Consider the following 113,632-nt stretch of genomic DNA (forward strand, 5'->3'; position numbering starts at 1 on the left):
CCCCCCTACGTCGTTGAGGAGGGAGTCTTCTCGCCTAAAGCTGATAAAAAAGATCCTGCAGTTCAACCTGCAGAATCCCTACATAAGCACGAGGAATGTAAGCGCGGAAAGGAAGACGGAGGTTACCGTCATCGCAATGAGCGGCTTCCACGCTTTCTCCTTCAACTGTTTCAAGTCCACTTTTAGTCCGAGACCCACCATCGCAGCCGTCAACAGAAACGTCGTCATCACATCGACAGTGTTCATCGTCGTTTCTGCTATAGGAATCACCGGTCCGAACACGTACGTTCCCAGAATACTCATTACGATGAATCCAACAAGGAACCACGGAAACGTTACGTTTGCTCCCTCTGCATCTTGCCCTTTGTTCTTCCGTTTCATGATAAATATCAGAATGAAACACAATGGGATCAGAAGAAACACGCGACCGAGCTTTGCGAGAAGAGCCATGGCAAGTGGTTCTTCCCCGGCTGGAGCTGCAGCTAGTGCAACTTGGGCGACTTCATGAATGCTTACACCGACCCAAGAGCCATAGGCGAGATCATCCATCGGTAATACGGGACGAAGCAGAGTGTAGACAATCGCGAAAAACGTCCCCATCAGTGCAATGATTCCGACACCGATCGCCGTATCCTCTTCTTTCGTTTTCAAAATGGGCGCCGTGGCAGCAATCGCGGCCGCGCCACACACTCCTGTACCGATTCCGACGAGCATGGAAATCGAGGAGTCCGCTTTCATCACGCGGGCGAGCCACATCGTGAACAGAATAGCGAAAGCGACGACTGCCGCATCAAGCAGAAGCAGGCCGAGTCCGTCCGAGAGCACCGTGCCGACATTCAACTTCAGCCCGTATAGAATGATTGCAAATCTCAGTAATCGCTTTGAAGAGAACTCGATGCCCGGGCGATAAGTCTCCGGATAGCCGAACACTTGCCGGTAACCGACGGAAAGGACGATTGCTGACGCCAGCGGTCCTGCAAGTGAGAAACCTGGAACCATTGCCAACAGGTATCCGAGTGCGGCGATGAGGAAAGTGAATCCTACACCACCTATCCATTTTCTCCAGAGGGCTGTCTGTTGTTCTTCTATATGATGCACGTGTGGCTGAGCCATAGGTATCGTCTCCTTTGTTGCTTCTGACTCAAGCATACGCCTCTGTTTACGATAAGAAAAATAATGATTTATGATATTTATCATAAGTAATAAGTTATAATAGTAGGGGAGGAGGGATGAGTGATGGACCAACAACTCGAAGTGTTTGCAACGGTAGCGGAAACGGAGAACTTCTCGCGCGCTGCAGAACGACTTCACATGACGCAACCTGCGGTCAGCCAATACATCAAATCACTGGAAAAATCGATGAACGCACGCCTCTTCGACCGCAGCAATAAGTATGTCCGACTCACGAAAGCAGGAGAAGTCGTCTACCATCATGCGAAAGAAATCCTCGGCTTATATACGAATATGCATGCGCTTGTAGACGATTTGACGAACCATGCAAGCGGAACGATAACCATCGGAGCAAGCTATACGTACGGGGAATACGTTCTTCCGGAAGTGTTGAAGGAATTGAAAGAAGAGGCCCCGGACGTCACCCCGGCGGTAACGATCGGGAATACGAAAGAAATCGTAAAGCTTGTCGCAGATTATGAACTGGATGTTGGTATCATCGAAGGAGATGTCACGCATGACAACCTTACCATCGAACCGTTCGAAACCGATGCTATGTACGTCATCGCTTCACCGGCTCATCCGCTTGTCGGACAACATTCCTGTAACCCGAAAGAATTGGAGAAGGAGTCCTGGATCATAAGAGAGGAAGGATCAGGAACAAGGAAGATGACGGAGAAATTCTTCGAATCCGCAGGTATATCCCCTGAAAAAACTCTGGAATTCGGAAGCACCCAGTTGATCAAAGAATCGGTGGAAGCGGGGCTCGGCATCAGTTTCTTATCGCATTGGACGTTTCGGAGAGAACAGAAGGCGGAAGAACTCTGTATATTGAACGTCACTAGTTTGCCGATGCAAAGGAATTTTTCTATCGTTTCGAGGTCGCTGTTCCGTTCGAAAGCTATGGAAATATTTTTGGAAAAAGTTATACAAAAAAGTTCCGCTCGTCCTTAACAGACAAGAGCGGAACTTTTTTTCTCTATTGGATCGATTTCGCACCGATATAATGGTTTTGCCAGTAGTCGATGCCCATGTTCGACACCTCGACCCCGCCGCTTCCGGCATGGATCATCTGATTGTCGCCGATATAGATTCCGCTGTGGGAAGGACCAGCGGTGTCATATGTTCCTTCGAAGAACACGACATCTCCTACGCTAGGGGAAGAGACGTGGGTACCATTGTTCGCCCAGATGCCGGCGTGGGTACGGCTAACGTCAACACCCACTTGTTCGAATGTTTCATTGATGAAGCCACTGCTGTCAAGCGCGGCACGAGTCGTTCCACCGTATTGATATGGAATGCCGAGAAGGTTCTCCGCAGCAGCGACGATTTCAGAGTTACCTGCTGAAGCGGAAGTATCCACAGCAACCGGTTCGGTTTGAGAAGAAGCGGTTGCAGCACTGCCGGAGCCGAGTGCCGCTTTCGTGCGCGGTCCTGCGATACCGTCGACAGCCAACCCTTGATCAGCCTGGAAGCTCATGACCGCGTTTTTCGTGATTGGTCCATAAATGCCGTCAACACTGTATGTATAATACCCTTGCTGAGACAATTCGGATTGAAGAGAAGAAACGGCTTGCCCGCGATCTCCTTGAGTAAGAAGATTGCTTTGTACTTGTGTTGCTGTATTATCAGATGGCGCGTTCGATTGTGCGGATACGCTGGTACCGACGAGAGGGGTGAACGCGATCGAAGTGACGAGAGCTGCAGAAACGACATACTTCCTGAAAGGACGTGTTGAATGGGTCATGTCTGATTCCTCCAAAATATCATTTGTAGCGGGCTATGTACCTCGTGAGGTATGTCCGCTCATCCATAACCCATTGTATCAGCGGAAAGGGTAGAGCAGGTTATGAGGAGGTTACGATTCTATTATGGTTATTTGACAGAATTTTGGGAGATGTAATCTCAAATAGGCGTATCGTCATGAGAAGGAATATTCAGGAATAAGTTGTGAATACTGCAAGGACAACGGTTCACGCTAAGAAAAGAAGACACCCGCTTTTGTAATAAAAGCAGGTGTAGTTCACTCAGGAATTATTCACTTTTTCCGGAGGAAAAGGTCATCGACGTGACAGCCGGTTTCGTCTCTACGATAATATCACCGTTCCGGATAGAGTAGAGGACGCCGGCTCTCGTACGGACGGCTTCATAATCCGAGTCGGCATCAAGGATGATAACATTCGCATCGTTGCCTTCTTGTATCCCGTAATTCTGAAGGCCGAGTGTTTTCGCTCCGTTGGTCGTGACAAGGTCGAGCGCTTGGACGATATGATCGTAATCGGTCATGTGGCAGGCATGCAAACCGGTATCGAGAACCGTCATCAAATCACCATCTCCGAGCGGGTACCACGGATCCATGATGGAATCGAGCCCAAAACAGACGTTGATATCTTCCTCCAGAAGTTCTTTCACACGTGTGATACCGCGACGGACCGGATGGCTGTCGAAACGCCCTTGCAGGTGGAGATTCGCCTTCGGCAGGGCAACGAAGTGGACACCTGCTTTTTTTAATGTTTGGAAAAGTTTGTACGTGTAGGCATTGCTATAAGAAGCCATCGCTGTCGTGTGACTCGCCGTTACACGCCCCTGCATCCCGGAGCGGATCGTTTCCGCAGCCAGCGTTTCCAGATAGCGGGCCTGGTCATCGTCAATTTCATCACAGTGGATATCGACGAGTTTGTCGTATTCCCTGGCCAGACGAAGGGAGGTTTTTAACGATTGAATTCCGTCTTCTCTCGTCATCTCATAGTGGGGAATGCCTCCCACGACATCAGCACCTAGTTCAAGCGCTTCGCGCAGCAGACCCTCCCCTTCTTCCTTCGTGTACATCCCTTCCTGCGGCAACGCGACAATCTGGAGGTCCATCCAGGCCTTCACTTCTTCTTTCACTTCAAGTAGCGCCTTCAGCCCTGTAAGCGAAGGATCACTTACATCTGCGTGAGTACGGACGTACTGCAGGCCGTGTTTCAGTTGCATTTCCACCGCTTGCAATGCGCGTTTTTTGATATCCTCTTTCGTCTCTTTCACGAGCCTCCGACGTTCGGACCAGATTTCGATTCCCTCGAACACTGAACCCGACTTGTTCCAGCGCGGAGTTCCGGCAGTAAGTACATAATCCAGGTGAATATGCGGTTCGACGTATGGAGGGAGGACGAGTTTCCCTTCGAGGTCGAGCACCGTCTCATCCTTGTTTTTCGCAATATCTCCGGCCGGGGATACGCGACGTATTTTGCCGTTTCGGAGAGCGATATCTTTCAAATATTCATTGTTGTACAGTTTCGCATTTTTCAAAAGCATAGACTCACCTAACTGAATTTTTCTATACATATATAGATTATCAGAAGGGGCAGGAGTCGGGTAAGCAAAACACTCTTTCCTTAAAAAAGACCATCCCGGAATCCGGGATGGTCCTTCCTGACTTTAATTCAGCTGAAGCTCTTTTGCCTCTTCTTTCTCTCCGCGAATCGTAGCGTGAGCTGCTGCAAGACGCGCAGCCGGAACGCGGAAAGGGGAGCAGCTGACGTAATCGAGCCCTGTATCGAAACAGAACTGGATCGATGCTTTCTCACCACCGTGTTCCCCGCAGATTCCTGTTTTCAACCCAGGCTTTGTCGCTCTGCCAAGGGACACACCATTTTCCACCAATTTGCCGACCCCTTCCTGGTCGAGCGTCATGAATGGATTTTTCGGAAGTACCCCGTCTTCGACATAGTGTTGGAGAAACTTTCCTTCGGCATCATCACGGCTGAACCCGAACGTCATCTGTGTGAGGTCGTTCGTACCGAAAGAGAAGAAATCCGCTTCTTCGGCTACCCGGTCCGCTGTAAGGGCAGCACGAGGCGTTTCAATCATCGTACCGACGAGATAAGTGAAGGTCTGGCCACTTTTTTCCTCGACTCGTCCCGCGACATTAATAGCAAGCTGACGCATTTCCTTCAACTCATCCACCGTACTTACGAGAGGGATCATAATCTCAGGGTTCACGTCGATTCCTTTTCGCAGTACCCCGGACATCGCCTGGAAAATGGCGGTCAGCTGCATTTCATAAATTTCCGGATGGATCATGCCGAGGCGACAACCACGCAGGCCGAGCATAGGGTTCGATTCCTCCAATAGACGGACGTTACGCAGGAGATTTTCTTTTTCCTTCAACTCCTCCGAATCGGGATCCGTCAGCTGAAGCTTCGTCACGTCCACAAGCAGATCCTCTTTGTTCGGCAAGAACTCATGAAGGGGAGGATCCAGCAAACGGATGTTGATCGGACGCCCCTGCATCGTTTCGAACATCCGCTCGAAATCCTGCTGCTGCATCGGTAAAAGTCTATCGAGAGCCTTCTCGCGTGCCTCATCCGTATCCGCCAGAATCATTTTCTGAACGGCCGGGATGCGCTCAGGGTCCATGAACATATGCTCCGTCCGACAAAGACCGATGCCTGCAGCGCCAAACTCGAGCGCCTTTCTCACATCTTCCGGAGTATCCGCATTCGTACGTACATCAAGGGTCGACGCTTCATCTGCCCACGTCAAAAGAAGCTGGAAGACGTCCGACAGTTCCGGAGCGATCATCGGAATTTCCCCTAAGAAAATCTCGCCGCTCGCACCATCAATGGTGATGACATCCCCTTTGTTGACGACAGTATCTCCTACGGTGAAGTATTCAGCTTCGAGGTCGATCTTCATAGCTTCACATCCGCAGATGCATGCTTTCCCCATGCCTCTGGCAACCACGGCTGCATGGCTCGTCATACCTCCACGCGTCGTGACCGTAGCTTTCGAAGCGACGATTCCATGTATGTCTTCCGGTGTCGTCTCTGGACGGACCAATATCACTTCTTTTCCTTCATTTGTGAGCACTTCCGCCTCATCCGCATCAAAAACGACTTGCCCGGTAGCGGCACCTGGGGAGGCTGGGAGTCCGGTCGCCAGTTGCTTCCGTTTATGCTCCGGGTCGATGTGGTTATGCAGCAGCTGATCGATCTGGTCGGGGTCGACTCTTAGCAGCGCTTCCCGCTCGCTCAAGATCCCTTCTTTCACCATATCCACAGCAATCCGGACCGCAGCCTGGGCCGTCCGTTTTCCGTTACGCGTCTGAAGCATGAAAAGATTTCCGTGTTCCACGGTGAATTCGATATCCTGCATATCGCCGTAATGCTTTTCGAGTAGCTGAGACGTTTCCACGAGCTGCTTGTAAACATCAGGCATTTCCTTTTCAAGGTCGGCGATCGGCTGTGGAGTACGGATGCCTGCAACAACGTCTTCACCTTGTGCGTTGATCAAGTATTCCCCGTACAGCTCAGATTCTCCTGTCGAAGGGTTCCGTGTAAAAGCGACACCTGTTCCGGAATGGTCCCCCATGTTTCCGAAGACCATGCTCTGCACGTTGACGGCTGTGCCGAGGTGACCGGGAATATCGTGAAGTTGACGATAGAGGACCGCACGCTTGTTATTCCATGAATCGAAGACGGCATTAATAGTTAGAAACAGCTGCTCTTTCGGATCCTGCGGGAAGGTACGTCCAGCCTCTTCTTGAGTGATATTTTTGTATGTCTCAATGATGTCCTTCCAGTCTTCGGCTGCGAGCTCTACATCCGACTTATAGCCGTGTTCATCACGGAAGGTCTCGAGTCGTTTCTCATAAAGGGAGCTATCCACGCCGAGCACCACATCGCCGAACATCTGGATGAACCTACGGTAGGAATCATAAGCGAAGCGTGGATTGTCCGTCAGTTCCGCAATACCTTTCACCGTTTCATCATTCATTCCGAGGTTCAACACTGTGTCCATCATCCCGGGCATAGAATGGACAGCACCCGATCGAACGGAAACGAGCAGGGGGTTGGACGGATCACCAAGACGTTTTCCTGTGGTCTGTTCGAGAATCTTGAGGGAGTCCGTCACTTCTTTTTCCACCTCAGGCGAAATCTTCTGACCTGCATCGTAATAGGCATTACAAGCAGAGGTCGTGATGGTGAAGCCGTAGGGGACCGGTAGCCCGATGCGAGTCATTTCCGCCAGGTTGGCACCTTTTCCTCCGAGCATCTCCTTTCCTGCTGATTCCTGATGGTCGAACATGAACACGAATTCTTTAGTCATCTTCATTAGTTCCTCCTTCATGATTTTCAATAATGAAATGAAACACACTAATAAGTGTAAAATCGTTTAATGTGTCATACTTAATATAAAAAGTATAGTACCATTAATCCGTGAACCTTGCAACAGAAATATTCGCACTTTTTGAAAAATTAAAAGAAAAAAGCTTTAAGCACAAAGGTGAAAAGGGGAGAGGACGATTTTAAACAAAAAAAGAGCTGACTCATTCTGAGATGAACCAGCTCTTGATCATATTATTGCAGTTGAATCGTTTTCGAAACGCTTCCGAACATACCTTCCTGAGCTTGTACCTTGAGGTTGTCGGCTTCAGCGATTTCAGGTGCTACGTCGAATACGACTTTACCAGACATTTCGGAGCTCGGGTTCAGCTGTTCCATGAAGAAGGAGTTTTGAATCGTACCATCTTCTCCCTGATTGGCACTCATGCTTGCGCCGGAATCAGCTTCAAACGTCGTTTCTCCCTGCTTCAGTTTGAAGTAGGATCCATCGACAGTTACAGCTTCGTTTCCGTTGTTCTTCACGGTGACATCCAATACGACATACATGCCGTTCGCTTCTTCTGGCAAAGTACTCGGACCGACTTGTTGAGCGGTCGATTTTCCATTGATTGTGTATGTCATATCACCGACGTCCACTGTATCACCGATAGCATACGTCTGTTCTTCCTTTTCAGAAGTGCTTCCTGAATCAGAAGAACCAGAACCACCTGAATTGCTGTTATCTGTGGATGTCGAATCGTCTCCACCGCCGAGTGCAGCGATGACTATACCCAGAATGATGATACCGATGATTCCAAGACACCCGAATTTAAAGAATTTCTTCATTATTATGTACCCCCTACAGTACGTTTGTTTAATCACTTGCACAATGATAGGGGATAGTTCCAGGCTTCATCAACCGGTAATATAAGGAACAGGATACATTTGGAAAATCTGAATCGAAGGTCTCAGAAATAACGCTTTAGATGGAAAGGAGATAGTATTTTCCGACATCTCCGAGAGACAACCATTCCACGCCGTAATGGCCATCTATCGTATGCACCTCTTTGCTTTGTCCCGTAGGCTTTTGGATTGCGCCATGCACAATATTCCCGTTTCTGAAAAATCCATAAATCCCGTCTACCTTTTTTCCATCATAGAATAAGCGATCTTCTGTAAAAGCTACCGCAAATGTTTCTGTGAAACCGAGATTCTTCACCTCTTCCATGAACTTGATATCTTTGACGAATTGGAACATGGTTTCCGGATACTGACCGTTGTTTGGGTATTTCAGTTCAATGGAATATCTCTCTTCTGGGCTGTAGATTACGATATCCATTTCACTTTTGACACAGGACACGCCTGGGTAGAAGAATCGTATGTTTCGTTCAAATTGGACTTTGAAAGAAGGGGAGACCCGCTCCCGCAAATAGATTCCGAGTTCATGCTGGAGAGAGAATTCATTGTAGATCTCGATTCGTCCTTTGCCGACTTCATGGAAAAAGCTGTGGACATGGTTTTCAATATTCAAGTGCTGTCCCTCCTTAAGATGGAAACTCAATGTTAAGCATTCTGTAGATTCTCATCCGTAAGAAAACCTTTCAGATTATGATACGATTTCACATTGAATCGTTCGGCGACGATTTTGATATCGGCAAGTGTCACACCCTGGTTTTCATCGACGATCGTTTTCGCAAAATGAATCATTCCGCTACGGAGGATGAACTTCGACGTCAGCCGATCGATTCCGAGAACATCAGAAATACGGTTCAGCCGATAGTAAATAACGTGTTTGTCGATGGGGTTGTTCATAATAATCGTTTTCGTATTCGAAGGTCTGAGGACATAATCGTTCCGGATAAGATCTGTATATTCTCTTATTCTACCAGTCGTATCCGCCATGTCTCCGTTACTTTTGTAATAATAGTTTTCTTCGGATGCTCTCTTCACTAAATGAAGGGACCGGTCTTCCACTTTCAAATATCTTTCCCAGTACTTCACGGGTCGTCCAGAATCGTCTTCTTCAAGGGAATGGATAAGCTTCAGTGTATTCGTTTCTTCGTCGACGAACTCTCGCTGATATTTCAGGTTTCTCAGTTCTGACATTTGTCTTCCGCATACTCCTTCGAATAAAAGTCTCAGAATCACAGCATCCTGATAGTTTTCGAGATTGTCTTCATACCTCATTAATTGGCTATTAGTGAGGAACAGATCCTGCTCGATGACATAGGCATTGAAGTCTTTAGGGTTCAGTCGTTGAAGCACATTTTCTGAAATATATCCCTGCATGACAGCCCAATTCAAATACGTCGAGATGATCCGTGCATAACTTTCGATAGTTCCACGGAATCTCGTTTGGAACCCGCGTAGAATATCTTCCATTTCTTCAAATGAAAAATGCATCACGTCTTTGTTCCGATTTTCTTCGGCAGGGGAGAGCCGCTCCATCAGCCTCGCGTAACTTTTGACAGATTCTCTGTTCACCTGACCATTTTTAAGGAGGTGGGTGAAATAATCTTCTTTGAGTTGTTGGTTGAAAAGTTCATGTCCCTCCAGGAAATCCAAGGAGCTCCCGTTCTCCATCATCATTCTCCTTTGCCAAAACTCATTTGTTATTAATTTTTATTTTTGTCCTCGTAGAAATATGTGTTCTTGTTAAAAGTTTTAACCTTTCAGCTTCTTCATAATATCCACAGGCTGCAGTCCTTTCACCCGGTGAAAATCAGCGAAGGGATCTCCAAAGGTCTCCACCCGTTCCATTATTGTAGGAAGGGTGAATTGTTCTGGGCGCAATCCTTCCTCGACTTCCTCCCAGAAAAGGGGAGTGGCGATAGTCGCTTGCTCGGTCGCTCTGGTCGAATAAGGCGCGATGATCGTCTTGCCTTCCGCGTGCTGCACATAGTCCAAATACAACCGACCTCCCCGGTTTTTCTTCAAACGCTCGATTGTGAAAAGATCAGGGTACTGCCACACCATCAAGGTGACGATAGCTTCCGTAAACTTCCGCGTTTCCTCATACGTCATCGTGCCTTCTTCAATCGGGATATGAACTTGCATGCCTTTGTTCCCGGACGTCTTCACGAAACTGTATACCTTCAGTTCATCCAGCAGATGCTTCAAAAGTCTGGCGGCGAAAATGACATCAGGGAATCTGTCTCTGTCCGGCGGGTCGAGATCGAAGACAATTTCATCCGGTTCCTCAGCGCCTGCTTTCTGAAAAGGGATGTGAAACTCAAGCGCTCCCTGATTCCCGAGCCACAGCAGGGGAGACAAGGACGGACACAAAATGAACGATTCACCCTTTTCCACAAAAGCCTCCACATAATCAGGTGCATGGTCAGGAAGGTGCTTTTGATAAAAGGAGGTCTCATCAATGCCGTCTGGATATCGAATGAGCGTCAACTTTTTATCCTTCAGAAAAGGAAGCATATAGGGAGCGATTTTCCGCAAGTAATGCATGTAATCCCGTTTTGTAACACCCGGCCAAAGGTTCTTCCCCGTATGAGAAAAGTCCACATTCTCTGGGAATTGGGCAAGGTCCCATTCCACTTTTTCTATCGTGCAGTCTTCTGCCTTCATGTCGAAGCGAAATTGATGAAAGGAAGGCTCACGAAGCTCTCCCTCCTCAGCATGAAGGCAAGTGACATCAACACAGACGCTCGGCTCCAGCGTCCACACCTTTCCTTTCTGTACCCCCTTGTTCATGAAAAAAGTACGCAGTGTTTGTGCTTCTTCCTCATTCAGTCCATGCTTGAACTTCCCCAACGGGAGAGGAGAATTCCTATCCCACACGCCCAGTCCGTAATAGTCATTCTCCGGTGTGAAAGAGGTCAAAAAGCCGGAGACGTGACGCCAATTCTTGATCTTTTTCCAGTCCGACGTCCTTTTTCCGTAGGTGTAGCGGCTTTGTTTGGCTTTAGCGATGATTCCTTCTCCGCGATGGGTGAAGACGAGGTTTCGGATTTCCTCCCAATCTTCGAAGGATTTGATCAACGCAAGCCTCTCGGAGGATAAAGAGAGGACGAATGCTTCCAGTAGTTTTCGTCTTTTCGTATAAGGGAGCACGGGGTCACTAATATAATCAAAAGCGATGAACGTCGCCGGTCTGGAAAGGGCAGCGTCCCTGATTTTCTTTTCATTCCGCAAGCGTCCTCTCTGTTGGAGGAGAGGGAAGTTCGACTGATAAGGAGTGTTGAGAATCACCAGTTCCCCGTCGAGAGTCACAGGCTCCGATGGAGGAGGGGAGATCTCAGCAAGAGAAGTGATTTCAGGAAAGCGGTCACTCAAGTCTTTACCATTCCGACTCATCAGGCGCACTCTTTGTTCGGACCATTCCAGCAGTGCACGGAATCCGTCATATTTCACTTCATAAACCCATTCTTCCCCCTGAGGAGCTTCGTTCACCAACGTCATCTTCATCGGCTTTTCCACTACCCATCCCTCCTTTTCCTACAGTTTGTGTATGAAGAAATTGTTTTAAACAGAGCATAAATTTACCTACTTGAAGAAAACTAGGAAGAAAAAGGAGGACGACTGATGCACACGATGTGGAAAGGGACGATCAGCTTCGGGCTGGTCAATATTCCTATCAAATTACATGCTGCCACCGAGAATAAGGACATCAAACTGAGACAGCTGCACGAAGAGTGTCATTCCCCGGTCGAATACAAGAAACGCTGCCCCGTTTGCGACCGTGAGATCGAACCGCAAGAGATCGTGAAAGCTTATGAATACGCGAAGAACAAGTTCGTCGTTCTGGACCAGGAAGACCTGGATAATCTGAAGAAAGAACAGGAAGACAAAGCGGTGGAAATCCTCGATTTCGTCAAACTGGAGGAAATCGACCCGATCTACTTCGAGAAGAGCTATTACATGTCTCCGAACGAAGGAGGAACGAAAGCATATGGACTCTTGCGTCAGGCTCTCGCTGACACTGGGAAGATAGGCATCGCCAAGATCATCATCCGCTCCAAGGAGCAGCTGGCAATCGTCCGTGTGTATGAAAATACGCTCATCATGGAAACTATACACTTCCCTGACGAAGTACTGAACGCCGAAGAAGTTCCTAACGTCCCTGAGCAAACGGATTTGAGTAAGAAAGAACTCAGCACAGCCGTCACCCTCATCGATCAACTGACGGAAAGCTTCGATGTGGATAAATACAAAGACGACTACCGTACGGCTCTCCTCGATCTGATTGAAGCGAAACGCAACAACGAGGAAGTCACGACAGCCAAAGATCCGGAGAAAACGGACAACGTGACCGATCTGATGGAAGCTCTCGAGCGTTCCCTTGAAAAGACGAAGGGACCCAAGAAGAAAACGACGAAGCGGAAGACATCGACCGCAAAAACGAAGAAGACATCTTGAGATAGCGAAGCACTTTTTCCACAAGAGGGGAAGAGTGCTTTTACTTTTGCACATGTTCAATACTTTTGTGCGTAAGATGTTCACTTTCCCGTTACCTACAATTCTTTCATGTTGCAACAAGGTTTCTATAGACCCACTCCCACCCGGGTTGCTAGGATAAATAGAGGAGATCACTTGTTGACGGATTTGGAGGTAACGGGATGGACCAATCTCAACGTAATCGGCAGGCGCAAGTTGCTTCGTGGGTCGGTATTATAGCTAACGTAATCTTAGCTATTTTGAAAGGCATAGCCGGCTGGATCTCTGGTAGTCGGGCATTGGTTGCTGATGCTGCTCACTCTGCTTCGGACGTGGTGAGTTCTGTAGCTGTACTGGCTGGTGTCTCTATTGCCAATAAGCCGCCTGATGACGAACACCCTTACGGACACGGGAAAGCAGAAAACATTGCTACCATCATCGTTTCCATGTTGCTTATTCTGGTCGGATTTGAAATTGCCTGGTCCTCCATAAAAGTATTTTGGGGAGATACACCCACATCACCGACAGGACTTGCGCTCATAGTAACAGTCATTGCTATTGCAGCTAAGGAAGCATTGTTCCAGTATAAAAACCGCTTAGGGAAGCGGATCAATAGTCCAGCGCTGATTGCTGACTCCTGGCACCATCGTTCTGATGCTTTATCGTCGTTCGGTGTTCTATTAGGTGTAGGAGGAGCAATGATCGGAAAGGTCATGGGAATTGAAGGTCTGTTATATATGGACCCTATTGCTGGTATCGTCGTTGCATTGTTCATCATCGGTCTTGGCTACAAGATGGCCCGGGAATCGTTTGATACGGTATTAGAGAATGTGTTGGGCGAAGAAGAAAGCAGAAGGTTCATCCGCACCGTGGAGGGTGTCCCGGGTGTCGTAAAAGTGGACAAATTATTGGCAAGGGTCCACGGAGCGTATGTCATTGTCGATCTGAAAATCAGTGTAGATGCAAGACTGGATGTGGAGAAAGCTCATCTCATCTCCAAAAAGGTAAAGAACAAACTGATAACTGATCATGAAGAGGTCAACAACGTTCTGGTTCATATCAACCCTTATTAGTAAGGGGGAGATGGCAAACAATAGAACGGTCGCTGAAAAGAGCACGTTTCCTTTTTGAGGGAGCGTGTTCTTTTCTTGTGATAATTTCCTTAATTAGCCAAATAATGGTACGATAATAACCAATACATAAGTAGCGTTGTTGACCATGTAATCCGGGGATATTCCATTAACGCTTGAGAAAGCTGAAGAATTGGCATGGGAATATAAATGGATTCAATCAGTTGCTTAAACAAAGAAAGGAAAGGTGTCTATTTATGAGTGAAGAATGTGTCTTCTGCCACCCGGAACGGGAACCTGAGCAAGAAGTACTTTTCAGCAATGAACACTGCCTGTTCCTGCAATTAAAACAATACAAAACGAATGGAGAGCAATTGGAAGGTTCAGGTCTGATTGTTCCTCGGCACCATAGAGAAACGCTATTCGACTTGACGGAGGAAGAGTGGAAGGCTACCTACAACCTTCTGAAGGAAGTGAAGGCGTACATAGATGATCATCATAATCCTCAAGGGTACAACCTCGGTTGGAATTGTGGAGAAATCGGTGGTCAGCACATTTTCCATGCTCATTTTCATGTAATACCGAGATATGAAGATGAGCCGATGGCAGGAAAAGGTCTTCGGTATTTGTTCAAGGGTGAGGGGAACGAAAGAAAAAAATGAAGGAAACGTATGAGCGAACCTAAGACACCTCCAAAGATAAGGTACCAAATAATCTCATCCATTTAAATCACTTTCTGACAGACGAAGGGAGGAGGTTTCTAATGTCGAAAAGCAAAATGTGCTTAATCCTTGCAATGTTAACCATTACTTTAATGGGATGTTCCCAGGAAGGGACTTTCATTCAAGGAGACATAACGGAAATTGATGAAGAAAGTGGAGATATGGAAATCGATATCGTTGCATGGACAACAGTCAGCGATACAGATTCCTCTGAAAGGTCACATCCATTTAAAGAGAAGTCGAATGCACAAACTATACGAGTTTCTAACCCGGGGAAATATGAGGTAGGACAAAAAATCCAAGTAGAAGTGATAAAAGATTACGAGGAAGATGTGTGGGACAAAGACAGATTGAAATTCGATGTAAAAGAAGTGGATTAGGGCAATTGTAATAAGAAGTCTACGAAAGGACGATGATTATGAATTATGTTGCTCTTCTTCGAGGGATCAATGTCGGTGGAAGAAATAAGGTTGATATGAAGCTGCTTACACAAACTTTTGAAAAAGCCGGGATGAATAATGTAGTGACCTACATCAATACAGGGAATATTATTTTTTCCAATGACACTCTATCGAAAACGGACCTCTCTCATTCTTTAGAGGAAGCGATCTACGACGATTTCGGATTACATATTAAGGTAGTAGTCCGTAGTTTGGAGGATATGAAAGAGGTAATCACCGCTCTTCCTGACACATGGCAGAATGACAAAGAGATGAAAAGTGATGTCATGTTTCTGTGGGAGGAAGTGGATGATGAATCAGTGCTCGAGAAGGTAGTCATCAAAGCAGATATCGATACAGTGAAATATGTCCCTGGCGCAATCTTGTGGTCCGTAGACAAGAAAGACGTAACAAGAAGCGGAATGTCCAAGCTGGCGGGATCGAAGTTATATAAGAAAGTTACAGTAAGAAATGTTAACACCACTCGCAAGATATATGAACTCATGCAAAATCAGTTTAGGTAATCTTCAGAGGAAAAAGAACAGTGTTAGAACTAATACGCAAAAGTGGTGATATGAGTGAGAATCAGAACGAAAAAAGGTGAATGTCATAACTTCGAACAATTCGTTGACTTCATGCAGTCGAGTACGAAAAAACAAGCCACCCTGTTGATTGGGATAGATGGTTGTGGTGGTTCAGGAAAAAGTACTGTCGCCAATAAACTCAAAGAAGTGCTTTCTGATGTAACTGTTGTACATATGGATGATTTTCATTTGCCATCTTCTCAACTTATGGAGGAAAATCCAGGGCGAAACCCCATTGGTGCAGACTTCGATTGGAAGCGTGTGTACAATCAAGTTCTTGTACCGATTAGTCAGAATCAAGAAGGATACTATCAGAGATATGATTGGGACACAGATGAATTAGCGGAAGGGCATACTGTTCCTGTTGGAGGAATTGTACTAATAGAAGGTGTCTATTCTAATCGTAAGGAACTGGCAAATACATACGACCTTACAGTGTGGGTCGATTGTCCAAGAGAAACGAGACTTTTCCGAGGCCTTGAGAGAGACGGGGAAGAGGCTCGGGATATGTGGGTAAATAATTGGATGATTTCCGAAGACAGGTACGTTGAAGAGCATAAGCCTCAGGAGAGAGCAGATGTCATCGTTGATGGCACCCAGTGACAATTTATTATGATAAGAGGCGAATCTTTAAAAAGAAATTCGCCTCTTATTTTTGTCCGCTCCTTTTTAACCTTATTGCTTCAGTCTATGTTCACTGCTTCTCCCGTTTTTGCCGATTCATAAAGAGCCTCGATGATTTGTTGGATGAGCACCCCTTCAGATGGAGTGCTTAATGGTTGTCTGTCATGGAGAATACAGTCTATGAAATCGTGAACGAGATATTCGTGCACATTTCGTTTTTCAACATGAGCAGGGGTGGTATCCACAAGAGTATCGTATTTTTCCTGGAAGATTTTTAGTGGGAAAAGGTCTGCTCCACCACGATCACCCTGGAGTGATACTTTCTTGCTGCTCAATTCCTCAATATTCGCTGCAAAAGTAGATTCGAACATGAGAGAAGCACCGTTTTCAAATGTAATCATTCCTCTCGCCATATCTTCTACAGAGAAATTTTCATAATCCCACTCGCCCATCAATCCTACTCCGGGACGGTTACCGATTTTTTGATAGGTAGCCCCTAACACGGTTTTAGGTTTGGGATATCCCATTAAATATAACGCCGTATCCAGCATATGGACCCCGTTATCGATCAGCGTGCCACCGCCTTGAAGGTCTTTATCCGTGAACACGCCCCAGCTGGGAATCCCTCGTCTCCGGTTATAGTGCGTCTGGGCTGCATAGATTTCCCCTAATTCATGACCATCAATGTATTTTTTCAATGATTCCACTTCCGGTTGGAAACGGAAATGGAATCCGTAAGTAAGAATCTTTCCAGCTTTTTCTGCTTCTGATGCCATGGTTTCGGCTTCATCCACAGTCATAGCCGGTGGTTTTTCACAGAGGACATGGCAGCCGGCTTTCAGAGCTGCAATCGCTTGAGAGGCATGAAATTTGTTCGGGGTACAAATACTGACGGCATCAAGGTCCATCTCATCAAGCATCTGTTGTTCGTTTTCAAAAGTATGGGGGATGGAAAACGACTCTGCACATTCGATAGCTTTTTCTTTATTATGGTTGGCTACAGCAACGACTTGAACGTCCGGACCGTAACTCTGGTAACTTGGAATATGAGCACTTCTGGCAATTCCACCTGCTCCGATGATCCCGATTCGAATGGGATGTTGCATTGGACTCCTCCTAACCATTTCTGTACTCCCTTCATTGTATCAGCTCATCACAAACAATACGTAGCTATAACTCCAACTCTTACCAGAAAAACAGAGCCCAGGGAAGGCCCTGAGCTCTGTTTACTTAGTCACTAATTAAGCTTTGACTAACGCTTCTTTTCCATAATAAGAAGCCTTGAACAATTCTTTCATCTGTTCGAGAGATGTTTCACGCGGGTTGGTACCTGTGCATGGGTCTTCCATAGCATTCTCCGCCATCGTGTCCAGGTGCTTGTTGAACTCGTCTTCGGATACGCCGTAGTCCTGCAAGGTAGTCGCCAGACCGAGGTCTTTGTTCAGGTCATAGATGTACTCAACAAGAGAGTCGGTCAATTCAGTGTCGTTGTTTCCTTTCAGGTTGAGACGGCGAGCGATTTCAGCGAAGCGGTCTTCCACGACTTCGCGGTTGAACTGGATGACGTACGGAAGATAAATCGCATTGGCATAGCCATGTGGAATACCGAACGTCGGGCCACTCTTATGCGCGAGACTGTGCACGTTACCGAGGACAGCGTTCGCGAAAGCCATGCCTGCCATCGCCTGGATGGTGTGCATTTTCTTAGCGGCTTCCTGATCGCCTTTGTAAGAAGCGAGAAGGTTGTCTTTGATCACTTCAGCTCCTCCGAGGGACAGGATATCCGTATACATAGTACGCGGTTTCGCTACATAAGCTTCGATGGTGTGCGTGAATGCGTCCATGCCCGTGTAAGCAGCAATGTGCTTCGGCAGTTCTTCAATCATGACGGGATCGATGATAGCGACATCCGGCGTCAGTTCGAAGTCCGCTACCGGGTATTTCACGTTCGTCGTTTCATCAGCTACGACGGAAAGGTTGGATACTTCAGAACCACTTCCGCTTGTCGTCGGAATACCTGCGAATTTCGCTTTGTGCCGAAGTTTCGGTAGTTCGAACGGCTTGATCGCATCTTCAAAAGCGAGGTCTGGATGCTCATAATAGAGCCAGATTGCTTTGGCGGAATCCATTGCAGACCCGCCACCGATACCGATGATCCAATCCGGTTGGAAGTCCTCCAGATCTTTCGCACCTTTTTTGACCATTTCAAAAGTCGGCTCGGTATTGAAGCCTTCCAGTACTTCTGTTTCTATATTGGCAGCGGCCAGGTGTTCCTGTACCTTGGTGAGGTTTCCGTTACGTTTCACAGAACCTCCGCCAATGACGAGTGCCGCCTTCTTCCCTTCAAAAGACTCGAGCACTTCAAGTGCATTTTCTTCGAAATAAACATCGCGTGGAATCGTAAAACGACTCATAGTAAAAAATCCTCCTTGAGTTGATGTATAGATGATCGTTTCTTAGTTGAAATAACTACCCTTGTCCTTCAATGGAGGGTAATGCAAGGTGGTATTCCCACTGCTTGGAAGTATCAAACATCTTCAGGTATTCGCAGAGTACCTGAGAATGTTTACAATAGAATAAGAAACTTCAATGAAAGAAAGAACTCTTTTAGGGGGAGAGAAACACATGACAGAAAATAAGAAATTGCTCATATGGATACTGATTCCATTTATTTACGGACTCTTACCTACCACATTTATGCTAGTGATTCCTCCATTACTGAGCCAACTTGTCTTTACAGTATTCTGGTTCTGGGTCGGGATGAAAACTCCCCATTTAAGAGGAAACAATATCAAGAATTTCATTATCGGAAATAGTATATGGCTTCTTTCATTTGCCCTATATTTGTGGCAATTCGTGCTTCTGAATGACGAGAGTAGAAACATGTTCCTGGCACTGATCAGTCAATATTACATGCATTCATTTTTATGGTCCGGTACTAGGTTGACTTTGTGGTTTTCAGGAGGGTTGTACGGAACAACTATTACAATCATTTCCTACCTATCAATGTTACTGGTGTTTTCTCTCGGATTTCTAGTCGGCAAAATTAGATCCAGATAGAATATCTTAGGACAGAAAAGTAAAGTAAGGGGGCATCATATGAAACGAATAAAGATATCTATCAGCGTCCTCTTCGTAATATTGATTCTGATGGGCTGCTATGGCGATGACACCGTAGATTGGTATGAGAGTTTTAGATTCACAGGGACTGTTGAAGAAATTCGAACGGAAGACAATATGCTGGTCATGAAGGAATACAATGCCCCGGAATCAAGAAAGAAAGGAAACATCTACGAAATTCCTGCGGATGAGATTCAATCTTATGAAACGGGGGACAAACTTCTGGTAATAGTCGAAACGAATACCCAGGAAGATATTTGGGATTTGGAACATATGAGATTCGTTATTAAACCAATAGAAAATTGAATTTTTCGATGTGAATTCATTGCAAATTTTTGGAGATTTTGAAACGGAGGCCCACTCTCATTCGTAAGTAAAAGGAGGGAGGTGTTTTGGATCAGTAGTAATTCGAACTTTCCGTGGACAGGAAGATTGTTGAAAACGTTTCTTTGTATCGGTCTTGGACTTACCCTTGTATTGATAACGAATATAACTACTGGAATAGTAAACGGATCTGGAGAAGGTTTTGTTTCCCATGAATTGCTTTTCATCGTAATAACTTTAAACGCGATCGTTTACGGAGGAATCTATCTTTTCTGGCTGTATGATGTGCACATTAGCTTGCGAGAAAGGGATGAATCATATCCCATTACTCCAGGCGGATCAGTGCTTCGCGTCCTTATTCCCATTTACAATATATATGGAATATGGAAAGTCTATTCTACGATGTCGCATCATTTCAAAAACCACTTGGCGGAAAAGAACTTAGGAACAAAATTAGCGAATCGTATTCCGATCTTGTACGTTCTTTATCTCGTATCGTCTACCATAAATTTTTACTTAGGAACGTGGCCAGCTGAAGAATCAGTCAGCTTAGGATGGCTACTATCTTACATAGTGGACGCAGCATTGATAGTGACGTATATCTTGATTGTGAACTTAGTATCTACTGGTCTGATCAAGTTATCAAAAGAGGACTCTAGTAATGAAGAACAGTTGAAAAGCAGGCTTCAGTAAAATTATTCAGGTGGAAGACGGTTCATTAATTTGAGGAAAGATTTAAGTATACAAAGGAGAAAATCGGATGACTTTGAAATCCAGGAATATAGGAAACATATTAACGAAATTTCTGTGGGTGGATATAGGATTCATTGCTCTACTTATGGTGAATATAGTGATCGGCTCGATGGTGGGGCTTGGAGAAACCTTTCTAACTTATGATGGAATCATTGCTCATATATCAGGAGCAATCGTAATCGTCTACAGGATTATCTACCTCTATTGGCTATATAATGTGCATTCTGAATTGCGGGAAATGGATGAAACATACCCTATTACACCAGGTGGTGCTTTAGCTCGTGTATTGATCCCGATTTACAACTTTTATGGTCTATGGAACATTTACTCTACGATGGCGAAATACTTTAAAAAAGAAACCTCGGAGAATGAAATCGGAAAAAAGTTAGCGGATTATACCCCGGTCTATTACATATTGTTGTTAGGCACATCGATCTTGAATTCTTTTTTGGGAGGTCAACCTTCAGAAAGTACATTCAACTTTGCATGGTTTATGTCTTATGTAGCAGACGCTGCACTAGTGGTTATGTTTATTCTGATCATCAAAGTAGTCTCAACCGGCTTAACCCGATTATCAGAACAGGAATGGATCAGTGAGCGTGTGGAGGACCATTGAGTTTTACTGACGTGCTTGAAATTAATATCAAACCGTTCGTATATCATACTTGCATAATTATGATTGGCTTAGGAACAATTGCAGCTACATGGAACACTTCAAAGAACGAAGGTGTGTTCGTTGCTTTTATTCTAATGATACTACTTCATTATGTTGGAGGATTCTTACTCACCGATCATCACTCTCGGTATAAAAACTTATCGTCTGTCCTGTTAGTTTTCATTTTCAATTTTTCACTGGCTCTATATGTTCAGTATTTCGACTATGAGCTTCAATCTTTAATTGGCAGTGTAGTTTTCGCTTTCAAACTACCTTTTCTGTATATATTGGGTTGGCATGGACCTAACTATCCGTTATTAGTTGCATTCCTGCCTTCTCTACTATTATGGCTGGGGCTAGAGAGTAAATTATTAATTAACTCCTATCGAAGAATACTATTAGATAGGAATACTACATAGAGATTCGTTTGAAGGGGATAGCAAATTGAGTAAAAGTAATATGGAAGCCATATTGGTAGGTCTTGCTATTGCGATAGTTTGGGGGTACTTTGCAGATTTAAGGAACGGAGAAATAGGATGGTTTATCGGACGACTTATTTTTATGCCTTTATTCTTACTGTTTACAAGAAACTTAAGTAGATTGGCTGACTCTAAAGGAGAAAAATAGAACTATTATGTAATTGGCTCTCTATCTAAAACGGCAATTATCGTTTTAGATAATTTATAAAAAGGGGGAGGGCTTAGAAATTAGACTTCTGTTAAGTTTCATTTTAGGTACTCTATTAGGTTTTGCGATATCTTCCATAGTCAGGGGAAATTTAGATGGGTCGGAACTCCTTTATTATATCCCGATCGCTATAGTCGTATTTCCTATATGGTACGTAGTGATTCGTAAGACTAAATGAAATGAACTTGGTGAACCCACGCAAGGGAGCAGATGAATGGAAATCCTCAAAGAACTATTAATGATTATGATGATAAGCACCATAGGTTATTTGTTTACGGGAAGTTCTGATAGTATTGTACTCATTTTCCTGGGAGGGCTTACAGGTTGGGGGTTCGTCAAAGCTTTCAGTATGAGGAGATTAAAAGATAGTTAGAAGTAAGGCTTTCTTTTAGATGATTACATAATCACGGAGGGACAGCTATGTATGGAAACAGTCCAATGTTTTGGTTGCAATCAATCGTGTTCCTCGGCATTTTCGTTCTGTTTGGTTCTCTGTTTGATACTGCTATGAGAAAGCTATTGAATGTGGAGAAAAAAAGCTTATTTCCAACTGACTACCTGAGCGATACGCATAGGAAAGTGGAATGGACACTCAGGGCAATTTTTATAGTCACCCTGCTCGTTGGAGTTCTGATTGCTGGAACGACTCCTTCTGGACAGGTGTTTTGGTTACTGGAACCGTATGTGTTGGTTTTCCTCTTTGTACTGGTGACACAGTTGGGCAGAGCTTTCATGGAATGGAAACATGCAGAAAACAGAAATGATTATATTTTCACTCTCAGTCAGGTAGCATTCCTGTCAGTATTGGTGATTGTTTTATTCGCAGCTGGATTGCTCGATTGGGTTGGGAACATCTGATTTTATTTAGATAAAATGATTAAGTGGGGGAGAGTTGCGGTACGTTCGGTTGTAAGTTTTTCCTCTGAGCGTTCCATAACTTATGAATAGAACCACTCATCCTCAATAAAAATGGAACGAACGGTTCATTAATTCTGGAATGAACCATTCAAACCGAATTCTGCGACTTGAATGTACCGCAAAACTCAATCACTACCGCCAACCTTCGTCCCATGCAAGATGCGAAGGAGGAAATTTCCAACATTCGACGAATTATTCCTGAAAAGGAGGTCACCATATCTTACTTAATAATATTCTTACAACGGCTATGGTAGTTACTTTTTCTTTAGTCATTATCAAAGAATACTATCCTGAGTTCATTATTTTAGATACTCTTACGTGGTCCTTACTGTTTGGCGTGATGGGCGTGGTCTTTCTTGCGGAATTAGTCACATCCCGTTTCTTGAATAAAAATAGGGAGGTGAGAAGCGAGAAAGTTTCTATCTCTCTTTTTACTTATTTGTACTGTCTATGGTTTTTGGTCAATCTCCTTCCGGGGAGCAATCCGGAAGCGGCTTTTTCCATGGAGGGGAACCTCTTCATTGTCTGTATCATACTGGTCCTTTTATTAAATGAACTATATCAATTCATGAAGAAAAAGAAAGGGTGGAGGTATGAAGAGTTTAAGGAGCGTAGTTGAACCCTGTTACTAGGAAGGAGGTATCCAAGTGAAATTTGAATGGGGAGATTTATCAATCTTTTTACCTCCACTACCTGTCACCATTATAGCGATTGTGGTCATCCTCATTTTAGTGAAGTGGAGCAAAGAGTTGGAAACTGGTCGTTATAAGGTCTTCCTTTATTTTTTTATCAGTACATACATTACTCCTATTTACCAACACAGCACGGAAGAGGGGATGTTCAAACTCTTGTTTCCTTTCGGGTTTCTACTAATACTGATATATATGAGGAATGGAAAAAGGAATCATCCAGCCAAAACGAAAGCCAGTATTCTGGGATTCTGCATAGCCATATATCAAATGATTTCTTTTTATACTGGTCTGGGATTCTAAGGATCCCTTAATCTATGACTGTGGACGAGGCAGGAGTACTTTTACAATATTCGACGGAAGAAAAGGGTGACCTATGTCGAACTGAGAAAGAGGGGGGAGTCTTGATGAAGGAAGAGGAATACTACCAGCGATTATCAGAACGGATGGATCACCTGGAAGCGGAAATGAAGGAAATCAGGTCGCTTCTCGAAGAAAAAGAAGTCACTTCGAAAGAAAGCGAAGAAACATTGGAGTCTTCAGAAACAACTGGCAAGACACCTCCTCGCGAAAAAGCAGAGGTAAAGAAAAAGCACAAGTCAAGAGTAAGAGAGAAAGACTGGGAATCTTTGATAGGCCAGGTATGGCTCCCACGTGTGTTCATCATCGTCTTGTTGATCGGAGTGGTATCGGCCTTCCAATCCGCTGTCGAGAATAACTGGATTACGGAACCGATACGTATCCTGATAGGGTTCGTTTCAGCTGTAGGACTGACCCTCACAGGCGTCTATCAAATAAAAAAACAGCGTAAAGGCCTCGGCATCAGTCTGATCGGTGGTGGGGCAGGTATATGGATATTTTCTACGTTCGCCGGAACGATTCTTTATGAAATGATTCCTGCATCGCTCTCTTTCTCTTTGTATGGCCTGGGAATCGGCGTAGGTCTGTACCTGTCTCATCTATACAAGTCTCAGACGCTCGCTGTTCTTCTGACAGTGACCGGGTTCTTCGTTCCATTCCTCGTGGGTGGGGAAGAAGGGAACTTCTTTATATTTTTCTCCTATGAACTAGTGCTCCTTGTCGTATTAGGTCTGTATGCGTGGAGGAAGGATTATACATTCCTCTTATACGCAACGACATTGCTTCCGGCCCTTACGTTCGCTGTTTATGAAGGAGCTTCAGCAATATTCGACTCAGCACGAAACGGGGTAGGCCCACTGGAAAACGAAGATATATTTGCTTTGACCGTTGTAGGAATCCATGTGTGTCTTTCTGTAGGGATGTTCCGTACGAATAGGGCATCAAGGGCGAAAGGAACCCTTCTATCTCTTACATTGGTGACAGCGTTGATGTGGCTGTACGCCACGCGAATATTCTCTTCTTATATGTATGAGTTTGGTTGGATGACCCTCACATTCTCCGTACTTGACACCTTTCTGATCGGAGGAATCCTCCTGTACGGCTGGATCGCTTACCAAAATCGAAGAAAACAGGGGATTCTCTTTCACTTATATACGCTATTTGCGGTAGTGCTGGCTATGTTGGAACTATTCCGTATCTTCAACTATGAGGGATACACGATTCTATTACTGATGGAAGCCATTGCCCTCTATCGCCTTGGATTCGGAATCAACAGTCGTATTCATACTATCCTTGCCTCTTTGTTCTTCGCAGTAGGGGCATTATGGACGCTCGACCATATACAATATATCGAAACGGTGTGGGATACTTCTGTCTGGGAAGGTCTTGTAGTCGCTGTCGTATCGTTTCTGGCTTATCGTCTTTTCCGTCGCCATCAGGAAGGAGATGCTCTACCAGGCGATGTTCAGCGTTTCGGGATTTATGCATTTGCATCTCTGAGTATTGGGTACGCTCTCCTTACATTAACGCAAATAGCTTATCAGATCGGTGAGCAGCACCTTTTCGATTACCGTGATGTACTAGTTTCTGTAAGTTGGACTCTATTCGCTGTTGCGACGTTGACGGCAGGAATAGTCAAGGATAAGAAGCCGCTTCGTCTCTTTTCGATTCTGTGGATTTTCATTACCGTAGCAAAAGCGTTCCTCGTAGATATTGCTTACATCGATGCGACTGTCCGTGGGTTGTTGTTCATCGGGCTCGGAATCGTTGGGGTGTTGGTATCGAGGTTTTTCTATCGTTCTAATAAAGAAGAGGATAAGAAAACATGAACGGCGTCAATAGAAAGCGGTGTAGATGTATTACCTATGTAAGAGATACCTACTATACTTACCTCGAAGGTGAAGCTGATGGACAAACTCAAGTTTTCCGATAAGGACCTTACAATCAAATACCGTTCAGACGAAATCGTTCTGCTGCCGAAAGAATATCGATTGTTCCGGTTTCTGTACGAGAGACCGTCACGGATCTTTACCAGAGACGAACTGCTTGATGCCATATGGCCGGCAGATATGCCTACCGACAGGACCGTCGATGATCACATCTATCGTATCCGTAAGAAGCTCGAAGCGTGGTCTTCTATAGTCACGATTGAGACGATCAGAGGACAGGGGTATGCCCTGAAAATTAAGGAAGACGAAAGGGAGAGTCCTTTGCTGCAGGATGAAGAATTGTCTTCGCACGTGAATATGCTTTTCCATAAATATCATCTTTATGGTCAGGGAGATGCCTTGAAGCTGCTAGAAGATAATCAGAACGCACTCGGCTTCGAGCTCGATCTCGAGAGGCGCCTTTATCTCCACTTTATGAAGGGAAATTTCAGATGGTTTGTGGAGACGGAGGAGGCTTCCTTTTGGGAGAAGTGCTATTACCTCCTGCACATCTATTCTTATTTGACAGAGGACAAAAGGCAAGCACTGGATTATTTCATTAAAGCTATGCAGGCGGAAGAGCTTCCTGATTATCAACGCCTGGAAATCAAGCTGCTGAACCGTCTGTCGCTTCTGATTTTCACCGGTCAGCTGGAGGAAGCGGAAACTCTGCTTGGTCACTCTAAGAAAGAAGTCTACGAGCAGAACCTGGAAGGTTTCATTCCCCTGGTCACCTTAACAGAAATCTATCTTTCTTTGCTTCGAGGCGACCGTGGTGACATCGATAGGAACATGGCGGACATGGAAGCTGTCCTCGTGGATTACCCTTTCTCGAGAGAAGAAGCCAGTTTTGTTATCACTAAGGGTATCTATTCTCTTTTCAGGAATGAGCCGACAGAAGCCAAACGTTTCTTTGACCAGGGATTCGATCAATTCAGGGAAGCCAAGTACATCCCGGGGATGTTCATCAACCTGAATATCATCCATTTCTTTATCCAAGAGTTCGGGTTTGAAAAAGAGCTGCTTCCTTATTTCCAACGTGCTTGGGAGACGTATACGAGAGAACACGACCTCTTCCATTTAGAAAAGAAAATCGGAAACGAGCTTGAATTTCACTTAAAATGAGACAAAAAAGTTCCCCTCTGATATTCCTCTGACATTCACCCGTTATGCTCATAATGAAGTGATCATGCGGGAGGTATCAGATATGAAAGAAAAGAGTGCGATCTGGAAAGACCGGAATTTCATCAAATATTTTTCAGCCAATCTCCTTTCGAATTTAGGGAACTGGTTCGACTTTGTAGCGGTGCTCATTTTATTCAGGTATACGTGGGAAGCGGAGCCGATGCTCATTGCTCTTATCCCTGTCATGTATGCCATTCCGAGTATACTTCTCGGACAATTTGCGGGCGTCTTTGCAGATCGGAGAAATAAACTTAAGATTCTCGTCCATTCTGATTGGATAAGAGCCGGGTTGACCTTTCTTCTTGTGTTTACGGGCTCACCTATGTTTGCGCTGCCAGTGCTTCTACTTCGTAATACCGTAGGCGTAATCAGTCTTCCGGCCCAGCAGGGGTTGATGCGAAGCATTGTAGAGGAAGAAGATCTGATGAAGGCTGTGACAATCAACGGGAGTCTCTTTCAGTTGGTCAAGGTGGTAGGCCCGCTTCTTGGAGGATCTGTAGCGGGAGCGTTATCCCCACAATTCTCGATTGCTATCAACGCCTTCTCCTTTCTGTTGTCCGGCGTCATTCTCACTCGTGTCTCTGTTAAACATCGACAACCCACGGGTGAAGAGGAGGAAGCTGCTTCTGAAAAATCAGGGTTCCTGGCCTCCTGGAAGGAAGGCTGGACATTCGTCATCCACAGTAGAATCCTTTTTGCGAGTATCCTGTTCGGGATTGTCAGCACGTTGGTGATCCAAATGATAGATGCTCAACTCGTCACCTTGTTCAGTGAAGTGTTCCCAGAGAGAGCAGGCGTGACGGGATGGGTGATTTCTGCCATAGGTGTCGGGTCGCTCCTCATGGTCGTCCTGTTGAACAAACTGGAGAAGATTCAGAAATATGGATGGTTCTTCGGTGCCGGAAGCCTTCTGATCGGTATCATGACGGGAGGTTTCGGTTATCTCAGTGAATATAATTTCATCGCTGCAGCCATAGGCTTCGCATTGATCGGTGGCATCGGCAATGGACTCGTCTTCACAGCCATCCAATACCTGATTCAAAAAGAACCACCGAAAGAGGCCATCGGCAGGGTGTCGGGGATCATCGACTCCACGTTGAGCCTTCTATTCATCATTGGGCCACTCTTAGGTGGTCTCGTCATCAGTCAGCTTGGCGTATTATATGCGTTCAGAGTTATTGGAGCGGGGCTCGCCATGATTGGTCTCCTTGGAATCCTGCTACAAAAGTTTATCTGGAAGTCGAAGGGCCGACACGTATTTCATCAAGAAACCTTAAAATCGAAAGAAAAGATTTCAGTAAACGAAAGTTATCCTGGATAACTCCAGTTCCCTTTAAGATTGGCTGAGTAAGTGTTCCCGAGCAGAATATGAAAGAAATACAATTCAACTGAACAATGATGATAAGAGCCTCTGAAAAATCGGAGGTTCTTTTTTCGATAGTTTGACACCTAAGTCGTTCCCGTTTCGATTATAGCTAGGAAGGCAGGAATTTCTGTCATAACAAAACCAGGGAGGAATAGAATATGAATGATATAGTTATCTACAATGAAGACGCAGACACGACGGAATACGGGGTGTATAAAAACGACCTCTACATGCTCGGGTGGGAAGACCTTGGTGGGAAGGAACCGAATGCCCTGCCGTTTTCCTACTGGAGAGAGTACTTCGTAGCCAATGATCATCGGCGTGATAACATCAAGAGTTACTATGAAGGGCTTCATGTACATATTCTCAACCGAATCCAGAAGCTTACCGATGCAGGAGGGTGACAGGTCCCGGAGCCTGTTGTCTGGAAACATGACTATGAAGTCGCATTTGCATCTTTCTGGTTGAAAAATCGGGGGAGATGGTGGAGCCGATGGAAAGTGCCGCTACCTGATGGACACGAAGGAGCACCGACTTCTTACTCTCCGGAAGGGAAGCCTCTGATTCTATGATCATGTCGCTTCGTACGTGGAGCGACTTAGGATGAAAGGGACCGTGGATAAACTCGGGGAATGGACTACGAGCTCGATTGCAGTGAAGATATAGAGGGTAGAGAAGGCCACCTGGGTTTGGGTGGTCTTTTCTGATCTAGGGGCACGTTATGGTACATTCAGATTTGAGGTTTACATCTGAGTGTACCGCAAATTATTAACTGGGCCGTTCATGTTCGAGTTAGTTGCGCGAGCAGTTCGTAAACTCAGGAATGACCCACTCAGGGTTCAAACCTCTTTCTGAATGAACCGAAAAGCACTGACTACAACCTATCACTTCTAAAAAATGCTGTATAATTATTTGTGAACTTCTACTAGGTAAAGGAATTTATCTTTAGCTATGTTATCGTACAGCATCACTGGGCTGTAGGTACACAGAGAGAAGAGGAAGGAATTTACTGTTTTTTGGCGAAGTGTGTTTAAGCAAGGTAGATATTAGCCATTTGAGAAGAAAAGCTAATTTGATTTTAATGAGATAGATGCGGCGAGAAGGTGAGGAAATGAACAAAGGAAATTTAATAAATCAATTGGATAAAATCAAAACAGACAAAGGCGGAAGAAACAACAGCCGTTCTCCTAACAAACCATTGCTACTTCTTTATGCTTTGGGACAATTCCTTCGAGGTAATAAACAGCTGTGGTATAAAGAAACTGCTAAAAATCTTGTTTCACTATTAGATGAGTACGGTCCCTCTATAAAAGGTGAGCAAAACACTTGGGATCCATTTGTACGATTGAAGAATGATGGTATCTGGTACGTAACTCCGGATATTGAAACGGCTGGCGCACGAGTTAGAAAAAGGGACTTAGTAAACACCAATATTTTAGGTGGGTTCACAGATGAGGTGATTCAACTTTTTCAAATGGATAAATCCGTTGTATCTGAAGCGGCAAGTATTCTTCTTAATAATCATTTCCCGGAAACGCTGCATGATGAAATTTTGAAACGTACGGGTTTTGATATCGGTGTTCGTACATATAAGAAACGAAACCCTGCTTTTCGAAGAAAAATCATGGAGGCGTATGATGAAAGGTGTGCTGTATGTGGGTTTCAGGCGAAAATGAACGAAGCGATTGTTGCAGTGGAAGCGGCTCATATTAAATGGCATGAAGCGCACGGGCCTGACACAGAAGAAAACGGTATGGCTCTTTGCTCGCTTCACCATAAGCTTTTTGACAAAGGGATTTTCACCGTTACTCCTGGCTATGAGATAGTGGTGAGTGATCGTGCAACTGGAAGAGGGCCGTTTAAGGCGCTGGTTACTGATTTTCACGGAAAAGATATAATGAAGCCTGCCTCAACTATTTATTTGCCTAGTCCTGAATTTACAGAGTGGCACGTGAAAGAAGTTTTTAAAAGCTATCAATAGAATGTTATTCACTTTTATATACCTTTTAGAGCAAAGAGGTGAGATTAGATGCGAGGTGAAAAAGAAATGATGGACCTCATATTAGAAACCGCTAAACAAGACGAAAGAATCTGCGCCGTCTATATGAACGGATCCCGAACAAACTCCACAATCACGCCGGATATCTTCCAGGACTACGACATTGTTTATGTGGTGAGAGACACCAAACCTTTCATCCAGGACAAGACCTGGATTCAAAGATTCGGAGAGTTGCTCATTCATCAGGAACCCGATAAGAACGACCACGGTCCTGAGGATGTGGACTCACTCTCCTCTTACGGTTACCTGATGCTTTTCAAAGACGGCAACCGAATCGATCTGCACGTCGAAACGAAAGAGTATATGAAAAAGAATTACCTCAGCGACAAGCTGACAGTACCGCTCCTCGATAAAGACAACTGCCTCCCGGACATCCCTCCTCCGACCGACGAAGACTATCATGTGAAACAGCCCACGGAAGAAGAATACCTCGCCTCCTGCAACGAGTTCTGGTGGTGTCAGCAGAACGTTGCTAAGGCACTATGGCGTGACGAGCTTCCTCATGCCAAGTTCATGATGGAGTGTGTAATCCGGACGCAGCTGGATAAGATGACGGAATGGTGGATTGGGGTGGAGACGGATTTCAGTGTGTCGACGGGGAAGACAGGCAATTATTTTAAGTACCTGTTGCCAGAGTCTTATTGGAAGCTATACAAAGCGACTTATGCGGACGGATAGCATGCCAATGTGTGGAAGTTCCTTTTTGTCATGGGGGAGTTGTTCCGTACGTTGGCGAGAGAGGTGGCTACACACTTTTCTTATAGCTATCCGGAACATGAGGACCGGAACATGACCGCTTATTTGAAACAAGTGAAGTCCCTGCCTGCTGATGCGGAAAGGATTTTTGAAGATGGGTGTAGATGAATGGTTGTACATATTCTTTGCTGGGATAACGATCATCAGTTTGATACCTGGCATTTTTCTATGGTTTGTCCTGAAGAAAATCTCTGTAAGCAAATGATATAGGGGCATATAGTTATCTATAATAATAGTTCAGTCTCAGGGAGAAGTGTACCTATTTAAGACAAAGGAGCGACCTATGAAGAAGATACTTATCACCTTTTTCGTGATGATTGTACTTTCAGGTTGTTCATTTCCTGATTACGAAGGATATGTGATAGATAAGGAAGACGGGAGAATCCTTGTTGTTTCCTCTGAGGCAGAAGGTTGGAACAATAATGATGATCAGAAGCATTATGATGCGCTTTGGGCCTCAGGTGTGCCTAAAGATATTGAAATAGGGGAGAAGGTAGAAGTCTGGGCAGATACTGTGGCGGAATCCTATCCTGGCCAGGCAAATCCGAATAAGATCAACGTTTTACCAGCTGATAAACCTGAAGCGGCAGATCTGACGGATGCGGAAGCGATCAAGAAGGCACTGACGGAAGTGGAAAACGAAAACGGTATGCCGGTTGTTAAGTCTTCCGAGTTTCAGGAAGCGGACGATGTATGGATAGTAGAAATCGTATACGCCAATAGTCAAACGCCTACACGTAATGTAAGGATCGAGGACGAAAAGTGAAGCAGTGTTACTTGTCGCTCATGGCATTGCTTGGTATATTTAAACCATTATAAAGAGAAAGGGGAATGTTTTTATGATGACATATAAAGTGAAGCTGGAGAATGTTCGAGAGAAGGAGGTTTTGAAAAAATAGCAATCAAAGCCTCCTTCCTGAGACGGAACAAACTCTAGGAGGTACTACCATTGAATAATTTAAAAGCGTACGGACTTACAGAACGATTCATGAATGAAGCGACTATGTATGAAGACATGGCGTTGGCTCGGATCATCGCCCAATATAAGGGTTTATATAAAGTAGTCACAGAAGACGGAGAACACACAGCAGAAATTTCCGGGAAACTCAGGTATGAAACGGAAGAGCTTGCGAAATTCCCGGCTGTCGGGGATTATGTCATGATCACTGGGAAGAGCGGGAATGATACTACAATCATTCATCATATCTTGAGCCGGAGAAGTGTATTTTTGCGGACGGCCGTCGGAGTCAGTGACCAGGCCCAGGTGATTGCTGCTAATATCGACTATGTCTTCATCTGCATGTCGTTGAATCAGAATTTCAACTTGAACCGGTTGGAGCGTTATCTCTCCATCGCATGGGATAGTGGCGCTATTCCTGTCATCGTTTTGACGAAAGCGGATTTGAGTGAAGACCTGGATGGGATTCTTCCGGAAGTAGAACGGGTCGCCAGTTTTTCTGACGTACTCACCACATCGGTCTATGAAGACAATAGACACAAATTTGAACCCTACCTCAAAGAGGGGAGCACCGCTGCTTTCATCGGCTCTTCCGGGGTAGGAAAATCGACGCTGATCAATCAATTGCTGGGGGACGGCATGCTTGAAACGAAGGAAATCGGCAAAGGGGATAAAGGCAGACACGCTACGACGGGACGGGAAATGTTTCCGAGTCCGCTCGGAGGAGTCCTGATCGACACTCCCGGAATGAGGGAGCTCGGTGTTCAGAACGCGGATCTGTCCAAATCTTTTGCTGATATCGAAGAATACGAGAAGCATTGCAAGTTCAACGACTGTACCCATATGCATGAACCTGGATGTGCGGTGCAACAAGCCGTTGCAGAAGGATTGATTGAAGAAAGAAGGCTGAACAGCTACTTCAAACTGAAGAACGAAGCTTCCTATGAAGGGCTGAGCAGCAAACAGATCGAGCACCAGAAGATGGAGCGGATGTTCAAAGATGTCGGTGGGATGAAGAATGCACGGAATATCGCGAAAGAAAAACGTAAGAAAAAGTGAGGACCGCTTCTTGGGAAGGAGATTTTTCATGAAGATTCAAATCAGACAGGAAAACCCACAAGACTATAAAGCAGTCGAAACCGTTGCGAGAGAGGCATTCTGGAATCTGTATTTTCCAGGATGCCATGAGCATTATGTCATCCATAAGATGAGGGATCACGAAGATTTCAACAAAGATTTGTCCTTTGTCATCGAAGTGGATGGAGAAATTGTTGGTGGCATCTTTTATACCCATTCGAAAATAGTCGCTGATGACGGGGAAGAGTACAGAACCGTCAGTTTCGGTCCGGTATTTTTAGCTCCTGACTTTCAGGGGAAAGGGCTAGGGAGAAAGCTGATCACCCATTCAATCCAGGCAGCCAAAGACCAGGGGCATCGCGCTATCCTGACTCTCGGGTATCCCTACCACTATGAACCGTATGGGTTTCTTGGAGGGAAGAAGTACGATATATCCATGCCTGATGGGAAGTTCTACAAAGGGCTATTGGCTCTTCCACTCTACGAAGGAGCGTTGAACGACATTTCAGGGTATGTGGTGTTTTCCGACGTATTAGAGGCCGACGATAAGGAAGTGGACGAATTCGATCAATCGTTCCCTCCGAAAGAGAAGAAGGTCCAGGAAAGTCAACGAGAATTTGAAGAAGTGTCAGCTATGTTAGATGAATGAGGATTAAATAGTTGAACGAAGGGAATCTAGTAAAATAGATTCTCTTTTTTTACATAATTTGAAACTCAAGGAACTGATGCATGTGCCAGGTAATTAAAAGGGGGATATTAGATGAACAAAATGAAAGTGGGCTACCTGATTAATACAGTTATAAGTGGAACCATGGCGTTCCTTATTTCCACTTTTTTTGCTCAGGGGACGATTGCGGAGAACTATACGGATAAGACGTGGGTAGCACCTGAATTTTTGTGGATCTTACCCATATGGGGGTTAGGATTCTTAATCGGCTTATTTGTGTATCGAAGTAAGTCACCTGGCATTTATTTTTTCGTTTCTGTTCTTGTAACGTGGGCTTCGATTCCTGCTGGGATAAGACTAGGCTTTTATCTGGCTACATGACCACAGAGGCGCTCTGCTCTTAAAAGTATCCCGAGTGTGACATGTAGCCATTTAAGAAGGTTCATGGCTAAGAGTATTATTACCTGGCTGTGTCGCTTTGTACCAATGAAAGCATAGGAGGAAAATAATGATGGCATCAATCACATCGCCTCCGTAATACATAATCATCGAACCCGTCTCCGCTTCTGCCTGGGGTACGCCTGCAGGTGGGGAGGCATACAGATACTTCGACAGAATACCGTGACCGGCAAGAGCGAATATGAAGACAATCGTCCGGTACAGATAGCTGTAACGATGAGCGACAGGCTCTACGTAAATCATCGCCATCATGAACAGATAGCCGGCTAGGAATACATGCAGGTGTACGAGAACGTGGATCCAAAGGTGCTCGTGCATCATGTGGTACAAATCAGTCGTATACAGCACCCATAGCCCGCCTATGTTGAGGACAGATGCTGTGATAGGGTGACTGATGACTCGTACATACGAACTTCTGAGAAAAAAAGAAAGCTTCCTTGCAGCCGCTACAGGTAACGTCCGTAACAAAAGTGTCATGGGTCTTGCGAGAACGAGGAGAAGCGGAGCGAGCATGCCTAGAAGTAGATGCCCCACCATATGAGCGCGGAAATCGATACGTGCTTCATTGGCTAAAGGTCCAATTACAGAAATACCTGCACATACCACACCAAGGATAAAGAGCACATAACGATGCGCAGGCCACTTTTGGAGGTGCCTGGAACGATCAGAATAGAGGGCAGCTCCTATGTACAGTATGATCGCGAGAAGAAAAGGGAGCGCTAGGATTGCATCAAGAAAGACTCCATTTCCTTGTTGTTCACCCATGGGCCTGGTTTCCCTTTCCACGCTTAAGCAGGAACAACCCTCCCGCAATCATGAAGACCGCAGATATATTCCACACCAAATCGTACGGAAGAATATTTTCGACGTAGCGAATCTGGTGCAGCTGCATCAGCTTGTGCTGCACGATTCCGTCATACAATTGGAAAGCTCCGGCTCCGAGCAGGACACTGCCCCACCAGCGCCCCCAGGATAAGCTGTACCTTCGTCTCAGGTCAGCAAGAAGGAACAAACCCCCGATGGTAGCGAACCAGCTGAAAGCATGGAACAATCCATCGGAGATCAGGCCGATATCCGTAGTCGATTGATCATAGAAGTGATGCCATCTCAGCAACTGGTGAAAAAGTACTTCGTCCAAAAATGCTGCAAGGCCGATACCGAAGAGAAGGCCGGACCATATGTTGAGCTTATGCATAGGAGTAGAAGACATTGAAAATAGCTCCCTTTCTTCAAAATTCTACCTATGTTTTCCCATCCCTCTCTTTTCATAAACTAGCTTAAAGTTTGTGAAGCCCAATACTGGAAATTGAAACCAAATAGTAACGCCGTTCGTATAGAGAAGGTGAGTCACTTGAATCGTGAAGTTATAGGAGGGGTGTTCTGTGGAAATATTTACAGCTCTTTTGATTGTGGTAGTAGCAGTAATTGCCGATTTCTTTTGGTTTGATGTGGATCGGAAACGTTGGGGATGGATGAAGAATTGGACGAGATTTCAAAAAGGGTTATTCTTCTCAGGGTTTGCGGTCGTTACTGTATTGATCTATGTAGGACTGAGTTCTGAATTTTTGTGAGCGGATTCAGTAAGGACTAGCTACTACTGCTCATGGTAAGGAGACTCTTATGAGTGAAAATTTGAAGAAATGGAGAGCCCCTGCGTTGTTATTGACCTCTATGGGGATAGCAAGTATCGGAGATTTCATCTACTTAGTGGCCATCAACATCATTGTGTATCAAATCACAGGGTCGGCCACTGCTGTCGCAGGACTTTGGATGGTGGGACCACTGACGAACATCATCACGAAGTTCTGGACGGGAAGTTTCATCGAGTATCGCAGTAAGAAACAAGTTATGACCATCACTTACATGATCAGAGCGGCCTTCATCTGTCTCATTCCCTTCGCTCCTAATATGATCGTCATCTACGGAATTCTGGTTCTGTTGAGTATAGCGAAAGCATTTTTCCATCCGGCATCAACGACCTACGTCGCGATTCTGGTTCCTACGGAGAAAAGGAAGCGATTCAACTCCATCCGCTCCTTCGCAACGTCGGGGGCGTTCATTATCGGACCAGCCATCGGTGGAGCTCTCATTTTAGCAAGCTCTGTGGAGATGACGCTGTGGCTGAACGCATCGTTCTTTCTTTTTTCTGCTTTGTTGTTATTTTTCCTTCCTAAACAGGAAGCGATTGATAAAGATGCAATTCCACGACTGACTTTCTCTCAGGTGGTCGAAGATTTTACAGTCGTTCAGAAATTCATGAATCAGAATAACTACGTGACCTTCATCTACCTCGGGTTTCTTCTGGTGATGATTTTCACTTTCGCGATGGATACCCAGGAAGTCGTGTTCACTCAACAGGTGATCGGGCTTTCGGAGATGGAATACAGTTTGCTGATCAGCATTACCGGGATTGGGTCAGTGGTGGGGGCAGTCCTCCTTTCGATATTCACGAATACCTTGTCCCTGAGGTCCATGATTGTGATCGGTCTAGTCATGACGACGGTTGGTTATATCATTTACGCCTTCTCCTGGTCCTTTCTCTCCATAGTAGTCGGTTTTGTCATATTAGGTTTCTTTCAGGTGTTCCTGAGTGCTGGCATAGCGACTTTCTACCAAAACAATGTGCCTGTAGATGTCATGGGCAGAGTGACGAGTGTCTTTCAATTAATCCAAAGTGCTGCTCAAGTCGTTTTCGTTCTTATAATTGGACTCGCAGCAGACGTCGTGTCCTTACGTCTGACAATCATTGCATTAGCGCTTGTAATGCTAATTTCGTCTATCGTTTTTTCTTTTTCAGTAATGAAATCGAACAAAGCACACCTGTTTAGAGAGGATACTGAACGAGAAGAGAAATTCAACGTCTAGGGAGGGATGATTGTGAAGAAATTAAGAGTGATATTGGCGGGTGTGGTCATTGTTTTAGCTGGGTTAACTATGATGAGTGACATTTCAAGAGCCATCATGCCCTATGCAATGATCGTCGTGACAGTACTGGTTTTCATGATGGGAGTGATGGAATTCAGAAGACGCAATCCTGTGGCATTTACGTTGTTTGTAGCGGGTGGATTCACGTTGTTCGTCGGAGTGTATACTATTTGAATAAGGATAGGAAGTGGAACATGAATTTAATGCAAAAAGCGAAAGAGCTGGCAGAGGTTTATAGACGGAACCCGAATATAGAGGCGATTCTGCTGGCGGGCTCTGTGGCGAAACATATGCAAGATGAACATTCGGATATTGAATTACATATATTTTGGTCGTTCCCGCCGAGGGATGAAGATCGCATGAGTCCCATCCGTGAGGTGAGTGGAAGGATTTTGGAGTATCATCCTTACGAAGATGAAGAGTGGTCGGAATCGTTTTTGACTCAAGAAGGAATCAAATTGGAAATAAGTAATTTTCTTTCGGAGACCGTAGAGCGCTTCACCTCAGATGTAGTAAATCGATATGAAACGGATTACGACAAGCAATGTATTGTGGCATCTCTCTATGGGGGAGTGGGACTATATGGAGAAGCGAAGGTAGGTGAATGGAAGGAAAAAATTGCGGTGTACCCATCAGAACTTGCAGAGCGCATGATTACTAAAAATCTATGGCTCGGTAACCGATGGAAGAACCGGAACGCCCTTTTGAAACGGGAAGACTGGCTGATGTATTACACAGTTCTATGTGATGTGGAAAACAAACTATTCGGTGTGCTGTTCGGACTGAATCATATGTATGTCCATCATCCGCTGTTCAAATGGATGGCCCATTCTATCAGTCAGATGACGATCAAGCCTGATAAACTCCATGAGCGGATGGCGGGAGTGCTCACAGAAAACCCGGAGAACAGTGTGAAAGAATTAGAAGCGTTGGTCGGCGAGGTGATGGAACTCGTAGAAGAACATATTCCTCACTTGAACATCAGAGGACAGAAAGAAGATCTAGGATTCACTAAATGAACGTCACGCTTTGTCCTGTTTTTGTCGAAAAGAAATGATGGAAGTCTTTAGAGAAGCGTAAGACCCGACGGTAGCATATCCGTAGAACCATCCCATAAATACCCCGGCGAGCAAATCCCCCCGATGACTGATGAAGATAGAGAGCAGCAAGCCGATTATCAATGCGACCGTCGGGACTATAATTTTTGGTATCTTGAAGACGACTTTGACGCTTTGGGTAACTCCCATAATCGCCGGTATAGCTATGACCGCATCCCAAAAGTTGGTCTGAATCGTGGGAAAATCCATGATGAATCATCCTTTTTCGATTAGGCTGAACTGTTTGGTTCAGTCTTATACCCCTATCTGATGGCTTATAAATCATTCCTTATGATCCAGTGCTTTCTTTAGTTCATCAATCTGGTGTTGAAGAGATTCGAGTTGCGTCGACTGCGCTGAATCCGCAGTATTCTCTTCTTCTAACGCGATCAAAGCTGCAAGTAAAGAAATCGCATCTCCTAAAACCGTGATGAAAGAGCCGATAGCTGCAACCTGCGTAGAGGATAAATCGTTTCCTTCAGAATTCAATGCTCTCCCTCCTGGCTTAAAAAGTTTCTTATACATTAAGTAATGCTACTGCAGAATATTTGTGCCGGCCTGATATCATTACTCCAAGTTCTCTTCAGAAAGAGTGCTTGTTTTTTTATGCCATTTTTTCACTTCATTACGTATACTTTCTCTTCATTTACCCACGCTAGTAAAAAAGTGAAGGATTCTTACCTATGATGAGAGATGGAAAAATCAGTTTCGTACAATTGTTCTTTTTGATCATGATGTCTTCAGGGTTTTACAATCATGTCATTTTGACACCGCCTGTTCTTAACGTGGCACGACGGGATGCATGGATCTCTGCCTCATTGACGGGAGTGTCCTTTTCGGTTGTTCTGTTGATCATTTACGTTATTCACAAGCTGACAGGGGACCAATCCGTCTTCGAATATCTCCAGGAGGGATTCGGGAAAGTCGGGAAATGGGTCTTCGCCATTCCTCTGCTTATCTATCTGATGATCAGCGGCTATATTACGTTTTTCGATACGATCTCGTGGACGAAAGTATCTTATTTACAGAAAACGCCTCAAATCTTTTTAGCATTGATGATTTTGGCGGTCATCGTTCTGATGTTGAAAGAAGGCATGGAGACGTTAGCGATTGCGGCAGGGGTACTGCTCCCGATGGTCGTGATTTTGGGTATTTTTGTGACAATCGCCAATGTACAGAATAAGAACTATTCTCTTTTGTTCCCGATTTTGACCGAAGGGTGGGACCCGGTGTGGGGAGGGTTCCTTGTAGGAAGCAGTGGCGCTATGGATCTGGTTCTCCTTTTGTGTATACAACATCAAGTCAAAAAGAAAATGGCGCTGTGGAAGTATGTAGTGATCGGTGCCATGCTTTTGAACCTGTTCCTGGCCCCGCTTACCGGTACTATCGCTCTGTTTGGTCCTGAGCACGGTGCTGAACTCCGGTATCCGGCCTATGAACAGTGGAGGATGGTATCCATCGGTTCTTATATCAAGCATGTCGACTACTTGACGATTTATCAATGGCTCTCCGGGGCAGTAATCCGGATAGCTCTGATTCTATATTTGATACCTCTCATCTTTACAATCAAACAAGTGAAAGTGAAAAGAAAGCTTCATTTGGGATACGTCGTCCTCCTGGTCTCCAGTTTATATGTACCGTTATCTGATATGCAGTTTTATGAGTGGTTGAAAAAGTACGTATTGCCCGGTTTCACCTATGGGATGGGACTATACCTGTTTCTGTTGCTTGGAGCTGTAGTATGGATTCATAGGAGGCGGACATCTTGAACAGAAAAGAAGATAAGCAGAAAAGCCAGGATCAAGAGGTGACGTTTACGGAAGAATCCTTGAGAGAGTTGTTCGACGGCTGTGCCGATGTAGAGTTTTATAAGGCGACGACTTCAGTAGGACCGATCCTCGTCGTCTATTGTCAGGGATTATTCGATCAGAGTGCATTGTTCGACTATGCATTGAGGCCTATTCTTCAAAATAAAAGACGGAGAGCGGATTTGAAGAATGTTCTTCCGGCGAATGTGAAAGAGCTCGGGAATTCGATTACGAAAGAAAAGATGGTTGATATCGTTTTCAGAGGCGAAGTAATCATTCTTCAGGAAGAGGATTCCCGATTATTCAGGGTGAATGCCATCGGCCATCCCATGAGAAATGTGGAAGAGCCGAGCACAGAAGTATCGATCCGGGGGTCGAAGGAAGGGTTCGTCGAAGAACTTATCATGAATACCGCCCTTGTCCGTAAACGGCTCAGGACTTCAAGTCTGAAGGTCGTCAATTTTGTAATAGGGACACGGACCAAGACGAACGTACAGTTGATGTATCTTGAAGATGTCACCAACACTAAAATAGTCGAGGAGGCGAAAAAGAGGCTCGGGAATATCGATATTGACGGGGTGGAAAGCAGTCTTCAAATCGAGGAACTTCTTTCGGATCGAAAGCATTCGTTCTTCCCGCTGTTTGTATACACAGGAAGACCGGACTATGTGGTCGAAAGTCTGATGCATGGGCGTTTCGCCATACTGGTCGATGGGACCCCGACCGCTTTGATTGCTCCCGTCAATCTGTTCTTCATATTGAAAACAGCGGAGGACAGTAATGTTTCGAGTAATTTTGTCCTGTTTGAACGGATTCTTCGTGTCATCGGGTTGTTCATCGCTCTATTCGTTCCCGCCTTCTGGATTGCTCTGATCACGTTTCACCCGGATCAGCTTCCGTTCACCCTGCTAGCGACCGTGACACTCTCGAGAGATGGGGTTCCATTTCCGGCTCCTGTCGAATGTTTCCTCATGTTATTCTTGTTCGAGCTCTTCCGGGAAGCCGGGGTACGATTACCCATGGTCGTCGGTCAGATCCTATCAGTGGTAGGCGGTTTGATCATTGGCCAGGCTGCTATCGCTGCCGGACTGACGGCTCCTGGGATTCTTGTAGTCAACGCCGTTGCTCTGGTAGCGACGTTCACCCTGGTCAATCAATCGTTGACGGGGCTCGTGGCTATTTTACGACTGGTAATTCTATTGATTACATCTTTTTTCGGGATGTTCGGTTTCTTCATCTCTCTATTTGCGGTGACGGGTTATTTAGCTAGTCTGCGGTCCTTCGGGGTGCCATATCTTACACCGTTCGCACCGTTCAAGCCGAAAGACTTGCAGGATGCTATGTGGAATTCCGCTGATGATAAATACCAGAGACCGGAAATGCTGGATCCTATTGATACTACAAGAAGAGAGCAGTGACTAAATTGTATAGAAAAGTGATACTGGTGCTTCTTTCGTTGGGTTTATTGACAGGTTGTTGGGACGGGAAGACGATTGAACATATGTTATACGTATCGGGGTTGGGAATAGGTTATGAAAATGAGGAATTGGTCGTCTATGCCAGGTTCATCGAATTGGAAAACGTAGGGAAACAGGAAGGTGGTGGGGGGCCTTCGGAGGATAAACCTATATGGATCGCCAAGGGAACCGGCAAAACTTTCGATATCGCCACGGATGATCTCTATTATACATCCCAGCTTCCCATTTCCTGGGCTCACCTGGGAGAGATCGTGATAACGACCGAGGCGTTGAAACAGGATGGTATCATCAACGAAGTGATGGACGTGCTGAACCGTTATTCGGAAACGAGGAGTGAAGTGATACTTCATGCGACGAAAGAGGAGCTTCCTTTAGTAGCGCAGGGAAGGCCCATTTTAGGAACATCAACCTGGTATTCCAAAGTCAACAATCCTTATCCGGTATTCAGACAGTTTTCTCTCGTAAGACCGATTACCTCCCGCCAATATCTGATTGATCAGGAGGAGCCGGGGAAGGTGTTGGATATTCCGATGCTCAGTCTGGATAAAAGTAAATGGCAAAGAGGGGAAGAACCTCATCCTACCGTCGAATTCGGTGGAAGTGCTTTTGTGTATAAAGGAAAATTTAAAGGTAGTCTTCCTGTTGAAGAAGAACGGGGGATCCGCTGGATGCAGGAAGAATCTCAAAGAGTTCCTCTTTATTTATTCAACAGTAAGAAAGATTACGCCTCCATCGTCTTTACTAGTCCGAGTGTCGATATCACACCTGAAATCAAAGGAGAGGAAGTGACGGTTTCGGTCGATGTCAAAGTGAAAGGTAGTATCATCGAGAATCCTTTTTACCAAGACGAGAAAACGTTGGAGAAAGATGCGGAAGAAGAAATTAAAAAACAGATCAAAGACACTTATAAGTACGCTCTGGAAAAGAATATAGATGTTTATCAATTCGCCTACCACGTGTACAAGAAACACCCTGAGAAGTTCAAGGAATTAGGAATCGAAGATAAAGATTGGCTTAAGCCAGAGACGTTTGAAAATCTGAATGTGCAGGTAAGTATCGTTTCTTCCGGGAAACTGAAAATAAATAAATGACGAGCCGGTGAGGGGCTTTGCCGGATGCAAAATAACCAGAGCGGTAATCCGCTCTGGTTTTCTGTAGGCAGGCATAGAATGGGTGAGTTGTAGTACCGATTAGCAATTACCAACCATAGGCGTAGGTAGCACCGACGATGATAAGAAGGATGAACAGCACTACGATCAGCGTGAATTGAGAGCCATAGCTTCCACTCATAACGTTCACCTCCTCATAAGGGTATACAATCTATACATATGCAGACCGAGCATAATGTGAAAAGGCGGAAAACCACATCCGGAAATATTCAGAGATGAGATGAGCAATGAGATGAGCTACAATACAGTTAGAATGGAAGCGGTGAAGGAGGGGGATGACATGAACAGAACAGATGTAGAAGATTATCTGCAGGAAGGCATATACGGAGCGAAAGAAACGAAGCCCGGGGAGCGGAGGAGATATCTCGGTACCTTGCGGGAGCGGATTGTGCTCATGCTCACGAAAGGGCAGGTGATGCAGCAGAAAGGGATGGATGAATTAGCGGAGCAGATGAAGGAACATAAAGATGCGAAACTGTTGATGAATGGGAAGGTCGGGTACAAATTCCGGAAAGCCTATTCCCGATTGGCGGATCGGCACCAGATACATGTCACGTCTGTGCTGGACCAGGAGAAGGAAACGGACGTAGGTGTATTGCTGGTTGTCGATTATGCCATCGAAAAGGAAACGATCGAGGTGGAGACGGAAACAAAGCCTTCCGTGCAGGAAGAGAAGGAAAAAGGAGTGAAAGGCTTTCTGAAACGGTTGTTCCAGCCTCTGTAAAAGGAATGATTATATATTTGACGCTGAGGAACGCTTTTAACAAAAGCGTTCCTTGTCTTTATGGGAGAAAGTTGCACATCTAAAGAAATGATGATATAGTAATCATTACAGTTTAAATCGTAATGATTACGATTTGACTGGTTGAAATCCAAACAAGTCATTGATTAGCTCAAAATATATGTCTGAACCATAAAAAGAAGGAGGATGGAGCACACATGGCTAAAAAATCCAAGGTCGCCAAAGAGAAAAAGCGTCAGGAAATGGTCGCCAAATACGCGGAACTGCGTAAAGAACTGAAAGAAAAAGGCGACTATGAAGCACTTCGCAAGCTTCCCCGCGATTCTTCCCCGACGCGTCTGACAGGCAGATGTGAAGTGACAGGAAGACCTCGCGGCTATATGAGGAAGTTCGGAATGTCCCGGATCGCTTTCAGGGATTACGCCCACAAAGGCCAGATCCCTGGTGTAAAGAAAGCCAGCTGGTAAGGCGATAAGAAAGTTTCATGCACGAAGATGGAAGCCGGTCTGAAGGAACCGGTTTTTGCTAAAAACCTAAATCGTAATGATTACTATTTTAAAAGTGGTCATTACGATTGAATTCTACATAAATAAAGGAGGAATAGGAAAAATGAAAAAGGTTTTGGGTGTGATCAGTTTACTGTCACTCATGCTTGTATTGGTGGCATGCGGAAATGAAAGTTCGAATGAAAGTCAACAATCGGAGGAAGGGGAGAGGGCCGAGGATGAATTGAAAATATTCACCACTGTGTATCCGCTGCAATATTTTGCGGACCGGATTGCAGGGGATAAGGCGATGGTTGAGTCGATTTTGCCACCGGGAGCAGACTCTCATACATATGAGCCGACTTCGAAGGAAATGGTCGAAATCGCAGAAGGGGATGCTTTCATCTACAATGGTGCCGGCTTGGAATCGTACGCAGAACAAATTTCTGACACGGTCCAACCGGAAGGCGTAAGAATTTTAGAAGCATCTGAAGGTGTCGAGGTGAAAGAGCATGTCCATAAAGATGAGGAAGAAGAGCAAAATCATGAACATGACCATAGCTCGGATGAAAGCGATCATGAACATACAGAGCATGCGGAAGAGGAATCACATGAAGGTCATAATCATGGCGATCAGGATCCACATATCTGGCTGGATCCGTTGAAGTCGATTACCGTAGCTGAGAATATCAAAAATATGTTGGTTGAACTAAAGCCTGGCCAGGAAGAAATTTTCCAGAAAAACTTCGAGGAATTGGAAACAGAATTGAAGAAGCTGGATGGGAAATTCCACAACGAATTGGAGCAGCTCCCCGGAAATGAAATCATCGTATCTCATGCAGCATACGGCTATTGGGAACAGGCCTATGGTATTGAACAGATTGCGATTTCAGGATTGAGTCCCATCAACGAACCTTCTCAGAAAGAGTTGCAGAGTATCATCGAGACAGCCGAACAACACGGGCTGAATCATGTATTTTTCGAACAGAACGTGACACCGAAAGTTGCGGAAACAGTGAGGAAAGAAATAAGTGCAGAACCATTGCGTATCCACAATTTATCCGTTTTGACTGAAGAGGATATAACTAATGAGGAAACCTACTTTACACTAATGAACAGGAATTTGGAGCGGTTGAAAGAAGCTTTATCCAATGCTTCTCCTGCTGAAGAAGGATCTCACGGAGAAGAAGAGCATCAGGAGCATGATCATAGTCATGATTAATTAGAAAAATTGAGGGAACTCCTATGCGGAGCTTTCCCTCTTTTTTAATACGTGAAATCAAAACGGTTTGAGCACCATCAGAACTATCAATACGATTGCTGCGCTGTGGACAATAGCGTTATAAGGCTTGAGGTTTTGGACGGATGCGATATACGGGGGTGGGAGTTCTTCATCTTGCGTTTCTCTCAGCATACGCTCCTGCTCTTGATGGGATTTCGGAATTTTTCCGATTGTGATGAATTGGACAGCTACATAAATCAGGATAGACGTGATGAACCATCCTTCTTTCCACAGGGAAGAATTCACAAGCGCCATCGCGATGCCCGTAAGCAATAGCGTAATGTTTCCTATTTTTGAAAACTTTTCGATTTTCTTGAATAATTCCATCGTCCAGAGGATCTTATGTTTCGTTTTGGATGCTTTGAGCATGGCTCCCATAGCGAACGAAGGACCGAGGCCGACGATTGCTGCAATGATATGGATAAGCAACAAACTTGTATAGATCATGTGCTCGCTCCTTTTCCATTTTCTTCTCCTATGTGTATGCAAAGGGGAATATATTATATGTGAAAGTCTTTGTTGAATTTTGTTCTAGGAAAGGATAGGTTGTACTCAGGGAGGTGGATGTGGAATGGATGCAGGATGGCTGAACATTGGGAGCCTTCTTTTTGGGCTTTTTTCCTGGGGTTTGCCTGGTTTTGAACTGATGAGGGAGAAAATTTCGGGAAAGCGTCGGGTGGCGGTGATTGTCGTAAGTTTCAGTGCATGTGTGATTGCTCTCTGTTTTCAGCTTTGTTATAACTATTATTTGGTCAGGATCGAGGATTGGTCGGCTCTGATGGATACGATTCTCGCAGTGATCTACGCGGCTTCTGTGCTGAGTGTAATTACTATAATTCTAAATACTGCGTTAGTAGTTAAATATCGAAAAGGGATCTCGGAGTAGTCTAAGAGTCAAAGGGGGAAATTCAGTGAACTGGGAGACGCTTCCCGGATGGTTCTGGGTCATTTATTACTCTCTATTATTTTTAACATTCTATATGGCGATATGGAGTATTACACGTAAGAAGTTGATTCGTTTTTCCTTTATAGCCATTATATTCATACTCACTATACCATTAGTTACGGTTGTTAATAGTATCGGAAGGCCGAGGGGGGCGAATGAGTTTGAATTTTTCATCATGGAATTGCAACAGGGCGCATGGTGGACTATGTTTGCTCTCGCAGGGCACTTATTTTTGTTGGTGTGGTGGCTTGTATTCTTTAAAAAAAGAAAGACTTACTTCGGTAATGAATAGGAGGAAAAGCGAATGTTGGGATTGCCGAATGGGCGAGTTATTCTGGCTCCTTGGAGTGAACAATGGCACGAGGGATTTTTGCAGGAAAAAGAAAAAATTGAGGAGGTTGGTAGACCTTACATTGCAGAAGTTCATCATATAGGCAGCACATCCGTGAAGTATCTGAGAGCGAAACCGGTTCTTGATATCGCTGTGGAGCTTGCTGAATTCAAGGACGGGGTCTACGTTTCTTCTTTATTGGAACAGTTGGGATACGATTATAAGGGAACAGAGATATTGCCAGATAGGCATTACTTGAGCAAAGGATCTCCGCGCACCCATCAGATACATATGTTCGAGCGCGGCAACTCTTACTTGATGGAGCAGCTCAAGTTCCGCAATTGTCTGAGGAATAATGAAAAGGTGAGAAAAGAGTACGAACTCCTTAAGATCAAATTGGCAGAAGCTTATGCATCTGACAAATTCAAGTATACGAGAGAAAAGGCGTCATTCATTCAATCGATTTTACGCAACTATGGATAAGTGATTTTTGCATTCATACACAGATTGTACATTTGAATACATTTAGAAAGAAGGGATGCATGAAAGATTTTCGCTCGGGGGAAGTGATAAGTAATGGAGAGGAACGCAGATACTCGTTTATTGACAAAGAAGTACGTGGAAGATCCCAGAAATAGACAGAGATTGCCTGATTGGTTTCTGGAAGAATACGAAACGTTCACCACTATTGTTACGAACCCGACGTTTCCGTGCTTTTTCGGAATGCGTGCCCAACAGAAGGGGGAATTGCGCTATACATATCTCGAAAAAGGAGAGTGGAATCACTTTCCTGATACCGTAGAAGATTTCCTGAACCTCTTCAAGAAGCCTGATGCTCCGCGTCATGGATTGTTCATCTTCGTAAAACCTGAGGAAAAAGAAAAAAGTCTCGAATTCTACCGGGCGCGATTTTGGGATATTTTACAGTACCTGCACGAGATGGATCAGGTTCTCTGGCCGTCCTCTGCTCCGAGGGATCCAGACCATTATTTATGGGATTTCCATTTTGCCGGGGAACCGATTTTCGCATTCGGCAATGCTCCTGCTTACAAACAACGAAAAACCCGGAACCTCGGCAACAGTCTCATTCTAGGCTTCCAGCCAAGAAGAATATTCCAGGGTCTCGAAGGTACGGAGAAAGGTGGAATCATGTCACGGGAGAAAGTCAGGGCGCGAGTGGAAAAATGGGATCAATTGCCGAAACATCCGGATATCAGCCATTTCGGCGACCCGGACCACAATGAGTGGAAGCAGTCATTCATAGGTGATGATATCAAGCCTATTGAAGGGAAATGTCCGTTCGTTCATAAGAAATTCAGATGAGTGCAGGGTACCCTTTTCCTTTTAGAGGAGAAGGGTGTTTTAGTGTTGATGAGTACTCAGCTAATTGACATAGTAAGAAAAGTGAAGGATAGTGAAATCATGGGAATAAGTTTCCCATGCCAATCGAATACGTCCGGTGGTCGCAAAAAATGCGTGAATAGGGAAGTCCGGTGTAAATCCGGCGCGGTCCCGCCACTGTGAAGGGGAGCTATGTGCCGATCCACTGTCTGTCAGACGGGAAGGGGTACGATAGCGCTGAACCTGAGCCAGGAGACCTGCCACCGGAAAGAACATGAATTCCTACGGGAGAATAGGAGGATGTTACGTGATGAACATAACTCGAATGATCAGGGATGGTCCTGGCAAATCGATGATTCCGTACCCTTTTGTCCCTTAAAGAGAAAAAGGGATTTTTTATGATGAAATAAATACCGGAAGGAAGGATCGCCATGGATGCCATACCTGTACGTTTTTCGAAAATGACTCAGACAAGGCTCGTCTTTCCGCCTGATACGAACCATATGGGGACGATTTTCGGTGGAAAAGTACTTGCTTATATCGATGAAATCGCTGCACTGACTGCAATGAAACATTCGAATGCTGTCGTCGTGACAGCTTCCATCGATTCAGTGAATTTCTTATCTTCTGCGAAGGTTGGGGAAGCACTGACACTCGAAGCTTGTGTGACGAAAACAGGCCGGAGCTCGATGGAAGTGTACGTGAAAGTCTATGCGGATGATCTGCTTCAGGGGGAGCAGAAAGTGACGACGGAATCTTTTCTGACGATGGTAGCCGTCGGTGAAGACGGGAAACCGGTGTCTGTGCCGGAAGTGATTCCGGAAACGGAAGAGGAGAAGGAACTCTATCGGACAGCTGCTGATAGGAAAAGGGAGCGGGAAAAGAAAGCTCGAATGAATGTATAGAATGAACGAAGCCGGAACCTTTAGGGGCTCCGGCTTTCTGCTTCATTAATCCAGGTTTTGTTTACAGAAGTACCAGTCGACGCATTCATACGAATCGTCTTTTTCACGAGCTCTCGCATCTTCGACCGTTTTCGGAGGAGAGGCGACTACTTTGTCTCCTTTTCTCCAGTCGGCAGGAGTCGAAACACCATGCTTGTCTGTCGTTCTCAACGCTTCGACGAGACGTACGATTTCATCCATGTTCCGTCCTGTCGTAAGTGGGTAATAGATTACGGAACGTATAGTGCCTTTATCATCAATGACGAATACGGCCCGGGACGTTTCCGTACCATTGCTTTCCGGCGTGATCATACCGAATTTCGTAGCGACCTGTTTGTCCAGGTCGGCAATGACCGGGAACTCGATTTTCGTGTCAAAATTCTCTTCGATGTTACGGATCCAAGCGATGTGGGAAGTGACACTGTCGACACTCAGTCCGAGCAACTCTGTATTCATTCCGCGTAAATGATCATAAATCCCCTGGAACGCCACGAATTCTGTCGTGCAGACCGGAGTGAAGTCTGCCGGATGGGAAAATAGGACAAACCATTTACCTTTGTAATCATCCAGCGACAGTTCTCCATGTGTCGTCTGCGCTGTGAAATCGGGAGCTTTCTCCCCGATACGTGGTAGACCATAGCGTTGTTCCTGTTCAGTGTGAGTATTCTCTTCCATACGTGAATCCCTCCTGGTTTGATATTCCGTCTTATTGAAACGGTTTCCACAGGTTTCATACCCTGAGTGGTTCGCTTTAAACAGAGATATGTGGTCCTGCAAGCTTCAAAGGTGAACAGAACAGTATTTGGATTATTTTTGAAAAAATTGTGACATGCTGTATACCGTCGTTTTAGGTGAAAATTGCTAAGCATCAGGAGTGGTGGTATCATTAGTCATCACCTTATATTTGGAAAGGAGACAGGAAAATGAGAGGAAGTTTGAGACGTTTGACTCCTCCTCAGTGGCTGGTCTCTTTATTTATAATAGCCATCCTGATCGGTACGGGATTGCTGAAACTCGACTTTGCTACAACAGAGCCGATTTCCTGGTTGGATGCACTCTTCACTTCTGCCTCAGCTATGACCGTTACCGGACTGATCGTAGTGGACACGGGAAGTGTGTTTACTTTATTCGGAGAAATCGTTATTCTGTTCCTCATTCAGCTTGGTGGTCTTGGTATTATGACTTTCGCTGTACTCATCTTTCTGCTTCTCGGTAAAAAAATCGGTCTGAAAGAACGCCTGCTTGTTAAACAGGCTTTGAACCAAAATGCTCTCGGGGGTATAGTGCTTCTGGTGAAGCGGCTGTTTTTCTTTTCCATAACGGTAGAGATGATTGCTGTCATATTGCTTTCGCTTACCTGGGGACCGGAAATGGGATGGGGACAAGGTATCTATGCAAGTATCTTCCACTCTATTTCCGCTTTTAACAATGCGGGTTTTTCCATATGGGGAGACAGTTTGTCCGCTTATGTACAACACCCGGTGATTACCGTAGTCATCAGCTTTTTGTTCATTATTGGCGGATTAGGGTTCACGGTGGTATTCGATAGTTGGAAAACGAAAGAGTTCCACCACTTGAGTCTTCACACGAAAATTATGCTCGTAGGGACTCTTGTTTTGAATATAGTAAGTGTCTTCATTATCTTCATCTTGGAAATGAATAATCCTTCGACACTGGGACAGTTGTCTGATTTCGGAAAATGGCAGGCGTCTTATTTTCAGGCAGTGACTCCGCGTACCGCTGGATTCAACACGCTGAGCATCTCTGAGTTGGAGCATTCCACCCTGTTTTACCTTATTACTTTGATGTTCATTGGAGGGGGAAGTGCATCCACAGCAGGTGGCATCAAGTTGACGACAGCACTCATTATCATCCTGGCTACCGTATCTTTTTTGAAAGAAAGGGAATATGTCGTTGCGTTTGAACGGAATATACGGATGCATCTTGTGATGAGGGCGTTATCTCTGGCTCTCCTTAGCATCATGGTAGTCATCATCACGGTTTTCTTACTGAACCTTACAGAACGGGCCCCGTTTCTTGATATTTTGTTTGAAAGTGTCTCAGCATTTGGAACTGTCGGACTTTCCATGGGGTTGACCCCCGAACTTTCTGTAGCAGGAAAATGGATCATAATCGTTACGATGCTCGTTGGGAAACTGGGTCCACTCACTTTTGCTTTTGCTTTCAGTAAGCCGGCGAAAGATGTCGTGAGATACCCAGGTGAAGACGTATTTACTGGGTAGAGGCATCGATGATTCTTCTTTTTCCTATGATAAGATGTAAGTAAAGAAGTTACGTAAATAGAAAGGGCGTTTGTTGTGAAAGATCAGCGTATTTTAGAACTAATCAGAGAGAATCCTTTCATCTCCCAACAGGAACTTTCAGAGAAACTGGGACTATCCCGTTCCGCTGTGGCGGGATACATCTCCGCTTTGACAAAACGGGGAGAAATCGTAGGAAGAGCCTACGTGCTGAAGGAGGATGCAAAGATCACCTGTATCGGTGGGGCGAATATCGACCGGAAAACACGTACGCTCGGTCCTGTCGAGTACGGGACATCGAACCCTGCTTCTTCAAGGCAAGCATCTGGCGGTGTTGCAAGGAATGTGGCAGAGAATCTGGGTAGGTTATCGTGTGACGTGTCTTTGATAGCGCTCACCGGAGAGGACCAGGACGGTAGATGGCTCATGCAGGAGACCAAACAGCGAGGGGTCGATGTAGCTCAATCTGTAATGATTCATGGGGAGAAGACCGGTACGTACACATCTATCCTCGATGATTATGGGGAACTTGTGCTGGCGGTCGCTGATATGAGTGTTTATGAGCACTTTCATGCTGATATATTAGAATCGCGCTGGTCCCATCTGGCTTCTTCTGAAATTATTTTTGCTGATACGAATCTGCCCGAGGATACTCTACATTATTTGATAGAGCGGGCAAAAAAAGAAGAGCGACCTCTTTGGGTCCATACCGTATCAGCTCCAAAGACGAAGCGGTTGCCAGAGGACCTCTCGGGTGTGGAGGTTCTTTTCATTAACCGGGAAGAAGCCGCGGGATTTACGGGTCGGGAAGTCGGTTCACTTGAAGGATATAGAGAAGCGGCTGACGTGCTGATTCAGAGAGGAGTTTCCGATATCATCATCCATCTCGACCACGAAGGGGTTTATGTGAAAAGGAGAGGGGGGGCAGAAGAGCACCTTGTCCCCTCCGTCCAGGAATGGAAAGATGGGACCGGGGTGAAAGAAGCCTTCATCAGCGGTATGCTGTTCGGAATTTCTCACGAAGAATCTTATGGGGAAGCGCTCCGTCTCGGAATGGCCGCTTCTGATGAGACATGGCAGACGGAAGAGACGGTGGCGGATCTTTCGGCCGTTAAACTGAACCGGAACTAGAGGAGGACTTTCATGGAAACTTTTGCAGAATATCTCGCTACCCTTAAAGAACCTGACCAGAGGGAACGTGTAGAAGAGGTGCTTGAATGGGTGAAGGAAGAATTTCCTCATCTGGACGAAAGAATCGCCTGGAATCAGCCGATGTTCACTGATCATGGAACCTATATCATCGGTTTCAGTGTCGCGAAAAAGCACATGGCTGTCGCTCCGGAGAGGGAAGGCATCCTTCATTTTTCAGAAGCAATCAAGGAGTCAGGATTCGAGCATACAAAGATGCTCGTGCGCATTCCGTGGAGCAAACCGGTAGATTACCAATTGTTGAGACGTATGATAACGTTCAACATCGAAGAGAAGAAGAACTACACGTCCTTTTGGAGATAAGGAATGATGCAGTGATGCATCGAACGCCCTGGGTAGGTGATACCTGAGGCGTTTTGTTTTTGCAAAATTTGAAGGAATCTGGCGAAAAATAACAAAATTCATCGATTCATTCCATTAAGAAAAAAATGTACGTTCTGTATGCATTGAATCAGCTGATTTTACTGTTTGAAAAACTTCCTATAAAAAAGTATCTTGGAACATGTCCGTTCATTTTTGGCGGTTGAACGAAAAAATTCAAAAGAAAGTGGGTACATAACCTTACCCTTTCTAAATCATAGAAGGAGTGAATAACATGCTTAAGTCTTGGAAAAAGAAAGTGGGAATCGCTGCAGCATTATCCTTCTCTCTCATTGCTGCCGGTTGCGGTAGTGATAGTGAATCTTCATCTGATGGAGAAACAAGTGTAAGCGAAGAAGTGGAACATAAGATTGTCGGAATCGAACCTGGTGCCGGAGCTACAGCTGCTACGGATGATGCTCTCGAAGCCTACGATTCTTTGGAAGGTTGGGAACATGAAACATCTTCGACAGCTGCTATGCTTACGTCCTTAGGAGATGCTTATGAAGCGGAAGAACCGATCATCGTCGTCGGCTGGTCTCCCCACTACAAGTTCGCCAAATGGGACCTGAAGTATCTCGAAGATCCGAAAGGGGCTTACGGGGGAGCGGAACAGATTACGACCCTCGCTCATAAAGGTTTCAAAGAAGAGAACCCGGGAGCTTATCAGATCCTTGAAAATATCGGCTGGGATATTTCGACACTGGAAGAACTGATGCTTCAGGCACAGGATGCTTCTATTGAAGAAGTAGCACAGACGTGGATTGATGAGAATCAGGACAAAGTAGACGAATGGATCGCGGATGCACCGGAAGGTGACGGTTCCTCTGTTGAACTTGCTATGACTCCTTGGGATTCGGAACGACTCACTGGTAATATGGCAAAACTGGCTCTTGAACAGAAAGGGTATGACGTCAGCTTGACTCAGGTCGATCCTGCCATCATGTTCGAAGCAGTGGCAGAAGGCGATGCTGATGCGACCCTTGCTGCCTGGTTGCCGAAAACACACGGAAGCTTCTATGAAGAGCATAAAGATAGCCTCGTCAAAGTGAACGAAGCGATCGATGGGGCGAAAATCGGTCTCGCGGTTCCGACGTATATGGAAGATACCAATTCCATCGAGGATCTTGAGCCGGCTGAATAATTGTTTGGGATGCGTGAAGCCTGAGGAACGGGCTTCACGTTTTTTCGTCTATCTTAATGACAACGTATAATTCACGATAATCATCAGATATTGTCGTTTTCCGGAGGGAGCAATGATATAATATACCTATTCTATTCTTGGAAGAGTAGCACGCCTACAAATCCAGGCAGAGGTGAAAAAAGTGATCATTAAAGAGTTGGTATCCAACTTATCTATATTAATAACAAGTCTGTTCCTTTATACACAGACGACTGGCGCACCTTCCTTGAGGGTATCCTCAGCAATGAAGACGAAAGTGATAGCCGGGGTTCTGGCCGGTGTTTTAAGCAATATATTGATGCAGTACAGTATGGATTTCAACGATACGATCATTGATCTAAGGCATATACCTTTGATTATTGTTACGTATTATGGGGGAGTTGTCCCTGCGATTCTCTCTACACTACTGATTGGTATCGGTCGTTTAATCATCGGAGTGAACATATCCTCTTTCCTCGGTGTTGTTCTGGTAGCGTTTGTAGCAGTGACCACCCTTTTGACAAGACGGTTGAATGTAAATAGAGGGATCAAAGTTTTCATTACGCTGACGGCTTCGAACATTGTGTTCACTATAATGGTCTGTTACCTTCTTCAAAGTGTCCAAGTGTTGTTGTTTCTCGTTCCGGTATTCTGGGCTATATCTTACACAGCCGGGTTCGTAGCTTTTTATCTGATCGAGTACGTGCGTGAAAGCCAGAGGGTATTGGAACAATACAAATCAGAGGCTTCCACGGATTCTTTGACCGGTTTGAACAACGTAAGGAAATTCGACCAGCTGTTCAATGAAGCGTGCATGCAAGCGGAACGAAAAGGGGAGAAACTTTCCCTGTTGTTCATCGATATCGATCATTTCAAAAGTGTCAATGATACCTATGGTCACAAAGAAGGGGATCAGGTATTGATAGAACTGGGAGAATTATTGAAGAATACCGTGCGTTCCTTTGACATCGTCAGTAGAAACGGTGGGGAAGAATTCACAGTGATTCTGCTGGATTGTCCAATGGAACGGGGAGAGGAAATCAGTGAGAGAATCAGGGAAGCAGTACAGGAACACCCTTTCATGCTAACCACAGGCAACGTCATTAATGTAACGGTTTCTGTAGGCCTTGCCTGCTATAACGAAACGACAGAGAAACCTTCCGCGTTACTCGAAGATGCGGATGAAGCCCTCTATGAGGCTAAGAAAACAGGAAGGAACAAAGTTTGCGCATCTTCCCGGTTCGCTTACTCGAATATATAGAAGTAAGGAAACTGTCGTTGTTACTCCTTTGATGTTTCTTTTGCATATTCCATTCACCTGAATCCATGATACCCTTAGTAGTAGAAGAAAGACGTTCAACCAAAAGGAGAGAAACACGGTGGCAAAAGGAAAAAAGAAGAATCAGAAGAAACCTCACAACAGACAGAAACCTTCTGGTAAGCCGAAACCTCAGAAGACGAACCAGCCCAAGACGACAGAATTGACCTGTACAGGCTTGACGGATGATGGAAAAGGAATCGCGACGTGGAACGGGAAACGGTTGGAGATTCCTCATCTATTGCCGGGGGAAAAAGCGGAAGTGGCGGTGCCGAAGCGTGGCCCAGCGAAAGTCGTGAATGTGATAGAAGCAGCCGATTACCGCAGGGAAGCTCCATGCCCATATTTTTATGAATGCGGAGGCTGTCAGATCCAGCACATGACGGAAAAAGCGCAAGGAGACTTCAAACAGCAGATCGTCGACCGTCTCATGAAGCCGTTCGGTAAGCCGGAACCGATCATGACGATGGATCACCCGTACGATTATCGCAACAAAAACACGATGACATTCGGCGAAGCCGGTAAGCGTGAAATCATCGGCGGTCTGTACAAACAGAATTCGCATGACCTTATCCAGGTCGACCGTTGTCTGATTCATGACCCGAAAGCGGATGATATCATCGGAACGATCAAGAAACTTTTACCCTCGTTCAAACTGAGACCTTATGATGAAGACACAGGTCGTGGGTTTCTACGACATGTGCTCGTCAAAACAGGGAAGACGAGTGGACAAGTCATGGTGGTACTCGTAACGGGCACACCGGAATTCAAAGGGAAGAACAATTTCGTCAAAGCTCTGCGCCGGGAGCATCCGGAGATTTCCACTATTATTCAGAACATCAATACACGTAGTGATAGTATGGTACTAGGCAACCAGGAGAAAGTGTTGTTCGGCAAAGGATTCATCACGGATACGCTCGGAGGCTTGGAGTTCGAGATTTCCGCAAGGTCTTTTTACCAGATCAATCCGGTGCAGACAGAGAAGCTTTACGGAAAAGCTGTAGAACTAGCAGGATTGACGGGTAAAGAAACGGTAATTGATGCGTACTGTGGTATCGGAACGATCGGCTTGATTGCAAGCAAACAAGCTGGAAATGTAATCGGCATCGAAATGAACAAGGGCGCGGTGAAAGATGCTATTCGTAATTCAAAACACAACAACGTGAAGAACGCGAGATTTTACCAGGGTGATGCCGGAGAATTCATGGTCAATATGGCGGCTGAGAAGAAGAAAGCGGACGTCGTCATCTTGGATCCTCCTAGAAGCGGCAGTGATGAAGCGTTTCTTTCAAGTGTCGTAACGTTGTCACCTGAAAGGGTCGTTTACGTCTCATGTAATCCGGAAACTCAGGTTCGTGATTTGCATTACCTGACCAAAAAGGGATATAAAGTGAAAGAGATTCATCCGGTCGATATGTTCCCGCAGACGTATCACGTTGAAACGGTGGTTTTGTTAGAAAAGAATAAGTAGGACGCTCACTCAGAATCCCCGGACAACTTGTTCAGGGGATTTATGATTTCTTGAAGATTCTATCCCTTGCACTTTTCCCTTGCAGCTATTACAGTATATAATGTCGAAAAGCCTATGATGAATGCTATATATAACAACACCGGGGTTATGAGACCTCGTTAAGAAAGGGTTCGGATATATTATGAAAGAGAACTTTTGGCAGGAGTTGCCGCGACCGTTTTTCGTCCTTGCGCCGATGGAAGCTGTGACGGATGTCGTGTTCCGCCATGTCGTGACAGAAGCAGCCAGGCCGGACGTGTTTTTCACTGAGTTCACGAATACGGAAAGCTACTGTCACCCTGATGGTAAGATGAGCGTGCGGGGCCGTCTGACATTTACAGAAGACGAGCAGCCGATCGTCGCTCATATCTGGGGAGACAAGCCTGAGCATTTCCGTGAAATGAGTATCGGGATGGCCGAGATGGGCTACCGCGGCGTGGATATCAATATGGGATGTCCGGCGCCGAACGTCGCGCCGAAAGGGAAAGGGTGCGGCCTGATTCGTCGACCGGACGTCGCAGCAGAAATCGTGCAGGCAGCCAAAGCAGGCGGCTTGCCCGTCAGTGTGAAGACAAGGCTTGGCTACACGGAAGTCGACGAATGGAAGACATGGTTGAAGCACCTGCTCGAGCAGGACATCGCAAACTTGTCTATCCATCTTCGTACGAAAAAAGAGATGAGTAACTACGACGCCCACTGGGAGCTTATCCCTGAAATCAAACAGATGCGTGATGAAGTCGCCCCGGATACGTTGCTGACGATCAATGGAGATATCCCTGATCGCCAGAAGGGACTCGAACTCGTTGAGAAATACGGCGTGGACGGTGTCATGATCGGACGAGGCATCTTCCATAATCCGTTCGCGTTTGAAACGGAGAAGAAGGAGCACACGAGTGAGGAGCTTCTCGATCTTTTGAGACTTCAGCTGGACTTACACGATAAGTATTCGGAAGAGCTGGAACCGAGAATCTTCAAACCGCTCCGCCGCTTCTTCAAGATTTACGTCAAAGGGTTCCGGGGTGCGAGTGAGCTGAGACACAGACTGATGAGTACGGAGTCTACGGACGAAGTGCGTGAACTGCTCGATGAGTTTACGAAGAATGGAAAAATAGAGGAACAGAAAGAGTTTTCCGTTTCCAAATAGATGCTTCAGGGAGAGAAGAGCCATATAGGCTTTTCTCTCTTTTTTTGTTTATTATGGACCATTCATTAGCCTGATTTATTTCTGAGTGTACCGCAAATCCTTTTCATGCCCACTCGCAAGTCGAAATAGAAACTGAACGGTTCATTAATCAAGGAATGAACCGTTCAGGAGAGAAATTGGAACGTAGGTGTACCGAAAAATGATCGAACCCTATGAAAAAAAAGATTTACAAACAAATGTTTATATTATAAACTTATGTTTATAGAGGAGGGCGTGATCATGGGAAAGGAACAACCGATTGTCTGTATAGGAGGAGCGAACGTCGATAAGAAATTATATGCCAAAGATGAAATCGCTTTCAATACATCGAATCCTGTAACATCTTCTGCTTCCGTCGGTGGCGTAGCCCGTAACATCGCCGAGAACCTGGGGAGATTAGGGGAGGAAGTCGTGCTTCTCACCGTACGGGGAGACGATGCAGAATGGTATGAAATCGAGAAGGCATCTGCTCCGTTCATGGATACCACATATGTACATAAAGTTCCCGGAGCTGCGACAGGGTCTTATACAGCTGTTCTCGATAAACAGGGGGATATGGCCGTCGCGTATGCAGATATGGATGTGTTCGATTCTTTAACGGCGAAGCTTCTGGTCGAAAATACAGAGCTTCTAAGGAACGCGAAATGTATCGTCGTGGATTTGAACTGTCCGGAGGAAACGGTCTATTTTCTGAGCTCGTTCGCCTCCGTTCACGAAATTCCCCTCGCCGTAATCCCGGTTTCGTCTCCGAAGATGAAGCGATTACCGGAACGTATGGAGTCGATCGATTGGATCATCGTTAATAAAGAGGAAACGGAGACGTTTTTCAAAATGAGAATAGACAGTGAAGAATCCTGGAAGCTTTCTGTTGAACGTTGGCTTGCGAGGGGTGTGCGGAACGTGGTGGTCACTAATGGAGCAGAAGGTGTCATAATTGGAACGGCCGATGAAATCCGTCACATGCCGACACTTATGGCAAATGATGTCGTCGATGCGACAGGAGCTGGAGATTCTTTCTGTGCAGGAGTGCTCTATGCCTGGATTCAGGGAGACCCATTCACGGAAGTCGTCCAGGCAGGACTTGTGAATTCTCGGAAGACCGTTCAATCGAGGCATACAGTAAGAAAAGATTTGACCCCACACCAATTCAAACAAGACAGGGAGGAATTTATTGATGGAACATTATCTTGAATTTTCAAAAGAAGTACAGGAAGCAAAAGAACAAGGGAAGCCGGTCGTCGCTTTGGAATCGACAATCATTTCCCACGGGATGCCATATCCGCAAAATGTGAAAACAGCGAGAGAAGTGGAGGACATTGTGCGCTCAGAAGGAGCTGTACCTGCGACCATCGCTATCATGAACGGGAAAATCAAGATCGGCCTGAGTGATGAAGAACTGGAAATGTTCGGAAACAGTGAAGGCGTTGCAAAAGTCTCCCGCAGAGACTTGCCACATATCATTGCGACGAAAACTATGGGAGCGACGACGGTGGCTACGACGATGATCTGTGCCGAACTTGCGGGAGTCGAGATGTTTGTTACTGGTGGAATCGGAGGCGTCCATCGCGGGGCAGAGACGACAATGGACATTTCAGCGGACCTGGAGGAACTGGCGAAAACGAGCGTCGGCGTCGTGTGTGCCGGTGCGAAATCCATTCTTGATCTTGGTCTTACGATGGAGTACCTGGAAACGAAAGGCGTTCCGGTCATCGGCTATCAAACGGATGTCCTACCTGCGTTTTATACGAGAACGAGTGAATTCGACCTTAACTTCCGCGCAGATTCCGCAGATGTGATAGCGGAAACGTTGAAAGCGAAATGGGATCTCGGACTCGAGGGGGGCGCAGTCATCGCGAATCCGATCCCTGAGGAGGATGCGATGGATGAGAAATATATCAATGACATTATCGCTCAGGCAATCAGGGAGTCGGAAGCGGATCATATTTCAGGAAAGGACAGTACGCCTTATCTGCTTGGCCGGATCAAAGAATTGACGGATGGGAAGAGTCTCGATGCGAATATCGCCCTGGTGAAAAATAATGCGCATGTGGGATCGCGAATTGCTGTAAGTCTGAATGAAAAATAATGGAACGAGCGTGTCTGGGAATGATAGTTCTCAGGCACGTTTTTCTTTTGCCGTTCATTCGCGAAGTGATTAGTAGGTTGAATGGTCCGCAAATTATTTTGCGGTACACTCAGGCTCCGAAGGTAGTTGTGAATGGGTGGCAAATTATTTTGCAGTATACTCGCGGACTTTAGTTTACTGTGAGTGGGTGGGGAATTTTTTTGCTGTACGATCACTGAGCTGTTTCTTTTCTGAGTGTAGAGCAAAGTATTCCACAAAAACATTCAAAAGATTATTTGAATAAACTCTTGAACATCTCGTCAAAAAAGCGCATACTATAATCAAACGAACTTTTGAATGAGGTGGGGAACATGACAGAGAACCCTGTAAAAAAACAGGCGAAAGATACATGTGATACGTTTTGTTATGACGAAGAATTAGTGGCGCGCGTCAAACCACAGGTGGAGAGAGTCTCGGGAGTGGAACAGATTTTCAAGGCACTCTCTGATGCGACACGTGTGAAAATCGTTTATGCTCTGACCCTTGAGGAGGAACTATGCGTCTGTGATGTGTCCAATATCATCGGCTCTACGACAGCTACGGCATCTCATCACCTGCGACAGTTAAGGAAAATGAATCTGGCCAAACATAGAAAAGAAGGGAAACTTGTCTTCTATTCGTTGGCGGATGACCACGTGCGGCAACTCGTATCGATCGCTCTGACCCATGCAGAAGAGGAGGTGGTCTCATGATTACAACAGAAGAGAAAAAAACGACCTGCTGTTCAACTAAGACAGAGCCTGACGTGCAGGAATCCTCCTGCTGCAGTAGTCCAAAAGAAGAAACGTCCTGTTGCTCGAGTTCCACGGAAACTGAAACGACCCTAAAGACTGAAAACGAGAGGGAATTTTACATTCGAGGAATGGACTGTCCTTCCTGTGCAGCAACGATCGAAAAAGGGTTGAGCAAGAAGACGGGAGTGCAGAGTGCACGCGTGAATTATGGGACTGGAAAACTCGCTGTTGGCGCAGAGAACTCAGGCGTCTACGAATCAATTCCGAATGAAGTGAAGAAGCTCGGCTTTGAAGCCGTCCCAGCTACACAGAAAAAAGGGTATGAGACCTACCGCATTGTAGGCATGGATTGCGGATCATGTGCAATGACAATAGAGAAACACATGGGCAACCTGGCTGCTGTCGAGGATGTCAGTGTGAGTTTTTCCACCGGAAATATGCAGGTCCGGCACGGCCTGAGTCAGGAAGAGATTTTGAAAGAAGTGAAAAAGTCAGGCTTTGAAGCCCATCCTGAGTCGACTTCCGGAGAAGAGGAAGTTGCTAAAACGAAAGTTCCATCCGTGACCATGGGATCCGGACTATTTCTCGCTCTAGGGTTCATCGGATCGTTTACAGGGGTCCAGGAATTACTCGTTACCGTTATGTATGCGATGGCCATTGCGATAGGCGGATATAAACCTGCGAAAGCAGCCTTTTACGCTATAAGAAGTAAATCTCTGGATATGAACGTGCTGATGGCTTCAGCGGCAATCGGCGCCGCTATCATCGGAGAATGGTTCGAGGGCGCCATGGTCGTCTTCCTGTTCGCCGTCGGTAATATGCTGCAGGATAGATCGATGGAGAAGACGAGGGATTCAATCCGAAGCCTGATGGACCTGACTCCGGCGAAAGCACTCGTAAAGACGGAAGATGGCATTACGGAAAAGAAAGTCGAGGAAGTAAACATAGGGGATACGCTCGTCGTCCGCCCCGGGGATAAGATCCCTCTCGACGGAGAAATCACTTCAGGCACGACAAGTATCAATGAAGCACCGATCACCGGGGAATCGATGCCGGTGGATAAAGAGACAGGACACACAGTTTATGCCGGTACCCTTAACGAGAATGGAGCTCTCGAGGTCAGAGTAACGACACTGGCAGAAGATACGACGATTGCGAAAATCATCCATCTCGTAGAGGAAGCCCAGGAGAAAAAAGCACCAACCGAAGCGTTCATCGATCGGTTTGCGGCCGTTTATACACCGATTGTATTTATCCTGGCCCTCCTCGTTATGATTGTCCCTCCGCTACTCGGATTCGGCGGATGGGGAGAATGGGTCTACAAAGGCCTTGCTCTCTTAGTGGTAGCCTGCCCATGTGCGCTTGTCATTTCTACACCGGTAGCCATCGTATCCGCGATTGGTAACGCCGCAAAGCACGGCGTACTGATCAAAGGTGGAACGTATTTGGAGAAAGCGGGAGCGCTTAAAGCGATCGCCTTCGACAAAACGGGAACCCTTACGGAAGGAAAGCCGAAAGTTTCCGAAGTGTTCGCTTTTCACGGAAATAAAGAAGAATTGCTTGCCGTAGCTGCAACGATCGAATCCCAGTCCTCCCACCCGATTGCAGAAGCCATTCTTTCGTACACGAACGAAAGAAACATCAACCTGAAAGAAGGGGATGGGTTTGAGGCAATCGCGGGTAAAGGGGCGAAAGGAACTATCGAAGGCACGCAAGTTTTTGCTGGGAAGCCGAAACTTTTCGAAGAAATGGGAGTGTCTCTTCAGGAGTCGGAAGATGAAATCTCGAGACTTCAGAAAGAAGGAAATACGCTTGTCCTGGTGGGTACCCGTGAACAAATCATCGGAGTCATAGCTGTCCGCGATACAATCCGGGATATTACTGTTAAAGCGATCGAGCGACTGAAGCATACCGGTATGAAAGAAATGGTCATGCTGACAGGGGACAATGAAGGTACAGCTGGAATTATCGCTAAGGAAGCTGGTGTGACGCGACACTTCGCTGAATTGATGCCTGAGGATAAAGTGACGGCGATCCAGAAGCTTCAACAGGAAGGGAAGCAGGTGGCGATGGTCGGAGATGGTATCAACGACGCGCCGGCGCTGGCTACTGCGGACCTCGGTATTGCCATGGGTGGAGCAGGCACGGATACAGCCATGGAAACGGCGGATATCGTATTGATGGCTGATAACCTTGAGAAATTGCCGGAGACCATCAGTCTCAGTAAAAAGGCGTTGAATATCATCAAGCAGAACATCTGGTTCTCGCTTCTGACGAAAGCGGCAGCCCTCGTGCTTATTTTCCCGGGCATCCTGACGCTATGGATGGCTGTCCTGAGTGATACAGGTGCAGCGCTTGTCGTTATATTGAACAGTATGAGACTTCTGAAGCAGAATTGATTCACTATGAAGCGGATGGCTCACTGGGGCCGTCCGCTTATTTTAGTGAAAGGCGTTATGCAACGTTTTTCACGCAGGATAATAGAAAAATAACCCATACTTTTTCATATGAGATGGTTTTACGGTAACTTTGGTCAAAAGCATTTCATAAAGAAAGTTATCAGTCATTTTCAAAAGGAATCATTCGAAAAGTCCTTCATAACGGGTCTGGAATGAAATCGTCCGAGCTTCATTCCTTCAATACACGGACGAAGTCTTTCAGGATTTGTGCCGTCAGTCCCCAGATCACTTTATCTTCGTAGTAGTAGAAGTTCTCTTCATAAGGAACCGTCTGCCACTGATAGTCTTTGCCGTTGGCGATATCATCATAAGGAAAATCTCCCCTTGGCTGAACGTTGATGTCGATATAATGCAGGACCGGCTCGTTTTCAAGGAAAAAGGAGAGCGGGACCGTGAATGATTCTGCCACCTCTCCCGGGTTCTCGATGAACTCTTCTTCACGGTCCAGGTATCCGACATAGGCATGGATTCTTGGTCCGAATGCGGACAGCAGGGTGCCGAATTTCCAGACATCGGTCACTTCCTCCGGGTTCACACCGAGTTCTTCGCACAGTTCCCGGATGGCTGTATCTTTGAGATGGTCGTCTTCCTCATCCGCTTTGCCGCCGGGAAAACAGACTTCACCGGGTTGACGTCGCATATTCAAAGAGCGCACCTCGAATACGATGTGAAGTTCTCCGTTTTTTCTGATTAGCGGAAGAAGTACAGAGAAATTCATCGGTTTGGTGCGACCGATCATATGTGGGGAGTGGGATGTGAGTTTGTTGCGGATCTTATCGAATTCCATTGACTTCACCTCTGTTGTTACAGTATATCAAACTCTTGAATTCAAGACAGCTAAAATGTGTTAAAGTAGATGGGAGAGAGGAGTGATACTATGTCAGGAACGATGAGAAAAGATATCAAACCGGGACAAAATGTCTCGATCGTTTTGAAAAAAGATCAGCGCACAGGTGCTCTCACGAAAGGCGTTGTGAAAGATATTTTGACGAAGTCCCCGCAGCATCCACACGGGATCAAGGTACGTCTTGAAGACGGACAGGTGGGACGAGTGAAGGAGATCCACTGATGCCGTATCTTCTTCTTGTTCTGGTGGTAGTTATGTTTTCCGGAAACATTCTTGTAGGGAAAGCGATCAATGACCTGCCGCCATACACGATAGCGTTCTTCCGTCTGATTATCGCTTTTCTTGTGCTGCTTCCGATCGGACTGCGTTCCGCCCGTAAATATAAAGAACGCTTTTTTGCATACAAGAAACCGTTTCTTATCATGACACTTAGCGGTATTACGTTCTTTAATACATTCATCTATGCGTCGCTTCAGTTTACGTCTTCTACGAACGTGTCGGTACTTGAAACCGTGATACCTGTGGTAACGGTCGTACTTAGTGCGTACATATTGAAAGAAAGGATCTTCGGTATTCAATGGGCCGGAGTCTTTTTATCCCTTCTCGGTGCAATCTGGGTGATTATGGATGGAAGAATCCTTCAACTGGCATCCATCAACTGGAATGTCGGAGATGCAATCATGCTGGGAGCCATTGCAACATGGGCGATCTATTCTATTTATGTAAAACAGTATATGCCGCTCTTCCCGAGCTACGGTGCTCTTCTTGTCATGACGGGGCTATCCATCTTATTCTTATTGCCGATTGTTCTCTTGGAGTGGGGGCTCGGAGGTGTTCCTTCATTTACTACGGAGAGTCTCATAGGGCTCTTGTATTTGGGCATCTTCCCTTCGTTCATCGCTATTTCTATGTACAACACTGCCGTCGATAAAGTAGGGGCATCGAAATCCTCGATATTTCTTAATCTGCTCCCGGTCTTTACGATGACCGGAGCGGCCCTTTGGCTCGGGGAAACGGTGACATGGATCCAGATTGGCGGCGCACTTGCGGTGATTGCCGGTGTTATCGTGACTACCCAGGGAGATAGGATAAGGAGAAAATATAAAACTGCTACTTAAAATAAACGAACCTTCAAGCTTCCGAAAGCTTGAAGGTTTCTTTAGTCTGTTCGGATCATCGATAGGAGCCATTGTTTCAGGTCGACGATTCTCTTATGTTCAGGGCTCGTCGTCGTTCCGGTTACAATCATCGGAACGAGGGAGTCGTCTTTGTGCAGGGAACCGTGGGACGCGCCCCCTTTGTGGGTGGGGCTGCCTTTGACCTGGAATTCATAGCCCGGAAGCGCATCGACGACAAGATAGCGCCCTTCATGGGAATAGAAAGCTGCCGATAACCGTCCAAGAGCATCCGGATAGTTCCCGTATTCCAGTTGTCCCCGGTCGCCTATCGTTATATCTAACACGCCCGGATCTCCGTTGATGCTCCACTTTTGATTAAATTCATCTATACAGTCTTCCCCTGTTCGGAAAGAGAACGTTTCCATTGTACGGGCACACCGTACGGTTATGTCCCTGCCATTACGCCAGGCGACAAACCCGATTCTCTCGTCTGTCCGGAGCGTCTCAGCAATCGTTTCAAGAGGAAGATCTTCATCCAGTACATACACGTAAGCCATACGTTCATTGAGAGCAAGAACCAATTGAGCATCAGACCGAGTGGTAGTTGATAATTCGGGAATGCGGTATTGTTTTAACAACGAACGGAGGTCGATGAGATCTCTGTCCTGATAGCCGACCCTTGCCTGACCACTGTCTCCCATGATCACCCAATGAGCATCTTTTAAAGCTTCTTCCCAGGTATGATAAGAATCAAGGATAGTTTGCAGTTTACGGTCTGTATCTTTGATTCCTGCGATACTCGATGGTCCCTTTTTATGCACGATTTTATCGTTGTGCGGGAAATAAGCGATTGTGAATGGGGGAAGTTTCTGTTGCCTGATCAAATAGGTGAGTTGCGCTGTTGTGAATGCATCGTTGAAGCCGAATGCCTGCCAGAAATGGCTATGCCCCTTCGAAGGATTAATTCTCGATAATGCTCCGAAAGAGAAGCGATGCGTCCCACTTGTGGGAATCGAAGGGGGAAGGATGCCTGTCATCGTCATACTTCCTGGTGGATGAAGGTACCTCTGCTTTCTCCCCCGGTAAACGAGCGCATTGATGGATGCGGTCTCTCTGAGTTCCTCATGGATGGTCTTAACGTTCCGGCTGATGTGTTCATTGTTCAGTTCGTACAGGGAATGTTTCAGCACATTTCTTATCCCTAACATCATGATTTCCCGGGCGGCACTTCCATAGCTTATCAGTTCCTTATTCTTTGTATCGTACCAAACGAGCCCGGGAATTTTATGCTCATCCGGTTGGGTGCCGGTCAAGAGCGTCGTATCGATAGCCACGGACATCGTGGGATAAGCACTCACTATATCAGGGAAATAGCGGCCATGCCCCATGAAAAACTCAAGGGCCGGTGCTTTTCCTTCTTTGATCGCTTTTTGGAGGGGTTCATCCATCAAAGAATCGATGATCAGGACGATGATGCGCTTATGTCCATCCGGACCAGCATGGATTTTAGATAGGCGTCGCTTGCTGTATATATAAATGACGAGAAGAAGCAAGACAAAAAAAGCAATAATAATAAGTGTCATAAACAGAGCCCTTCCTTTTTGATTATGGTCTCCTCAAAAGAAGGAATTATGTAGAGAGCAGGGAAATCCCTGCTCAGAAAGCTTACTGGTTCTGGTTCCCCATGTTCCCCATATTCGTCAAGTTGGCAGGGAGTTTAGCCATTTGATCTCCGCGACCGTTCATCATACTGTATGCTGCAATCCCGATTCCGATAGATCCGAGTACGGATAGCCACTGCGTATTATTGTTTTTCATGAAAAATCTCTCCTTCCTGGGTGTCGGCTACTTGAGCCAATCTTAGTATGCCGGCAGGAGAAAAGGAACATGTGTGGAAATCTTTGCAGAGAAAGAAAAACGTGAGGGAGCTGATTGCAATGAATCGTATCAACCTGATAACGCTTGGTGTAAGGGATATAGGAAGGTCACTTCGTTTCTATCGGTACGGACTTGGCTTCGAGACAACAACTGCTGAAGATAATCCCGGGATTGTCTTTTTTCAATGCGATGGGTCCAAGCTTGCTCTTTATCCGCTAAAAGATCTGCAGAAAGACGTCGGAGTTAATGACTCGGGCAGTGGATTTGCGGGTATAACTTTGGCTTATAATGCAAAGTCGAAAGAAGAAGTCGATCACGTTTTGACTCAGGCGGAAAAAGCTGGTGGAGTGATTATAAAACCGGCTGACTATGTATTTTGGGGAGGGTATAGCGGTTATTTCACTGATCCAGATGGTTATTACTGGGAAGTTGCGTACGGAGCTGATTGGGAATTCGATGAAAATGATATGTTGATCATACCTTAAAGGAGGGGGAAAGATGTGGATTAGAGAAATGGATGAACGTTCGGCACGGAAGACGATGGAATGGAGGTACGAACCTCCTTATGACTTGTATAACGATCCATTCAGCGAAGAGTCCCTTCAAGAGAAATTGGATGGTTCTTATCGTGCAGTTCTTGATGAAAACGGCGAACTGTTCGGGTTTTACTGCACGGGTGAGAGCGCGGTGATCCCTGTGGGGAAGAAGCTTGGAGTTTATGAAGATGCAGCGATTGATATTGGATTGGGAATGTGTCCGGATATGACTGGGAAAGGGTATGGGCGAGCATTCATGGCTGCAATTATTGAGGATATAAATACAGAAGAAACTCTTCGTCTTTCTGTTGCTGTTTTTAACGAACGGGCGATCAAGTTGTATGAAGCTTTCGGATTCGAAAGGGCACATCGCTTCGAAACGGAAAAGAATGCATTCATAACCATGTTGAGAACGTCAGATAATTAAGGGAACGTGTGTTCTCATTTTTATTATAGTATGTTATGATAGATTCATCCCCTGGATAGAAAGGGGGTGAGTAGATATGACGGAATGGGTGTTTTTGACTTCTGCCATTCTGAATCTGATCGCTGTAATCATTGATATCAGCGGGAAATTCATACCCAAAAGGAAGTCAAAAAAAGAAGACTCCCGCTCTGCCAAGCGGAAGTCTTCGTAAGATCAACCCGGGAGAAAGGTCATACCTTTCTCCCCCTCATATTCTACTTCTAGTATAGCGTACCTATGCATGAATCTCAAGAAAAGATAGAGGTTCCTTTTTAGTGCTGATGCAGCTCCTAATCTTTCTGCTCCGCTTTTCTTTTTAACACGATCTCTCCGTTTTCTATTACGATATCCAGGGCCTCTCCTTTGGAGAACCCGGCTTTTTCCACAAGATTTCTCGGCAGTTCGACACTCGCATCTTTCTTGCCATCAACCTTTCGTTGGTAAGACATCATTCTTCTCCCTCCTGGATATCTATTTTCGCCATTATATCACAGAAAACTACAGGGGGTAAGGAGAAAAGGGTAGTTATGTTTTTCCTTGTTCCATTCCGGGAAGCAGGTATAAATGTTCAGAAGGAGGAAGATGTATGGTGAAGGCTTTGGTATTTGACGCGTATGGAACCCTTTTTGATGTTCACTCCGTCAGGGAGAAATGTAACGAATGGTTCCCTGAGCAAGGAGAAGCCATCAGCCAGACCTGGCGAGAGAAACAATTGAATTATTTCTTTCTTCGGCAGCTGATGGAGCGATATGAGCCCTTCGATCAAGTAACGAGGGAAGCGCTTCGTTACGCTTGTAAAGCGAATGATGTGACGCTGAGGGACGAAGCGGAAGAAGAGTTGATGGAAGCATATCTCAATCTGGATCTGTTTGAGGAAGTGGAAGAAGTACTTTCGCAGCTGAATGATAAAAAGCTCGTCGTGTTTTCGAACGGCTCCCCGGTGATGATCGATCCGCTGATTGACCGGTCTGATATCAGCGGTTATATCGATGACGTACTGAGTGCGGATGGCGTGAAGCAATACAAACCCGTTCCCGCCGCTTATTACTACGCTCAGCAGGAACTTGGAATCGAAAAAGAAGACATCCTCTTTATGTCTTCCAATCCATGGGACATATCCGGTGCTGCAAGCTTCGGCTTCCGGACGGCCTGGATCAACAGGAATGGTCTGCCTAAAGAAGAACTGGATATCCAGCCGGAGGTTGAATACGAGAATCTGAAAGGTCTTTTGGAATGGCGGGATTGAAAGGGTTGAAGAATGAAAAGGTCTCTCCTCGGGAGGGATCTTTTTTTTACATACAAAAACCAAGTAGATCGGTTGATTTTTCACGGAGTGGTATTGTATAGTATTAAAACCTAGTAAGTTAATAAGGAAAGGGTGTAATATATGTCTGTGAAAGTACAACCGGTCGACGAAGTCAAAGAGCCGGTAGAAAAAGATAAGGTTAAGTTGAATGATCCACAACCGAAACTGATTGCTGGAGGGGTTGCTGTAAGTCTTGTACTGCTTGTATATTTACTGGCGACTCAAGCCTTGTCGCAGTCCGTTCTTCTATTAATCGGACTGGGGCTTGGATACACACTGTTCCACGCTCGCTTTGGTTTCACGTCAGCTTTCCGTAAACTGATGGCCGTCGGAAACGGTCAGGCGCTCCGTTCTCATATGCTGATGCTTGCCGTGGCTGTCACTTTATTTGCACCGATTCTCGCTTTTGGATTCTCGTTTTTCGGTCAGGGAGTATCGGGGTACGTGGCACCTGTCGGGGTAAGTTTGTTCGTAGGAGCATTCATGTTCGGTGTCGGAATGCAACTTGGTGGAGGTTGTGCTTCCGGAACACTGTATGCTGTCGGTGGCGGACGATCCGTCATGTTCATCACGCTTTTATTCTTTATCGTAGGCTCGACGATCGGTGCCTATCACTTACCATTCTGGACTGAGGAGTTGCCGGCATTTGAACCGGTGTCTCTTGCAACATCTACAGGTCTTGGCTATGGTGGCGCATGGATCTTGTCTCTCGCTATTTTTGGATTGGTAGCCTGGATCACCATTGCGATCGAAAAGAAGAAACGCCCACCGAAAATGGCTCCGGTTCCGACGACAAAAGGGTGGAAACGCGTACTTCGCGGATCATGGCCATTGTTCGCTGCGGCGATTGTCCTTGCTGTGCTGAATGCATTGACGCTTATGACGCGCGGAGCGCCATGGGGCGTAACGTCCGCTTTCGCGCTTTGGGGATCGAAAGTCGCCATGTTCTTCGGTATCGATGTCAGCAGCTGGGGCTACTGGCAGGGAGCGAATGCCGAAGTGCTGCAGTCCTCCATTTTCGCTGATTCGACGACAGTATTGAACTTCGGTGTCATTCTCGGCGCGTTTCTTGCATCTGCTGCAGGCGGGCTGTTCCGTTTCACTAAAATCACTATCAGAAATTTCATGGCTTCCGTAATCGGTGGTCTGCTGCTTGGATATGGAGCAAGACTTGCATTCGGATGTAACATCGGCGCATACTTCGGAGGAATCGCATCCTTCAGTCTTCACGGCTACATCTGGGGAGTGCTCGCTTTGGCCGGAACCTTCGTGGCATTGTTCCTGCGTCCTTTGTTCGGGCTGTCGGTACCGAAACCGAAAGACTCTTTCTGCTAAATGAAGTATTTTTTAAACCTTCCGGGATTTGATTCCGGAAGGTTTTTTAGTTAGATCAGGCCGTTCGCGATTGACATGCCGGTTTATAACACAAGAATCATGGGAACAGAATTCTTGCTTGATATTTATCAGGAGGGGTTAGGATGAGTGATAGAGATCAGCTTGAAAATTGGAAGCGTTCCCTTCGCAGGGGACTCGATGATACAACGAAAGAGCTCGATAAATTGAAGAAAGAATTTCGTAGGGAAAGAGAATTGAGGGATCTCCAGATTGATCGCCTTACCAGCTGGCTCGGAGAAGAGGATATGCCGGAAGACGTGAGAGAGGACCTTGAGGAAAGCCTTGAATTATTGAAAGAAAAGAATGCGGAAAAAGAAGAAAGGATCCAGTGGCTCGAAACGTCGAAGCGTTCGACGGAGTTCATGATCCGTAAAATTGAGGAAGAACGAAGGGTATAACAAGAAAGCACGCTTTCCTACGAGAAAAGCGTGCTTTTATTAATTTGTATGAAGGGTTTCTTTCATCCTGAATAAGGCGTTGATCCCTGCCAAAAGTGGAAAGACAGCGACAAGACCGATAGCCCAATCGACGCTGATCATGTCTGCGAGAAGTCCCGCTATCAGCGCACCGAACGCATAGCCACTATCTCTCCAGAAGCGGTACACCCCCATCGAAGTCGCCCTCCATTCCGGATGAGCGACATCACTGATAGATGCAAGAATCACTGGATAGACCAGGGCTGTGCCAATACCAAGAAGAACAGCTGATAAGAGCCATAGGGTATAGGTATCGACAAGCAGGAAAAGCCATAGCGAAAGCGCCTGAATAATCATGCCACTGACGATCAGCGTTTTCCTCCCGATTTTGTCACTCCATACCCCGGTAAATAGCTGTACGATTCCCCACGCTGCAGGGTACACGGCGACGACTGTGCCGATCTGACCGACTGAAAGACCACCGGCAGCAAGGAAAACGGGGAACAGCCCCCAGGCCATGCCGTCCTTCAGGTTCGTCGTCAGTCCAGCGATGCTGTTACTGGAAAGGTCAGCATTTTTCCAGGAGGTACGTTTAAAAATCTCTCCTGTAGAGAGGGAGGTTTTCTGTTTCTTCTCTTGACTTGCCTGGACTTTGACATGTCGATCCGTATTTTGGACGATAAGGGATAAAAGAAAACCGATGATAACAAGTACAATGCCGATGTAGAAAGGCTCAGGACTCAAAGAATACGTCGAAGCTACATAGCCAGAGACAGCAGCCATCAGCGCAACACCGACATAGCCCGCGAATTCATTGAACCCTACAGCCAGACCGCGCTGGGTAGGCTTCGCAAGGTCTACTTTCATATTGACGGTCATCGACCATGTAAGAGCCTGGTTGATCCCGAGAAGGATGTTTGCCACTACAATCACCCACCAGGCGTGAGCGAAGATGACGATTATCGGAACGAAAAGTCCAACGCCCCATCCTGCTAAAAGAACCTGTTTCCGACCGAACCTGTCCGCAAGACTTCCTGCGAAAAAGTTGAGAATCGCTTTGGAGAAACCGAAGCTGACAATAAAGGATAAGGCTGCGCTCATTGACGCGAGACCAAAGCGCTCCTCCCCGATCATCGGAAGAATGGTACGTTCGAGACCGACCATCGATCCTACGAATAAATTGATGAGAACAAGAATCGAAAATTGCGCAAGGTTCTCTTTCACACCTATTTTGGTTGTATGAGAAGTCTTATGCATATAGTCACCTTTTCATGTAAAAATCTTAAAGTCGTACAAAATTTCAGTAATTGTAAAATATCATACATTACGGGGTATGTACAGCTTAAAGGATGCATTTTCTGATGAAGTATGTATACTTAATGAAAGAACGCAAAAGTTCAGTTCAGATTAATGCAGAAAGGATGGATCCAATGAAAGCAGTACAAGTGACAGGTTATGGTGACGTAGATAAGTTGGAAGTGAGAGACGTTCCTGTGCCGGAACCGGGAGCCGGGGAATTACTTATAAAAGTGAAGGCGTGTGCCATCAATAATACAGAAATCTGGATGAGAGAAGGAGCATATGGGACCGGAGGAAAGTCCGGGTGGAAACCGGAAGGCGTGAATTTCCCGAGAACTCCCGGGTCAGACATTACTGGAGAAGTGGTGAAGACTGGGGAAGAAGTCGATGAATCAATGCAGGGAAACAGTGTAGTATTGTACCCTCTTACGTCTGACGCGGAAGAAGGAACCGAACACTATGCGGACGATATGTCGTTCATAGGATCGGAATATGACGGGGGCTATGCCGAATACGTAGTATGGCCTGCTGAATTGTGTTTCCCGATGCCACTTGCAGATTATACAGAGAGTGCCGTATTTTCCGTCAGTGGTCTGACAGCATGGCACATGGTGGAACAGATTCAGGCCAAGCCGGGGGAGACGGTAATGGTAACGGGTGCTAACGGAGGAGTAGGCTCGTTGAATGTGCAGATTGCAGCTAATGTTTTTGGTGCACGTGTCATTGCGATTGTCGGTGACTTGTCCGAAGAACAAAGAATGAAGGAACTCGGTGCTTCTCATGTATTGTCCTACAAGTCAGAGAATTTAGCCGAAGAGATTCTCGAAGTTAATGGTGGTTCGATCGATTCTGTACTGGATGTCGTAGGTGATGCGTTGTTTGCAACATCTCTTCACGTGATGAAAAAAGGCGGGAAATTCTGCATATCAGGATCTGCCGGGGGACAGAAGACGAACCTGGACTTCCGGACCGTGTATTTGAAGCATATTACAATGTATGGCTCTGTACTGGGGACGAGAAAAGAGTTCAAGCAGATGCTCAAAGCTATTGCTGAAGGGAAAATCCGTCCGGTCATAGATAAAACGTTCCCGCTCGAGAAAGCGGGGGAAGCTCAAGCCTACTTCAAAGAGAAAGGCAAGTTCGGAAAAATTGTATTGCTTCCTGAAACAGAAGAATAATATCTATAACGACAACACCCCCGGACATTCACGTCTGGGGGTGTTTCTAATCTACTACCGGTTTCAGCTATATAAGTGATCAGCTACGCAATTATTTGCATTTGTATTGGTATTCGAATTTATTCAGAAGGGTGTCTAGTCTTTGGGAGATTTTCACCAAGTGATCATAGCTCTCGTTTCTTTCGTAAGCTTGAAACATTTTCTTCCTTACTTTCTCAATTTCTTTCAACAACGTTCGTTTCTCCTTGCATTCCACTATAAATAACTCCCTTGTATTATTTTTACATTTGTTTATTATAAAGGAAAAGGTTATACAAAAAAAGGCATACGTTTGCATACATGTATAAATAGTACATAAGTAGTGGTTGTCTCTTTCCGAATAATATACCTTCGACAAGGAAGGATAATGGGGAAGGAGTGATACGCGTGGAATGGGACGTTATATGGAAAGCGGCACTTATTGTAATCGTAGGGACTTTTCTGTTACGGATCGCAGGTAGAAAAACGATTTCACAGATGACGCTGGCCGAAACGATCATCATGATAGCCATAGGGTCTCTATTGATTCAACCAGTCGCAGGGCGGAACATTTGGCAAACATTTTTCGTCGGAGGGATGCTGATCGCAACGCTTCTGGTGATGGAATTCATCCAGGTGAAGTCGGACTGGATGGAGAAGTGGATCACCGGGAAATCGAAGGTAGTGATCAAGGGAGGGAAGCTTCAGGAAGACACGCTTAAGAAAGTGCGACTTACGGTCGATCAGCTTGAGATGACACTGCGCCAGCAGAACGTATCCAATCTTGGGGACGTGGAATGGGCGACGCTTGAACCGAATGGACAACTCGGATTCGTTTTGAAAAAGGATGCCCGTCCGGTGACCCAAAAGGAATTCCGTCAGCTGATGGAGGTCCTGGAATCGAAAATAGAAAATGCTTCAGGATCGGGAGATAGTCTTTTTCAGGAAATAGAAGCCCCTAAGAAGAAAGATATCCCGGACCATCTTAACTGAGAAGTGCAGAAGCGGCACTTCTTTTTTGTTATAATTTAGAAAAAGGATGGGGGGAGTAAGTATGCGAAAAGTTTTCTGGATGCCTTTGTTGGTTGCGATTAGTACCATGGTCGCTCTATATGGAATCGAAAATCTTCTTCACATAGGTCTGCTCCGTTTTTCTTTCAGTTGGAATGAACCGTTGGAGGAAGGCTTGTTTTTCGCCATGGATATTGCAGTTCTTCCTTTTGTGATCGGCATTCTTGCAGGTTTCCTGGTGGAACGGAAGCTTAGGAGAAGCATGTAACCATTCCATTCGTTGTATAAGACAAAAGGGGGAGAGAACGGATGACAAAAACGATACTCTTTGATTTCGACGGAACGTTGGCAGATACCCTGCCTTTATGTATCCATGCGTTCCAACCTGTATTCAAGACTTATGAAGGTAAAAATTATTCAGAAGAAGACATTGTGGCGATGTTCGGTCCTTCGGAAAGAGAAATTATCCGGGAAAATGTGGGGAATAGAAACAAAGAAGCAGCTATAGACCATTATTATGACATTTATGATCGAGAACATGAGGACTTCGTACCGAAGAACCGCGAAGTGATCGAGATGCTTCATTACTTGAAGAATTCCGGGATGAATCTCGGAATCATTACCGGGAAGGCGAGAAGGAGTCTCGATTTGTCACTTGAAAAATTGAACATGAATGATATCTTCGACGTTACCATTGCAGGAGATGAAGTGGAAGAACCTAAACCATTTCCGGAAAGTGTGGAGAAGGCCCTTGATTTTCTGGGTGCTTCTACGGAAGAAACACTTTTCCTTGGCGACAGTGGAGCGGATATCGGAGCAGGAAAAGCAGCCGGTGTCTCCACAGCACTTGTATCCTGGTTGCCAGAGTACACAGGGGCATCCTCCAAAGTCGAACCTACATATAAATTTGAAAGCCTCATCGGTTTTCTGCACGACCCGATTATTCAATCCGAGAAATCATTGGAATGGTTCCATTGGACGAAAAAGATCCAGGCCGTCTCCCAATCCGGTTTGGCTTATTCCAAAAACGTACACGATATTGAACGTTATGAAGAATTGCGGGACATAACTGCCTCTATGATGGAAGGGCTCACCGACTTCGATAAATTTGCCATCAGGGATCTTTTTAAGGGAGAGATAGGTTACGCCACGCCAAAGGTAGACGTGAGAGCAGTGATCTTTCAGGAAGAGAAACTGTTGCTGGTGAAAGAAAAATCGGATGGGCGCTGGTCTCTACCCGGTGGTTGGGCGGATGCAGGGCTGACTCCGGCAGAAGTGGCTGTGAAAGAAACCTGGGAGGAATCCGGATATGAGACGGAAGCTTCGGGGTTACTGGGGGTCCTGAACTACGGTTCTCATCCTCATCCACCATTTCCGTTCGAGGTGTACAAAATATTCGTAGCATGTGACATAACCGGTGGCCAACCTGCAAGAAGTATAGAAACGAGCGATGTAGGGTTTTTCGGTGAGACCGAACTCCCGGAATTATCGACGAACCGCAATACGTCCGGCCAGATCCGTATGCTTTTCGAGAATCGTAACAACGTAGATCAGTCTGTATTTTTCGATTAACAAGTCCGGGGCGTGGAGTCCCGGACTTTTCTATGGAGAATGCTAAGAATTTCGTGTTTCTCCCTTGTATCCTCTTCTGAAAATCTCCTGGACCCGGTGGACCGTGACGTAAGCATTCGGGTCATTATCCTCGACGAGCTTCCTCAGCTGTACGATTTCCCTTTTATTGATTACGAGGTAAAGGATATCCCGATTCTCCCGCGTATACCCTCCCTGTGCTTCCATGACAGTGACGCCTCTCGACATCTGTTTCAGAATCGCATTCAGCAGCTGAATATTTTTTTCAGAGATGATCATGACTGCGCTCCGTTCTTCAGCCCCTTCAATCATGATGTCGATGACTTTCGCTCCGATATACACGGAAATCAACGTATACATCGCGCGTTCCCGGCCGATGACAAATGCGCTGCCGAAGATAACCAGGATATCTAAAGCCAACATCGAACTTGCGATACTCGTACCGAAAGCTTTATTGATCATATTGGCCAGGATTGTCGTGCCTCCGGTCGTTCCTCCGGCCCGGAAGATCATACCGATGCCGAGACCTACCCCGAGTCCGGCGAAGAGAGCCGCAAGCAGACGATCCTCAATCGCTTCTCCCCAGCCCACAGTGATGTGCAGGAATATCGAGTTTAATATTATAGCGATGACAGTAAAGAAGATCGTCCTTTTTGTAAAGAACTTGTATCCGATGGCCACAAGAGTCGCATTGATTACTAGATTGACGAGGCCAGGCGACCATTCAAATAAGTAATAGGTGACGATGGTGATCCCGAATACACCACCTTCCGACAACTGGTTCGGAATGACGAAATAATTGATGCCCGTGGAGAGCACAAAACTGCCGATCATAAGGATGATCAAATCTCTTATATTTCTATTCAACATAACGCACCTCCTGCTGATGTCCATCATATCGTATCTATTTGCTTGTGTTAATATGTCGAAAATTCATAAATATTTAGAAAATTTCGTTTACAAACGCTTTCTTTTAATATACAATACACAGTATACTGTATACAGAAAGAAAGGAGAGGGGTGGAAGATGCAAAAAATAAACACGAATGTAAGTCTTGCAGACCAGGCGTATGAGTCTCTCAGACAGTCCATTGTCCAGGGGGAACTTCATGCGGACGAAGAGTTGAGGGAAGAGAATATCGCCAAACAACTCGGTGTCAGCCGTACCCCATTGAGAGACGCATTGCGAAGACTTGCGATGGACGGGCTCGTTGTTCTCAGGAAAGGGAAGCCCGCCAAAGTCGCTACATTCACCATGGAGGATTCCCTTCATCTGATCGAAGTAAGATCTCTGCTTGAAATCCACAACATAGTAACCATCACACCACACATCACAGAAGAAAGAGTCCAGCAACTGAGAGAGAACCTCTTTGCTCAGAAGAACGCGATTAAAGATGAAGATTATGAATCATTCGTCGAGCTGGACAGGGAATTCCACTTATTGCTCACCGAAGATAATCCGAACACGAAACTTCAGGAACTCATTCACCAGATGAACTCGGGAGACTACCGGGCATTCATCATTTTATCCAATACGCTATCTCCAAGTGCGGAAGTCGCTTACGGAGAACACCATCACATTTTAGAAGCTATAGAAAACAGAGATACAGAAAAAGCGAAAGAGACGATGGAGCATCATATGGCAAATATCAGAAAACGACTGACTCAGTCGAATTAGGAGGAGTACATATGAAAAAATGGTTAGCACTAGTAGTTGTAGCACTTATTGCCCTATCCGCCTGTGGCAGGCCATCTGACGGGAATGGAGAAAGCTCTGACGGAGGAGAAAGCGAAGGAGGAGAAGAGAGCTATACGATCCGTATCGCCCACCTCGTATCTGAAGAACAGTCGTCCCACATCGCAGCTGAATCGTTCAAGGAAAAAGTAGAATCCGAATCCGACGGCCAGATCAGCGTAGAGATCCATCCGAACGGCTCTCTTTTCCCGTCCGACCGTGAAGCGATCGAAGCGGTACAGCAGGGGAACGTAGAAATGACGATTCCTGCTCTTGCTTCCGTTTCTTCCTTCAACCAGGATTTCATGGTTTTCGACCTTCCGTTCCTGTTCTCGGATAGAGAAACGGCACACAAAGTTCTCGATGGAGAGATCGGTCAGCGATTGCTGGATGATTTGACAGAACAGAATATCAAAGGTCTCGTTTACGCGGAGAACGGCTTCCGTCACCTGTCGAACAACAAAGGTCCGGTAGAATCACTTGAAGATATCGAAGGTCTGAAGATGCGTACGCTTGAGAGTCCGGTTCATACAGCTACCTTCAATGCACTCGGCATGAACGCTTCCCCGTTCGCATTCGGCGAACTATACACGGCGCTTCAGCAGGGGACATATGATGCCATGGAAGGACCGGTATCCCTTTTCTACACAAACAAGTTCTATGAAGTGCAGGACTACATGACGATGACTGGTCACGTTTATGCACCAACGGCCCTTCTTATGAATAACGAGTTTTACGAAGGTCTTCCATCCGATTTGCAGGACCTTGTCGTAGAAGCTTCTGAAGAGTACCGTACTGAGCAGCGTGAGCTTGCCGGGGAACAGGATAGCGAGTTCGTGGACAAGCTGAAAGAAGAAGGGCTTGAGATTAATGAACCTTCCGAAGAGCTGATGAACTCTTTCCGTGAAGCGGTGCAGCCTGTGTATGAAGAATTCGAAAGCGAAATTGGTGCAGATCTCATTGAAGAAGTGCAAAATGCAGCAGAATAATGAAAGAGGAGGAAGGCCTGCGGGTCTTCTTCCCTTTACATAAGAGGGTGTGATTTCGATGGCGAAAGGTTTCGCAAACTTCGAAAAAATAATATTGGTCCTAACGTTGGTCGTTATGGTAGCACTTATTTTCGGTCAGGTCGTCGGGAGGTACGTTTTTTCATCTGCTCCGAGCTGGACAGAAGAAATTGCACGTTACGTACACATATTCCAGGTTTGGGTCGGTGCGAGCTACGCTGTGAAGATGAGGGAACATATTCGTGTGGATGCCTTCGTAACGAGGTTCTACGGGTTACCCAGGAAAATCATTGAAACCATCAGCATGCTGCTCTGGTTTTTTCTCGTATTGTTTCTTGCTTACTTCGGGACACAGCTCGTACTCGATACGATGAGTTATGGTCAGCAGTCGCCCGCCATGCGGATTCCGATGTGGATTCCGATGATAGCCGTGCCACTCGGTTCCATTGGTATGTCGATCAGGCTCATTTTCCGAATGATAGATATCTGGAAGGGAAATTACGATCGTCCTTCCGGTGAGGAGGCGACGTCATGAGTATCTTATTTCTATTCGGTACCCTTTTCATCTGTCTTCTCATCGGAGTGCCGATTGCGATTTCTCTTGGAGTATCCGCTCTTACAGCGATTTATTTCGGATCGACGCTTCCGCTCAATATCATCGTTCAAAAAGCATTCACTTCTCTCGATTCGTTTCCGCTTCTCGCAATCCCTTTCTTTATGCTTGCGGGGATCCTGATGGGGAAAGGGGGCGTCTCCAAACGTCTCCTTCACCTGGCGACGTCCATGGTCGGCTGGATGACTGGCGGACTTTCGATGGTTACGATTGTGGCCTGTATGTTCTTCGCAGCCATCTCCGGTTCCGGACCTGCGACTGTAGCTGCTATCGGTGGCTTCATGATACCGGCGATGATCGCTAGAAACTATAATCCGGGATTTGCGGCTAGCGTTCCAGCGGCTGCGGGGTCCATCGGAGTAATCATCCCTCCGAGTATTCCGTTCGTCATTTACGGGGTGACCGCTAACGTTTCAGTCGGGGATATGTTCATCGCCGGTATTCTGCCGGGTGTTCTCATCACTATTCTATTGATGATCACCGCGTATATCATCGCGAAAAGAAATGATTATAAGGCGGAAGAGGGGACGAAAACTTCCGGCAAAGAGGTGCTTCGCGCTCTGAATGATGCCAAGTGGGCCTTGCTTATTCCGGTCATCATCCTCGGAGGTATTTATGGAGGGATCTTCTCTCCGACGGAAGCTGCAGTCGTTTCCGTTGTGTACGCGCTTCTGATCGGCGGTTTCGTCTATAAAGAACTCACTTGGAAAACAACGTACGACGCTTTCCTTGAAACAATCGTCATCAATGCGACAACGATGATCATCATCGGGTTGTCTGTATCCTTTGCATATTTCATGACGCTTGAGCAGATGCCGGATCAGATTTCAGCATTCCTGACAGGACTGACGACGAACCCGTTCTTCATTCTTATCGTGATCAACCTCCTGCTTCTCGTCGTCGGTATGTTCATCGATACGATATCGGCTGTTGTCATTCTGACTCCGGTATTATTACCGATCGTTACCGAGGTAGGGGTGGACCCGGTCCACTTCGGGGTCATTCTTGTTGCGAACCTGGCGATAGGTTTCGTCACACCACCGGTCGGCGTCAATCTATTCGTCGCATCCACCGTAGGAAAAGTGAAATTCGAACGGATTGTAACAGGAATCGTTCCTTTCCTGGTGGCGATGATCATCGCACTATTACTTATCACTTATATTCCACAGCTATCCATGTGGCTGACGGAAATGTACAGATAATCAGAAACGAGGTGTCCGGTTTTGGCATTAAAACTCAACAAACATGCAGTAACACTGGAAGTGCCGGGGATCCGGCAGTTCGCCAATCAACTGAAAGATTACCAGGAAGCCATCAATTTGACGATCGGGCAGCCTGATTTCCCGACGCCGCCGGCTGTGAAAGATGCAGGGATGAAGGCCATCATAGAGAATGAGACGGCTTACTCCCATAATGCGGGGTTACTTTCTTTAAGAGAAGCCGTACACCGGTTTTTCAAAGAAGAATACAATCTTACGTATGATCCGGATTCAGAAATCGTCATAACGAATGGAGCGAGTGAGGCGCTCGATTCTGTATTCCGCTCCATCCTGGAAGAAGGGGACGAAGTGATCATCACCGCTCCCGCCTATTCCGCTTACGAAGCTCTCGTTGAACTTGCAGGCGCAAAAGCTGTCTACCTTGATACGACAGATACCGAATTCCTGCCTACGAAAGAGAAGCTCGAATCTCTCATCACTTCTAAGACGAAAGCTGTGTTATTCAACTATCCATCGAATCCGACAGGGGTGACGATCCCCAAGCCGCGTATGGATGAACTGGTGGAAGTACTTGAGAAAAAAGAGATCTATATCGTCAGTGACGAGATTTACAGTGAAAATACTTTTTCGGGACGCCACCACACGTTCGCGGCATATCCTGAGCTGAGAGATCGTACGTTTCTCATTCACGGATTGTCCAAATCCCATTCCATGACGGGATGGCGCGTCGGTTTCGTTCTCAGCGATGCTCCTCTGATGAAAGTGGTACTGAACGTTCACCTGTATAATTCCATCTGTGTTGCGCTTCCGAGCCAGTATGGCGCTATTGAGGCGCTGACCGGCAGCAGGGATGTTCCGAAAGAGATGAATCATGCCTATATCGCCCGCCGTGACTTCGTTTATAAGCGGCTCACGGAAATGGGGCTTCCGACTGTGAAGCCGAATGGAGCTTTTTATATTTTCCCTTCAATAGAAGAGTTCGGCCTTTCCTCGTTTGAATTCTGTGACCGCTTGCTGAAAGAAGGGGGCGTCGCATGTGTGCCGGGGAGTGCGTTTTCCAAGTACGGGGAAGGTTTCTTCCGCATATCCTATGCCTATAGTATGCCGGTGCTCGAGGAAGGACTAGCCAGGCTTGAAGCTTTTCTTAAGCAATTGAAAAAGGAGGTATCCTGATATGACACAATGGCAGACACCAGAAGAACTCAAGCATCTGCTCGGGGAACTCGTCAGTTGGCAAAGCCGTTCCCATACGGAGGGAGAGCGCGTTTTTCCTCATCATCTGAGAAATAAACTGAAAAGCGTCGCTTATTTCAAAAATCATCCCGAGAAGTTGAAGCTCTTCAAGGCTCCGGATGGACGCGAAGGGGTGACGGCGCTTTACACTTCCCCGGAATCCAGAAAAACGATTGTGCTCATGAGTCATTTTGATACGGTGAATACCGAAGAGTATGGTCATCTGGAGGACCTTGCCTTTCACCCGGAATTATTGACGGAGACGTTGCATGAGTACAAGGAAGAAATGCCCGAAGAAGCACGAGAAGACCTGGAGTCCGGGGAGTTTCTGTTCGGAAGGGGAACGATGGATATGAAAATGGGGCTCGCTCTTCACATGGGGCTGATCGAACAGGCCAGTGAAGAAGAGTGGCCGGTGAATCTTCTCCTTGTGACCGTTCCAGACGAAGAGGTCGACTCTGTCGGCATGCGGGAAGCGGTCCCGACACTTGCTGCATTGAAAGAGGAGTATGATCTTGACTTCACTCTATTTCTGAACAGCGAACCGACGTTCCAGGAGCTTGGAGACGAGAACTTTTACATGTATTCGGGATCGATCGGAAAAATTATGCCGGCCGCTCTTCTTTACGGAAAAGAAACCCATGTAGGGAACCCGTTGAGCGGCATGACCGCGAACTACATGGCCACTTTTCTGACCCAGAAGATGGAGTGGAACCCCGATTTCCGGGAGACGGCTCTTGGGGAAAGTACGCCGCTCCCGGTCTCTCTTCGTCAAAAGGATCTGATGGCGATGGAATACTCGACACAGACGCCTTACCGTGCGCAGGTGTTGTTCAACGCCTTTTTACTCGAACGATCGGCGAAAGATATTCTGGAACTGTTCCGGAATACAGCACAGGAGGCGGCAGATGCCTGTAATGAGGCCTATCTCTCCATTTGTAAACGCGAAGGTGTGCAGCCGCTTGGCGAAGTCGAAGTGATGGAATATCGGCAACTGATCGAGTACGCCGAGAAAAAGCTCGGAAAAGATATGGTGGAACTGTACAGAAAAGAAGCGGTCGACTCCGGGGAGTGGGATGATCGGGAGACAGCGATTCGCATCGTGGATAAACTGATGCTTCATTGTCAGGAACTCGGTCCTGTCATCGTCCTCATGTTCGCCACCCCTTATTATCCGGCCGTGAACTCGTCGAGCGATGACCTGGTGAAAGGGATTATTGATCGCATACAGACAGAGGCGAAAGAACAATTCGCTCTTGATATCACCCAGGTCCATTATTTCAATGGAATCTCGGATCTGAGTTACGTGAACTATGAAGATGACAACGGGGACTGGAAAGCATTCGAACAGAACGCACCTGTCTGGGGGCATCGGTATACGATTCCGTTCGAAGATATGAAGAAGCTGAAGGCGCCGGTACTTAACCTCGGTCCTTATGGGAAAGACGCCCATAAACGCACCGAGCGCCTGCACAAACGGAACGCTTTCGAAGAGATGCCGGTCCTTATCCGGAATCTTATCGATTATGTGGATAATTATTGATAAGAAACGAAGACGGTTGCCCATAGGGAAGCCGTCTTTATAATGACTGCTGGAGTCTTTTAGTGTTTCTTTCTTCCCATTCAAACATCGGACGAGTAAGAGCAAGAGATCCGCTCATCAGTTGCGATGAACACAAAAATAGAAGTGCCAGGAAGCACTTCTATCTGCGTCTTACAAAAGAGATGGGGCATTCACTCTTTCGCAGCGTTCAATTCTTCAAAGATGGGTATCCCCTTAATAATGGATCGACTCATGGCCGATCCTCCTCCGTATGCGGAGGCGACCGCCATAATTTCGTAGATCTTTTCCTTGGAGCATCCTTTGCCCAGACACTGATCCATATGATAGGTGATGCTTGCTTCATCACCATCTTTCAAAGCGATGGCCAGAGCCATTCTATGTTTTTCGGCTTTCTCGATTTCTCCATCTTCAAATGCTCCGCCGGTGAAATCATTGTAGGCCTTCACGGATTCCGGCATAGTTCCGGTAAGCGCTTCGATTCCTTCCCGGTAATTATTCAACATGTCCACTGCCTTTTTGGTCACGGTACCACTCCTTTTTAACTAGGATGGCCCATTTTTGAGAAAACAAACGTAGGAAAAGCAGGAAGTCATGCGGTGGAACCTTTCTTAGACGGAAGACATCCTTTGTCCTTTTTGGAGGAGTTCGTTGGATACATTCGATAGGTTCGTTGTTGAATCCGCCAGCTCTCTCACAGAGTGGACGATCAGGTCGACTTCATCTTTGTTGGTTTTGAACATGTCGCTGTAGTTCGCCATTTCCGTTCTCACCTGGGAGAAGCTCGATTGGACATCTGCGATATTCCGGTCGGATTCGGATGTCGCTTTGTTCATCGTTTCGAGGGACTCTACGAGCTGGTCGGTGTTCGTATTGCTCTCCGTGGAGAGAGCGATGATGGATGTAGTGATTTCTTTCGAATTCTCCGCAAGCTTCCGGACTTCTTCGGCGACGACCGCGAAGCCTTTGCCGGCATCTCCGGCTCTGGCGGCTTCGATGGAAGCATTGAGCGCAAGCAGGTTCGTCTGCTCGGCGATTTTTTCGATCTGCTCGGTCATTTCAGAGATACTTCTTGAGATCCGCTGCATTTCTCCGACTTTGCTCGTTCCGATCGCCATCTGGTCTCGCAGGATAGTGAAGGAGGATATCATCTTTTCGATATTTTCGTTGCTCCTGTCCGCAAGGTCGAGAACGTTCTGGTTACTCTTCATCGTTGTCAGCGTATCATTGCCCATTTTCTCTGCCCGCGTTGCTGTTTCCCCGAGAGAGGCCTCATTTTCATCGACCATCGCAGCTAATTGCTGGCTCAACCCGCCCAGTTCCTGTTGAAGACCCTGTTGCTCTTCGTAGAGGGAAGTGATCTCTTCCATTTTACTGTCGAGATACGTTTCCACGACGAGTTGTGCGTCGAAGTTCATGACGTCCGTTACTGATACAAGAACATTCGATAATTTCTGAGGGTCATGAATGTACAGTTCCACTATTTTCGGAATAAGGAGACTGTTGAAGGCCTGATAGGTAGCCAGGAACCATCCTACAGGGAGATCCGCCCCTTTGTGCGTCCCTCCGATGCGTTGCCTGACCTGAACATACTTGTCGTCAATGGAGCCTTCGAAAAGGGTGGCGAGATACATGGAGAATACTTCTTTCAGTTTGCCTCTCGTCGTATGAGTCTCGGCAATCGTCCTCAGCTCATCTACGGTGTAGACGTGGTCGAGGACCGTATCAAGAAATTCATCTTTGATTTCCAGTATGTATGGCTTCACTTCCTGGAGGACCTGTAGGCTTTCCGTCGTTACGTTCATATAGCGGAGGCGTTCTTCAAGTACAGAATCCTGAAGCTTGCATGAGGTTCCTTGAGTGTAGTTCAATGGCGGACGAAATTCCTTGCTGAGGTCGGGTTTTTGCTTCAATGAAAAAAATGCCATGTTTGCTCTCACCTTCCGTAACTTTATACTTAGACCTTTATACCCTGTATCGGAATAATCCAAGCAATTATGAGAAAATTTTTTTAATTTTAATGTATAAAAAGACCTCTTTCTTTGAAAAGAAAGGAGTCTTTTGCTCTACCTCATCAAGCTTGGAGGAGCTACCGGATTCCGAGCATATATTGAATCATATCGAACAGAAGTTCACTTTGTTCTTTGGATTGAACCTCTTCTCCGGCCAGAGCTGAATCTACAGCGATCCCGTCCGAAAAAGAAATGATCGCACGGGCGATGGTCCCGGGAGAAAAGCGGGGAGTGAAGATGCCTTGAGACTCTCCTTGCTGGATAATGTTTTCATACATACTCACCCCAAGATGGTAGCGGTCTCTGGCATAGACGGATAGACTTTCATCGGTTCTTCCGCTAACGAAGAACTCCAAGACGACCGGAGCGAGCGAATCGTTATATTCTGAGGGATGCTGTTCTTCCCCGAACATTCTTTTTTTCAGAAGAGTCCACGGATCTTCTCCGTCTTCAAGCGCATCCGCCGTCAGTTGATAGATATCTTCCAGTTTATCGCCGATGAGGGATTCGAAGAGATCGCGTTTGTTGGAAAAATACTGATACACCCCTCCGCGACTCAAACCGACTTCCTCATAGATATCCTTTATCGTCGTGTGCTCGTAACCTTTCTCTATGAAGATTTTCTCAGCGGCTTCAAGTATGTCCTTCCGCCGTTTCTGTTTGTAATGATCGCTCATTTTCGGTGCCATGCAACTTCCTCCTGTTGATATAGAATGTAAGACTGAGTAGAACGAGAAGCACCCCTGTACTAATGAAGATAGGAATCACACCGTAGACAGTGGCAAGGATACCGCCTGTCAATGGACCTACAATCGTTGCAATCGTAGTGACGCTGTTCACTACTCCAAAAACGCGACCTGTCAGATGGGATGGGGTCGTCACCTGAATACTGGCCTGGAAGGGGATGAATCCTAGACTCGAGGTGAACCCGGCTACGAAACCGAGAATGATCATCCAGAGCGTCGAATACCCGAGGTCCATTTGTGTAAACCAGCCGAGCAGGGAAAAACTGATCCCGAGACCGGTCATGCCGGAGATCATCAACAAGAATGCATTGTAATCCGTTTTTTTAGCCAGTATGACACTGGCTGTCAGCATCCCCACACCTGAAGCGGTAATCAGATAGCCGAATAAGTCAGGAGAGGCATCCGTCAGCTGGCGGATGAGAACGATGAACTGAGAATCAGCAAGCTGGAGAATGAGTAATCCGCTTCCTATGATGACAAGACCTGATAAAAGGAAGACATGTTCTTTCATGAAATGGAAGCCTTCGATCCAATCTTTTTGGAAAGATGAAGGTTCACGCTTCGTCTCGGCCGTTACGACACGATCTCCTGCTACAAAGAGAAGGAGAAGTGCAGAGAGAAGGAAGGTTCCGCTATCTATGAAGAAGACGGTACTAACCGGGAAGACAGTCACGAGTAATCCTGAAAGAAGCGGTCCTGCGATTTTCGTACCGGAATCGATGGCTGAAGTGACAGACATGGCACTCTTCAGATTATGTTCCTCGACGATTTCTTTCAGCTTTCCATTTTTGGATGGGATGAATACTGCAGAGAAGCAGCCGATAGCAAAGAGGAAGCCGTAGACCATCCAGATCGAGGTGGCGAAAGCTAACCCGATAATAAGTCCGGCGCGGATGAGGTCAGATGTAATCATCAGGGATTTTCTCGGAAATTTATCGGAAACGACGCCGGCAAAGGGGCCGAACAGTGCCATCGGAACGGCAAGCGAAAGCATGGTCAGGGATACTTCCAGGGGAGAGGCTTCCCACCGCATACCAACCATTGTAAAGATGGCGATCATACTTAACCAGTCGCCGAGACTTGAGACGAGCTGGGCACTCATCAGAGTGACATAATTTTTATTCTTCCATAACGATTGTTCCACATCGTTCATCTCCCTTTTGAGTTAATGAGAAGGAGTCTGGGATAAGTAGAATCCTTCCTCTTTTAAAAACGACATCAGTGTCATTTTTATTATAACGACACACGTGTCACTTTTCAAGTAAAATTTGCCGTTTAAAGAAAGTATTTTGGGTTAAACAGTACTAAGGTATATTTCTTACATTTAAATAGTCAGGAGGAAGTGATAGATGAGCAAATCAACGATGCACCTCGGTATCATTACAGCGCCGGGCTATGCTCAGAAGATAAGTGAAGGTTTGAAAAATTCCCTTCCTGATTTGCTCGATTATTATGTCGATGACAATGTGGAATGGAATGTGGATTATATCACTGACGCACTGACCGGTGCGACGGAGGATTCCTCAGAGATTCTCGGGGCTACCCTTGATAAGAGGGAAGAAGATGGTTGGGACTATGCCATTTGTCTTACGGATTTACCGTTATTCAAAGGGAAACGGCCGATTGTAGCGGAAGCCTACATTGAAGAGAACGTCGCCCTTTTGAGTATTCCGGCCCTTGGTTCTACCCCTTTGATCAAACGGATCCGTGAATCCGTTCTGCAACTCGTCAACGAGATGTATTTCGGTTCTACAGAGGAAGAACGGGAAGAAGCTGAGAAGAGAATACAATCCAAACGGGAAGAGAACTACAATGAAGATCACGAGGAATTAAGGAACAAAAGTTCGAAGCGTCTCGTAGGTAAGAGACTCGTAGACCGTCTTTCTCCTATGCAAAGGGAGACCCCGGATGATGAAGAATCGAATATCGACGTTCGCTTCACTGTCAAATCCAGGGTCAGCGGCGCCTTGAGGATTCTGACAGGAATGGTCCGTGCTAATCGACCGTGGGCGATGTTTCCATCATTCATGAAACTGATCGTCGTAGCGTTTGCAACGGGTGCATACGCTCTCGTTTTCCCTACCTTATGGATGCTTAGCAGTAACTATGGGATCTGGCGGATGCTTATGTTGACACTTGTCTCCATTACTGCGATGGTGCTTTGGATCATACTTGCTCACCGGTTATGGGAAGGGAAAAGAAATAGCGTCCGGGATTACCTCCGGAAACTGTACAATACAGCTACCTTGATGACTCTTTTCGTCACGGTTGCAATGTACTATTTCCTTCTGTTCGTCTTGTTTGCCGGAGCCGTCATCATTCTTATACCTATGGGGATGCTGGAATCCCAGGTCAATGCGGATGTAGGGTACGTGAACTACTTCTACATTGCATGGACAGCTACAAGTGTAGCGACGATCATCGGTGCCCTCGGCTCTGCCCTTGAGAATGAAGAGGTTGTGCTATCCGCCGCTTATGGCTATCGTCAACGTCAGCGTTACGAGGAAATTAAGCAAGCGGAAGAAGAGAAGAAAGAGGCTCAGGAAGAGAAGAAGGAAGCGGCAGAAGAAAAGAAAGAAGCTGCCCAGGAGAAGAAAGAAGGAGAGAAGAAGAAGCAGGAAGGCGAAGAAAAGAAACAGGAAGCATAATGTTCGCCGGAATGATTTGATAAACACGGTCCAGTTAACTGGTCGTGTTTTTTTACATGGGTCACGCAAGGCGATGTGATACCATAAGGAAAAGGAGAGGATGTACATGAATATTGGATTGCAGCTATTCTCAGTGAGAAATGAATTGGAAAGGAACCCTTTCGAGACGCTCAAGAAAGTTGCTGAAATCGGCTATACGTACGTGGAACTGCCTATCGATTGGATGAACAGGAAACCTGCTTCTGAATGGAAGCGTATGCTTGAGGAAAGCGGATTATCGCTTTGGGCCGTGCATCTTCGGTTGATGGATGGGATGGAACCGGAAGAGGTGAAGAAATACATGGAGGAACTCGGATGCACGCGACTTGTCCATCCTATCGAATTCTTTGAAACGGAGAAGGACGTTTCAAGTTTTATAAAAAAGATGAACGATTGGACACGATCCCTTCCGGATATGGACCTTTATTATCATAATCATTTTCATGAGTTCCAGGAAATCGGAGGAAAGCGTGTGCTCGATCGTTTGATGGAAGAAACCTCGTGGAAACTCGAACTCGATACATACTGGGCTGCGCGAGGTGGCAGCTGGCCGACGGAAGCATTGCAGCAATATGGGGGCAAAGTGGAGATGCTTCACCAGAAAGATATGCCGCACTTGGAGCCCGTCAATATTTTCGAAGAGATAGGAGGGGATGCAGTGGTTTCCATGGACACACTGGAGAACTACGGGAAAGCTGGGAACTTCACGGAAATCGGCCAGGGAACCATGGATATCCCGGGCATTCTCGAAGCAACAGCTGCGGAGATCGTGTTCGTGGAGCAGGATGCCACGGTGAAGGAAGAATTAGATAGCGTGGAAGAAAGTTTTCATGCCATCAAGCGGATGACTCCATGATCCGATGCCGCTTCCTGTCTTGACCCTCACGTCAGGTCAGGGTGTACGCTTGTTTTCAGGAAGGGGAGGATACAATGAAGACGAAAGAAGTTGCGGAGATGGCGGGTGTGAGCGTCCGCACTCTTCATCACTACGATAGCATCGGGTTGCTGGTCCCTGTACGTCTACCGTCCGGCTATCGTTCTTATAGCGACAGTGACATCCAGCTACTTCAGCAGATCCTTTTCTTCCGCGAGCTCGGATTCTCTCTTGATCATATTAAAGACATCGTTCATGACAGTTCCTACGATGTGACAGACGCGCTTCTCTACCAGCGCAAGCTCATGGAGGAAGAGAAGAATAGAGTGATGGTGATGATCCGGAAGCTCGACGAAACGATCGAAGACAGGAAAGGAGAGAGGGTTATGTCGAATCAGGACAAATTCCAGGGGATCGATTTTTCCCACAACCCTTACGAACAGGAAGCGAGAGAGAATTGGGGCGACGCAGTCGTAAATGAGTCGAACAGGAAAATGAGCGGCTTTGATAACGAGGAACTCAAGGAGAAATGGGAGAGGATCTTCAGAGAACTTGGTGCGGTGAAGGACCAGGATCCTCGAAGTGAGGAAGCTCAGAAAAGGATAGGTGAGTTGTATCATTTTCTGAACAGTCATTTCGGTACGTATTCACCGGAAGCTTTTCGAAGCCTCGGTGAGATGTATGTAAGTGATGAGCGTTTCACTGAAAACATAGATCAGTACGGGGAAGGACTTTCCCTGTTTCTGCGGGATGGGATGGCTGAATGGTCCTGGAATCATAAATGAAGCTTGTTCATACGACCCTTGATGACCCATTAGTCATCAAGGGTTATTTCTAGGCGGGAGGCCAAAGTCAGGCGAGTTTCCTTCATTTCAGGGATATTACGGAAATTAGCGAGCATTCCTTTGATGATGAACGACTGGGGAGTGGTTTTACTGATTTCTTCATAAAGGAAATCGATAGCTCCCTGAAGTTCTGAATTCCTGTCATCGGGCAAGTCTATTACCTCCAACTTCCTCTCCATTTCTATAAGAGCTTCTTTGGCGGATTTTTGCTGGTCTGTTTCCGTCATAGGTTCCCGGAACATCCGTTCATTCAGAAGGGGGGCATTTCTTTTATCTATCATGCCGTTAGCGAGTTCGTCCATGCGGTGCATAATAAACGCAGCAAGACGATCGATCGTCACTTCTATATGGTCCAGCAGCAACAGTTGATGGACAGACGCACGGATCGATTCGAGCAGCAACGCACCATCAACCAAGTAAGGTCTGAAATCTTCTCCGTACATATCAAGAAGCATTTTTTTATCCGCCTCGAAGATATCATGCCGGATTGTCTGGATGACTTCGATTGTCGTTTCATCGACCGTGAGAGACTGTTCACGGATCTGCAGCATGATAAGTTCTTTCCTTTTCCACAATTCCTCCAGGTAGACATAGATCTTCCTTTCGAATCTTTCAGTCGCACCAATGATCTCTCCATCTATTTTCTTAATCTTCTTCTGCAGTTCTTCGTGGTAATAGGAAAACAGAGAAGTGATCAGTTCGTTCTTTGAGGAGAAATACAAATAAATCGTCCCTTTGGAGACTCCGCTTTCGTCCGCGATTTCCTGGATGGACGTTGCATGGAAACCTTTATCTGCAAACAAATGAATAGCCGCTTCAAGAATGTTCAATTTCTTGGGGTTCACAAAATCCCTTCTTTCTTCCCCCATTTTCACAAAATAGATAGAAAAATAGAGTCAAAATACTTGAAAATGACTTACTGGTCATTTATATTGTATGACTGTACAGTCATTTTTGTCAAAAGAATAAGAATGAAACGTTGGAACAATGAGATCCGTAATAAAGGAAATGAAAGAGGAGAGGGGAAAATACACCATGAAACTTTGGAATTTATCCATCAGACGACCGAAATTCACGATCGTCATTATGCTGGTCCTTCTGATTCTGGGGGCAGTGTCGCTATCCCGATTGCCGATTCAACTGTTCCCTGATGTGGAAGCACCGGCAGCGGCTGTAACCGCAAGTTACCCGGGAGCCGGACCGGAAGAGGTGCTGAGTGACGTGACCAAAGAGCTTGAAGGGGAGTTATCGGATACTTCAGGCCTCGAAAGCATGACGTCCCAGTCGATGGAAGGCGCATCGATCATCATTATGGAATTCTCGCCTGAAACGAATATCGACAATGTCGAAACGGAAATCGTCTCGACGATCAATCAGGCGGACCTTCCTGATACTGCAGGATCGCCTACGTTTCTGAAATTCGATCCATCGCTGCTTCCTAGTATGCAGTTGGCTGTAGCGTCAGGTGGAGATGAAGTCATTGATTTTCAGGAAAAAGCCGCGGATCTGAACCAGGAACTCTCCCGTGTCAACGGAGTAGCAGACGTTTCGGAATCCGGAACGGTGACGGAGAGATACGAAGTGGTTCTGAATCAGCAGGCCCTTCAGGATAACGGGCTCAGCCAGGACGCTATCGTCCAGACCATCCAGGCTCAGCAGGCGACCGTTCCCGGAGGTGTGATTGTAAATGAAGATAACCAGGAAACGATTTCTACAAGGGTTCTTAGTGAACTTGCCTCTGTGGAGGACCTGCGCCAGATTACAGTTGGTCAAAACGTGACCCTTCAGGATGTAGCAGATGTTTCCCTTACCCCTGAAGATCAGGACATCATCACCCGTGTCGATGAGAAACCTGCAATCCAGTTCGAAGTGACGCAGGAATCAGACGCCAATACGGCCGCTGTCTCGAGAGAAGTGAATGATGAACTGGATGACCTACTTGAAGACGAAGAGTACTCGAGCCTGGAGGTCGTAAGTATTTACGATGAAGGGGAATTCGTACAGGCCTCGATCAACAGTGTCATCACGGCCCTCATTAGCGGGGGGATTCTCGCGATGCTTGTGCTGTTTGCATTCCTGCGTAATTTGAAAACACCGCTCATCATAGGAATTGCGATACCATTTTCGATTATTGTCACATTCGCGCTGTTCTTCTTTACGGATATCAGCCTGAACATGATGACACTCGGGGGACTCGCACTCGGAATCGGGATGCTTGTCGATAACTCGATTGTCGTCGTTGAAAATATTTATAGACACCTGGCGATGGGTAAAACACCGAAACAGGCGGCATCGGAAGGTACCCAGGAAGTGGCGGGAGCTATCACGGCATCGACACTTACTACGGTATCGATCTTCTTGCCGGTCGTGTTCATCTCGGGAATCGCCGGAGATCTCTTTGCTCCGTTGTCGATTGCAGTAGCATTCAGTCTGTTTGCCTCCCTCTTTGTGGCGGTAACTATTGTACCGATGCTCGCCAGTCGTATATTGAAAACACCTACGGCAAGGGAAGAAGCGAAAAGGAAAACGTCCCGTTTCATGCGTGGCATGGAGAAAGCCTCCCGCTGGTCCCTCCGCAGACGCGCGCTCGTTCTGCTCATAACAGCGGCAACGTTAGTGATCGGAGCATTAGGGCTGACGACCACAGGCGTCGAATTCCTTCCTACGAATGATGAAGGAATGGCTATGGTCGAAGTGGAGCTAGACGAAGGTACGAGTCTTAGCCGTACAGAAGAAACGGTCAGCTTAGTCGAGCAGGAGCTTGCTGGAGAAGATGTGGTAGATCACTATATGAGTACGATCGGTGCAACGGCTCAAGGCGCAAGTATGGGTGGTGGGTCTGAGAGTAACATCGCCGAAGTCTTCGTCACTTTGAAAGACCAGGGCGAACGTGATCAGTCGACTCAGGAATTCATCGATGAATTCTCCGATCAGATTGAAGGTCTCGACGATGCAGCGGATATCACCATGACGAACGCAGCATCTTCAGGTGTAGGAGGAGAGCCGAATACCTATTCCTTCACGATTGAAGACCCGAATGCTCAGCGTCTGAGTGAAACGAGTACCGAACTGATCCAGGAACTCGAAGACGAAAGTGATATCGAAGAAGTGACCAGCTCGGAAGAAGACGCTGCGACAGAGTTGCAGGCGACTGTAGATAAAGAAGCGGCGAGACAGAATGGGTTAGCACCGGCACAGGTAGCTCAAGCTATCCGCTCTGCTACGACAGGTACGATGGCCGGTTCGATCACGACGGATTCGGATGAATCTTATGATGTAACGGTCAAATACCCCGACGATGTGCTGAACAGTCGTCAAAATTTTGAAAATATCACGATTGCGAACGGTCAGGGAGGATATGTAACCCTTTCTGAAGTGGCGACGATTGAAGAGGGGGGAGCTCCGACGGTCATCAACCGTGCCGATCAGGTACGAAGTGCTGATTTCACCGTTCGTTTCAATCCTTCGAGCGATCTCAGTGATATTTCAGAAATTGTAGAGACGACCGTGGATGATATCGAACTTGCTGACGAAGCGGAATTCGTAGTCGGCGGGGATCAGGAACTCGTCAATGATCTGATTGCGGACGTTACGCTCGCATTCATTCTCGGACTCGTGTTCATTTACCTCGTTATGAGTGCGCAATTCGAATCGTTCAAGCATCCATTCATCATCATGTTCACGGTACCGATGCTTGTGATCGGGGTCATGCTTGCACTTACGGTAACTCAGAAACCGATCAGTGCGATGGCTCTCATCGGTGTCGTCGTTCTCGGAGGTATCGTCGTCAACAACGCGATCGTTCTCGTCGATTACGTTAACCAGCAGCGGGAGAAAGGCATGAACGTCATCGAGTCTCTCGTGACAGGAGTGAAAGACAGGACGCGTCCGATTCTTATCACTACCATCACGACCGTTCTTGGTGTGCTGCCGCTCGCATTCGGAATCGGAGAAGGGTCAGAGACGATACAGCCGATGGGAATCGTCATCATCGGTGGTCTCATCAGTAGTACCTTCCTGACGCTATTCGTCATTCCGGTCATTTACAGCTTCTTCGATAAGTCTACCCGAGACATGAATAAGAAGTATTTGACGCCTGATGGAGGAGTCATCTACAAACGGGATCTCATCGAACGAGGAGAGTATGACGAGAAGTCCGAAGAGACGGAGAGTCATGAGTCTCATACCGACCTTCCTGAGTCAGAGGAAGAGAGTGACAAGAGTTATTCTAAAGATGATATTCTCGAAGCTCTGGAAGAACTGGTGAATAAGAATCGAAGAGATAAATGATAGAACGAAGAGTCGTGTCCTTTCGGGGGACGCGGCTTTTTTTATGTAGTTCCGGTGACTTATGGGGCGTTTTCGGGAAAGGTTTTTTAGGAAGTGTTGCATTGTTAGAGGTTTGCGGTGTTTCTGTATATAGTAGTTACGCAAATTGCGCCATTAGCTTTAGAATGGAACACTTTTCAACAAGAAAATGATCAACCGTGTCGCATAACTCCACTTCAAGGAGTCAGCGCACATAAAAAAAGCCGATGTCAAAATAGACATCGGCTTCGCTAATATGTTTTACTCATCCATCAAAAGGATACGTGCCGGGGAAGCATCGGTTCCTTCGATTTTCAGCGGTGCGGCTACCATGAAGTAGCTGCCTTCCGGTACTTCTTTCAGGCGCAATCCTTCGATGATGATGATTCGATTCTGGAAAAGACTGCGATGTGTCGGGTGCTCGGGCTGGCTTCGTTCGATTCCAAGCCCATCGACGCCGACTCCTTTGATACCGATGTCAGCGAGGTGAGTCGCAGCATCTTCGGCAACGAAGGTGAAATCAAAATCGAAGTCGTCCGATTCATGGAAGGAGTTCTTCGTCTTGAACAGAACGAAGTCGCCCTGCTCGATATCGAATCCTTCGATATCTTCTTTATTGATGCTGTCGCCGGCTTCGGTCAAATCGAATACTTTCACGGTACCGACGAGGTCCTCAATCGCAATCGTCTCCATCGTCTCCCCATCGTTGATCATATGGAGAGGCGAGTCGACATGCGTGCCGGTATGCAAGTCCATGTCGATGCGGGATTCGGTTACGTGTCCGTTCGTGCTCGTCGTGATTTTCGGCTGTTTCTCTTCTTTGTCCTTATAGACGATCATGCCTTCGCGGATCGTCATCGATACATCATAAATTGCCATGTCCTTCACTCCTTACTCTTCTTCATTATTGGTCGGCCACCAGTGGAAGCCGTCTCTTTCAAGCAGTTCGTCTGCTTCTTCCGGTCCCATCGAGCCTGCCGGGTAGTTCGGGAAGTCGGGCTTCTCTTTCGACCATTTCTTCAGGATACGGTCGACGAAACGCCAGGACAGGGAAACTTCATCCCAGTGCGAGAAGTTCGTCGTATCTCCGATCATGCAGTCGTGAAGCAGTTTCTCATAGGCTTCAGGCGTGTTGACGCTATTGACTGCTTCATGGGTATAGGATAGTTTGATAGGTTCGGCGTAAGAGCCCATGCCCGGTTTTTTCGCATTCAAATAAAGCGTTACACCTTCGTTCGGCTGGATGTTGATGACCAGCAGGTTCGGTGATTTTGTACTTTGTTTTTCCTGATATAAGTTGAGCGGAATGTCCTGGAACTCGACGACGATCTTCGTGCATTTTTCCTCGAGACGCTTTCCGGTACGGATGTAAAAAGGAACACCGGCCCAGCGATAATTATCGATCATGATTTTACCTGCGACGAAGGTTTCGGTATTGGAATTCGCCAGTTCTTCCGCTTCTTCCTGATAGCCGCGCAGTTTCTTGCCGAACATCTTGCCGGGCCCGTACTGACCCCGGACGAAATAATCACTGATATTCTCCTCATCAATGCCCCGGATCGCCCTCAGAATTTTGATCTTCTCGGAACGAATCTCTTCCGGGTTCAGATTGATCGGTGGTTCCATTGCGAGAAGCGTAACCATCTGCAACATGTGGTTCTGGACCATATCGCGCGTAGCACCGGATACGTCATAATAATTGGCGCGATCCTCGACCCCTAAGGCTTCGCTCGATGTGATTTGAACGTTGGAGATGAATCTGTTGTTCCAAAGGTGTTCGAAAATTCCATTGGCGAAACGGATTACTTCGATGTTCTGGACCATCTCTTTTCCGAGGTAATGGTCGATCCGGTAGATCTGATTCTCTTCGAAAGCTGAAGTGATCTGTTCGTTCAGTTTACGGGCCGATTCAAAATCATGACCGAAAGGCTTTTCGATGACGAGACGGGACCAGCCTGTGTCGCTCTTCAATCCGTGTTTCTTCAAATTATTGGCGATCGTACCGAAGAATTGAGGCGCCATGGCCAGATAAAAGATACGATTGCCTTCTGTATGGTAATCGGATTCGAGATCATTAAGTAAAATACCGAGATTTTTATAGGACGCAGAATCCGAAACGTCGAAAGGATGATAGTAGAAATGAGAGGTGAAAGCCTCGATTTCTTTTTCGGCTACATCGTCGCCGAGAGAATTACGTACGTTTGTGCGGAACAGGTCATTGCTCCAGGAACGGCGGCCGATTCCGACCACAGCGAAATCTTCGCCGATTTTTCCGTTCTGATACAAACGGTGGATGGACGGAAACAGTTTGCGTTTCGCAAGGTCTCCCGTCGCTCCGAATATAACGATTAATGCTTTTGGTTTATTTGTATTTTCCATAGTCAGTCCCCACTCTTCTTCAGGATGATATGATTCATTGTATAAGGAAATAACGGTAATATCAAATGGATAACCTGAATTTTTGTGAATTTTCAGGCAGGAAGCATTGACATTGCGAATGTAAGCGTTGTATTATAAAACTACATTTGTGATTGCGTCCAACTTGGATGTAATCGATCGAAGAGGGTGAATGTAGGCCAATGAAAAAGTAATCCTGTTTTTTTCAGAACGTTATGTGAAGAGTGAGCTTATTTTTGTATGTCTTCACAGACGTTTGGAATCAGGATTACTTTTTTATGCCTGTTTTTCGTATGCGAAAAAAAGCGCGTATCCTGTTCCTGACGCCTGTGTCGGGGCAGGATTTTTTAGTGGGAATCCTGCCTGACTTATGCGGAGAAAGGGTGGGTCTATGATAATGAATCTGACGGACGTAGTGCTCGAAGTGGAAGGGGAGCCCCTTCTTACTATAGAAGAAGTAGAGGTGAAAAACGGCGATCGGATTGGTCTGATCGGTAAAAATGGAAGTGGAAAGACGACGTTGCTCGAGCGTATGGCTTCAGAAAGTTCCAGGGTCGAACTATTATCCCAACTCAAGGAGAAGAGCGATGGCAAAAGTGGAGGAGAGCTTTCGAGAGAATATCTGGATCGACTATTTTCGCGGAAGAAGGAAGTGCTACTTCTGGATGAACCGACGACACATCTCGATATGGAGAATGTGGAAAGGCTGGAAGTGGAGCTGAAAAACTTCGACGGAGCACTTGTGATCGTAAGTCATGACAGGGCGTTTCTCGATTCGCTTGTGACGGAGATTTGGGAGATCGACGATGGGAAGGTCCGATGTTTTCCTGGAACGTTCACGGCTTATGAAAAGGAGAAACATAGACGTCGCCTTCATCATGAAAAGGAATACGACAAATATATCAACAAGAAAAAGCAGCTGACAGAAGCGATTCAAAAGAAAAATGAAAAAGCGCAGAGGGCGACAAAGGAACCGAAGAGTGTGGAATCGAAAGCCTCCAAACCTTATTATGCCAAGAAGCAAAAAAAATTGAACAAGACGTCCTCGGCGCTTGAGAAGCGTCTGGAACAAATGGAGAAAGTGGAGAAAGTGAAAGACCATCCTTCCTTACGCATGAACATTTTAAATGAAGAGAGTTTGAAAGGGAGGATCATAATTCGAGCGGAAAATCTCGAAGGCAAGATAGGTAAGAAAATATTATGGGGACCAAAGTCTTTTCATGTGAATGGCGGGGACAAAATAGCGGTGACAGGAAAGAACGGCAGTGGGAAAACGACGCTTTTGAACTATATAATGGAAGAAAAAGGGGTGAAGGTCTCGCCTGCCGTAAAGATCGGTTACTTTCAGCAAATGCTGGAAGGTCTGGATGTAAATCGGACGATATTGGATAATGTCAGGGAAGCGTCTTCCCAGGAGGAAACGATTGTTCGTACTGTCTTGTCCCGTCTCGGCTTTTTCAACGAGGATGTTTATAAGAAGGTGGAGGTGCTGAGTGGAGGGGAGCGGGTGAAGACGGGGTTCGCCAAATTGTTTCTTGATGACTCCAATGTGCTGCTTCTGGATGAACCTACGAACTATTTGGACATCGAGGCAGTAGAAGCTCTGGAAGACCTGCTCACGGACTATGCAGGGACCGTTCTCGTCGCTTCTCATGACCGGCGCTTTCTGGAACGTATCGCAACCCGCGTGTTTCATGTTGAGAAGGAAGAGTTATCGATTTTTGATGGGTCATTCCATGAATTCATGAATCATAAAGAAAGGCAGGTAGATCCGGGAGAAGAGGAACGCCTGAAGATAGAAACGAGATTGTCGGAGGTGATAGGTCGTCTCAGCCTGGAACCATCCGACGAGTTGGATGCTGAGTTTCAAGATCTGCTCCGTAGAAAGCGGCAGTTGGATAGGTAAGTGAACCGAACTCCGGGTGGATTACCACCTGGAGTTTTTTCATCCTACGTCTTTATCCGTATTACGTTATTCATGATAAGTACCCAAAACAATTATTTAAATTCAGTATTTATTCCGAATAGAAATAAACCGTTTTCATGTATGATGAATTTACAGTATTTTCGAACAAATTCATCACAAAGGGAGAGAGACGAATGAAGAAATGGTTTGGGTTACTTGTACTTCTAGTCATTGTGCTTGCCGGGTGTACGAACCCTGAAAATGCCGAACAGGACTCTGAGAGTGAAGGGGATACCGGCTCTGAAACTGCAGCTGAAGGCGGTACGCTTACAATCGCTGATTTATCGGAAGCCGAAAGCCTTGATCCTCACGTCGTAACGGACGCTGCGTCCATGAGATACATAGAGAACATGTACAATACGCTGTTCCGATACGTACCAGGCGAATACGGGGAGATCGAAGGAGATCTGGTCGCAGATTATGAACTGTCTGATGACGAAACGACGTATACGATGACGCTTCATGAAGGAGTGACTTTCCATAACGGAGATGCACTCACTTCGGAAGACGTGAAATATTCTATTGAACGGATCATCGAAAAAGGTGTCCGCGCCAACCAGTTCTCCGAGGTGGAATCTATCGAGACACCATCTGAAACGGAAGTGGTGATTACACTTAGTGAGCCGGTAGCACCGTTCCTTACTTTCCTTGCGTATCCGATGAACACAGTCGTCAATCAGACGATCGTCGAAGAGAACGGAGGAGAGTTGGATAACGCGGATGCCGGAAGTGGTCCATTCAAGCTTGATAGCTGGACGAAAGACCAGGAAATGGTCCTTGTGAAAAACGAAGACTATTTCAAAGAAGGCAAACCGCACTTGAATGAAGTCGTATGGCGTTCCATTCCGGATGCGACGGCTCGTTCTACAGCCATCCGTAACGGCGAATTGGACATTCTTCTGCAGGCACAGCCGCAGGATGTCGACTTGCTTGACCAGGCAGAAGGTGTGAATGTCGAGAGTGTACCAGGCACGTATTGGGAGTATATGGGTATGAACGTTGAAGCGGAACCGCTTCAAGACGAGAAAGTACGTCAGGCGATTGCCTGGGCCCTCGACCGCGGTGCCATCAATGAAGTTGTGAAGTTCGGAGAAGCTAGTCCGCTCCTAAGTGGAAACATTCCACAGAACCACTGGGCTCATCTGGAAGAGGATATTTACCCGGAACCGGATCCTGAGAAGGCTCAGCAGCTTCTTGAAGAAGCCGGCTACGGAGATGGTCTTGAACTTTCCATGAAAGTAAGTACGAATCAGTCTCAGATTGATGCAGCACAAGTAATCAAGCAGCAGCTTGAAGAAGTCGGCATTATGCTTGATGTCGTATCACAGGAAGATAGTGTATTCTTTGAAGCGCTCGGTAGTGGTGATTTCGAAACGACCGTCGTCGGCTGGGTAGGATTCGTAGATCCGGACGAGTTCCTGTATAACATTTTCCATACGGAAGGAATGTATAACCAGCAGAATTATTCCAATGAAGAAGTCGACCAGCTTCTGGAACAGGGAAGAAAAGAGATGGATCAGGAGAAACGCGCGGAGATCTATGCAGAGGCGCAGAAATTAATCGCTGAAGACGCACCGATGGCTTTCCTTTATGCCAACCCGCAGATTTCCGGGGTAAGAGACCGCGTTCAGGATTTCGTGGTGGATCCTACAGTAACGACGATTTCTCTTGAAGATACGAAAGTAGAATAACCATGTACGAGGGAAGCGGCCGGGGGAGATGGCCGCTTTCTTTCATACAGAGGGAAGAAAGGGGAAAGACAATGATTGCTTACATAATCAGGAGACTACTTATCGCGATACCGGTACTCTTCGGTATTTCGCTGATCGCTTTCTTTATGGTGCGTCTTGTACCGGGGGATACCGTGACGGCTATGCTCGGGAACAGCTACACCCCGGAACAGGCAGAGGCGCTGCGGGCCCAGTACGGTTTGGATGAACCGATCATTACGCAGTATATCCTCTGGTTGACGAACGTACTGCAGGGGGATTTCGGTTTCTCCCATTTCACGAATACACCGGTGCTTGAAGCTATCCTTCTCCGTTTACCGGTGACGATTGAACTGGCACTGTTGAGCGTGGTCATTGCAGTTATTCTGGCTATTCCGCTCGGTACTATTGCAGCTCTCAAAAGAAACAGTAAGTTCGATTACGGAGCTAGCCTGTTCGGAATGCTCGGCATTTCGATTCCGAACTTCTGGCTCGGTACGCTGATGATCCTCTTCTTCTCATTGTGGGCCGGATGGTTTCCGTCAGGCGGATTCGTCGGCCTATATGAAAGCGTATGGGGGAACCTGCAGAGCATGATTCTGCCGGCTATTGCGCTAGGTACAGCTGTCGGAGCCGTGGCAATGAGAATGACACGCTCCTCGATGCTCGAAGTGACCAATCAGGACTATATTAAGATGGCCCGTGCCAAGGGCGTATCCAGTCGGCGATTGATTACTAAGCATGCCTTGAAGAATGCGCTCGTACCGGTGGTTACGGTTCTCGGAATCCAGACCGGTTACCTGCTTGGAGGGTCCGTCGTCGTCGAGCAGATATTCGGTCTGCCGGGTGTCGGACAATTGGCACTGCAGGCGATCACGAACCGCGATTATGCCCTTCTTCAAGGGACGATCCTTTTCATCGCAAGTGCCTTCGTTATCGTCAATCTGATCGTAGATATAATCTATGGGTTTCTGAATCCGCAAATCCGTTACTAGAAGGAGGAATCTCCGTTGAACGAAATATGGTATCAATTCAAGAAAAACAAAATCGCTCTGTTCGGGCTCGGGATGACGGTTATGTTCATCATTTTCGCTATTCTGGCCCCGCTTATCGCTCCGTATGATCCGTATGAAATGTCGACGAGCGATTCGTTGGCCGGCCCGAGTCTGGCCCATTTGATGGGGACGGATCAGTTCGGTCGTGATATATTGAGCCGCATCATTTATGGGACGAGGATTTCACTGCAGGTAGGTATCATTTCCGTAGGAATATCGCTCGTACTCGGAACATTGATCGGGCTGGTTGCAGCTTATTATGGGCGCTGGGTGGATATGGTTCTGTCCCGATTTACGGACGTTCTCTTTTCTTTTCCGGATATTCTTCTTGCACTTGTCATCATGGCAATTCTCGGGCCGAGCCTGACGAATCTGATGATTGCGATCGGAATCGTCTATACGCCTATCTTTGCCCGTATTGCCCGAGGGGCCGTCCTTTCGATCAAAAGCTCACTTTACATTGATGCAGCGAAATCGATGGGCGTCAGTAACAGGAAGATTATGTGGAAGCACATTCTGCCGAACAGTATGGCGCCGCTCATCGTACAGGTGACACTATCTTTCGCCTTCGCCATTCTTGCAGAAGCAGCCCTGAGTTTCCTCGGTCTTGGAGTATCCCCGGATACGCCTTCGTGGGGCATTATGCTGAGTGAAGGGAAGAACTGGATGGAAACGGCATGGTGGATTGCAGTCTTCCCGGGAATTGCGATCACTTTGGCTGTGTTCAGCTTCAACGTGATGGGAGACGGTTTGCGTGACGCGCTCGATCCTAAATTGAAGAATGAATCGTCATGATAGAAGAAAGGAGAACGGAAATGGCTGATAACATTTTGGAAGTCAGAGACCTTAAGACGCATTTCCATACGAACGACGGTGTCGTCAAAGCTGTCGACGGGGTCGATCTCCATGTGGAAAAAGGGGAAATCCTCGCGATCGTAGGAGAGTCGGGCTGTGGGAAGAGTGTGACCTCCCAATCGATCATGCGCCTCATCGGAGCAAAAAGCAGTGAAAAGGTATCGGGGGAGATTCTCTATCATGGAGAAGATCTTCTATCAAAAACGGAAAAGGAAATGAGGCAGATCCGGGGGAAAGACATGTCCATGGTATTTCAGGATCCGATGACTTCCCTTAACCCCGCCTATAAAGTCGGGACACAGATTGCCGAGATGCCGATCATTCATGAGAAGAAGGATAAAAAATCATCCTGGAAACGTGCGATTGATATGCTTACGAAAGTGGGGATTCCATCTCCGGAAAAACGGGCGTCCCAGTATCCGCACCAGTTCAGTGGCGGAATGCGCCAGCGCGGGGTTGTCGCGATGTCGCTCGCCTGTGATCCGGATCTGATCATCGCCGACGAGCCTACGACAGCACTTGATGTCACTATCCAGGCGCAGGTGTTGGACCTTCTTAGGAAGTTGCGCGACGACACCGGTACGGCGATCATGATGATCACCCATGACCTCGGTGTCGTAGCGGAATTGTGTGACCGGGTCGCGGTCATGTATGCCGGTAAAATCGTGGAAGAAGGAACGGTTGCGGATATTTTCGACAATCCACAACACCCCTATACTCAAGGGTTGATCCATTCCCTGCCGAAACCCGGAAGCCGCGAGAGACTGAAGCCGATCGAAGGCCAGCCTCCGAACCTGCATAACCTTCCTGAAGGGTGCAGGTTCCAGGACAGATGCCCGTTCGTTATGGATGTATGTCGTGAGAAACAGCCGGAACTCGTACCGGCCGACAAACAGGATCATCAGGCTGCCTGCTGGCTGATGGGAGAGGAGGAGAACGATGGCGACGGAAGAACTGGTGAAAGTGAAGAACCTGAGAAAACATTTTGATGTATCCAACGGTCTGTTCAGAAAGAAGAGCATTGTCAAAGCCGTAGATGGTCTTGATTTTACGGTGTACAAAGGAGAAACGCTTGGGATCGTAGGAGAATCCGGCTGCGGGAAGTCTACGACAGGACGACTGCTCATGCAACTTCTGGACAAAACCGAGGGGACGATCGAATTCGACGGGGAAGACATGTCGGCTTGGAGCAAGAAAGAATTGAACAAGCGCCGGAAGGACTTCCAGATGATTTTCCAGGATCCGTATGCGTCCCTCAATCCGAGGATGATTGTCGAGGAGATCATTGAAGAGCCGATGGTCGCAGCAGGCATGGACAAACAGGAGCGTAAAGAAAGAGTGACGAAGCTTTTGGATGACGTAGGTATTCCTGACGATTACCGCAAACGCTATCCTCACGAATTCTCAGGGGGACAGCGGCAAAGGATCGGTATTGCACGAGCGCTCGCGCTTAAACCGAAGTTCATCGTCGCTGATGAACCGGTGGCAGCTCTTGATGTGTCCATCCAGGCGCAGATCATCAATCTGCTCGTCGACCTTCAGGAAGAATACGGGTTTACGTATCTGTTCATTGCGCATGACTTGAGTGTCGTTCAGTATATCAGTGACCGGGTCGGGGTGATGTATCTCGGAAAAATGGTGGAGATGAGTGAAAGTGATGAGCTGTATGAAAACCCGCTTCATCCGTACACACAGGCGTTGCTGTCCTCGGTGCCGGTCCCGGATGTACACCATAATACGGACCGGGTGCTTCTCGAAGGAGAGATACCGAGTCCTGATAATCCTCCGTCCGGCTGCCCTTTCCATCCGAGATGTCCAATCGCCAAAGAGCATTGCAAAGAAACGATGCCTGAATTCAGAGAGAGAAATAAAGGGCACTATGTAGCCTGTCATGAGGTGTAAGTATGACTTTTTCAATTATTGCTAAATGTAAAGAGACCGGAAAATATGGAGCTGCAGTCGCGACCTGCTTTCCAGGGGTAGGGGCGCATAGTCCGCATATAGAAGCGGATACAGGTATCGTTCTTACGCAAGGATGGGTGAATCCGCCCCTTGGGCAGGAAGGGATCGACTATCTGAAAAAAGGGTACACGGCCAATGAAACATTGAATCATCTGCTGATGCATGACCCTGGTAAGGAGTTACGTCAGGTAGCCGTTATGGATCAGTATGGCAACAGCAGTTCTTATACAGGTGTCGAAAACGATGAATACAAAGGAAGCATCATAGGGGAGAACTGGTCTGTTCATGGAAATGTGCTCGAAGATCCTGAAGTCCTCTCGCAGATGGCTGAAGCTTTTGAAGCTTCCGAGGGTCCACTTGAGGTGCGATTGTTCGAAGCGTTAGCGGCTGGAGATGCAGCAGGTGGCGACAAACGTGGAAAACAGTCTGCTGTCATCAAAGTCGTCGACATCGCCGAATTCCCTTATATCGATTTTCGGGTGGATGACCACGAAGAGCCGGTGCAGGAACTCAGGCGCATCTATGAAAAGAATAAGCATGTCCTGATTGAGAGATATTACGAATGGGTTGACGCCGTCAAACAGGGAATTGTACTGTAGGTTCAATCTGTATATACAAATTCGAGGTGGAATTATGAGTGGAAGTATCTGGGACCATCTGACCCGTCATCAGGAGAAGCAAGTTTATATTATCGATCGGGCGACGAGGGCTGTCATTTCCAATGCATCCTCTACATTGCCTGTCCGGGTGAAGGAGGACCCTGAGAAGGTCCCTCCTTCTTTTTACGTGAAAGATGATATCGTCATCTATGAACTTCCGGATCACCAGGTGATGGTGGAGGGAGAGACGGACATAGATGTCGACTTCTGGTCGAAACAGATTCCCTGGCTTACGTATTTATTCGAGGAGAATAAGCATGCCTCGCAGGTATTGACGGATATGGCCAATACCCTCGCTTCGAAAATGTACGACGAGGATATCCTTGAAGTGGTGATCCAGACCGTCATCGAAGCTGTTCCGTTTGCGGATACCGGATTTCTGTTTCTTCATGATAAACAAATCGATAAATTATTGATTCATGCCGCCGTCGGTTTTCGGGAAGAAAGCTACCGGAAGACCAGACTGAAGAAAGGGGAAGGGGTGAGCGGACAGGTTTATGCAACAGGGATTCCAGAAGTGATCAACGGAGAGAAGAATATCCGGAAAGCGATGACTTCAATGAGTGATTATAACTATACTCACTACATCAAAGCGACAAAGGGACGTGAATTCCCGGACTGTATGATTTCCGTACCGCTTATGTTCGAGAATGAGATTCTCGGTGTGTTGACGATCGATAGTTTCGAGGCTGGAGGCTATTTCACTCAAGCGGATCTGAGTCTTGTAAAGGCGCTTGCCGATCATGCGGCCATAGTGTTGACGCATGGGCGGGTCTATGCCAATGAGAAAAAGAAGCGGGAAGAATACGAAACGACACTGCAGGCCTTAAGGAAAGAGCATGAGATGGTCAGACGGACAACCGACTTCCACCACCGGCTGACGAATATTGCTGCACGCGGGGAAGGAGCGGAAGCGATTTTCAACGCATTGAAGCAGACGATTTCTTATCCTTTCGCTGTTTATGATTTTCTGCTTCACCCTTATTTTGAGACAGAGGGAGCGGCCAGGAAGGAATTGATGCCTTCTTTTCTTACCCATCCCCGGGTGAAGAACGTCCGGAAAACGCATAAATGGAATCAGATTCCTCTAGAAAAAGAACGGCTCATCGTTCTTCCTATCATCGGGGTCGAAGATATCTGGGGGTTTCTATGTGTATGGATGCCTGAAGATGATATTGTGGAGAATGACATCGTGCTATTCGAATATGGAGCGACCGTACTTTCCCTGGAGCTGACCAAAGAAGAGGCGATCAAGGAAGCAGAGCAGGGGGTGAAAGGAGAGCTTGTGGAAGGACTTCTCTCCGGAAAAGCCCAGAAAACGCTTGAGGTCCAGGCGGCAAATCTGGGTCTCACCCCGGGAGATTACTACAGCATGGTTCTAACGCGACTGACTCCCGGATCTGTTGCAGGATTGCTTCCTCAACACGTAAAATGGAAGAAAGAAGAAATTATCAGAGCGTTCGAGGAAGAATTTGATAAAAGGGGAATCAAGGGGATTGTCGCTTATTATCGATCGTATATATTTGCAATGGCCAGTTTTGATGAACAGAACGGAAAAAAGCAGGCACGACTTGAAATGAAGCAACTGGTCGATCGTCTGGAATCGTGGCATCTCCCGCTTCAAACTGGTGTCGGACGAGTCCACAAAAATTTGAATAACGTCAATCACTCTCTTGAGGATGCGGAGAAATGCATGGAGTTGATGACGAAGGAGAATGACCCGAAAGTCATCAGCTTCGTCAGTGCAGGCATCAGCCGTTTCCTTCTGCAGCATAGTGAAGAGGAACTCAACCTGTTTGTGGATGACATTCTCGGACCGCTTCTTCAATATGATAGGAAGAAGAAGAGCGATTTCATGGAGACGCTGATTAGCTATGTACGTTATGATAAAGAGTTGAAACAGGTGACGGAAGTGTTGAACGTCCACCATAATACGCTTTACTACAGAATCTCTCGTATACAGGCGATTCTTGATATTGACTTCAGTGACTTCGAAGACTGGTTCAATGTGCAACTCGCCTGTCACGTTCATGATTTTCTGGAACAACAATGATAGAAGGAGGACCGGACAATGAAAGTGATCAAGAATGTTACGATTATGACTTCTGCCGGGAAGACGATTCCATCAGGTAGTGTGAAAGTCGAACATGGAACAATCCATGAGATCGGTGACGATATAAACGAGGTAGGTTGTGAAATCATCGATGGAAAGGGCGGAGTCCTAACGCCGGGGTTGATCGATCCGCACACGCACCTTGGTATCGACGAAGAAGGGTACGGATGGGAAGGAGCGGATTTCAACGAAACGTCGTCTCCTGTCACTCCTCATATGCGGGCGATTGATGGTATCAACCCTTGGGACCGTGGTCTGCTTGACGCTTCGGAAGCTGGAATTACGACGGTACATGTCCTTCCGGGGAGTGCTAATGTAGTGGGGGGCGTGACGACTGTGATGAACGTTCTGCCCCGCAGACCTTTATCGGAAAGCGTCATCCGGGTAGAAGCAGGGTTGAAATGTGCGCTCGGAGAGAATCCGAAAGCCATCCACGGCAAAAACGGGAAAGCACCCGTCACCCGGATGGGAGTAGCGGCAATGCTTCGGGAGCAGTTTGTAAAAGCGGAAAATTACAGGCAACAAAGCGAACGGGATATCCGGATGGAGCCCCTTCTGAAGGCCCTTGATGGAGAGATACCTGTGTTTATCCACGCGCATCGCGCTGATGATATTTTGACCGCTCTCCGTATCAAAGAAGAATTCGGACTGGACCTACATATCGAGCATGTCACGGAAGGTCACCTCATCGTGGATGAACTCCGGAAGTATAGCGGAGACGTAGCGTTCACTATCGGTCCGACACTTTCGAATCGCAGTAAGGTCGAGCTTGGAAACATTTCGTGGGAAACGTATAAAGAGCTGGCGGATCATGAGGTTCCTTTTGCGATGACGACCGATCATCCTGTCGTGCCGATCTCCCATTTACGGACGTCGATGATCCAGGCAGCTGCCCATGGTCTCGATAAACAGAAGGCGCTGGATGCTATTACTATCGAAGCGGCGAAAAATTTGGACGTAAGTGATGCAAAAGGCTCCATCGAACCGGGCAAAGATGCCGATCTCGTCCTTTGGAGCGGGGATCCGTTCGATTATTCGTCTGGCGTCCTGCAGACATTCGTCAAAGGGGACAGAGTTTTTCAGAAGAACACGTGATGGTATTTTTTCCATCGACCCCCTAATCTCCTGGTGGTACCTACGAATCCTATGAATGTGGAAGAATCCACGGATAGGAGATGAGGAAAGTAATGTACAAAATTACATTCGAAGATCATGGAATCAGAAAAGTACTCACATCTTCTGGAAGCACCGAAACGAAAGTGTTCCAAACCTACGTGGAAGCGAAACTGATGATGACGAATCTTGAGAAGCATGCAATGTATGACAAACAGTGGGCGATCGAGCCGCTCGAATCTGAACAATCACTGATAAACCGATAATAAGGGACGGTCTCATTTTCTTACGATGAGGCCGTTTTTCTATGAGGATTTCTTTTTGGTGACGGAAAAATCGGGTATGGGTCTGTAACGATGGAGGTGAATGGATTGGATAGCAAAGAACGCATTCTGAAAGAAATCGAACAGCTCGGGGAGAAGGAACGCGAAGAGGTTTTGGAGAAAATCAGGAAAAAGTACATGAAAAGTGAGACATGGTGGGACAAAGGCGGCGATGAAACGTATAAGGAATGGTGAGATCTCTTGCGGAGGATTCCGCAGGAGATTTTTTTATTCAGAAATTGGAGAGATTTTCTAAATAATATAAGCCACAGGATCATTTCCTTTGTCTAATACATAGAAGATCGGTAGGGAGGGAGTAATTTTGAAATGGATCAAAGTATTTTTATTCGTGCTCTTACTGGCGGGGTGCGGACAGTCTGAAACGATGAAAGGTGATGCGGGGGGCAAATCGAACAGTTCGGAACAGGAACGATCTTGTCCTTCCGGTGAAGTCGATGGCCAGACTATCGATGAGGTGCCGCAAGAGGAGTTGGAGAAGTATGACCAGGCAGATGCCACAGCAGCAGTTCAAATGGAACGATACGAGACGTTTCAGTCCCATTTGAAGCAAGAAGGAATCTCGATGGACGAAATGGATGCACTTGGAAATGTGTTTTTTGCGGATACATCCGTTGTCGTTCTCTTGAAAAAAGAGTTACCTTCTGAAAAGCGTGAGCCGGTAGAACAGATTGTTGAACAAATGAGAAGCACTTATAACAAAGATGCGGTGATCATGGATTACGTCGCTATTTCTGTGAAAGAGAAAGAACAAAGGATCACAGAAGTTTCCAATACACTAAGGGAGCATGAAACGATTAATGAAAAGCTTTCGTCTGTAAGTACTTGTGGTGGGAAGAGTATGGATATTCAAGTTACCACCTTGGAAGAAATGACAGAGGAGGAGAAGGAATATCTTACTTCTGAATTTGATTTCCCGGTTTACGCCGAAGTAATGGCCTCTGAAACAGCAGGTTATGTAACAGGTGTCAGAGAAGGTGGGATGCTTGTCGGTTTCGGCTGGTTCAGTAATGCCCCGGGAGAAGTGAAGGTCGGTGATTATGTAAAAGTTACTCATGGTCCTGTTGCTGAGTCCTTTCCTTCCCAGGGAGCTGCATATAAAACGGAAATTCAGGATCCCCGACAGCCTGAAGGAGCAGACAAGACGGATCGTCAGGTAGTAAAGAAAGCTTTATCTTCTTTTGAAAAAGGGCGCCTGAACGTAACGGAAGTCACGTATGACGAAGAGAAGGATGAGTGGCAGGTAACGATCTCCACAGGAATCATGGAGGAAGATGAAGAAGAAACGGTAACAGTGCCGGATTGATGAGAGTAGAAGGTTGAGCACACGTAAGCATGAGGAGGAAGTTTTGATGAAGTTCATTCAAAGCCTATTGTTCATATTCATACTTGCAGGATGCGGGACGTCTACTACAACCGATAACGACCCGGAGGAGAGTAAGAACAGTGAGGATCCGGCGCAATCATGTCCAACGTATGAAGTGGACGGACAGAAGTTAAAAGAGATACCGGAAGAAGAGATGGATAGATATGAGCAAAAGCTCGGAAATGTGCCTGAGGAACGGAAACATACGAGGATGGCCGCTATCCAATCAGAACGTAAGGAAACTTTTCAAGCGGAGATGCAACAAGAAGGCTTGACCATGGAAGATCTTAAGAGCATAGGAGGAATGTTCATTGATGAAACATCGATCGTCGTCCAGTTGAAACAGGACTTGTCTGAAGAAGAGCGTGAACCGGTAGAACAAATAGTTGAGAGAGTGAGAGATACGTACAATGAAGGAGCGGTCCTTATCGATGAGGTCAGCGTGTCACAGAAGGAGAGCGGGCAAAGACTGACAGAAGTGATGAATACATTAAAAAAACACGAAACGCTCAGACCGAAAATTTCTTCGTTCAGCACTTGCGGCAGAGGGAGTATGGACGTAGAAGTCACCCTCCTCCAAGAACTCGATGAGGAAGAGACGGATTATATCCGTTCCACCTTCGATTATCCGGTTTATACGAAGGTCTCAGCTATGGAAACATCCGGTTACGTGACAGAAACCAGAGAAGGGGAAATACTTGTGGATTCCACCTGGTTCAGCGAAGTTGCTCCAGAGGCAGAAATCGGTAGTTACGTAAAAGTGACACATGGATCGGTTCAGCTTTCGTACCCAGGTCAAGCTTCCGCCTTCGAAACAGAGATTCGGGAACTGCGTCAGCCGGAAGGAGCCGATAAAACAGACCGGGAAGCGGTGAGGAAAGCTTTGGAGGATTTTGAGAAAGGACCGCTTGATATAACAGAAGCCGCTTATGATAGAGAGAAGGATCAGTGGAACATTACGGTTTCGATAGGGAGCGCGACCGAAGATGATACAAAAGAAACGGTAACGGTGCCGGATTGATGAGAATCCCCTTTCTTATTTTGTTGGTGCTCCTCATCCCTGTATCCGCTTCGGCCACGTCCTGGGCGTATGCATTTGTAGTCTGGGACGGGTACGAATACAAGATGACGGATGATTACATTACAGAAGTTGGAGAGAGGATCGGGGAAGTGACTACTCATTCTGAGATGGAACAGTACGGCGGAAATTTTTCCAACGCCTATGAAAAAGGGACCGCTTACTTCCGGGTCCCTGGTGTATCAACGGATGAAATAATGGCGGTAAAGGATGGAGACAGATACCGGGTAGCTGAGAGAGTCGGGGAGTATACGTACGGCTCTTCGTTCACGGATACAGATAGTGGTGTTGCGAAAGGAATCGTCATCGCTTTCCTGTTTTTCGGTGTGTTTTTGACCATCATGACGATTCTTGCGTTCTACTATATGAAAAGAGGCTGACGGTTTGACCCTCTCAGAAAAGGTGAATACCTAGGGTACAGGAGGGGTTAGCTATGGATGATTTTTTGAAAAGAGCTGTAGAATTATCGAAACAGAATGTGGATGAAGGCGGGCACCCGTTCGGAGCGGTGCTCGTGAAAGACGGGGAAATCGTCAGTGAAGGCGTAAATGAGCTTCACATCCATTATGATGCGAGCAGTCACGCAGAGATGCTAGCGGTAAGGCGCGCGCAGGAAAAACTGGAGACTCATGACTTATCGGGCTGCACGATGTATGCGAGCGGGGAACCGTGTCCGATGTGTTATACCGTGATGCAGTTTGCCGGCATGCAAGACGTTTATTTTGCAGAAACCGTGGAGGAAGCGTATGACGTAGGCCTGACGAAAGGGAAGGAAATTTACGAAGAGTTGAAAAAACCGAAGGAAGAGAGAGTCTTCCAAATGAAGTACCGGCCTCTTGAGGGGGAAAGCTCGATGGAGCGCTTCCGGAAGCGAAACAGTTGAATGGAGATGAGAGGGAAAGCGTGCTATCTTTAAAGTACGATACCTTGAAGAAAGGAGCTTTCCGATGAAGAAACGTCTGAAGTGGGGAATCGGTCTCGGGATCCTCGTGCTGGCCGCTGTCTTTCTCATTCCGGAAGCTTACGCGTATATGACGAAACGGAATTATGAAAGTGATGCGATTGCGGAAACGGAAGTGCCGGAAGGGTATGAAATTGCGACGCTCGCCGGGGGATGCTTCTGGTGTATGGAACCGCCATTTGAAAAACTTAAAGGGATACACAGTGTCGTCTCTGGTTATACGGGGGGAGATGTGGAGAACCCAACGTATGAGGAAGTGTCTGCGGGAGGTACCGGCCATATCGAAGCCGTTCAGGTTTATTATGATCCGGACGTTATCACTTACGAAGAGGTCCTGGACGTATTCTGGCGACAGATCAATCCTACTGATGACGAAGGGCAGTTCGTCGATCGGGGCTATCAATATACGACGGCTATCTTTTATCATAATGAAAAACAAAAAGAGATAGCCGAAAACTCCAAACAGGAGCTGGAAGAATCCGGTCGTTTCGATTCGGACATCGTCACTCCGGTCCGGCAGGCTGAAACGTTCTGGCGTGCCGAAGAGTATCATCAGGATTATTATAAGAAGAATGAGTGGCGCTACGATTATTATCGCGACAATTCCGGTCGGGACGATTACTTGAATGAAACGTGGGGCGAAGATCGGGAGCTTGATTTAGAAGAGAAATAATGGACCATAGGGCGGAATCGATGACGGTTTCGCTCTTTTTCATTGTGTTTTTTTTCAGAAAAGTGAGAAGGTGTCTGTTTTTTCTCAGGAAAATGATGCTAAAATGGAAGAAAAGGGGTTTGGCAGATGAACCACTCTTTGTTGTTCTCACTCACGATCGGCATGTTTCTGTACACGATTATCGGTAAAATCATCTTCAATTACTACGTGCCGAACTACATGTATGTCCCGCTTATACTATTCTCCCTGCTTACCTTTCTCGTTATGAAACCGGCGGAAGAGAAGGAGGAGACGGATGATCGGTATTTGGAATCATGAAGAACCGACGTATGCTGAGATGGTTATGAACCTGCAGAAGCAGGCGTACCTGGAAGAAGCGGAATGGATCGGGAGAGATGACTTGCCTCCTCTGTTTGAAAAAGAAGTGGATATAAGAAAGAGTGATTTGATCCATCTCGCTGAAACGGAGCAAGGGGAGCTTATTGGAATGCTCGTTTTTGCTATGGATGGTCGGACGATGGATATACATAAACTGATGGTTCACCCTCGCTATAGCCGGAATAAAACA

The 113,632-nt window shown here is 46.5% G+C and carries 117 protein-coding genes, 1 pseudogene and 1 riboswitch (1 of these 119 cut by a window edge); of the genes and pseudogenes, 87 read left to right on the forward strand and 31 right to left on the reverse strand.

What is annotated here, in order from left to right; genetic code table 11:
- Positions 1-78: 78 nt before the first annotated feature.
- Positions 79-1,113: a YeiH family protein gene (locus tag BLQ44_RS03215; protein WP_093192047.1), complete on the reverse strand. Its 1,035-nt coding sequence runs from the start codon at positions 1,111-1,113 to the stop codon at positions 79-81.
- Between the two features lie 123 nt (positions 1,114-1,236).
- Between BLQ44_RS03215 and BLQ44_RS03220 the strand changes: the two genes are divergently transcribed.
- Positions 1,237-2,124: a LysR family transcriptional regulator gene (locus tag BLQ44_RS03220; RefSeq protein ID WP_093192048.1), complete on the forward strand. Its 888-nt coding sequence runs from the start codon at positions 1,237-1,239 to the stop codon at positions 2,122-2,124.
- Between the two features lie 25 nt (positions 2,125-2,149).
- Here BLQ44_RS03220 and BLQ44_RS16765 read toward each other — a convergent pair whose 3' ends face one another.
- The 7 genes from BLQ44_RS16765 to ligD all read right to left on the reverse strand — a co-directional run bounded on the left by BLQ44_RS16765 (position 2,150) and on the right by ligD (position 11,690).
- Positions 2,150-2,917 (reverse strand): C40 family peptidase, encoded by a 768-nt coding sequence (locus tag BLQ44_RS16765; RefSeq protein ID WP_093192050.1) that lies wholly within the window; start codon positions 2,915-2,917, stop codon positions 2,150-2,152.
- A 287-nt stretch (positions 2,918-3,204) separates the two neighbouring features.
- Positions 3,205-4,467 (reverse strand): cytosine deaminase, encoded by a 1,263-nt coding sequence (codA, locus tag BLQ44_RS03230; protein WP_093192052.1) that lies wholly within the window; start codon positions 4,465-4,467, stop codon positions 3,205-3,207.
- A 123-nt stretch (positions 4,468-4,590) separates the two neighbouring features.
- Positions 4,591-7,263 carry a pyruvate, phosphate dikinase gene (ppdK, locus tag BLQ44_RS03235; RefSeq protein WP_093192901.1) on the reverse strand — a complete coding sequence of 891 codons (2,673 nt, stop codon included), beginning with the start codon at positions 7,261-7,263 and terminating at the stop codon, positions 4,591-4,593.
- Positions 7,264-7,514: 251 nt separating this feature from the next.
- Positions 7,515-8,105, reverse strand: coding sequence for a DUF4352 domain-containing protein (locus BLQ44_RS03240; protein WP_093192054.1), 591 nt, complete (start codon positions 8,103-8,105; stop codon positions 7,515-7,517).
- 136 nt (positions 8,106-8,241) lie between these two features.
- Positions 8,242-8,790 carry a hypothetical protein gene (locus BLQ44_RS03245; protein WP_093192056.1) on the reverse strand — a complete coding sequence of 183 codons (549 nt, stop codon included), beginning with the start codon at positions 8,788-8,790 and terminating at the stop codon, positions 8,242-8,244.
- A gap of 32 nt (positions 8,791-8,822) precedes the next feature.
- Positions 8,823-9,842 carry a phage lytic cycle repressor MrpR family protein gene (locus BLQ44_RS03250; RefSeq protein WP_093192058.1) on the reverse strand — a complete coding sequence of 340 codons (1,020 nt, stop codon included), beginning with the start codon at positions 9,840-9,842 and terminating at the stop codon, positions 8,823-8,825.
- A gap of 81 nt (positions 9,843-9,923) precedes the next feature.
- Positions 9,924-11,690 carry a DNA ligase D gene (gene ligD, locus BLQ44_RS03255; protein WP_093192060.1) on the reverse strand — a complete coding sequence of 589 codons (1,767 nt, stop codon included), beginning with the start codon at positions 11,688-11,690 and terminating at the stop codon, positions 9,924-9,926.
- A gap of 105 nt (positions 11,691-11,795) precedes the next feature.
- Here ligD and ku point away from each other — a divergent pair, with 105 nt between their 5' ends.
- The 6 genes from ku (at position 11,796) to BLQ44_RS03285 (ending at position 16,066) form a co-directional block, all read left to right on the forward strand.
- Complete coding sequence (gene ku / locus BLQ44_RS03260) at positions 11,796-12,629, forward strand: non-homologous end joining protein Ku (RefSeq protein ID WP_093192062.1); 834 nt, start codon at positions 11,796-11,798, stop codon at positions 12,627-12,629.
- A 200-nt stretch (positions 12,630-12,829) separates the two neighbouring features.
- Positions 12,830-13,720 carry a cation diffusion facilitator family transporter gene (locus BLQ44_RS03265; RefSeq protein WP_093192064.1) on the forward strand — a complete coding sequence of 297 codons (891 nt, stop codon included), beginning with the start codon at positions 12,830-12,832 and terminating at the stop codon, positions 13,718-13,720.
- Between the two features lie 254 nt (positions 13,721-13,974).
- Positions 13,975-14,379 carry an HIT family protein gene (locus BLQ44_RS03270; RefSeq protein ID WP_093192066.1) on the forward strand — a complete coding sequence of 135 codons (405 nt, stop codon included), beginning with the start codon at positions 13,975-13,977 and terminating at the stop codon, positions 14,377-14,379.
- A 101-nt stretch (positions 14,380-14,480) separates the two neighbouring features.
- The gene (locus tag BLQ44_RS03275; protein WP_093192068.1) at positions 14,481-14,819 is read left to right on the forward strand and encodes a hypothetical protein; all 339 of its coding nucleotides are present in this window, start codon (positions 14,481-14,483) and stop codon (positions 14,817-14,819) included.
- A 38-nt stretch (positions 14,820-14,857) separates the two neighbouring features.
- On the forward strand, positions 14,858-15,403 hold the full coding sequence (locus BLQ44_RS03280) for a DUF1697 domain-containing protein (RefSeq protein ID WP_093192070.1): 546 nt from the start codon (positions 14,858-14,860) through the stop codon (positions 15,401-15,403).
- Between the two features lie 111 nt (positions 15,404-15,514).
- Positions 15,515-16,066: a uridine kinase family protein gene (locus tag BLQ44_RS03285; protein WP_093192902.1), complete on the forward strand. Its 552-nt coding sequence runs from the start codon at positions 15,515-15,517 to the stop codon at positions 16,064-16,066.
- Positions 16,067-16,146: 80 nt separating this feature from the next.
- On the opposite strand, the gene BLQ44_RS03290 is transcribed toward BLQ44_RS03285, so the two are convergent.
- Both BLQ44_RS03290 and BLQ44_RS03295 read right to left on the reverse strand, forming a co-directional pair.
- Positions 16,147-17,193, reverse strand: a complete 1,047-nt coding sequence (locus tag BLQ44_RS03290; RefSeq protein WP_093192072.1) for a Gfo/Idh/MocA family protein — start codon at positions 17,191-17,193, stop codon at positions 16,147-16,149.
- Positions 17,194-17,328: 135 nt separating this feature from the next.
- A complete protein-coding gene (locus tag BLQ44_RS03295; protein WP_093192074.1) occupies positions 17,329-18,501 on the reverse strand; it encodes an iron-containing alcohol dehydrogenase in 1,173 nt (390 codons plus the stop codon).
- Between the two features lie 685 nt (positions 18,502-19,186).
- Between BLQ44_RS03295 and BLQ44_RS03305 the strand changes: the two genes are divergently transcribed.
- From BLQ44_RS03305 to BLQ44_RS03390, 14 genes and pseudogenes are all read left to right on the forward strand, one after another.
- The gene (locus tag BLQ44_RS03305) at positions 19,187-19,513 is read left to right on the forward strand and encodes a hypothetical protein (RefSeq protein WP_093192078.1); all 327 of its coding nucleotides are present in this window, start codon (positions 19,187-19,189) and stop codon (positions 19,511-19,513) included.
- 778 nt (positions 19,514-20,291) lie between these two features.
- Complete coding sequence (locus tag BLQ44_RS03315; RefSeq protein ID WP_093192082.1) at positions 20,292-20,900, forward strand: hypothetical protein; 609 nt, start codon at positions 20,292-20,294, stop codon at positions 20,898-20,900.
- 1,146 nt (positions 20,901-22,046) lie between these two features.
- A complete protein-coding gene (locus BLQ44_RS03330; RefSeq protein ID WP_093192089.1) occupies positions 22,047-22,484 on the forward strand; it encodes a DUF4181 domain-containing protein in 438 nt (145 codons plus the stop codon).
- 707 nt (positions 22,485-23,191) lie between these two features.
- Complete coding sequence (locus BLQ44_RS03340) at positions 23,192-23,536, forward strand: hypothetical protein (protein WP_093192093.1); 345 nt, start codon at positions 23,192-23,194, stop codon at positions 23,534-23,536.
- A 104-nt stretch (positions 23,537-23,640) separates the two neighbouring features.
- Positions 23,641-25,422, forward strand: a complete 1,782-nt coding sequence (locus tag BLQ44_RS03345; protein ID WP_176757408.1) for a DUF2339 domain-containing protein — start codon at positions 23,641-23,643, stop codon at positions 25,420-25,422.
- Positions 25,423-25,500: 78 nt separating this feature from the next.
- Entirely contained in the window at positions 25,501-26,646 is a 1,146-nt protein-coding gene (locus BLQ44_RS03350; protein WP_093192097.1) for a winged helix-turn-helix domain-containing protein, read from the forward strand.
- A gap of 82 nt (positions 26,647-26,728) precedes the next feature.
- Positions 26,729-28,027 (forward strand): MFS transporter, encoded by a 1,299-nt coding sequence (locus BLQ44_RS03355; RefSeq protein ID WP_176757409.1) that lies wholly within the window; start codon positions 26,729-26,731, stop codon positions 28,025-28,027.
- Positions 28,028-28,230: 203 nt separating this feature from the next.
- A complete protein-coding gene (locus tag BLQ44_RS03360) occupies positions 28,231-28,476 on the forward strand; it encodes a hypothetical protein (RefSeq protein ID WP_093192101.1) in 246 nt (81 codons plus the stop codon).
- Positions 28,477-29,183: 707 nt separating this feature from the next.
- Positions 29,184-30,053: a phosphorothioated DNA-binding restriction endonuclease gene (locus tag BLQ44_RS03365; RefSeq protein WP_176757410.1), complete on the forward strand. Its 870-nt coding sequence runs from the start codon at positions 29,184-29,186 to the stop codon at positions 30,051-30,053.
- A 48-nt stretch (positions 30,054-30,101) separates the two neighbouring features.
- Positions 30,102-30,995: pseudogene (locus BLQ44_RS03370) on the forward strand (aminoglycoside 6-adenylyltransferase).
- A gap of 175 nt (positions 30,996-31,170) precedes the next feature.
- Complete coding sequence (locus tag BLQ44_RS03375; RefSeq protein ID WP_093192105.1) at positions 31,171-31,653, forward strand: DUF3221 domain-containing protein; 483 nt, start codon at positions 31,171-31,173, stop codon at positions 31,651-31,653.
- Between the two features lie 183 nt (positions 31,654-31,836).
- Positions 31,837-32,904, forward strand: coding sequence for a ribosome small subunit-dependent GTPase A (rsgA, locus tag BLQ44_RS03380; protein ID WP_218118998.1), 1,068 nt, complete (start codon positions 31,837-31,839; stop codon positions 32,902-32,904).
- A 28-nt stretch (positions 32,905-32,932) separates the two neighbouring features.
- Complete coding sequence (locus BLQ44_RS03385) at positions 32,933-33,571, forward strand: GNAT family N-acetyltransferase (RefSeq protein WP_093192107.1); 639 nt, start codon at positions 32,933-32,935, stop codon at positions 33,569-33,571.
- Between the two features lie 111 nt (positions 33,572-33,682).
- Positions 33,683-33,970 (forward strand): hypothetical protein, encoded by a 288-nt coding sequence (locus BLQ44_RS03390; RefSeq protein ID WP_093192109.1) that lies wholly within the window; start codon positions 33,683-33,685, stop codon positions 33,968-33,970.
- 51 nt (positions 33,971-34,021) lie between these two features.
- Here BLQ44_RS03390 and BLQ44_RS03395 read toward each other — a convergent pair whose 3' ends face one another.
- Complete coding sequence (locus BLQ44_RS03395) at positions 34,022-34,813, reverse strand: cytochrome c oxidase assembly protein (RefSeq protein WP_093192111.1); 792 nt, start codon at positions 34,811-34,813, stop codon at positions 34,022-34,024.
- Entirely contained in the window at positions 34,806-35,258 is a 453-nt protein-coding gene (locus BLQ44_RS03400; protein WP_093192113.1) for a DUF2243 domain-containing protein, read from the reverse strand. Before BLQ44_RS03400 ends, BLQ44_RS03395 begins: the two co-directional genes overlap by 8 nt.
- Positions 35,259-35,430: 172 nt before the next feature.
- Between BLQ44_RS03400 and BLQ44_RS03405 the strand changes: the two genes are divergently transcribed.
- The 4 genes from BLQ44_RS03405 to BLQ44_RS03420 are packed head-to-tail and all read left to right on the forward strand — an operon-like array spanning position 35,431 to position 37,992.
- A complete protein-coding gene (locus tag BLQ44_RS03405) occupies positions 35,431-35,619 on the forward strand; it encodes a hypothetical protein (RefSeq protein WP_093192115.1) in 189 nt (62 codons plus the stop codon).
- Positions 35,620-35,668: 49 nt separating this feature from the next.
- Complete coding sequence (locus tag BLQ44_RS03410) at positions 35,669-36,913, forward strand: MFS transporter (protein ID WP_093192117.1); 1,245 nt, start codon at positions 35,669-35,671, stop codon at positions 36,911-36,913.
- A 12-nt stretch (positions 36,914-36,925) separates the two neighbouring features.
- On the forward strand, positions 36,926-37,147 hold the full coding sequence (locus BLQ44_RS03415) for a DUF3953 domain-containing protein (protein ID WP_176757411.1): 222 nt from the start codon (positions 36,926-36,928) through the stop codon (positions 37,145-37,147).
- A gap of 20 nt (positions 37,148-37,167) precedes the next feature.
- Complete coding sequence (locus BLQ44_RS03420; RefSeq protein ID WP_093192121.1) at positions 37,168-37,992, forward strand: DUF4037 domain-containing protein; 825 nt, start codon at positions 37,168-37,170, stop codon at positions 37,990-37,992.
- A gap of 3 nt (positions 37,993-37,995) precedes the next feature.
- Here BLQ44_RS03420 and BLQ44_RS03425 read toward each other — a convergent pair whose 3' ends face one another.
- Together BLQ44_RS03425 and BLQ44_RS03430 are read right to left on the reverse strand one after the other, a co-directional pair.
- Positions 37,996-38,280 carry a hypothetical protein gene (locus BLQ44_RS03425; protein WP_093192123.1) on the reverse strand — a complete coding sequence of 95 codons (285 nt, stop codon included), beginning with the start codon at positions 38,278-38,280 and terminating at the stop codon, positions 37,996-37,998.
- 72 nt (positions 38,281-38,352) lie between these two features.
- Positions 38,353-38,559 (reverse strand): hypothetical protein, encoded by a 207-nt coding sequence (locus BLQ44_RS03430; RefSeq protein WP_093192126.1) that lies wholly within the window; start codon positions 38,557-38,559, stop codon positions 38,353-38,355.
- Between the two features lie 194 nt (positions 38,560-38,753).
- Here BLQ44_RS03430 and BLQ44_RS03435 point away from each other — a divergent pair, with 194 nt between their 5' ends.
- From BLQ44_RS03435 to BLQ44_RS03445, 3 genes are read left to right on the forward strand one after another with little or no spacing between them, the layout of a single operon-like run.
- The gene (locus tag BLQ44_RS03435) at positions 38,754-39,839 is read left to right on the forward strand and encodes a GerAB/ArcD/ProY family transporter (RefSeq protein ID WP_093192128.1); all 1,086 of its coding nucleotides are present in this window, start codon (positions 38,754-38,756) and stop codon (positions 39,837-39,839) included.
- Positions 39,836-41,296 (forward strand): spore germination protein, encoded by a 1,461-nt coding sequence (locus BLQ44_RS03440; RefSeq protein WP_176757412.1) that lies wholly within the window; start codon positions 39,836-39,838, stop codon positions 41,294-41,296. Before BLQ44_RS03435 ends, BLQ44_RS03440 begins: the two co-directional genes overlap by 4 nt.
- The gene (locus BLQ44_RS03445; protein WP_093192132.1) at positions 41,293-42,447 is read left to right on the forward strand and encodes a Ger(x)C family spore germination protein; all 1,155 of its coding nucleotides are present in this window, start codon (positions 41,293-41,295) and stop codon (positions 42,445-42,447) included. The genes BLQ44_RS03440 and BLQ44_RS03445 overlap by 4 nt, the downstream gene beginning before the upstream one ends.
- Positions 42,448-42,553: 106 nt before the next feature.
- Here the strand turns inward: BLQ44_RS03445 and BLQ44_RS03450 are convergent, their stop codons facing one another.
- A complete protein-coding gene (locus BLQ44_RS03450; protein ID WP_093192134.1) occupies positions 42,554-42,646 on the reverse strand; it encodes a YjcZ family sporulation protein in 93 nt (30 codons plus the stop codon).
- A 159-nt stretch (positions 42,647-42,805) separates the two neighbouring features.
- On the opposite strand from BLQ44_RS03450, the gene BLQ44_RS03455 reads away from it, so the two are divergent.
- From BLQ44_RS03455 to BLQ44_RS03465, 3 genes are all read left to right on the forward strand, one after another.
- Entirely contained in the window at positions 42,806-43,249 is a 444-nt protein-coding gene (locus BLQ44_RS03455) for a YueI family protein (protein ID WP_093192136.1), read from the forward strand.
- Between the two features lie 215 nt (positions 43,250-43,464).
- Positions 43,465-43,734: a 30S ribosomal protein S14 gene (rpsN, locus tag BLQ44_RS03460; protein ID WP_093192138.1), complete on the forward strand. Its 270-nt coding sequence runs from the start codon at positions 43,465-43,467 to the stop codon at positions 43,732-43,734.
- 142 nt (positions 43,735-43,876) lie between these two features.
- Positions 43,877-44,974 (forward strand): metal ABC transporter solute-binding protein, Zn/Mn family, encoded by a 1,098-nt coding sequence (locus BLQ44_RS03465; RefSeq protein WP_093192140.1) that lies wholly within the window; start codon positions 43,877-43,879, stop codon positions 44,972-44,974.
- 57 nt (positions 44,975-45,031) lie between these two features.
- Here BLQ44_RS03465 and BLQ44_RS03470 read toward each other — a convergent pair whose 3' ends face one another.
- Complete coding sequence (locus tag BLQ44_RS03470) at positions 45,032-45,481, reverse strand: DUF2269 family protein (RefSeq protein WP_093192142.1); 450 nt, start codon at positions 45,479-45,481, stop codon at positions 45,032-45,034.
- A 124-nt stretch (positions 45,482-45,605) separates the two neighbouring features.
- Here BLQ44_RS03470 and BLQ44_RS03475 point away from each other — a divergent pair, with 124 nt between their 5' ends.
- From BLQ44_RS03475 to BLQ44_RS03495, 5 genes are all read left to right on the forward strand, one after another.
- The gene (locus BLQ44_RS03475; protein WP_093192145.1) at positions 45,606-45,920 is read left to right on the forward strand and encodes a hypothetical protein; all 315 of its coding nucleotides are present in this window, start codon (positions 45,606-45,608) and stop codon (positions 45,918-45,920) included.
- A 25-nt stretch (positions 45,921-45,945) separates the two neighbouring features.
- A complete protein-coding gene (locus BLQ44_RS03480; RefSeq protein ID WP_093192147.1) occupies positions 45,946-46,272 on the forward strand; it encodes a hypothetical protein in 327 nt (108 codons plus the stop codon).
- 12 nt (positions 46,273-46,284) lie between these two features.
- The gene (locus BLQ44_RS03485) at positions 46,285-46,794 is read left to right on the forward strand and encodes a GrpB family protein (protein ID WP_093192149.1); all 510 of its coding nucleotides are present in this window, start codon (positions 46,285-46,287) and stop codon (positions 46,792-46,794) included.
- 93 nt (positions 46,795-46,887) lie between these two features.
- Positions 46,888-47,634, forward strand: a complete 747-nt coding sequence (locus BLQ44_RS03490; protein WP_093192151.1) for a YqcI/YcgG family protein — start codon at positions 46,888-46,890, stop codon at positions 47,632-47,634.
- 120 nt (positions 47,635-47,754) lie between these two features.
- Positions 47,755-47,931: riboswitch (cobalamin riboswitch) on the forward strand.
- Positions 47,932-48,083: 152 nt separating this feature from the next.
- Positions 48,084-48,557, forward strand: coding sequence for an acyl-CoA thioesterase (locus BLQ44_RS03495; RefSeq protein WP_093192153.1), 474 nt, complete (start codon positions 48,084-48,086; stop codon positions 48,555-48,557).
- Positions 48,558-48,602: 45 nt separating this feature from the next.
- Here BLQ44_RS03495 and BLQ44_RS03500 read toward each other — a convergent pair whose 3' ends face one another.
- Positions 48,603-49,271 carry a peroxiredoxin gene (locus tag BLQ44_RS03500; RefSeq protein ID WP_093192155.1) on the reverse strand — a complete coding sequence of 223 codons (669 nt, stop codon included), beginning with the start codon at positions 49,269-49,271 and terminating at the stop codon, positions 48,603-48,605.
- A 248-nt stretch (positions 49,272-49,519) separates the two neighbouring features.
- Between BLQ44_RS03500 and BLQ44_RS03505 the strand changes: the two genes are divergently transcribed.
- The 11 genes from BLQ44_RS03505 to BLQ44_RS03555 all read left to right on the forward strand — a co-directional run bounded on the left by BLQ44_RS03505 (position 49,520) and on the right by BLQ44_RS03555 (position 62,857).
- Positions 49,520-50,839, forward strand: coding sequence for a TrkH family potassium uptake protein (locus tag BLQ44_RS03505; RefSeq protein WP_093192157.1), 1,320 nt, complete (start codon positions 49,520-49,522; stop codon positions 50,837-50,839).
- A gap of 75 nt (positions 50,840-50,914) precedes the next feature.
- Positions 50,915-51,988: a carbohydrate kinase gene (locus BLQ44_RS03510; RefSeq protein ID WP_093192159.1), complete on the forward strand. Its 1,074-nt coding sequence runs from the start codon at positions 50,915-50,917 to the stop codon at positions 51,986-51,988.
- A gap of 12 nt (positions 51,989-52,000) precedes the next feature.
- Positions 52,001-52,369, forward strand: a complete 369-nt coding sequence (locus tag BLQ44_RS03515; RefSeq protein WP_093192161.1) for an iron chaperone — start codon at positions 52,001-52,003, stop codon at positions 52,367-52,369.
- A 292-nt stretch (positions 52,370-52,661) separates the two neighbouring features.
- Positions 52,662-53,570: a glycine betaine ABC transporter substrate-binding protein gene (locus BLQ44_RS03520; protein ID WP_093192163.1), complete on the forward strand. Its 909-nt coding sequence runs from the start codon at positions 52,662-52,664 to the stop codon at positions 53,568-53,570.
- 283 nt (positions 53,571-53,853) lie between these two features.
- Positions 53,854-54,849 (forward strand): GGDEF domain-containing protein, encoded by a 996-nt coding sequence (locus BLQ44_RS03525; protein ID WP_245688084.1) that lies wholly within the window; start codon positions 53,854-53,856, stop codon positions 54,847-54,849.
- Between the two features lie 118 nt (positions 54,850-54,967).
- Positions 54,968-56,377, forward strand: a complete 1,410-nt coding sequence (gene rlmD, locus BLQ44_RS03530; RefSeq protein WP_093192165.1) for a 23S rRNA (uracil(1939)-C(5))-methyltransferase RlmD — start codon at positions 54,968-54,970, stop codon at positions 56,375-56,377.
- Positions 56,378-56,558: 181 nt separating this feature from the next.
- Complete coding sequence (locus BLQ44_RS03535; protein WP_093192167.1) at positions 56,559-57,560, forward strand: tRNA dihydrouridine synthase; 1,002 nt, start codon at positions 56,559-56,561, stop codon at positions 57,558-57,560.
- 279 nt (positions 57,561-57,839) lie between these two features.
- Positions 57,840-58,790 carry a carbohydrate kinase family protein gene (locus BLQ44_RS03540; RefSeq protein ID WP_093192169.1) on the forward strand — a complete coding sequence of 317 codons (951 nt, stop codon included), beginning with the start codon at positions 57,840-57,842 and terminating at the stop codon, positions 58,788-58,790.
- A complete protein-coding gene (locus BLQ44_RS03545) occupies positions 58,774-59,685 on the forward strand; it encodes a pseudouridine-5'-phosphate glycosidase (RefSeq protein ID WP_093192171.1) in 912 nt (303 codons plus the stop codon). Before BLQ44_RS03540 ends, BLQ44_RS03545 begins: the two co-directional genes overlap by 17 nt.
- A 350-nt stretch (positions 59,686-60,035) precedes the next feature.
- Positions 60,036-60,416, forward strand: coding sequence for an ArsR/SmtB family transcription factor (locus tag BLQ44_RS03550; RefSeq protein ID WP_093192173.1), 381 nt, complete (start codon positions 60,036-60,038; stop codon positions 60,414-60,416).
- Positions 60,413-62,857: a heavy metal translocating P-type ATPase gene (locus BLQ44_RS03555; protein ID WP_093192175.1), complete on the forward strand. Its 2,445-nt coding sequence runs from the start codon at positions 60,413-60,415 to the stop codon at positions 62,855-62,857. Before BLQ44_RS03550 ends, BLQ44_RS03555 begins: the two co-directional genes overlap by 4 nt.
- A 229-nt stretch (positions 62,858-63,086) precedes the next feature.
- On the opposite strand, the gene BLQ44_RS03560 is transcribed toward BLQ44_RS03555, so the two are convergent.
- Entirely contained in the window at positions 63,087-63,704 is a 618-nt protein-coding gene (locus tag BLQ44_RS03560; protein ID WP_093192177.1) for an NUDIX hydrolase, read from the reverse strand.
- A gap of 90 nt (positions 63,705-63,794) precedes the next feature.
- Here BLQ44_RS03560 and BLQ44_RS03565 point away from each other — a divergent pair, with 90 nt between their 5' ends.
- Both BLQ44_RS03565 and BLQ44_RS03570 read left to right on the forward strand, forming a co-directional pair.
- On the forward strand, positions 63,795-63,986 hold the full coding sequence (locus BLQ44_RS03565) for a YwbE family protein (RefSeq protein WP_093192179.1): 192 nt from the start codon (positions 63,795-63,797) through the stop codon (positions 63,984-63,986).
- Complete coding sequence (locus tag BLQ44_RS03570) at positions 63,986-64,882, forward strand: DMT family transporter (protein ID WP_093192181.1); 897 nt, start codon at positions 63,986-63,988, stop codon at positions 64,880-64,882. The genes BLQ44_RS03565 and BLQ44_RS03570 overlap by 1 nt, the downstream gene beginning before the upstream one ends.
- Positions 64,883-64,923: 41 nt before the next feature.
- Here BLQ44_RS03570 and BLQ44_RS03575 read toward each other — a convergent pair whose 3' ends face one another.
- Complete coding sequence (locus tag BLQ44_RS03575; RefSeq protein ID WP_093192183.1) at positions 64,924-66,465, reverse strand: alkaline phosphatase family protein; 1,542 nt, start codon at positions 66,463-66,465, stop codon at positions 64,924-64,926.
- Positions 66,466-66,547: 82 nt separating this feature from the next.
- Positions 66,548-66,700, reverse strand: a complete 153-nt coding sequence (locus tag BLQ44_RS16445; RefSeq protein ID WP_176757413.1) for a hypothetical protein — start codon at positions 66,698-66,700, stop codon at positions 66,548-66,550.
- Between the two features lie 119 nt (positions 66,701-66,819).
- Here BLQ44_RS16445 and BLQ44_RS03580 point away from each other — a divergent pair, with 119 nt between their 5' ends.
- The 3 genes from BLQ44_RS03580 (at position 66,820) to BLQ44_RS16770 (ending at position 67,934) form a co-directional block, all read left to right on the forward strand.
- Positions 66,820-67,245, forward strand: a complete 426-nt coding sequence (locus BLQ44_RS03580; protein ID WP_093192905.1) for a VOC family protein — start codon at positions 66,820-66,822, stop codon at positions 67,243-67,245.
- 13 nt (positions 67,246-67,258) lie between these two features.
- Positions 67,259-67,723, forward strand: a complete 465-nt coding sequence (locus BLQ44_RS03585) for a GNAT family N-acetyltransferase (protein ID WP_245688085.1) — start codon at positions 67,259-67,261, stop codon at positions 67,721-67,723.
- A gap of 76 nt (positions 67,724-67,799) precedes the next feature.
- Complete coding sequence (locus BLQ44_RS16770) at positions 67,800-67,934, forward strand: hypothetical protein (protein ID WP_281241388.1); 135 nt, start codon at positions 67,800-67,802, stop codon at positions 67,932-67,934.
- Positions 67,935-68,052: 118 nt separating this feature from the next.
- On the opposite strand, the gene BLQ44_RS16450 is transcribed toward BLQ44_RS16770, so the two are convergent.
- Positions 68,053-68,214 carry a hypothetical protein gene (locus BLQ44_RS16450; RefSeq protein WP_176757414.1) on the reverse strand — a complete coding sequence of 54 codons (162 nt, stop codon included), beginning with the start codon at positions 68,212-68,214 and terminating at the stop codon, positions 68,053-68,055.
- 134 nt (positions 68,215-68,348) lie between these two features.
- Here BLQ44_RS16450 and BLQ44_RS03590 point away from each other — a divergent pair, with 134 nt between their 5' ends.
- The 3 genes from BLQ44_RS03590 (at position 68,349) to BLQ44_RS03600 (ending at position 70,861) form a co-directional block, all read left to right on the forward strand.
- Positions 68,349-69,008, forward strand: a complete 660-nt coding sequence (locus BLQ44_RS03590) for a haloacid dehalogenase type II (RefSeq protein WP_093192185.1) — start codon at positions 68,349-68,351, stop codon at positions 69,006-69,008.
- 141 nt (positions 69,009-69,149) lie between these two features.
- Entirely contained in the window at positions 69,150-70,403 is a 1,254-nt protein-coding gene (locus tag BLQ44_RS03595; RefSeq protein ID WP_093192187.1) for a YeeE/YedE family protein, read from the forward strand.
- A gap of 143 nt (positions 70,404-70,546) precedes the next feature.
- On the forward strand, positions 70,547-70,861 hold the full coding sequence (locus BLQ44_RS03600; protein ID WP_093192189.1) for a hypothetical protein: 315 nt from the start codon (positions 70,547-70,549) through the stop codon (positions 70,859-70,861).
- 39 nt (positions 70,862-70,900) lie between these two features.
- Here the strand turns inward: BLQ44_RS03600 and BLQ44_RS03605 are convergent, their stop codons facing one another.
- The gene (locus BLQ44_RS03605) at positions 70,901-72,136 is read right to left on the reverse strand and encodes an MFS transporter (protein WP_093192191.1); all 1,236 of its coding nucleotides are present in this window, start codon (positions 72,134-72,136) and stop codon (positions 70,901-70,903) included.
- Positions 72,137-72,309: 173 nt separating this feature from the next.
- Between BLQ44_RS03605 and BLQ44_RS03610 the strand changes: the two genes are divergently transcribed.
- Positions 72,310-73,356 (forward strand): zinc-binding dehydrogenase, encoded by a 1,047-nt coding sequence (locus BLQ44_RS03610; protein ID WP_093192907.1) that lies wholly within the window; start codon positions 72,310-72,312, stop codon positions 73,354-73,356.
- A gap of 91 nt (positions 73,357-73,447) precedes the next feature.
- Here BLQ44_RS03610 and BLQ44_RS16775 read toward each other — a convergent pair whose 3' ends face one another.
- Positions 73,448-73,693 carry an aspartyl-phosphate phosphatase Spo0E family protein gene (locus BLQ44_RS16775; RefSeq protein WP_093192193.1) on the reverse strand — a complete coding sequence of 82 codons (246 nt, stop codon included), beginning with the start codon at positions 73,691-73,693 and terminating at the stop codon, positions 73,448-73,450.
- An 89-nt stretch (positions 73,694-73,782) separates the two neighbouring features.
- Here BLQ44_RS16775 and BLQ44_RS03620 point away from each other — a divergent pair, with 89 nt between their 5' ends.
- The 3 genes from BLQ44_RS03620 (at position 73,783) to BLQ44_RS16825 (ending at position 75,957) form a co-directional block, all read left to right on the forward strand.
- Positions 73,783-74,367, forward strand: coding sequence for a DUF421 domain-containing protein (locus BLQ44_RS03620; RefSeq protein WP_093192195.1), 585 nt, complete (start codon positions 73,783-73,785; stop codon positions 74,365-74,367).
- A gap of 61 nt (positions 74,368-74,428) precedes the next feature.
- Positions 74,429-74,653 carry a hypothetical protein gene (locus BLQ44_RS03625; protein ID WP_093192197.1) on the forward strand — a complete coding sequence of 75 codons (225 nt, stop codon included), beginning with the start codon at positions 74,429-74,431 and terminating at the stop codon, positions 74,651-74,653.
- 41 nt (positions 74,654-74,694) lie between these two features.
- On the forward strand, positions 74,695-75,957 hold the full coding sequence (locus BLQ44_RS16825; RefSeq protein ID WP_093192199.1) for an NUDIX hydrolase N-terminal domain-containing protein: 1,263 nt from the start codon (positions 74,695-74,697) through the stop codon (positions 75,955-75,957).
- 42 nt (positions 75,958-75,999) lie between these two features.
- Here the strand turns inward: BLQ44_RS16825 and BLQ44_RS03635 are convergent, their stop codons facing one another.
- The gene (locus BLQ44_RS03635; RefSeq protein WP_176757415.1) at positions 76,000-76,845 is read right to left on the reverse strand and encodes a YitT family protein; all 846 of its coding nucleotides are present in this window, start codon (positions 76,843-76,845) and stop codon (positions 76,000-76,002) included.
- Positions 76,846-77,002: 157 nt separating this feature from the next.
- Here BLQ44_RS03635 and BLQ44_RS03640 point away from each other — a divergent pair, with 157 nt between their 5' ends.
- Genes BLQ44_RS03640 through BLQ44_RS03665 form a run of 6 tightly spaced genes read left to right on the forward strand, consistent with a single transcriptional unit; the run spans position 77,003 to position 83,326 of the window.
- A complete protein-coding gene (locus BLQ44_RS03640) occupies positions 77,003-77,653 on the forward strand; it encodes a GntR family transcriptional regulator (RefSeq protein ID WP_093192201.1) in 651 nt (216 codons plus the stop codon).
- An 11-nt stretch (positions 77,654-77,664) separates the two neighbouring features.
- Positions 77,665-78,699 carry a DctP family TRAP transporter solute-binding subunit gene (locus BLQ44_RS03645; RefSeq protein WP_093192203.1) on the forward strand — a complete coding sequence of 345 codons (1,035 nt, stop codon included), beginning with the start codon at positions 77,665-77,667 and terminating at the stop codon, positions 78,697-78,699.
- A gap of 58 nt (positions 78,700-78,757) precedes the next feature.
- Positions 78,758-79,252, forward strand: coding sequence for a TRAP transporter small permease (locus tag BLQ44_RS03650; RefSeq protein WP_093192205.1), 495 nt, complete (start codon positions 78,758-78,760; stop codon positions 79,250-79,252).
- Positions 79,249-80,532 carry a TRAP transporter large permease gene (locus BLQ44_RS03655; RefSeq protein WP_093192207.1) on the forward strand — a complete coding sequence of 428 codons (1,284 nt, stop codon included), beginning with the start codon at positions 79,249-79,251 and terminating at the stop codon, positions 80,530-80,532. The genes BLQ44_RS03650 and BLQ44_RS03655 overlap by 4 nt, the downstream gene beginning before the upstream one ends.
- 21 nt (positions 80,533-80,553) lie before the next feature.
- Positions 80,554-81,723, forward strand: coding sequence for an aminotransferase class I/II-fold pyridoxal phosphate-dependent enzyme (locus BLQ44_RS03660; RefSeq protein WP_093192209.1), 1,170 nt, complete (start codon positions 80,554-80,556; stop codon positions 81,721-81,723).
- A 1-nt stretch (position 81,724) separates the two neighbouring features.
- Positions 81,725-83,326 carry a M20/M25/M40 family metallo-hydrolase gene (locus tag BLQ44_RS03665; protein ID WP_093192211.1) on the forward strand — a complete coding sequence of 534 codons (1,602 nt, stop codon included), beginning with the start codon at positions 81,725-81,727 and terminating at the stop codon, positions 83,324-83,326.
- A gap of 191 nt (positions 83,327-83,517) precedes the next feature.
- On the opposite strand, the gene BLQ44_RS03670 is transcribed toward BLQ44_RS03665, so the two are convergent.
- The 4 genes from BLQ44_RS03670 to BLQ44_RS03685 all read right to left on the reverse strand — a co-directional run bounded on the left by BLQ44_RS03670 (position 83,518) and on the right by BLQ44_RS03685 (position 87,246).
- Positions 83,518-83,871, reverse strand: a complete 354-nt coding sequence (locus BLQ44_RS03670) for a carboxymuconolactone decarboxylase family protein (RefSeq protein ID WP_093192213.1) — start codon at positions 83,869-83,871, stop codon at positions 83,518-83,520.
- An 84-nt stretch (positions 83,872-83,955) separates the two neighbouring features.
- Entirely contained in the window at positions 83,956-85,272 is a 1,317-nt protein-coding gene (locus BLQ44_RS16655; RefSeq protein WP_093192216.1) for a globin-coupled sensor protein, read from the reverse strand.
- A 161-nt stretch (positions 85,273-85,433) separates the two neighbouring features.
- A complete protein-coding gene (locus BLQ44_RS03680; RefSeq protein WP_093192218.1) occupies positions 85,434-86,045 on the reverse strand; it encodes a TetR/AcrR family transcriptional regulator in 612 nt (203 codons plus the stop codon).
- Positions 85,990-87,246, reverse strand: coding sequence for an MFS transporter (locus tag BLQ44_RS03685; RefSeq protein ID WP_245688086.1), 1,257 nt, complete (start codon positions 87,244-87,246; stop codon positions 85,990-85,992). Before BLQ44_RS03685 ends, BLQ44_RS03680 begins: the two co-directional genes overlap by 56 nt.
- A gap of 205 nt (positions 87,247-87,451) precedes the next feature.
- Between BLQ44_RS03685 and BLQ44_RS03690 the strand changes: the two genes are divergently transcribed.
- The 3 genes from BLQ44_RS03690 (at position 87,452) to BLQ44_RS03700 (ending at position 90,448) form a co-directional block, all read left to right on the forward strand.
- Positions 87,452-88,750: an MFS transporter gene (locus BLQ44_RS03690; protein WP_093192222.1), complete on the forward strand. Its 1,299-nt coding sequence runs from the start codon at positions 87,452-87,454 to the stop codon at positions 88,748-88,750.
- A gap of 106 nt (positions 88,751-88,856) precedes the next feature.
- Complete coding sequence (locus BLQ44_RS03695; RefSeq protein WP_176757416.1) at positions 88,857-89,645, forward strand: sugar phosphate isomerase/epimerase family protein; 789 nt, start codon at positions 88,857-88,859, stop codon at positions 89,643-89,645.
- 74 nt (positions 89,646-89,719) lie between these two features.
- Positions 89,720-90,448: a MerR family transcriptional regulator gene (locus BLQ44_RS03700; RefSeq protein WP_093192226.1), complete on the forward strand. Its 729-nt coding sequence runs from the start codon at positions 89,720-89,722 to the stop codon at positions 90,446-90,448.
- Between the two features lie 29 nt (positions 90,449-90,477).
- Here the strand turns inward: BLQ44_RS03700 and BLQ44_RS03705 are convergent, their stop codons facing one another.
- Complete coding sequence (locus tag BLQ44_RS03705; RefSeq protein WP_176757417.1) at positions 90,478-91,353, reverse strand: TetR/AcrR family transcriptional regulator; 876 nt, start codon at positions 91,351-91,353, stop codon at positions 90,478-90,480.
- Between the two features lie 190 nt (positions 91,354-91,543).
- On the opposite strand from BLQ44_RS03705, the gene BLQ44_RS03710 reads away from it, so the two are divergent.
- Positions 91,544-94,798, forward strand: coding sequence for an efflux RND transporter permease subunit (locus tag BLQ44_RS03710; RefSeq protein WP_093192230.1), 3,255 nt, complete (start codon positions 91,544-91,546; stop codon positions 94,796-94,798).
- Positions 94,799-95,077: 279 nt separating this feature from the next.
- Here the strand turns inward: BLQ44_RS03710 and BLQ44_RS03715 are convergent, their stop codons facing one another.
- Complete coding sequence (locus BLQ44_RS03715; RefSeq protein ID WP_093192232.1) at positions 95,078-95,695, reverse strand: cyclase family protein; 618 nt, start codon at positions 95,693-95,695, stop codon at positions 95,078-95,080.
- Positions 95,696-95,707: 12 nt separating this feature from the next.
- Positions 95,708-97,195, reverse strand: coding sequence for a glucose-6-phosphate dehydrogenase (gene zwf, locus BLQ44_RS03720; RefSeq protein WP_093192234.1), 1,488 nt, complete (start codon positions 97,193-97,195; stop codon positions 95,708-95,710).
- A gap of 409 nt (positions 97,196-97,604) precedes the next feature.
- Between zwf and abc-f the strand changes: the two genes are divergently transcribed.
- From abc-f to BLQ44_RS03805, 18 genes are all read left to right on the forward strand, one after another.
- On the forward strand, positions 97,605-99,119 hold the full coding sequence (gene abc-f, locus BLQ44_RS03725) for a ribosomal protection-like ABC-F family protein (protein ID WP_093192236.1): 1,515 nt from the start codon (positions 97,605-97,607) through the stop codon (positions 99,117-99,119).
- Positions 99,120-99,313: 194 nt separating this feature from the next.
- A complete protein-coding gene (locus BLQ44_RS03730) occupies positions 99,314-100,870 on the forward strand; it encodes an ABC transporter substrate-binding protein (protein WP_093192238.1) in 1,557 nt (518 codons plus the stop codon).
- Positions 100,871-100,941: 71 nt separating this feature from the next.
- The gene (locus tag BLQ44_RS03735) at positions 100,942-101,883 is read left to right on the forward strand and encodes an ABC transporter permease (RefSeq protein WP_093192240.1); all 942 of its coding nucleotides are present in this window, start codon (positions 100,942-100,944) and stop codon (positions 101,881-101,883) included.
- A 15-nt stretch (positions 101,884-101,898) separates the two neighbouring features.
- Positions 101,899-102,738, forward strand: a complete 840-nt coding sequence (locus BLQ44_RS03740) for an ABC transporter permease (protein WP_093192242.1) — start codon at positions 101,899-101,901, stop codon at positions 102,736-102,738.
- Between the two features lie 20 nt (positions 102,739-102,758).
- Positions 102,759-103,787: an ABC transporter ATP-binding protein gene (locus tag BLQ44_RS03745; protein WP_093192245.1), complete on the forward strand. Its 1,029-nt coding sequence runs from the start codon at positions 102,759-102,761 to the stop codon at positions 103,785-103,787.
- Positions 103,738-104,700: an ABC transporter ATP-binding protein gene (locus tag BLQ44_RS03750; protein WP_093192247.1), complete on the forward strand. Its 963-nt coding sequence runs from the start codon at positions 103,738-103,740 to the stop codon at positions 104,698-104,700. The genes BLQ44_RS03745 and BLQ44_RS03750 overlap by 50 nt, the downstream gene beginning before the upstream one ends.
- A gap of 2 nt (positions 104,701-104,702) precedes the next feature.
- On the forward strand, positions 104,703-105,359 hold the full coding sequence (locus tag BLQ44_RS03755; protein WP_093192249.1) for a DUF1028 domain-containing protein: 657 nt from the start codon (positions 104,703-104,705) through the stop codon (positions 105,357-105,359).
- A 34-nt stretch (positions 105,360-105,393) separates the two neighbouring features.
- Positions 105,394-107,472, forward strand: a complete 2,079-nt coding sequence (locus BLQ44_RS03760) for a helix-turn-helix domain-containing protein (protein ID WP_093192251.1) — start codon at positions 105,394-105,396, stop codon at positions 107,470-107,472.
- 18 nt (positions 107,473-107,490) lie between these two features.
- On the forward strand, positions 107,491-108,627 hold the full coding sequence (locus BLQ44_RS03765; RefSeq protein ID WP_093192253.1) for an amidohydrolase: 1,137 nt from the start codon (positions 107,491-107,493) through the stop codon (positions 108,625-108,627).
- 92 nt (positions 108,628-108,719) lie between these two features.
- The gene (locus BLQ44_RS03770) at positions 108,720-108,911 is read left to right on the forward strand and encodes a hypothetical protein (protein ID WP_093192255.1); all 192 of its coding nucleotides are present in this window, start codon (positions 108,720-108,722) and stop codon (positions 108,909-108,911) included.
- A gap of 105 nt (positions 108,912-109,016) precedes the next feature.
- Complete coding sequence (locus tag BLQ44_RS16460) at positions 109,017-109,163, forward strand: hypothetical protein (RefSeq protein WP_176757418.1); 147 nt, start codon at positions 109,017-109,019, stop codon at positions 109,161-109,163.
- Between the two features lie 127 nt (positions 109,164-109,290).
- Positions 109,291-110,292 (forward strand): hypothetical protein, encoded by a 1,002-nt coding sequence (locus BLQ44_RS03775; protein ID WP_093192257.1) that lies wholly within the window; start codon positions 109,291-109,293, stop codon positions 110,290-110,292.
- A 46-nt stretch (positions 110,293-110,338) separates the two neighbouring features.
- Positions 110,339-111,373 (forward strand): hypothetical protein, encoded by a 1,035-nt coding sequence (locus BLQ44_RS03780; RefSeq protein ID WP_093192259.1) that lies wholly within the window; start codon positions 110,339-110,341, stop codon positions 111,371-111,373.
- The gene (locus tag BLQ44_RS03785) at positions 111,373-111,810 is read left to right on the forward strand and encodes a hypothetical protein (protein WP_093192260.1); all 438 of its coding nucleotides are present in this window, start codon (positions 111,373-111,375) and stop codon (positions 111,808-111,810) included. The genes BLQ44_RS03780 and BLQ44_RS03785 overlap by 1 nt, the downstream gene beginning before the upstream one ends.
- A gap of 53 nt (positions 111,811-111,863) precedes the next feature.
- Positions 111,864-112,313 carry a nucleoside deaminase gene (locus BLQ44_RS03790; protein WP_093192262.1) on the forward strand — a complete coding sequence of 150 codons (450 nt, stop codon included), beginning with the start codon at positions 111,864-111,866 and terminating at the stop codon, positions 112,311-112,313.
- 64 nt (positions 112,314-112,377) lie between these two features.
- Positions 112,378-113,064 carry a peptide-methionine (S)-S-oxide reductase MsrA gene (msrA, locus tag BLQ44_RS03795; protein WP_093192264.1) on the forward strand — a complete coding sequence of 229 codons (687 nt, stop codon included), beginning with the start codon at positions 112,378-112,380 and terminating at the stop codon, positions 113,062-113,064.
- Between the two features lie 126 nt (positions 113,065-113,190).
- Entirely contained in the window at positions 113,191-113,382 is a 192-nt protein-coding gene (locus tag BLQ44_RS03800) for a hypothetical protein (protein WP_093192266.1), read from the forward strand.
- Positions 113,360-113,632, forward strand: partial view of a GNAT family N-acetyltransferase gene (locus tag BLQ44_RS03805; RefSeq protein ID WP_093192268.1) — the 5' portion only. Its footprint extends 189 nt past the window's final position; only the first 273 of its 462 coding nucleotides appear in the window; the start codon lies at positions 113,360-113,362; its stop codon lies off the right edge, out of view. The genes BLQ44_RS03800 and BLQ44_RS03805 overlap by 23 nt, the downstream gene beginning before the upstream one ends.

Source organism: Salimicrobium halophilum (assembly GCF_900100295.1).
GTDB lineage: Bacteria > Bacillota > Bacilli > Bacillales > Halobacillaceae > Salimicrobium > Salimicrobium halophilum.

What these genes read in the sequence shown, in the direction of transcription:
- BLQ44_RS03495 (WP_093192153.1), top strand. Translation starts at nt 48,084, where the DNA reads ATGGATGCCATACCTGTACGTTTTTCGAAAATGACTCAGACAAGGCTC.
- BLQ44_RS03400 (WP_093192113.1), bottom strand. Translation starts at nt 35,258, where the DNA reads ATGTCTTCTACTCCTATGCATAAGCTCAACATATGGTCCGGCCTTCTC.
- BLQ44_RS03550 (WP_093192173.1), top strand. Translation starts at nt 60,036, where the DNA reads ATGACAGAGAACCCTGTAAAAAAACAGGCGAAAGATACATGTGATACG.
- BLQ44_RS03375 (WP_093192105.1), top strand. Translation starts at nt 31,171, where the DNA reads ATGAAGAAGATACTTATCACCTTTTTCGTGATGATTGTACTTTCAGGT.
- BLQ44_RS03315 (WP_093192082.1), top strand. Translation starts at nt 20,292, where the DNA reads ATGACTTTGAAATCCAGGAATATAGGAAACATATTAACGAAATTTCTG.
- BLQ44_RS03610 (WP_093192907.1), top strand. Translation starts at nt 72,310, where the DNA reads ATGAAAGCAGTACAAGTGACAGGTTATGGTGACGTAGATAAGTTGGAA.
- BLQ44_RS03425 (WP_093192123.1), bottom strand. Translation starts at nt 38,280, where the DNA reads ATGGATTTTCCCACGATTCAGACCAACTTTTGGGATGCGGTCATAGCT.
- BLQ44_RS03435 (WP_093192128.1), top strand. Translation starts at nt 38,754, where the DNA reads ATGATGAGAGATGGAAAAATCAGTTTCGTACAATTGTTCTTTTTGATC.
- BLQ44_RS03680 (WP_093192218.1), bottom strand. Translation starts at nt 86,045, where the DNA reads ATGGCACCGAAAATGAGCGATCATTACAAACAGAAACGGCGGAAGGAC.
- BLQ44_RS03285 (WP_093192902.1), top strand. Translation starts at nt 15,515, where the DNA reads ATGCAGTCGAGTACGAAAAAACAAGCCACCCTGTTGATTGGGATAGAT.
- BLQ44_RS16825 (WP_093192199.1), top strand. Translation starts at nt 74,695, where the DNA reads ATGACAAAAACGATACTCTTTGATTTCGACGGAACGTTGGCAGATACC.
- BLQ44_RS03280 (WP_093192070.1), top strand. Translation starts at nt 14,858, where the DNA reads ATGAATTATGTTGCTCTTCTTCGAGGGATCAATGTCGGTGGAAGAAAT.
- BLQ44_RS03790 (WP_093192262.1), top strand. Translation starts at nt 111,864, where the DNA reads ATGGATGATTTTTTGAAAAGAGCTGTAGAATTATCGAAACAGAATGTG.
- BLQ44_RS03240 (WP_093192054.1), bottom strand. Translation starts at nt 8,105, where the DNA reads ATGAAGAAATTCTTTAAATTCGGGTGTCTTGGAATCATCGGTATCATC.
- BLQ44_RS03770 (WP_093192255.1), top strand. Translation starts at nt 108,720, where the DNA reads ATGTACAAAATTACATTCGAAGATCATGGAATCAGAAAAGTACTCACA.
- BLQ44_RS03785 (WP_093192260.1), top strand. Translation starts at nt 111,373, where the DNA reads ATGAGAATCCCCTTTCTTATTTTGTTGGTGCTCCTCATCCCTGTATCC.
- BLQ44_RS03655 (WP_093192207.1), top strand. Translation starts at nt 79,249, where the DNA reads ATGAGTATCTTATTTCTATTCGGTACCCTTTTCATCTGTCTTCTCATC.
- BLQ44_RS03330 (WP_093192089.1), top strand. Translation starts at nt 22,047, where the DNA reads ATGTATGGAAACAGTCCAATGTTTTGGTTGCAATCAATCGTGTTCCTC.
- BLQ44_RS03765 (WP_093192253.1), top strand. Translation starts at nt 107,491, where the DNA reads ATGAAAGTGATCAAGAATGTTACGATTATGACTTCTGCCGGGAAGACG.
- BLQ44_RS03600 (WP_093192189.1), top strand. Translation starts at nt 70,547, where the DNA reads ATGAGTGATAGAGATCAGCTTGAAAATTGGAAGCGTTCCCTTCGCAGG.
- BLQ44_RS03390 (WP_093192109.1), top strand. Translation starts at nt 33,683, where the DNA reads ATGAACAAAATGAAAGTGGGCTACCTGATTAATACAGTTATAAGTGGA.
- BLQ44_RS03710 (WP_093192230.1), top strand. Translation starts at nt 91,544, where the DNA reads ATGAAACTTTGGAATTTATCCATCAGACGACCGAAATTCACGATCGTC.
- BLQ44_RS03575 (WP_093192183.1), bottom strand. Translation starts at nt 66,465, where the DNA reads ATGACACTTATTATTATTGCTTTTTTTGTCTTGCTTCTTCTCGTCATT.
- BLQ44_RS03290 (WP_093192072.1), bottom strand. Translation starts at nt 17,193, where the DNA reads ATGCAACATCCCATTCGAATCGGGATCATCGGAGCAGGTGGAATTGCC.
- BLQ44_RS03760 (WP_093192251.1), top strand. Translation starts at nt 105,394, where the DNA reads ATGAGTGGAAGTATCTGGGACCATCTGACCCGTCATCAGGAGAAGCAA.
- rpsN (WP_093192138.1), top strand. Translation starts at nt 43,465, where the DNA reads ATGGCTAAAAAATCCAAGGTCGCCAAAGAGAAAAAGCGTCAGGAAATG.
- BLQ44_RS03750 (WP_093192247.1), top strand. Translation starts at nt 103,738, where the DNA reads ATGGCGACGGAAGAACTGGTGAAAGTGAAGAACCTGAGAAAACATTTT.
- BLQ44_RS03485 (WP_093192149.1), top strand. Translation starts at nt 46,285, where the DNA reads ATGTTGGGATTGCCGAATGGGCGAGTTATTCTGGCTCCTTGGAGTGAA.
- BLQ44_RS03490 (WP_093192151.1), top strand. Translation starts at nt 46,888, where the DNA reads ATGGAGAGGAACGCAGATACTCGTTTATTGACAAAGAAGTACGTGGAA.
- ppdK (WP_093192901.1), bottom strand. Translation starts at nt 7,263, where the DNA reads ATGACTAAAGAATTCGTGTTCATGTTCGACCATCAGGAATCAGCAGGA.
- BLQ44_RS03265 (WP_093192064.1), top strand. Translation starts at nt 12,830, where the DNA reads ATGGACCAATCTCAACGTAATCGGCAGGCGCAAGTTGCTTCGTGGGTC.
- codA (WP_093192052.1), bottom strand. Translation starts at nt 4,467, where the DNA reads ATGCTTTTGAAAAATGCGAAACTGTACAACAATGAATATTTGAAAGAT.
- BLQ44_RS03520 (WP_093192163.1), top strand. Translation starts at nt 52,662, where the DNA reads ATGCTTAAGTCTTGGAAAAAGAAAGTGGGAATCGCTGCAGCATTATCC.
- BLQ44_RS03695 (WP_176757416.1), top strand. Translation starts at nt 88,857, where the DNA reads ATGAATATTGGATTGCAGCTATTCTCAGTGAGAAATGAATTGGAAAGG.
- BLQ44_RS16655 (WP_093192216.1), bottom strand. Translation starts at nt 85,272, where the DNA reads ATGGCATTTTTTTCATTGAAGCAAAAACCCGACCTCAGCAAGGAATTT.
- BLQ44_RS03715 (WP_093192232.1), bottom strand. Translation starts at nt 95,695, where the DNA reads ATGGCAATTTATGATGTATCGATGACGATCCGCGAAGGCATGATCGTC.
- BLQ44_RS03455 (WP_093192136.1), top strand. Translation starts at nt 42,806, where the DNA reads ATGAACAGAACAGATGTAGAAGATTATCTGCAGGAAGGCATATACGGA.
- BLQ44_RS16445 (WP_176757413.1), bottom strand. Translation starts at nt 66,700, where the DNA reads ATGAAAAACAATAATACGCAGTGGCTATCCGTACTCGGATCTATCGGA.
- BLQ44_RS03365 (WP_176757410.1), top strand. Translation starts at nt 29,184, where the DNA reads ATGAACAAAGGAAATTTAATAAATCAATTGGATAAAATCAAAACAGAC.
- BLQ44_RS03595 (WP_093192187.1), top strand. Translation starts at nt 69,150, where the DNA reads ATGTCTGTGAAAGTACAACCGGTCGACGAAGTCAAAGAGCCGGTAGAA.
- BLQ44_RS16450 (WP_176757414.1), bottom strand. Translation starts at nt 68,214, where the DNA reads ATGATGTCTTACCAACGAAAGGTTGATGGCAAGAAAGATGCGAGTGTC.
- BLQ44_RS03215 (WP_093192047.1), bottom strand. Translation starts at nt 1,113, where the DNA reads ATGGCTCAGCCACACGTGCATCATATAGAAGAACAACAGACAGCCCTC.
- BLQ44_RS03755 (WP_093192249.1), top strand. Translation starts at nt 104,703, where the DNA reads ATGACTTTTTCAATTATTGCTAAATGTAAAGAGACCGGAAAATATGGA.
- BLQ44_RS16765 (WP_093192050.1), bottom strand. Translation starts at nt 2,917, where the DNA reads ATGACCCATTCAACACGTCCTTTCAGGAAGTATGTCGTTTCTGCAGCT.
- abc-f (WP_093192236.1), top strand. Translation starts at nt 97,605, where the DNA reads ATGATAATGAATCTGACGGACGTAGTGCTCGAAGTGGAAGGGGAGCCC.
- BLQ44_RS03295 (WP_093192074.1), bottom strand. Translation starts at nt 18,501, where the DNA reads ATGAGTCGTTTTACGATTCCACGCGATGTTTATTTCGAAGAAAATGCA.
- BLQ44_RS03800 (WP_093192266.1), top strand. Translation starts at nt 113,191, where the DNA reads ATGAACCACTCTTTGTTGTTCTCACTCACGATCGGCATGTTTCTGTAC.
- BLQ44_RS03650 (WP_093192205.1), top strand. Translation starts at nt 78,758, where the DNA reads ATGGCGAAAGGTTTCGCAAACTTCGAAAAAATAATATTGGTCCTAACG.
- BLQ44_RS03560 (WP_093192177.1), bottom strand. Translation starts at nt 63,704, where the DNA reads ATGGAATTCGATAAGATCCGCAACAAACTCACATCCCACTCCCCACAT.
- BLQ44_RS03275 (WP_093192068.1), top strand. Translation starts at nt 14,481, where the DNA reads ATGTCGAAAAGCAAAATGTGCTTAATCCTTGCAATGTTAACCATTACT.
- BLQ44_RS03745 (WP_093192245.1), top strand. Translation starts at nt 102,759, where the DNA reads ATGGCTGATAACATTTTGGAAGTCAGAGACCTTAAGACGCATTTCCAT.
- BLQ44_RS03505 (WP_093192157.1), top strand. Translation starts at nt 49,520, where the DNA reads ATGAGAGGAAGTTTGAGACGTTTGACTCCTCCTCAGTGGCTGGTCTCT.
- BLQ44_RS03780 (WP_093192259.1), top strand. Translation starts at nt 110,339, where the DNA reads ATGAAGTTCATTCAAAGCCTATTGTTCATATTCATACTTGCAGGATGC.
- BLQ44_RS03360 (WP_093192101.1), top strand. Translation starts at nt 28,231, where the DNA reads ATGAATGATATAGTTATCTACAATGAAGACGCAGACACGACGGAATAC.
- BLQ44_RS03625 (WP_093192197.1), top strand. Translation starts at nt 74,429, where the DNA reads ATGCGAAAAGTTTTCTGGATGCCTTTGTTGGTTGCGATTAGTACCATG.
- BLQ44_RS03305 (WP_093192078.1), top strand. Translation starts at nt 19,187, where the DNA reads ATGAAACGAATAAAGATATCTATCAGCGTCCTCTTCGTAATATTGATT.
- ku (WP_093192062.1), top strand. Translation starts at nt 11,796, where the DNA reads ATGCACACGATGTGGAAAGGGACGATCAGCTTCGGGCTGGTCAATATT.
- BLQ44_RS03500 (WP_093192155.1), bottom strand. Translation starts at nt 49,271, where the DNA reads ATGGAAGAGAATACTCACACTGAACAGGAACAACGCTATGGTCTACCA.
- BLQ44_RS03385 (WP_093192107.1), top strand. Translation starts at nt 32,933, where the DNA reads ATGAAGATTCAAATCAGACAGGAAAACCCACAAGACTATAAAGCAGTC.
- BLQ44_RS03645 (WP_093192203.1), top strand. Translation starts at nt 77,665, where the DNA reads ATGAAAAAATGGTTAGCACTAGTAGTTGTAGCACTTATTGCCCTATCC.
- BLQ44_RS16775 (WP_093192193.1), bottom strand. Translation starts at nt 73,693, where the DNA reads ATGCAAACGTATGCCTTTTTTTGTATAACCTTTTCCTTTATAATAAAC.
- BLQ44_RS03410 (WP_093192117.1), top strand. Translation starts at nt 35,669, where the DNA reads ATGAGTGAAAATTTGAAGAAATGGAGAGCCCCTGCGTTGTTATTGACC.
- BLQ44_RS03395 (WP_093192111.1), bottom strand. Translation starts at nt 34,813, where the DNA reads ATGGGTGAACAACAAGGAAATGGAGTCTTTCTTGATGCAATCCTAGCG.
- BLQ44_RS03270 (WP_093192066.1), top strand. Translation starts at nt 13,975, where the DNA reads ATGAGTGAAGAATGTGTCTTCTGCCACCCGGAACGGGAACCTGAGCAA.
- BLQ44_RS03535 (WP_093192167.1), top strand. Translation starts at nt 56,559, where the DNA reads ATGAAAGAGAACTTTTGGCAGGAGTTGCCGCGACCGTTTTTCGTCCTT.
- msrA (WP_093192264.1), top strand. Translation starts at nt 112,378, where the DNA reads ATGAAGAAACGTCTGAAGTGGGGAATCGGTCTCGGGATCCTCGTGCTG.
- BLQ44_RS03735 (WP_093192240.1), top strand. Translation starts at nt 100,942, where the DNA reads ATGATTGCTTACATAATCAGGAGACTACTTATCGCGATACCGGTACTC.
- BLQ44_RS03690 (WP_093192222.1), top strand. Translation starts at nt 87,452, where the DNA reads ATGAGCAAATCAACGATGCACCTCGGTATCATTACAGCGCCGGGCTAT.
- BLQ44_RS03555 (WP_093192175.1), top strand. Translation starts at nt 60,413, where the DNA reads ATGATTACAACAGAAGAGAAAAAAACGACCTGCTGTTCAACTAAGACA.
- BLQ44_RS03470 (WP_093192142.1), bottom strand. Translation starts at nt 45,481, where the DNA reads ATGATCTATACAAGTTTGTTGCTTATCCATATCATTGCAGCAATCGTC.
- BLQ44_RS03545 (WP_093192171.1), top strand. Translation starts at nt 58,774, where the DNA reads ATGGAACATTATCTTGAATTTTCAAAAGAAGTACAGGAAGCAAAAGAA.
- BLQ44_RS03525 (WP_245688084.1), top strand. Translation starts at nt 53,854, where the DNA reads ATGAAGACGAAAGTGATAGCCGGGGTTCTGGCCGGTGTTTTAAGCAAT.
- BLQ44_RS03590 (WP_093192185.1), top strand. Translation starts at nt 68,349, where the DNA reads ATGGTGAAGGCTTTGGTATTTGACGCGTATGGAACCCTTTTTGATGTT.
- BLQ44_RS03635 (WP_176757415.1), bottom strand. Translation starts at nt 76,845, where the DNA reads ATGTTGAATAGAAATATAAGAGATTTGATCATCCTTATGATCGGCAGT.
- BLQ44_RS03345 (WP_176757408.1), top strand. Translation starts at nt 23,641, where the DNA reads ATGAAGGAAGAGGAATACTACCAGCGATTATCAGAACGGATGGATCAC.
- BLQ44_RS03570 (WP_093192181.1), top strand. Translation starts at nt 63,986, where the DNA reads ATGCCGTATCTTCTTCTTGTTCTGGTGGTAGTTATGTTTTCCGGAAAC.
- BLQ44_RS03515 (WP_093192161.1), top strand. Translation starts at nt 52,001, where the DNA reads ATGGAAACTTTTGCAGAATATCTCGCTACCCTTAAAGAACCTGACCAG.
- zwf (WP_093192234.1), bottom strand. Translation starts at nt 97,195, where the DNA reads ATGGAAAATACAAATAAACCAAAAGCATTAATCGTTATATTCGGAGCG.
- BLQ44_RS16770 (WP_281241388.1), top strand. Translation starts at nt 67,800, where the DNA reads ATGACGGAATGGGTGTTTTTGACTTCTGCCATTCTGAATCTGATCGCT.
- BLQ44_RS03420 (WP_093192121.1), top strand. Translation starts at nt 37,168, where the DNA reads ATGAATTTAATGCAAAAAGCGAAAGAGCTGGCAGAGGTTTATAGACGG.
- BLQ44_RS03250 (WP_093192058.1), bottom strand. Translation starts at nt 9,842, where the DNA reads ATGGAGAACGGGAGCTCCTTGGATTTCCTGGAGGGACATGAACTTTTC.
- BLQ44_RS03475 (WP_093192145.1), top strand. Translation starts at nt 45,606, where the DNA reads ATGGATGCAGGATGGCTGAACATTGGGAGCCTTCTTTTTGGGCTTTTT.
- BLQ44_RS03580 (WP_093192905.1), top strand. Translation starts at nt 66,820, where the DNA reads ATGAATCGTATCAACCTGATAACGCTTGGTGTAAGGGATATAGGAAGG.
- BLQ44_RS03220 (WP_093192048.1), top strand. Translation starts at nt 1,237, where the DNA reads ATGGACCAACAACTCGAAGTGTTTGCAACGGTAGCGGAAACGGAGAAC.
- BLQ44_RS03640 (WP_093192201.1), top strand. Translation starts at nt 77,003, where the DNA reads ATGCAAAAAATAAACACGAATGTAAGTCTTGCAGACCAGGCGTATGAG.
- BLQ44_RS03565 (WP_093192179.1), top strand. Translation starts at nt 63,795, where the DNA reads ATGTCAGGAACGATGAGAAAAGATATCAAACCGGGACAAAATGTCTCG.
- BLQ44_RS03700 (WP_093192226.1), top strand. Translation starts at nt 89,720, where the DNA reads ATGAAGACGAAAGAAGTTGCGGAGATGGCGGGTGTGAGCGTCCGCACT.
- BLQ44_RS03465 (WP_093192140.1), top strand. Translation starts at nt 43,877, where the DNA reads ATGAAAAAGGTTTTGGGTGTGATCAGTTTACTGTCACTCATGCTTGTA.
- BLQ44_RS03730 (WP_093192238.1), top strand. Translation starts at nt 99,314, where the DNA reads ATGAAGAAATGGTTTGGGTTACTTGTACTTCTAGTCATTGTGCTTGCC.
- BLQ44_RS03665 (WP_093192211.1), top strand. Translation starts at nt 81,725, where the DNA reads ATGACACAATGGCAGACACCAGAAGAACTCAAGCATCTGCTCGGGGAA.
- BLQ44_RS03605 (WP_093192191.1), bottom strand. Translation starts at nt 72,136, where the DNA reads ATGCATAAGACTTCTCATACAACCAAAATAGGTGTGAAAGAGAACCTT.
- BLQ44_RS03355 (WP_176757409.1), top strand. Translation starts at nt 26,729, where the DNA reads ATGAAAGAAAAGAGTGCGATCTGGAAAGACCGGAATTTCATCAAATAT.
- BLQ44_RS03585 (WP_245688085.1), top strand. Translation starts at nt 67,259, where the DNA reads ATGTGGATTAGAGAAATGGATGAACGTTCGGCACGGAAGACGATGGAA.
- BLQ44_RS03350 (WP_093192097.1), top strand. Translation starts at nt 25,501, where the DNA reads ATGGACAAACTCAAGTTTTCCGATAAGGACCTTACAATCAAATACCGT.
- BLQ44_RS03450 (WP_093192134.1), bottom strand. Translation starts at nt 42,646, where the DNA reads ATGAGTGGAAGCTATGGCTCTCAATTCACGCTGATCGTAGTGCTGTTC.
- BLQ44_RS03540 (WP_093192169.1), top strand. Translation starts at nt 57,840, where the DNA reads ATGGGAAAGGAACAACCGATTGTCTGTATAGGAGGAGCGAACGTCGAT.